Source organism: Flavobacterium sp. LC2016-01 (assembly GCF_009711135.1).
Classification (GTDB): domain Bacteria; phylum Bacteroidota; class Bacteroidia; order Flavobacteriales; family Flavobacteriaceae; genus Flavobacterium.
Genome location: NZ_WMIC01000002.1, coordinates 519043 through 627243, shown reverse-complemented (window position 1 = coordinate 627243; position 108201 = coordinate 519043). Strand labels below are relative to the sequence as shown.

Genomic DNA, 108201 nt, shown 5'->3' with positions numbered 1-108201 from the left:
AAAAAAAGAAAAATAAAAAAGGCGGAATCTCTTCCGCCTTTTTTGCCCCAAATCTACCATAAACTTAACCTACTAATGTTATGGTTCGGTAAATGTATGGCAGCTATATTTATGAAAAAAACTTTTTAGACGAATGGCAAATAAATCCGATTAAGTAAAACTAGGAGAGAGTAAAGAGTAAAGAATAAAGAGTAAAGAATAAAGAAAAAAGACGGACACATCAGTGTTCGTCTTTTTTTTTATCTATTTTTTTAGGTCTTTACTCTTTATTCTTTACTCTTTATTCTATTTTCTTTACTCTAAAAAAAAGAAAAATAAAAAAGGCGGAATCTCTTCCGCCTTTTTTGCCCCAAATCTACCATAAACTTAACCTACTAATGTTATGGTTCAGTAAATGTATGGCGACTATATTTTAAAAAAAAACTTTTTAGATGAATGGTCAATATTTTCGACGAAGTGATTGTAGAAGTCTGCTTTGTAAGTACTTATCTGAATAAAATAAAAAAGGTGGAATTGCTTCCACCCTTTTTGCCCCAAATCTACCATAAACTTAACCTACTAATGTTATGGTTTCCCAAAAGTATTGTAGCTTTTCATCTTTACCAAACAAACAGGATGAACGGCAAAAAAAACCGATGAAATGCACAAATTAACTTTTTCTTAGCGTTTTCTTAGTATGCTCTAGCATCTTTTCCTTCGTAAAAATTCATAAATGCACGATTTACAACTCGATTTCCACCTGGAGTTGGATAGTCTCCTGTAAAATACCAGTCACCTAAATTTTTAGGACATGCAATATGTAAATCTTCTACTTTTTGGAAAATGATTTTTACTTCGGCTTTAATTTCCGGAGAGCTTAACATTTCTGCAATTTTATCTGAAATCTCTTCTGGTGTAAATTGATCGTAGATAGCTGTAACATAGTTTACAACATCTTTGTCAGCGAAATTTTCTTGTGCTTTACACTTTGCATAAACTTCGTCAACAATATGATATAAGTTTCTTTCTTTCAATAAAGTTAGAGCAGCTCTAAAAGCAACAAGTCCTTCTAGTTTTGCCATATCGATTCCGTAACAATCTGGATAACGAATTTGCGGTGCCGATGAAACAATCACGATACGTTTTGGATTTAAACGATCCATCATTTTAATGATGCTCATTTTTAAAGTTGTACCACGAACAATACTATCGTCAATAATTACTAAATTATCTTCTGGCTTAATTACACCGTACGTAACATCGTAAACGTGTGCAACTAAATCGTCACGGCTGCTGTCTTCCGTAATAAAGGTTCTAAGTTTAGCATCTTTAATAGCAACTTTCTCCGTACGAATTTTTACAGCTAAAAGCTCCTGAAGTGTTTCAGCAGTTAGTGTGTTTCTGTTTTCCAGAATATAATTGTTTTTTCTCTGATTTAAGAAATCCTGAGCAGCTTCAACTAAACCATAAAATGAAGTTTCAGCTGTATTCGGAATATAAGAGAAAACAGTGTTATCTGTATCGCTGTCAATTGCGTCAAGAACCGCTGGTAAAATTAATTTCCCTAAGTTTTTACGTTCTTGATAAATTTCGGCATCACTTCCTCTTGAGAAATAAATTCTTTCAAACGAACAAGCTTTTTTAACGGTTGGTTCCAAGATTTGATTCATAGAAACTTTTCCGTTTTTCTTGATAATCAAAGCATGTCCCGGATCAATTTCCTGAACGCTTTCAAAAGGTACATTAAATACAGTTTGAATAACAGGTCTTTCAGAAGCTACTACAACTACTTCATCATCTTGATAAAAGTAGGCTGGACGAATTCCCGCTGGATCTCTAAAAACAAAGGCATCACCATGACCTAATAATCCAGCCATTGCGTAACCGCCGTCTAAGTTTTTAGCAGAACGAGCTAAGATTTTTGCAATATCCAAACGCTCCGCAATTACAGGTGAAGCTTCTCTTTTAGAATAACCTTCAGCTTTGCAGTCTTGGTACAATTGCATTACTTCTTTATCCAAAAAGTGACCAATTTTTTCCATTACCGTAACAGTATCCGCCATTTCTTTAGGATGCTGTCCCAATTCAACTAAATTTTCGAAAAGTTCTTTAACATTTGTCATATTAAAGTTTCCGGCCAAAATCAAGTTACGGTGCATCCAGTTGCTTTGACGCAAAAATGGGTGAACACTTTCGATGCTGTTTTTTCCAAAAGTTCCGTAACGAACGTGTCCTAAAAACAATTCGCCTACATATGGAATTTCAGATTTTATTTTATGAATATCGTCAGCAATTTCAGGTTTAGCTTTTAATTCTTCGCTGATTCGCTCGTTGATTTGTTTAAAAACATCTTGAATTGGCTGTGCATGATTTGAACGAACTCTGCTTATGTAGCGTTGTCCAGGATCAACATCAAGTTTAATGCTTGCAAAACCAGCGCCGTCTTGTCCGCGGTTGTGCTGTTTTTCCATCATTAAATACATTTTCTGAATTCCGTAAAAAGCAGTTCCGTATTTTTCTTTATAATATTCAAGCGGTTTAAGAAGTCTAACTAAAGCTATACCACATTCGTGTTTTAAAGCGTCGCTCATTTTTTTGTTTTTTTGTGTGTTGTAAGTTGTGTGTATTAACGTAATAAAAAAGCCCCGTTTTACCGAGGCTCTTAGGCATTATATTTCTATGTCAAACTGAGTTAACGACTTAAATTGCTGTAATCGAATCGCCACCTCGGCTTTGTTTAATGTTTCCATCCTTTCAGTTCCAAATTTCTCTACGCAGAACGAAGCTAAATTTGAACCGTAAATAATTGCGTTTTTCATATTGTTAAACGAAATGTTTTCGCTTTGTGCAATGAATCCAGAAAATCCTCCTGCAAAAGTGTCTCCAGCTCCTGTTGGATCAAAAACATCTTCTAGCGGTAAAGCTGGTGCAAAGAAAACTTCTCTGTTGTGGAATAAAAGTGCTCCGTGTTCTCCTTTTTTGATCACCACATATTTTGGTCCCATGTCTTGGATTTTAGCAGCCGCTTTTACTAATGAATATTCACCAGAAAGTTGTCTTGCTTCTTCATCATTAATTGTAATTACGTCTACACGTTTAATTACGTCTAATAATTCAGGAAGAGCGCAGTCCATCCAAAAGTTCATAGTATCTAAAACTACTAATTTTGGTTTTTTCTCCATTTGATCTAAAACACTGCTTTGTACTAATGGGTGTAAGTTTCCTAACATTACAACATCAGCATCTTTATAGTTTTGAGGAACTTTAGGCTGAAAATCAGCTAAAACATTCAATTCAGTTACAAGAGTGTCTCTAGAATTTAAATCGTTGTGGTATAAACCGCTCCAGAAAAAGGTTTTTCCGCCTTTTACAATTTCGATACCTGAGATATCAATATTTTTTGAAGTTAAAAGATCTAAATGTTCTTGAGGAAAATCATCGCCAACTACTGAAACAATAGCCGATTGCAAGTTAAAAAAGGATGCTGATAAACCAATGTACGTTGCAGCACCACCTAATATTTTATCTGTTTTTCCGAAAGGAGTTTCAATCGCGTCGAAAGCAACCGTTCCAACAATCAATAATTTATTCATTTTATGAATTTCGAATTAGGGTGCAAAGATACTCTATAAGTTACAATATTGCAATGCTTTAGGTTCTCAAAATTTTCTTAAAAAAAAGATATCGATTTCGGGCTTAAAACTATTGTAAATGAGTAAATTATATTTGAATCTTTTGAGTGCTCAAAATATCATTTTCAGAATTAAATTGCAATATTTATTTTGGAAAAAACGCTGAATATTTTTGTTAGATTTGTTTTAAACTCAAATTTCATTTATGAAGAAAATAGTAGTCTTATTTATAGTGTTCTGTCTTTTGATTTCCTGCAAAAGAAAAGAGCCTAATTTTTCTGAAGAAATGATTGAAACATTAGCTGACCGAGGAGAAATAAAAAACGACACTGCAGCATTACTACCGATGCCAATATTATTTTCAGACGTATACTTAAAGACAAATCATGATGAAATTTTTATGACAACTGAAAACGGTCTTTATGCATCTTACAAACTGTTTTACTCCAAAAAATATAAATCTTTCAAAATATTTTTAGAGACTTTTTTGAATGAAGATTTTGTGTTTGATGAGAATTCCCGACTTATTATCGAAAAGAAATTTAAATTAAATAAGAAAATACAAAAAGAATATGTTCAATTAGGATTCGAAAAATTTCTGAAAAAATATTCTGAACCATCCTATAAAAAGGGAGAATTTGAACTTAAAAAAGCAATTATAGGATCTGACGAATATTCTACAATAAGTTATATATTATATTTAAACCGATATGATATTAGTTTTGATGATATACATGTGAGATCTACTATAATTAAAAGAGAAGATTCTTTTAAATAATAACTACACCTCATACTACTTATCAAAAGAATTTTTTAGAAAGCTCAAAATAGGCTGTAGTTACTGTTAGCGATAGTGAATTTAGTTTTTTTGCTTACGATTCTTTAATTTATCTATATTTTTAATCCAATTAATTGCCTCTTTCATAGGTTCTTCATCGTCTGAAAACGCGGTATTGTGGCCCAAGTTTGGGAACAATTTATATTCATAATGTTTTCCTTTAGCTTTTAATACATCAAGATATTTGATGGATAGCTTTACAGGAACTTGAATGTCTTTGCCTCCAAAAATCCAGATTCCTGGAATTGATAATTTGGAAAGAATATCTTTGGGATCTGTGTCAACAAACTCGTATTTATCAGGGTCATTGAATACATGTTTTCTTGCTTCTTCTTCGGAGTGCGTATCCCAGAAATTTTTATTTCCATTGGTATAAAATTGGAATCTCAATTGTTCTTTGACTGTTATAAGAGCGCCGCTAAATATGGTCATAAATTGGACTTTCTTGTTTTTTTCTGCAGCCAATGGAATTATCCATCCAGCTTGACTGCCCCCTATTAAACCGATTGGTATTTTATTATTTGATAAAGATTTAGATAAAGTATTTACAGCAGCGCTCGCATCTAAAGACAAAAGATTTAGGTTTGAGAAATCAACGTTGTTAGTTCCTACTTCAGGTCCAACATATACACCCGCTGATTCTCCGACTCCACGTTTGTCATACGTTAAAACTGCAATTCCATTGTTGGCTAGGGTTGTGGCAAAGTCTATCATTCTTTTTTCTTGCCCAGATCCATGAACAATCACTACGGCAGCCTGCACTTTATTGGGTGTGAAAATAGTTCCGGCAAGTGAAACGCCTTCGCTAACAAATTTTATTTCTTTAGTAGTAAAGTTTGGTGGAAGTGCTGATGCATAACTAATGATAAAAAACAACAGCATTAAAAGAGAATACTTGCATGTTTTTTTTACTCTTAGAATTCTATTTAAAATGGCCATTTTACTTTTCATCTTTTAAAAAATCTATAACTGATACTTCTTATCAAAATAATTCTTCAAAACCCCAATCTGAATCAAAACCATAAAAGGAACGATTAAAATAGCGTACAATAAAGTTTTTGAAATATGAATTCCGGAAACAATTGCCGAAATTTTATCAGTGTATGATTTTCCTATTTCTATATTATTTTCTGCTCCGGCAAAAAACATATTATACAAAACTAAAAGGGCCAAAGCAATTCCGATAAAAATCCATGTTGAGATGGAAATTAAAGGCTTGTAAGGTTTTATTTTTGCTTTTTCAGCAACAAGAATTTGCGACATTAAATTCGAAGTAAAGTCGGCAGATGGCGATTGCAAAGTGTTTTCGGCCATCATTTTCTCAATAAGATTTTCTAAATTTTTATCTTCCTCTTTCATAACACTCTACTATTTCTGGTTCTAACTGCTTCTTTAAAATGGTAGCTAATTTTTGTCGGCTTCTAAATAATTTCACCTTGACATTATTAGCATTTATATTCATGATTTTGCCAATTTCCTCTAAATTCTGATCTTCAAAATAAAACAAAGTCAGTAAGAAATTATCTTCCCTCGGCAACAAATTTAAACAATTCTGAATGGCCTGCTTTCTTTCTTTATCTTCTAAAGCGCTCAAAGCATTGTCCATGGTTTTGACTAAATGCGATGAAAATTCATCTATGGAAATGTTTAAATCTTCTTTTTTGTTTTTCTTCAAACGGTCTAAACAATTATTATAAGAGATTTTATAAATCCAAGTTGAGAATTTAGAATCGCCTTTAAACTTGCTCAAAGAATTAAATACTTTAATAAAAGTATCCTGTGCGGCTTCTTCGGCTTCTTCTCTGTTTTTGACCATTTTAATCGACAATGTAAAAATCATATCCTTATAACGGTCGACCAGCACGGCAAACAAATTTGTCTCGCCCTGCAGGATTCTATCGATATAATGTTGATCTGGAATTGTACTCATATTATATAGGACGACAGTTTATTATTTTAGGTTACAGCTTTTGGTAAAAAATTTCAAAAAATAAATTCCAAATTCCAACTTCGAGATTTTACATATATAATAAGGATTGAAATTTGTCAAAAACTTTTATTTATAATTGGTTCACGCATTTTTGTCATTTCGACGAAGGAGAAATCTTCACAAGTAACTCCGCAACTATAGTCAAATCTTTGACGAGCTTCTCGCGAAGATTTCTCCTTCGTCGAAATGACAATTACGATTTTTACTTTGAGATTTCATACTTTTAATAAAACTCAAAATTAACTCATAATCAGCAAGTTTTGGAATTTGGAATTTATTTTTTGAAATTTTTCTTCAAAAGCTGTAACCTCAATTTAAAAGGTGTCGTCCTATGGAGTATCAATCAATTATAAAAACATAAAATTATGGGACCACAAGTTTTAGTACCACTTAGTCTTTTTGCGATGATCTTTGGGATTGTCTATCTTTTTTACTCAACAAGAAATAGAGAGCGTTTGGCTCTTATAGAAAAAGGTGCAGATGCCAGCATATTTTTAAAAGGCAAAACAAATGGAGTTCCAGCATGGAAAATCTTTATTTTGAATTCAGCTTTTCTTTTAATTGGAATAGGACTTGGCTTTTTTATTGCTTTATTCCTTTCAACTTACACAGATATGAATTCTGATGTCATTTATCCGGCAACAATTATTACAATGTCTGGGGTTGGATTGCTAGTAGGATTTCATAGAGCAAAAGATTTAGACAAAGAATAAATCGTAAGTAAGAATTTAAGTTAGTACAAAAAACGCATCAAATACTTGATGCGTTTTTTTATTCTTTAGAACCGATAGTTTCGTAGTAAACATCTACAGAAAGTTTCGGCTGCATTGATGCCATAACGGCCAATTGATCACAGCGTTCGTTTTGCGGATGATTGTTGTGGCCTTTTATCCACTTGAAGTCGACTTGATGTTTTCGGTAAACAATCAAAAATCTTTTCCATAAATCAGGATTTTTTCTGCCGGCAAATTTCTTTTTTTCCCAGCCCAAAACCCATTTTTTTTCGACTGAATCTACAACGTATTTGGAATCTGAAATGACAAGAACCTTCATATTTGGGTTTTTCAGTTTTTCCAAACCAACAATTACAGCCAAAAGTTCCATTCTATTATTAGTCGTCAAGCGAAAGCCTTCGTAAAATTCTTTTTTATGAGGTGTTCCAACTAATTCCATCACCACGCCGTAACCGCCGTTTCCTGGATTTCCTTTTGCAGCGCCATCGGTATATATATGTACTTCGTGATTCATGTGTTTATTTTTTTACCATACTAGTAATATAAGTTCATTTTATACTTCTGTCTTATATTGCTTTGTCAAATATGATAATAATTATTTTTGCGTAAATTTAAATTGTCTTATATAACTTACGTGATTTAAATTTTAGAATTTGAATCTTCCAATATTCTATGAATAATCTCTGGAAAATGTTTTTGTTCCAGTTCATGAATCTTTTCGGCAACGGTTTCCGGTGTATCGTCGTCTGTTAAAGCTACATTGGCTTGGAAAATAATACCGCCTTCGTCATAGTTTTCATTTACATAATGAATTGATATTCCGGTTTCTTTTTCCTTATTATTTACGATCGCTCTATGTATGTGCATTCCGTACATTCCTTTGCCTCCATAATTAGGCAAAAGTGCTGGATGTATGTTAATTATCTTATTTGGATACTGCTCAATTATGTTTTCAGGGAATTTCAGCAAAAAACCTGCAAGAACTATCAGATCCGGGTCGATTTTTTGTATTTTTTGTAAGACGTTTCGCTCTGAAAGATCAATTTTTGAGAAAATTTCGAAAGGAATTTGATATTTTTTTGCTCTTTCGATCACTTTTGCTTCTGCATTATTTGTAAACACACAAACCACCTTTGCGATTTCGATTTCCGAAAAATATTTTATAATGTTCTCGGCATTAGTTCCTGATCCTGAGGCAAAAACGATAATTTTTTTCATAATAGCATTTATTTTGAGAATGCAAAAAACGGAATAAAAATCCAAAATAAATAGCTTTAAAACGGCTTTCTTGAAATTAATTTTATAAATTAGTGTTACATTTATTAACTAAATAGTTGTTTTAAAATAAAGTTTTTTATTTTTGCCAACAAATTAAATTCTAAAATTAAAGATTATGTCAGACATTGCATCAAGAGTAAAAGCGATTATCGTAGACAAATTAGGTGTTGACGAAAACGAAGTTGTAACAGAAGCAAGCTTCACTAATGATTTGGGAGCTGACTCATTAGACACTGTTGAGCTTATTATGGAATTCGAAAAAGAATTTGATATTCAAATTCCAGACGATCAAGCAGAAAACATTGCTACTGTAGGTCAAGCTATTTCTTATATCGAGGAAGCTAAAAAATAATAATACCACACCCGATTTTTATATGTTATATATAAGTCGGGTGTTATTATTTTTTTAAAATTTAAATTTCGATTGATTTTCAATCAAAAAGATATATTTATATTGTAATGCCCATGGCTCTTAAGTAACATTATTGTTAAGAAAGCGTGGGTTTTATTTGTTTAAAGTACAAAATACATATTTATGGCATTAAGGCGAGTTGTTGTAACAGGATTAGGTGCACTTACTCCTATAGGGAATAATATCCAGGAATATTGGAATGCACTTGTGAATGGAGTAAGCGGAGCCGCTCCTATCACATACTATGATACAGAGAAGCATAAAACGAAATTTGCCTGCGAAGTAAAAAACTTCAATATTGAAGATTACATGGATCGCAAGGAATCTCGCAGACTAGATAAATTTGCTCAATATGCAATTGCTGCCAGTGATGAAGCTATTAAAGATGCTGGAATTACAAATGATAACGTAAACAAACAAAGAGTTGGTGTTATCTGGGGAGCAGGTATTGGCGGTTTAGAGACTTTTCAAGAAGAAGTAATGTATTATGCGAAAGGTGATGGAACGCCAAAGTTCAATCCGTTTTTTATCCCAAAAATGATCGCTGACATTGCTCCTGCACATATTTCTATGCGTAATGGTTATATGGGACCAAACTACACAACAGTTTCTGCATGTGCATCTTCTGCAAATGCATTAATTGATGCTTTCAATTACATTCGTTTAGGAATGTGCGATGTTATTGTATCAGGCGGATCTGAAGCTGCAGTTACAATTGCTGGTATGGGAGGGTTTAGCTCAATGCATGCTTTATCAACAAGAAATGAAAGCCCAGAAACAGCTTCAAGACCTTTTGACGCAACTAGAGATGGTTTCGTTTTAGGAGAAGGATCAGGAGCTTTGGTTCTTGAAGATTACGAACATGCAAAGGCAAGAGGTGCAAAAATTTACTGCGAAGTTGGCGGTGGCGGAATGTCATCTGATGCTTACCATTTAACAGCACCACATCCAGAAGGAATTGGAGTTATTGCTGTAATGGAAAATACTTTAAGAGATGCGGGAATGAAACCTGAAGATGTTGATCATATCAACACTCACGGAACTTCAACACCACTTGGAGATGTTGCCGAATTAAAAGCTATCAGTAAAGTTTTTGGAAGTCATGCTAAAAACATCAATATCAATTCAACAAAATCGATGACAGGACACTTACTTGGTGCAGCTGGAGCTATCGAAGCAATTGCTTCTATCTTGGCAATGCAGCACGGAATTGTTCCTCCAACAATTAATCATACTGTTGTCGACGAAAAAATTGATCCATCATTAAATCTTACCTTAAATAAACCTCAAAAAAGAGAGGTTAATGTTGCAATGAGCAACACTTTTGGTTTTGGTGGACACAATGCATGTGTATTGTTTAAAAAATTAGTTGACTAATTTTCGTATATGAATATTATCAAAAAAATATTTTCTAAATCCCGTTCTCTAGAAGACGGGATTTTTTTTGACACTATTCAGAAAATTCTTGGTTTTCAGCCGGTAAATGTTGATTTTTATAAAAAAGCCTTTACACACAGATCATCAAACAAGCTAGATGAAAATGGACAGCCAATTAACTATGAGAGGCTGGAATTTTTAGGTGATGCGATGTTAAGTGCCGTAATTGCTGCGCATTTATTTAATAAAGCACCAAATGGAGACGAAGGTTATTTGACTAAAATGAGATCAAAAATTGTGAGCCGTGAGCATTTGAATGAGCTCGGCAAAGATTTAAATCTGGTTCGCTTTGTGGAGAGCAAAGTACCGATTCAGCATTTTGGTGAAAATATACACGGAAATATTTTTGAATCTTTAGTTGGAGCAATTTATTTAGACAAAGGATATGCTTACTGCGAACGTTTTATTCAGAAACGAGTAATCACGCCTTATGTTGATATTGCCAGGCTTGAGGGAAAAGTAATTAGTTACAAAAGTTTAGTTATCGAATGGTGTCAGAAGGAAAAAAGAGTTTTTCATTATGACATTTTTGAGGATAACGGTATTGACGGTCAGCGCTTATTTGGCGTAAAATTAAGCATAGACAATAAAGTAATCGCAAGAGCGCGAGCAACTTCAAAAAAGAAGGCAGAAGAGAAAGCATCGCAAAGAGCTTATTTTGCATTTCAGGAGAAAATAGACAAGAAATAGCTACAAAAATGCTGTAACTATCTTAAAGCTATAACGTTTTCGTTTATAAATTAACAAAAACAACCACGTCATAACTATTGATGCTCCGTTAGAAATAGTATATTTACAACTTGATTTTTCATGACATGGCTATTCATAGATTGGATTTAGACGAATTTGACGAAATTGATTATTATTTAATGGCAATTCATACTTCATTAGAAGATTATAGACTAGCCTATTTTATCAATAAGATCCTTCCGATAAACTTAAGTAAGAGCAAAAACGAGATCCATGCTCAAACTAAAGAAGGAGAGGCAAATTTTTCTAGGTTTTATTATTATGATTCCGAAAAAGCAGTTTCATGGAATTTAATTCAGAATAAAAATGAAATCATTTCAGTGAGTACAGATGATTTCCAGAATTTGTTTTCTAATGAAACAAGTGAGGTTTCAACAACAATTCATTTACTTCCTGAATTCAAAAAAGTAGATTTTTTCCTGAAAATAGAGAATAGCGAGGAGACTCTAAATTTTTCAGAAATTCAACAACAACTAAATACCATAGAGAGTGTTGCAGCTATTTATGCTGTCGATACAAATAAAATAAAATCAAAAAACAATCTAATTTTTTAAAAAAAATGTTAACAAACAAGAAAACCAAAATTGTTGCTACACTTGGTCCCGCATGTAGTACAAGAGAGATTATCAAGGATATGATCGAGGCAGGGGTTAATGTGTTTAGAATCAATTTTTCGCATGCAGATTACGAAGGAGTAAAAGAAAAAATCGACATCATTAGAGGTCTAAATGAAGAGTTTGGTTATACTACAGCAATTTTAGGAGATTTGCAAGGACCAAAACTTAGAGTTGGTGTAATGGAAGAAGGAACTGTTGTACATGATGGTGATGAAATTACTTTCACAACAGCAGAAGATATTGTCGGAAATGCAAAAAAAGCATTTATGAAATATCAAAATTTTCCAAATGATGTAAATGTTGGAGAGCGTATTTTGCTTGACGATGGTAAACTTATTTTTGAAATTGTTTCTACAGATAAAAAAACAGAAGTTGTTGCTAAAGTTATTCAAGGTGGAGAATTAAAATCTAAAAAAGGCGTTAATCTTCCAAACACAAAAATATCTTTACCGGCTTTAACTGAAAAAGATATTGCTGATGCGATTTTTGCAATCGAGCAAAAAGTAGACTGGATCGCACTTTCATTTGTGAAAACTCCTCGCGATTTACAAGATTTGCAAGAATTAATTGCGAAGCATTCAGAAGTTAAAATTCCAATTATTGCTAAAATTGAAATGCCAGAAGCTCTAGAGAACATGGATAAAATTGTAGCATATTGCGATGGTTTAATGGTGGCTCGTGGAGATCTTGGAGTTGAACTTCCTGCTCACGAAGTGCCATTGGTACAAAAAGATTTGATCCGCAGAGCAAAAACGGCTAGAATTCCTGTTATCGTTGCTACACAAATGATGGAAACAATGATTACAAGTTTAACTCCAACAAGAGCAGAAGTAAATGACGTTGCTAACTCAGTAATGGACGGTGCAGATGCGGTAATGTTGTCTGGTGAAACTGCTACAGGAAACTACCCAGTTCAAGTAATCCAAAGAATGACTCAAATTTGTGAGGCAGTTGAGGATTCTGAACTTATTCATGTTCCTCAAAACACACCACAAATCAAAACTAAACGTTTTGTTACTAAAACAGTTTGTCACCAAGCGGCTTTATTAGCTAATGAAATTAGTGCAAAAGCAATTTGTACTTTAACAAACAGTGGTTACACTGCTTTCCAGATTTCAGCTTGGAGACCTTCAACGGCACATATTTTAGTGTTTACTTCAAACAGAAGAATCTTGACACAATTAAACTTATTGTGGGGAGTTAAATCTTTCTTCTATGATAATGAAGAAAGTACTGATGATACAGTAACTGATGTAAATAAAATTGCAATTGAAAAAGGATATGCTACAAAAGGAGATTATTTAATCAACCTTGCAGCAATGCCTATCAAAGATAAAGGAATGGTAAATACCATGAGAGTTTCTGAAATAGAATAGTTTTCTTTTTTAAGATATACTAAAAGCCATTCGAAAGAATGGCTTTTTTTTTTGCCCTTTTTTGAACGTTTGATTCAAGTAGTATAATTGGAACAAAAATCTTTTTCAAAAATAATAATCTGCGGTAATCAAAACCACTGTTTTTGTTCAACAAATTTTGTTAAATGCTACAACAAGCTATTGAAGTTTTCTTTTTTTAACGTTTCATTTTATAAAATGAAACCATGTCATGGCTCAAAAATAGGATTGTCCGGTCTTTTATTATTTAATTTTGAGATACTTAAATAAAAGTTAAGAAAAATCTTGTTTTCATTTCGGGTAATTTTTATCGACAATAAAATTTGAAACAGCGATTTTCCCAGAACGATTTTTATTTAAAGAAAAAGCCCTGACATTTTCGCTTTTATAAGCACGTCTCTTTATAAACTAATTATTAACAAATTTTATTACCATGAAACAATTTAAGTTTTACTGCAGATTTAATAATGCGATGATAATATTTGCATTAATATGTTCGAGCCTTTCACTTTCGGCCCAAAACAAAAAACCTAATATTTTGATACTTTGGGGTGATGATATTGGAACTACTAATATTAGTGCTTATAGTGATGGACTTATGGGCTATACAACGCCTAATATAGATCGTTTAGCCAATGAAGGACTACGTTTTTTACACTACTATGGAGAACAAAGCTGTACAGCAGGACGTGCCGCTTTTTTAACAGGACAGCATGGTCTTAGAACCGGACTTACTAAAGTTGGTTACCCAGGAGCACCAATGGGTATGAGCCAGTTAGATCCTTCTATCGGAGGAATTATGAAAAACTTAGGCTATGTTACGGGTCAATTTGGTAAAAATCACGTGGGAGACCGAAATGAAAATTTGCCGACTGTAAATGGTTTTGATGAATTTTTCGGAAATCTGTATCACTTAAATGCTGAAGAAGAACCAGAATTGCCAGATTATCCTAAAGATCCAGAATACTTTAAAAAATTTGGTCCAAGAGGCGTTTTAAAATGTACTGCAACAAATGTTGATGACGCAACAACTGATCCTCGTTTTGGAAGAGTTGGAAAACAAAAAATTGAAGATACTGGAGCACTTACTAAAAAAAGAATGGAAACGGTTGATGACGAAACTTCAGCTGCTGCCATAGATTTTATTAAAAGACAAAATGCTGCAGGGAAACCATTTTTCTGCTGGTTCAATGCTACTCGTATGCACCTTCGCACACACGTTAGAGCAGAGCACAGAGGCAGATACACACACGGAGACAGTGAATATGTTGATGGTATGATTGAACATGATGAAACTATCGGAAGTATCTTAAAAGCGCTAGACGATTTAGGAATTGCTGATAATACTATTGTTGTTTATTCTACAGATAATGGACCTCATATGAACACATGGCCTGATGGCGCTATGACACCATTCCGTTCAGAAAAAAATACCAATTGGGAAGGTGCTTTCCGTGTTCCATGTATCGTACGCTGGCCAGGTGTTATTAAACCAGGAACTGTTACTACTGAATTAATGAGTCATAATGACTGGATGCCAACATTAGCCTCTATTGCTGGTGAACCGGATTTAGTTAATAAACTTTTAAAAGGTTACAATGCTAACGGAAAATCGTATAAAGTGCATTTAGATGGTTTTGATCAAAGTAAATTTTTAGAAGGCAAAACACCAAAAAGTGCTAGAGATAAATTCTTCTATACAGATGATGATGGCCTTTTAGTTGGTTTGAGAGAAGGAGATTACAAGTATGTTTTTGCCGAACAACGTCTGGCTGGAACACTAGGGGTTTGGGCAGAACCGTTTACAAAACTTCGTCTGCAAAAAATATTCAATTTGTATCAGGATCCATTTGAAAGAGCCGATTTCACTTCAAACACCTATTGGGATTGGGTTATGAACCACGTTCAGATGGTGTACGGTGCGATATATGATGTAGGCGTATTTGCCCAAACATTTAAAGAATATCCGCCAAGATCAATTCCTCCAAGTTTCTCAGCATACACCATTATGGAAGAAGCTATGAAAGATATCAAAGCACAAAAATATATTGAGCAAAATGTGCTGCCTAAATTAAAAGACGATGCAGATGACGCTCCAAAAAAGAAAAAATAAAGTATAGATAATTAAAGAAACAGGACTTTTTACGTCCTGTTTCTTTTCACTTAATATTATTCATCATGCAGAAAAAACTAGTACTAATAACGATGCTTATTTTTTTATTTCTTTCATGCAAAAAATCAGAAGAAAGCACAACGGTTAATCCAAAAGACAGTACAGCAACTGCTGTAACCAGTGGCGATCCATTGCCAAGCTGGAATGACGGAACTTTAAAAAAAGACATTATTGCTTATGTCGAAAAGGTAACAAAAGAAGGAAGTCCAGATTTTATTCCGGTAGAAAACAGAATTGCAACCTTTGATAATGACGGAACACTTTGGGCTGAAAAACCTTATGTTCAGGAATTATTTGCTTTTTATCGCGTTAAAAAAATGGTAGAAGCGAATCCTGCTTTAGCCCAAAAACAGCCTTTTAAAGCGGTTGTAGAAAAAGACAAAACCTTTTTTGAAAAAGGCGGAGATAAAGCACTAATTGAATTGGTTGCCGCAACTCATACAGGAATGACCGAAGATGAGTTTGAAGCTTCTACAAAAGAGTTTTTTGCTGGTGCTCAATATCCTGGTAAAAATGTTCCAATAAAACAAATCAGATACCAGCCTCAATTGGAGCTTTTGAATTATTTGCGTGCAAATGGTTTCAAAACTTTCATTGTAACTGGTGGAACTGTTGAAGTGGTGCGTGCTATATCTCAGGAATTTTATGGCATTCCAAAAGATCAGGTTGTAGGAACTTCTTTCAAATATACATTTGATGATGCATCAAACAGTGTCAAAAGAGAGCCTGCTTTAGATCATTTTAATGATAAAGAAGGTAAACCTGTTGGCATACAACTGCATATTGGTCAACGACCAGTTTTTGCCTGCGGTAACGAAGGCGGAGCCGGTGATCTTGCTATGTTAAGATATTCTTCGGGAAGCAAATATCCATCTTTCCAAATGATTGTAAATCATAATGATTCCATCAGAGAATACAATTATCAGGAAAAAGATAATCTATCCTTAAATACTGCTGCCAAATACAAATATCATGTAGTAAGTATCAAAGACGATTGGAAGAAAGTTTTTGCAGATAAATAACTATGAGTTTTAAAATGAATCAAAAATCATTATAAATCTTTAAAAGAATTATTATGAATCGAGCTAGAATATATACCGCCACAAAACTTTTATTCAGTATATTTTTAATTCTTTTAAATTTTTCAGCATTCGCGCAAGAAGAGCCAAAAGCCGGAGCAAGTGCCCAAGAACTTGCAGATAAATTAGCAAATCCGGTTGCAAGCCTAATTAGTGTCCCGCTGCAAAATAATCTTACTTATGGGATTGGTCCCTATAATGGAGTAAAATATCAGATCAATATACAACCCGTAATTCCATTTAAATTAAGTGAAAATCTAAATTTAATTACGCGTTATATTCTTCCAGTTGTTGATCAGCAGGATGTCATCGGAGAAAATACCCATGAATTCGGTTTAAGCGACGCAACCGTAACAGCATTTTTTGCTCCTAAAACCAAAGGAATTATTTTAGGATTTGGTCCTGCTTTTTTAGTACCAACTGCTACCGAAAAACTTTTAGGAACAGAAAAATTCGGAATTGGGCCAAGCGTTTTAGTAATGCATCAGGGAAAAGGACTTTCGATAGGTTTTTTAGCCAATCAAATTTGGTCTGTCGCAGGCAATGCCGACAGAGCCGATTGCAATCAATTTTACACCCAAATATTTCTAACACATAGTTATAAAAGCGGCGCAAGTTTAGGTATTACTTCAGAAATTACCCAAAACTGGCAGGGCAATACAACCCTTATTACACTGAGTCCAAATGCGGGTGCGATTACAAAATTAGGAGGTCAGACCATGCAATTTGCTGTTATGCCTTTAATACCCATTGTGGGCCATTCAAGCATAAGACCAGATTGGGGATTACGAGCAGTTGTATCATTTATATTTCCAGGTAAATAATATTTCTAAGTTTCTTTTAACAGACTGAAATTTCAAAAAGAAAAAATCAGAATTGAGTTTAGATAAATCATTCTCATGGCAGAAAAAGAATCAGATAGCGCCGAAAGTTTTTTTGATCGATTGGCATCGAAAGCAGAACGCTACGATAAAGGAGCAGCGATCAGAAAAGATGTGCCTCGTTCTTCGCATCAGGAATGGACGCCGACTGAAGATCGTGAAGATCCTGTTGCTATTTTGATAAAGACAAGTATTGGGAGACTTGAAAGTTTATTGCCTATCCGATATCGAAGAATGATCGAATCGCCATTTGCTTTTTATCGAGGTGCCGCAGCAATTATGGCAGCAGATTTAGCAAATACACCAAACACAGGAATGCAACTGCAGCTTTGCGGTGATTGTCATTTAATGAATTTTGGCGGTTTTGCAACTCCTGAACGTAAATTGGTCTTTGATATTAACGATTTTGACGAAACGTTTCCCGGCCCTTGGGAATGGGATGTAAAAAGACTAGCAACAAGTTTTGCAATAGCTGGAAAATGGCGAAAATTTTCGGCTAAAGACTGTAAATCATTTGCATGGCATGTTGCCGACAGTTACAAACGCCATATGCTCGATTACAGTAAATTATCGGCACTTCAAATTTGGTATGCTGATATTGATTTGGCAGAACTTATTGATTTGGGGAAAGATGAAGAACTGAAAGAATTTCAGCAGAAACGAATAAAAAAAGCCGCCGAATCTATTGCTCACGAAAAAGAATTTGCAAAAATGACCTATTTAGATGGAGTTCGAGCCAGAATAAAAGATGATCCGCCATTGATTTATCATCCTTCAGGAACTGAAGAAAGTTATACGTTAAGAGAAGCCAAGCAGGTGCATAAACGGTATATAGAATCACTTCCAGAAGACAAACAAGTTTTGTTAAGCAGATACACCATGCATGATTTTGCGATAAAAGTAGTAGGCGTAGGAAGTGTTGGAACGCGCTGCGGTATCAGCTTATTAATGTCGGCTACCGGAGAACCTATTTTTTTGCAGTTTAAAGAAGCAAGAAAGAGTGTATTAGAACCTAACGTAAACATTAAAGGCAAATATAATCATCAGGGCGAGCGAATTGTGATGGGACAAAAATTAATGCAATCGGCTCCAGATATGTTTTTAGGCTGGACAAATGATGATAAAGGCAAATATTTTTATGTTCGTCAGCTTCGCGATGCCAAGATAAAGCCAGTTATCGAAATAATGAAATCCGAAAACATGGCAGATTACGCCAAAGCCTGCGGATGGGCGCTTGCAAGAGCACACGCACGATCCGGCGATCCGTCACTTTTGTCAGGATATATTGGGAATAGCAATGAATTTGCTAATGCAATTTCTAAATTTTCTATGTTGTACGCGCATCAAAATGAATTGGATTACAACAAAATGGTCGATGCTGTAAAAGAGGGAAGATTGCCTATTTCAGCAGAAGTATAATTTGCGCAATTGCAGTTCTTCAGAATAAATAAAAAAGAGATTTATGAGAAGCAAAACTTACATTTTGATATGAAATCCATCAAACATCATAAGTAAGATTTTTTGCAATAAACTATGTTAATTAAAGAAAATAATATACCTTTAGGATATATTAAAGTGCTGTTAGATAGTTGTTTGTGTTAATTTTACAATTAATTTACATTGCTTTATTGCCCCAAAGATTTATTTTGATTTTAATACATTCGAGTTAAACTAATTTAATTATTAATTTAAATACCACAACAATGAATATTAAAAGAACAAATCTTCGTATAATTCCGTTAGTTTTATTGGGATTACTTTACAGCTGCTCACCTACAGTAAAAGTTACCACAGATTATGACCACTCAGCTAATTTCAGTCAATATAAAACTTTTACAGTTTATGATTTAAAAGCTCAGGAAGGTCAAGTAAATCAACTTAATGCAGATCGTGTTGCAAAAGCGATTCGTGCCGAAATGACCGCAAAAGGATTCGTAGAATCATCTGAGAATCCTGATTTAAAAGTAAATGCAGTATCTATTTTAAAAAATAAAACCCAAGTAACAGCCGACACTAATTTTTATGGCTATGGCGGTATGTACCGTCCATATGGATATTGGGGTGGCGGCGCTATGATGGGCGGAGGTACTACAACATTCAATTCTTACGATTATGTTGATGGTTCGCTTGTAATTGATATTGTTTCTTCAAAAACACAAAAACTGCTTTGGCAAGGAATAGGAAATGCTCAAATTGACAGCAAACCAGACAATCCAGAAGAATTTATTGCCGGCGCAATTAAAAAGATATTAGAAGGCTTTCCCCCAGGTCTCGCTAAAAAATAACTTATAAATTTATTCTAAAAAGGCAGTTGTACTTATCTGGCTCCAGATAAGTATAGCCTTTATGAGTTATGGTACATTACTTTCTTTTAAAAAATCTTTTTTTTTTAGAAAGAGCTATTATTAATATAAATAACTAATATATGCTGGATATAGTACTTTCTCTTTTCTTTTTCATGGCTACAATAGTTGGCTTTGCAACATCATTTATGGTGCTGTTTTCTAAAAAAAACTACTCAAAGAGTTTCTTTTTAGGGCTGTTCTTATTTAGCCTTGCTGTTGTCAGTGTATATAATTTTTACTTGTCAGCAAATGTTCTTAATTTTTTCCCTGATCTTTTTATGATCACGAAACCATTTATATTTTTAGTAGCGCCTTGTGCTTTTCTGTATGTGCGAAATCTTCTGTTTTCAGACAGTACTTTTCAAAAATATGACTGGCTTCATTTTCTTCCTTTTCTTATTTATTTTGGTTTGACATTTTGCGTTTGGATAGGAAATGTTGCTGATTTCCCTTTTGCACAAAGCATTTCGCCTAAAATCCAAAATCCATTTTCAATGGTGAGTCTGACCGTTTGGCTGCTTTATGCTTTTTGTCAGACCATGATGGTTTTGAATTATGATTTAGAAAAATTAAAGAAAAATCATTTTAACAGAATAAAAATTTTAAACTGGGTACGCGTTTATAATTTGGTGATATTGTTTTTGTTTTCGGCTTTATTTGTGCACTACTTTTTAGTCAGTAATGTTTATACAATTGACTTTTCTTGTTATGTCTTAATTTCATTTGTGCTTATTTTTACAGTTGGATGGCTTTACTTCAAGCCTCAGATATTCTATGATATAAACTCAAATGAGGTTAATGATAATTTTCAGATTGTTGAAGAAAAACTGCTGGTAATTAAAGAAGACGAATCAAAAAATGCGTTGCCGTTAGTCAAAGAGCTAACCATTGAAAAAAAGCATCAGTATTTGCTTCAGTTGGAGGAAATTTTTACTTCAAAAGAACTTTTTCTAAAGAAGGATTTAGTGATTAGAGATATTGCTGATGAAACAGGAATTTCGGTACATCATCTTTCTAATTTAATTAATTCTGAATTTAATCTGCATTTTCAGGATTATGTAAATCTTAAAAGAATAGAATATTTTAAAGAAAAAATTAATGACCCAGAATGGAAAGATCTTTCTCTTGAAGGAATGGCTTGGGGATCTGGTTTTAAATCCAGAACAACCTGTTTTAGAGCTTTTTTAAAACATACCGGAAAATCGCCTTCAGAATATTTTAAAGTGATCAGATTGAATCCAGAAAAACAAATACGGATTATTTAAAAGGATAGTTTATTTACGATTGTAAAAGCTCATTAATTTTAAATATAAAGACAATGAAAATAAAATTAAATCAACATAGACCCATCAAAAAGTCAGCTATTTTATTTTTAATGACACTACTATGTTTTTCAGGCCATGCACAGCTTAAAGGCGGTCATATTTTAGGAGGAATGGGATTGCAGTCTGGAACTCAGGCACCAGAAAATACACTTAGTGTTTATATTCCAAATTACATTTATAGCGCTTCAACACTGCGGGATGCAAATGGTGACAAAGCAATGACAAATCCTGATTTAACAATGTACTTGGTGGGTGCTGGAGCCTCTTACGTAAGTGATTTTAAAATTTTAGGAGCTAATTACGGAGCTACAATTTTGCTTGCTCTTGCGGCTAATACCATTCAGGGAAACAACGCAAATATTGACAATTCACTCGCATTTACAGATATGTACATTGTGCCGGTTCAATTAGGATGGCATCATAAAAAAGCCGATTTTGTTTTTAGCTACCAATTGTATCTCCCAACAGGAAAATTTACAGCTGGAGCTCCAGACAATAGTGGTTTGGGAATGTTTATGAATGAATTTTCAGGAGGAACAACTTTATACTTTAATGATAAAAAAACCTTTCATTTTTCAGCTTTGGCTTCTTATGAATTAAATGGGAAAAAGAAAGATACCAATATTAAAACTGGAGATATTTTAAGTATTGAAGGCGGTTTGGGCAAAACATTTTATCAAATGAATGCTGAAAAAACAGCACCCACCGGAATTTTTAATGCTGGTTTGATTTATTATCTGCAATACAAAGTAAGCCATGATGAAATTCCTGTTCCTGTCATTGGAGTTGTTGAAGGCCATAAAGATCGCGTTGGCGGAATTGGAGCCGAAGTCAACTATTTTCATATCGGCTGTAAAACTTCTGCAGGATTTAGATGGATAGCTGAGGTTGACGCCATAAATAGATTTCAGGGAAACACATTTTTTATAACGCTTGCTCATGTATTCAGTTTCAAAAAAGAACAGCCTAAATAGTAAATTTTTTATTTACAGGTAAAAACCATATTTTGCAATGAAAAAAAAGCGCCTTTTTGATCGAGAAAGTATTTGGAAAACCAGATTAATTATTGTGCTGTTTCTCTTGTCTTACACAGGAATGACTTCACAAACCACGACCACATCGGCACCTAAAAATATGCGCTTCAAGGATTCTCTGGATGGAGCTATCGATTTAAGCAATTTTCTTATTTATGCAAATGGATTTCTTGTAGTTCCTGCTATTATATCTGAACCTGCTTTAGGAGGTTTTGGAGGCGTTTTGGCTCCAGTATTTCTTAAAAAACACGCTCCCGTAATCGAAGAAGATGGCAAAAAACGTTTTATAAATCCAGATATAACTGGAGGATTTGGAATGTACACGGCAAATAACAGCTGGATGGTCGGAGCTTTTCGTTCGGCAACTTTAATAAAGCCAAAAATATTATACCGTGTTGGAGCTGCTTATGGAGATGTGAATCTATCTTTTTATGCTAATAATCTGCCGACTGGGAGCGATCAGGAATTTAAATTGAACTTTAGAACTTCGGTTTTTTATACACAATGGTTAAAGCAATTTAGAAATGCAAAATGGAGCGCCGGACCACAATATTTGTTTTTAAATTCTAAAATAAATCTACCCGATTTTAATCTTCCGCCCCCGTTTGTTAAGCCTGGCGATATTAAAAGTACCGTGAGTCAGTTAGGAGCAGCGCTTCAATTTGATGGCCGAGACAACATATTTACACCAGATAAAGGAATTCGCATTCAGTCAGATTTCTTTTGGTCAGACAAAGGACTGGGAAGTGATTATAATTTCTGGCGCATTAATTTGTCTGCAATAGGATATTACCTAATAACTGATAAATTAATTGGCGGACTAAGGATTGAAGGAGAACAGGCGTTGGGGAGTCCGCCTTTTTATCTTAAACCGGGAATCAATTTACGAGGAATTCCGACAGCTAGATATATGGGAAACACCAGTATTGTAAACGAACTCGAGTTTCGTTGGGATTTATATCGAAGATGGAGCTTAATGGGATTTGGCGGTCTTGCAAGTGCTTTTGATGATTGGGATAAAGCATTTGCCAAACCAGTTGTTTACAGTTACGGAACAGGTTTTAGATATTTAATAGCACGAAAGTTTAAACTTCGAATGGGTGTTGATATTGCAAAGGGAAATGAAGATTGGGCTTATTATATTGTTTTTGGAAGTAATTGGATGAGGTGATTTTTTAGTAAAGAGTAAAGAGTGAAAAGTAAATAGAGAAGCTCCCGATAGTAATTATCGGGAGTTCTTTTTTTATATAATTGCCAGTAAAAAGCTTTCTATTTCTTCCAATAAGGCTTAATGATTTTGTTTTGGTTTCGGCTTAAAGCTAATAATACGATAGCTCCTACGGCACAGAATAAAATAGCCTGAATAGATCCTTCAGGACCAAATTCTCCTCCGGTAATGAATTCTGGACCCTGTATTTTTGCATTCAATAAACTATTTGTTTTTTCATTTCCAGATGTTATAGCGCCATAAATTCCCGATTGTGTAAAATTCCAGGCAAAATGCAAAGCTATCGGAAACCATAAATTACGGCTGTAAATAAAAGCGGCTCCAAGCATAAAACCTGCCATAGTTATGCATATTCCCGAAATCAAAGTTCCGTGAGGATTTGCAAGATGAAAGACACCAAACAGTACTGAAGATAGGGTAAGGGAAATATAACTTCCCAGTTTTTCTTCCACAATTCTAAAGATAATGCCGCGTACCAATATTTCTTCAATAATGGCAACCGTAAACATAATAGTAAAAGGAATCAGAATGAATGAAATTGGATTGATATTCGCAACACTGTAGCTTCCGTTAAGATAGATTACTAAAATAGTGAGAGATTGTAAAGTAAAACCAATCAGAGTGCCGATGATAAGATTTTTTGCAAGTCCTTTTGTCGAAAACTCTGTGATGGTTCTTTTGTCGTATTTTTTAAAGAAAAGAACATAACTGAAAATGCATAAGGCAGAAACAAAAAGACCTTTTAAAAGGTTTCGGTAATCTTTTTCAAGCGGCGTTAAGGATAGTAATTTTACAGCAATTTGTTGACTAATAATGACAACTGCCATAAAAGTAAGTAAAGCAAGAAAGATTTTTGTTATTGGAGAATTAAACGTTTTTTGTTTTAAAGTAAGCGTTTCCATTTGATTGTATTTAATGATTTATGATGAGACAAAAGTAGGCGGCATCAAATACAAAAAATAGAATGAAATTTGCCTCTTCTATAATTTTTGAAATTGTTTGGGCAAAAATCCAGTTTGATTTTTAAACGTTCTAATAAAATGGCTTTGGTCTGCAAAACCGCATTCTAAAGCAATTTCGGTTAAATTCTTTTCATTGGATTGTATTAGCGAAAGCGAACGATTAATTTTAATTCGGCGCATATATTCGCCCAGTGTACAGCCAAAATACTTTGGAAAATGCTTCGAAATTGTAATTGGGCTGAGGTTTAAAACCTGAGCAAGATCTTTTAGATTGGGATTTTCATTCCAGCAATCTTGCAGCAGTTCATTTAAACTTTTCACCCAAAACGGACTTTTCTCAAATCGTTCAAAATGTTCATTTGCATTCGCTAACTGAGAAAATAACATATTCACATTATCATTCGTAAAATTGTCGGCTGACTGCGATTCTTTAAAAATTTTCAGAATCAAAGATTTAGCAAACACACTATTCTGAATTGATTTTTCAATTTCAGCTTCATTAATATGAAGTCCCTTTAAAAGATTTTCTTCAATTTCAATATTAATATTTCGGGAAGGAAAAAGCGTGTTTTGATTCAGATGCAGTTCGTCGCTGTGGTAGAATAATAAAGAACCGGGACCAACAGTTTCGCTTGAATTTTTTCTTTTTTCGGTTGTACCTCCTTTCAGGAAAAGTGTAATGTGCGCGTTATTGTGCGAATGCCAGCCTTCATAAACTTTATTTTGATACTCCGTTTCAACAACTGCAATTCCCTCATGAGTATTGAAGATGTTTTTGGTATTGCCTAAATAAGTTTCTTTTTCCAGTTCGTACATGTCCTGTTTTTTACGTGTCAAAACACAAACCAAAATACTACTTATTTGTTAATAATAACGAGTATTTTAAAATTAAGATTTTAAAGAAAATGATCTAATTATCTAATTGCCACATTATCTAATTAAAAAAAATCAGATTGCATTATTTGTAAGGTTTTAATGTATAATAAAAACATTGTATAAAAATTAACGCAAAAACAATAGTTTTTTTACCTGATATTTAATTGATTTGTAACAAAAATAAAATTAGGTTACTAATAAGTTAACTTTTTAAATCTTTTGATTATGTATAAAAATACAATGAAATCAGTTTTTGCAGCATCGGCTTTTTTAGTTGGTGTGAGTGGCTGTTTTGCACAAGACATTTTGGTAAACTCATTAAAGTTAAATGCAAGTGATAAAAGTAAAGAGAACTTTAAATTCACCGAAGTAGTTAACTTAGGAACAACATCAGTAAAAGCTCAGGGATCTTCTGGAACTTGCTGGAGTTATGCTTCAAACTCATTTTTAGAATCAGAAATGATTCGTTTAGGAAAACAGCCAGTAGAATTGTCTCAGGTTTTTTCGGCAAGAAATGTATATGTTGACAAAGGCGTAAATTATGTGCGTATGCATGGTGCAACTACATTAGGTGACGGAGGTTCGCTTCATGATGTAATCAATATGTATAAAAAATACGGAACTGTTCCAAGGGAAGTTTACACAGGTTTAAACTACGGAACAGACAAAAATAAATTTGCCGAAATGGCTGCGCTTATCGAAGGCGTTTTGACAGCTGTTGTTAAAAATCCAAATGGAGAATTGACTCCAAACTGGCAAAAAGCTTACGCGGCAGTTATTGATTCTTATTTAGGAAAAGTGCCGGATAATTTCACTTACAAAGGGAAAAGTTATACACCACAGTCGTTTGCTAAAGAAGTAGTAGGCATCAATCCAGACGAATATATTGAAATGTCTTCGTTTACAACTTCTCCATATTACCAAAAAACAACTTTAATGGTGCCAGACAACTGGTCATTAGATCAAGTTTACAATGTAAAAGTAAACGACATGACCGATGTTATTGACAATGCTTTGAAAAAAGGATATACTGTAGCTTGGGCAACAGATGTAAGTGAGAAAAGCTTTAGCTGGAAAAATGGTGTTGCTTATGTTCCGACAAAAAAATTCGACGACATGACGGCTGAAGAAAAAGCAGACATGTTCAACGGACCAAAAGCAGAACCAGAAATTACGCCAGAAATGCGTCAGGCAGCGTTTGATAATTACACCACAACTGATGATCATGGAATGCATATTATTGGTATTGCAAAAGATCAAACAGGAAAAGAATATTATATCGTAAAAAATTCTTGGGGAGAAACAAACGACTATAAAGGTTTCTTGTTTGTAACCAAAAATTTCGTGAAATACAAAACAACTGCCTTAATGGTAAACAAAGGTGGAATTCCAAGCGATATTGCTAAGAAATTAGGAGTTTAGTTTTATTCCGACTTAAAATAATAATAGCGCCCAAGCAATTGTGGCGCTATTTTTTTTGATTTTTTGTCACTTCCAGTGCATAAAAACAGTACTTAAACGTCTTTTAAGGTTGTTTACGGGTGAAATAAACATAAAAAAGGAACTATGACTAACTTTACTATAGTTTTTTGAAATAAACAGAACTTAATCAATTTATCATGAAAAATTATGCAGAAATTTTTGTGACAATTGTATGTGTTGTTCCTTTTTGCTGTTTTGCACAGCGGGCGGCTTCAAAAGCTCCTATCATTGCGGCAGCTGGAAATACACAGTTACAGTCAAACAATAAAACAGATAATGATCTTGTTATAGAAGCTTACTATGTTGAAGAAACAATTAATATGACTTTTGGAAGAAGAGTTACAAAATATGAAGTTTCAAAACTAGATATGGTAAATACCTACGATCTCGGCCCAAATAATACGAGAACAGTAACTCCAATTTATAGAAAAGCCAAATTAAAACAAACCAATGTACCTCTAATGTCAAAAGTGGTTATCGATATTCCTGATGAAAAAGTGGAGCCGGTAAAAGTCGCAGTAGCGCGTCCTGCGGAAACTAAAAAATACATCGACATCGATATTTCAAAAACCTACACAAAAGTGGTGGATAAAGGTTATAAAAACACCGATATGCTTAAAAAAGTAGCAGACAAATCGTATTTTGAAGGTGACATGGAAGCTGCAGCAAAATATTATGAAGAACTGCTTGAAGTAGGTAAAAATCTAGATCCTATTTACTACTATCGCTGTGCAGAGTCATTAAAAGCAATTAACAAGCCAGAAAAAGCAAATGAGATGATGGTATTGTTTGAAAGCAAAAATCCATCTAATAAAGTAGCGAAACAATAAAAAAAACAGAAAGAATGAAGAGATGAACTTTACTTTGATATAAAACAAAAAAAAAGACTATCGTAATGATAGTCTTTTTTTTTAAGCTCCCCCTCTTGGGCTCGAACCAAGGACCCTCTGATTAACAGTCAGATGCTCTAACCAACTGAGCTAAGGAGGAATCACCTTAAAGGTAAATATGTTTGCTAAAAAAAGTTGCTCCCCCTCTTGGGCTCGAACCAAGGACCCTCTGATTAACAGTCAGATGCTCTAACCAACTGAGCTAAGGAGGAAAGTGTTGCTCTTTTTAGCGAGTGCAAATATAATCGAATTTTTAGTTTCTCAAAAATATTTTAACTCTTTTTATTCATTTTTTTTTCTACTTCATAATTGCCTTATAAATGTCGTTTCCATTTGCGAACAAAAGCAACGCTATAAGTAGTACGAAGCCAACCATTTGGGCGTTTTCAAGGAATTTATCGCTTGGTTTTTTGCCACTAATAATTTCGTATAATAAAAACATCACATGACCTCCATCAAGAGCCGGAATTGGCAATAAATTCATAACTCCAAGCATAATTGACAATAAAGCAGTGATTGACCAGAAAGCTTCCCAGCTCCAAGAATCTGGAAAAACATTGAAAATAGCCGCAAATCCACCTACTTCTTTATAAGCTTCGGTTTTAGGATTAAATATCTTTTTAAGCTGCGTTCCATAATCAATAAGTCCGTTTACTCCCATATTGATTCCAATTGGAATTGATTCAAAAAAGCCAAATTTTTGACGGTTTACTGTATAAAGTCCCAGTTTCTCGATATTAGAATAAGGTATTCTCACCGCGTAAGCTACTCCAGATTTAGACTTATTATTAAATTTTAAAGTAGTCTGAATGATTTTATCACCTCTTTTAATTGTAATTGGAACTATTTTTCCTTCATGATTTTTAAATCTTGCCACAGCTTCATCTGCATAATTTAATGGAGCACCGTCAAAATGTGTGATAATATCAGCAGTTTTTAAATTTTTATCATTCGGAGAATCTTTTTCAAATCCTGAAACAATAAACGGAATTCTCATTTCAACTAAAGAATGTTTTACTCCAGAGTTGCTGATTTTATTAATAATGTTGACAGGAAACTTAATTGTTTTTTCTTCATTGTTTCTTTCAATGGTAACTTCATTAGCCATGTACAAATTTTTGGCGATATCATCGTATCGATCCATTTTTTTGCCATTAACGGCAATAATTTTATCCCCAGTTTGAACACCCGCTTTTTCAATGGCAGGATTAGTTACCCATACACCGTCTTTCAAATCGGTATTTGCAATATAAGTATCACCAAAAACGAAAGCCATACCTATATATATGATAAAAGCTAGGATAAAGTTTACCGTAACACCACCAAGCATAATGATCAAACGCTGCCAAGCTGGTTTAGAACGAAATTCCCACGGTTGAGGAGGCAAAGCCATTTGTTCTTTGTCCATACTTTCGTCGATCATTCCAGAAATTTTCACATAACCGCCAAGAGGTAGCCATCCAATTCCGTATTCTGTTTCGCCGATTTTCTTTTTTAATAGAGAATATTTAACATCAAAAAATAAGTAAAATTTTTCGACTCTTGTTTTAAACAATTTTGCAGGGATAAAATGCCCTAATTCGTGAAGAATAATAAGTAAAGATAAACTCAATAGAAATTGAGAGAGTTTGATAACTATATCCATTTTATAATTTTAGTTCGTATTTAACGCACAAAAGTAACGTTTTAAAATTTAATTTAAGCCCGCAATATAATACTTAAGGTTTTAAATGTTTGTTAATTAATAAACATTTAGATTTCTCCTTTTATAAGGATACCGTAACTTTACTTTTTATAAGGCTGCTGTCTTCAATTGGTAGTCTAAAACTATTAAAAGTTACAAATATGGCTTCACAATTATTTTCTGCTTTAACATTAAAAAATATCACTTTAAAAAATAGAATTGTCATTTCGCCAATGTGTCAATATTCAGCCGAAGACGGATTTGCAAACAATTGGCATCTGGTTCATTTAGGAAGCCGTGCAAGCGGTGGAGCAGGATTGATTATTCAGGAAGCTACTGCAGTTTCTCCTGAGGCAAGAATTTCTCCTACTGATCTCGGAATTTGGAAAGACGAGCATATCGCAAAACTCAAAGAAATCAACGAATTTATCGTTTCACAAAATTCCATTCCCGGAATTCAATTGGCGCATGCCGGGCGAAAAGCGAGCGTTTCCTCACCTTGGCTCGGAAATAAAAAATTAGATTTCGCTCAAGGCGGATGGCAGACTGTTGCGCCAAGTGCGATTCCTTATCACGATAACGAACCGTTTCTTCCTGAAGCTTTAGATAAAAACGGAATTCAGAAAGTGATTTCTGATTTTAAAACAGCAACAAAAAGAGTAGTTGAAGCAGGATATAAAGTTTTAGAAATTCATGCGGCGCACGGCTATTTGCTGCACCAGTTTTTATCACCTTTAACAAATGCGAGAACCGATGAATATGGTGGAAGTTTTGAAAACAGAATCCGATTTACTTTAGAAATCCTAGAAGCAGTTCAAACTGAATGGCCTTCAGATTTACCTTTAATTGTTAGAATTTCGGCAACAGATTGGGCAGAAGGCGGATGGAATCCTGAAGAATCGGTACAGCTTGCTAAAATAGTAAAAGAAAAAGGAGTAGATTTAATCGATGTTTCGTCTGGAGGATTGGTTTCGCATCAAAAAATCGCAATTGGTCCGGGTTATCAGGTTTCTTTTGCAGAAAAGATTAAAAAAGAAGCGAATATTTTGACGGGAGCGGTAGGTTTAATTACGGAAGCCAAACAAGCAGAAGAAATTTTGAATAATGGTCAGGCTGACTTAATTTTGTTTGCCAGAGAATCATTAAGAAATCCGAATCTGCCTTTAGATTTCGCCGCAGCATTACACGACGATATTCATTGGCCAAAACAATACGAAAGAGCTAAACTATAATATTTTTCCGCCACGAATTCACGAATTTATTTTTAAAATTCGTGAATTCGTGGCGGAAAAAAAAACATAACAAAATGCAAAAAATAAAAACAGCACTATTATCATACGGAATGTCGGGAAAAGTTTTTCACGCTCCGTTTTTAGATATTCATCCCGGTTTTGAATTATTAGGATCTTGGGAAAGAACTAAAAAATTAATTCAGGAAGATTATCCATACGTTAAAAGTTATCCTTCAATCGATGATTTATTGGCAGATGATGTTGATTTGGTAATCGTAAACACACCAGTTGGCACGCATTACGAATATGCTAAAAAAGTACTTTTGGCAGGAAAACATGCCGTTGTTGAAAAAGCTTTTACCACAACAGTTGCAGAAGCCGAAGAGCTGACGCAAATTGCAAAAGACAAAGGATTAAAATTGGCCGTTTTTCAAAACAGAAGATGGGACAGTGATTTTAAAACCATTCAAAAAATAATCAACGAAGGAGTTTTAGGAGAATTAGTCGAAGCTGAATTTCATTTTGACAGATACAATCCGTTGTTGAGCCCTAAAGCACATAAAGAAACAGCTAATGACGGCGCCGGAGTTTTAAAAGATTTAGGGCCACATATTATCGATCAGGCGATCTGTTTATTTGGTTCTCCAAAATCGGTTTTTGGGGATATCCGTTTTACCAGACAAAATTCTTTAGTAGATGATTGGTTTGATTTGCTTTTGATTTATGAAAAATTCAGAGTGCGTTTAAAAGCAGGTTTTTTTGTGAGAGAAGCCAATCCTGCTTATACGATTCACGGTAAAAAAGGTTCGTTTTTAAAACCAAGAGGCGACGTTCAGGAAGACGAATTGAAAATCGGAAAAAAGCCAAATTTAGAATCGTGGGGAACAGAACCGGAAGAACTTCAAGGTTTGCTTCATACCGAAATTGACGGAAAAGTAATTCGCGAAAAAGTACCAACATTACAAGGGAATTATTTCTGTTTTTTTGACGGCGTTTATAATTCGATTATAAACGATACAACAGAACCAGTTACCGGCCGAGACGGAATAAAAGTTATGCAGATTATTGAAGCAGCAATCGCAAGTAATGCACAACGAACAGTAATTCGTTTATAGAAATTATAGCCCGCTGATTGTACGGATTAAACTGGTTTTAATTTATAATGTGTGGTTAAAAATGAAATAATATAAATCGTAGAGACGCACAGCAGTGCGTCTTTTTTTATGTCAAATAATAATTGCAATCCGTGTAAATCAGTTTAATCCGTACAATCCGTGGGCCAAAAACACAGCAATTTATAAACAATAACGTTGTAAATAAAGGAACAATTTGAACGGTGAAAGAAATACACAGCTTTTTTGTACTTTTATGGTATAATCCCAAAATGCATCGATTTTGATAAATTTCAATCCGCTAGAACTTTTTCAGACAAAAGGAAAAATCAAGAAAGTTTTTAGAGAAGCAAAAGCTTCTTATTTAAACCGAATTCGTTTTGCTGTCGGAATGTTTTATTTCGGAATGGGGTTGAGTTTTGCCACTTGGGCAAGCCGAATTCCGGATATAAAAACCGCTTTGCATTTATCCGAAGGCGATCTGGGTTCGATACTTTTTGCTTTGCCAATGGGACAATTGATCATCATGCCTTTTTCAGGAAAAATGGTTACTAAATTTGGAAGTCACCGCATTTTAGTCTTCTCTCTAATTATGTACGTTTTGTGCCTGGTCAATTTAGGTCTGGCAACAACAGCGCTTCAATTGTCATTGGGTTTGTTTTTATTTGGATTATTTGGAAACTTAGCCAATATCGCTGTAAATACGCAAGGTGTTTATACCGAAGTACTTTTTAGAAAAACAATCATGTCTTCGTTTCACGGAATGTGGAGTTTTGCTGGATTTTCGGGAGCTCTAGTTGGACTCGGAATGTTGGCGTTAAATTTATCACCGTTACATCATTTTATAATTGTCGGCATCGTAGTATTGTTGATGGTTGCCTTTAATTTTAAATTTTTGGTCAAAGCCAAAGAAAAAATCAAACACAAAGATAAAGGCGAGAAGAAAAAATTATTCGCAAAACCAGACAGTGCTTTAATTTGGCTTGGCGTAATTGGATTTTGCAGTATGGCCAGCGAAGGTGTAATGTTTGACTGGAGCGGTGTATATTTCAAAGATATTGTAAAAGCTCCCGGCCCGTTAGTAATTTTGGGTTATACCTCGTTTATGATTATGATGGCCAGCGGAAGATTCTTAGGTGACGGATTGATCAATAAATTCGGGCGTGAACGTGTGATGCAGATTAGCGGTGTCATGATTTCGGGCGGACTTTTTACAGCTGTTTTTCTTCCTTATTTAATTCCTTGTACCATTGCTTTTATGGCAGTTGGTTTGGGTGTAGCTACCATAGTTCCTACCGTTTACAGCATGGCAGGAAAAAACCCGACAGTTCCGCCAGGCGAAGCTTTAACCATAGTTTCTAGCGTAAGTTTCTTAGGATTTTTAATGGGACCTCCTGTTATTGGTCACATTGCTGAGAATTTTGGACTTCAATTCTCTTTTGCTTTTATCGGAATCTTTGGTGTTCTGATTGCTTTTATGGTTTCTAAAATTAGAACTACAGTTTAAAAATTTAATGGTAAAAAAACCAAAAAATAGGCAAATCTACTTAAATAATTTTAAATTTCAACCAAAATATTAGTAAGAAAATATTTATAAATATAAATGTTTTCTTTACATTTGAATTTCATGATTTAAGAATTTAAATCAATTTACTTTTTCCAAAAACCAATTTTATCTTTTGAATAGGATGAAAATCCGAAAATAATTTTCAGAAATAAATTGGAACTTTAATGATAAAAAAATACTTCGGGTTTTTACTTCTATGCTCTTTTAATTTTGCCTTTGCACAAGAAACAATTTTTAGAGGGATTGTAATTGATGCTAAAACGCAAAATCCTCTCGAGAATGTTGTGGTTACAATTCAAAATACTTCCATAACAAAACTTACTTCAAAAACGGGTCAATTTGAACTGCATTCTTCTGTAAACGGAGAACAATTGCTGTTGATTCATAGTCAAGGTTTCAAAGATTTGCTTCTTAAAATTCAGTCTAAATTTGGACAGATCGTTTATCTCGGAACACTTCAACTTGAAGATTTATATACTGATGAAACTCCGGCCGCATTAATTACACTTTTAGATACTGATTTGTCTGATGACAACAGTTCGTCAGAAATGACTTCTGGGCTTTTACAGTCTTCAAAAGATGCTTTTATGCAAGCTTCTGGTTTTAATTGGGGGCAAGCCCGATTTAAAGTTCGCGGTCTAGACAATGAAAACGGTACTATGATGCTCAACGGCATGACAATGAATAAAATCTACGACAGACGACCGCAGTGGAATAATTGGGGAGGTTTAAATAATGTACTCCGAAATCAGGAATTTTCAATTGGCGCCGCTGTTTCAAATTATACTTTTGGAGGCGTTTTAGGAACACAACAAATTGCTACACGAGCTTCTTTATATAGAAAAGGTACACAGCTCACTTTTTCAGGAAGCAATTCAGCTTATACTTGGCGCGCCATAGGAACGTACGCTTCAGGAATGAACGCTTCGGGCTGGGCTTATGCAATTTCAGCAGGAAAAAGATGGGCTGGTGAAGGCTATTTTGAAGGAACAAATTTCAATGCAGATTCTTTTTTTATAAGCGTAGAGAAGAAATTAAATAACAGACAATCACTTAATTTTACTGGATTTTACACACCAAATTCCCGTGGAAAAAATTCTCCAAATACGGATGAAGCAGTCGCATTGATGGGAGAAAAATACAGTTCGTATTGGGGATTTCAGAGCGATAAAAAACGAAATGCAAGAGTAAAAAATATTGAAGAACCGCTCTTCATGCTGAATCATTATTTTAAAATCGATGAAAAAAACAATCTGAATTCGGGAATAATGTATCAGTTTGGGAAAGTGGGAAACACCAATATTGATTATCAAAATGCCAATAGTCCAGATCCCGTTTATTACCGAAAAATGCCAAGCTATTTTAGTTCGCTTTACGCCAAAGATCATGGCGAATTTTCAGGAGATTTTACTCCAGATTATCAAAATGCTGAAAAAAGCAAAACAACATTTCTGTCAAATTCCCAAATTGATTGGAATGCCATGTATCTGGCAAATCAAAAACCGGGTCAAAATGGTTATGAACCTGCACAAAGCCATTATGTTCTTTATGAAGACAGAACAGATGATAAAACTTTTGCGTTAAATTCAACCTTAAATTCTCTGATTAATTCAAACCTTTCTTTTGACGCAGGAATGGTTTATCGGAATTTAAAATCACACAATTTTCAGTATTTGCTCGATCTTCTTGGAGGAGAATATTTTGTAGATATTGATCCGTTTTATAAAGGAAATTTATCCCAATCCGATTTACAGCATCCGGATCGGCAAGTAAAAGAAGGGGATGTTTATGGTTATAATTATAATTTTTTAGCCAATACGATCGATGCTTTTACGCAGTTTAAATTCTCCTATAATAAATTCGAATTTTATCTGGGACAGTCCTATTCAATTTCCAATTATCAGCGTGAAGGATTGTATCAAAACGGGATTTACGCTAAGAATTCTTTAGGAAAAAGCGAAAGAGCAACTTTTGAGAATTTTGGTTTTAAAGGCGGATTCACTTATAAAATTTCAGGCAGACAATTGTTTTTCTTCAATGGCGAACACCTTACTAGAGCACCATCTTTGAGAAATACATTTTCTAATTCACGCTTGAATAATACTATAGTGAACGGAATTGAAAGTGAAAATGTAACCAGCGTCGAAGCGAATTATGTGTATCGCTCACCAAAACTCAAATTGCGTTTTACGGCTTATTATACTTTAATAAAAAACACTTCTAAAACTTCTTTCTTTTATGCCGAAGGAATATTTGAGAAGGGCACGGGTTACGATCCAACGGATGCTTTCGTTAGCCAAACTTTGACGAAATTAGACAAGAAAAATACAGGCGCTGAGTTAAGTTTTGAATATCAAATTTCTCCAACTTTTAAAACCACTTTTTCTGCTGCTTACGGAAACTTTATCTATAGCAGTAATCCAAATGTTTCGATTACAAATGATGCAAACGCTTCTAAAGATGGTGCTCAGACCACTTTTGATTTTGGGCGTGCCTATCTTAAAAATTACAGACAAGCCGGAACGCCTCAAAATGCTGTTTCATTTGGTTTAGAATATCGTGATCCCAAATTTTGGTGGCTTGCTACTAATATAAATTATTTGACAGATAATTATATTGATGTTTCACCAATTTCAAGAACAGCTCAATTTTATATTAATCCAGTGAATGGTTTTCCTTTTCCCGAAGCCACTTCTGAACGAGGAAATGAATTGCTGAAACAGGAAAAATTTAATCCTGTAACCTTGCTTAATATCAGTGGAGGAAAATCTTGGCGTGTTCGCCAAAAATATATTGGACTCTTTGCCAGTATTAATAATCTGTTGAATTTAGTATATAAAACGGGCGGTTTTGAGCAGGCTAGAAATGCTAATTTCAGAGCATTAAATCAAGATGTTTCAAGCGGAACACCATCGTTTGGACCAAAATATTATTACAGTTACGGCCGAATTTATTTTTTAAATCTTACTCTCGGTTTATAAATTGAAAACTTATTTCTCATGAAAAAATTACTTCTCTATTTTATTTCATTCTTGTTTTTCTGCAGTTGCAGCACTGAAATTGAAACGCCAAAATTAGTCTGCACACAGCCTGATTTCGAGGTGAATAAAACTGTCGAAAAAGTCTCTGAACTTTCGAGCCCAACTGCAAAACAATATTCATATGATGATATTATTGAAGCTTATGCAGTATCAAGTGATGAAGACGGAAATTTTTTTAAAACCATTTCGTTTCAGACTAAAGCAACAGAAGAACTTCCTGCAATAGGATTTAGTGTTCCTGTTGATGCTTCAAATACGTATATAGATTACAGAGTGGGAAATAAGGTTTACATAAAACTTAAAGATCAATTTACAGATTTGTATTATGGTGGATTACGAATTGGAAATTTATATGTCAGCAACGCTGGTGATCCAACAATTGGGAGAATTTCGCAAAATGAAATTAAAAATGTTCTAAATGCTTCTTGTACAATTGTCAATGAAAATGAATTAGTTGAATCGCTTTCGATTGAAGAAGCTCTAAATGATTCGAAATTAAATACTTTAATAGAGCTCAATAATGTTGAATTTACAGAAGAAGCCTTAGGCCGTCATTATTTTGAAGAAACAAATAATGTTGGCGGATCAACAAATTGGAATTTGAGAGACAAGGCAGGAAACCAGATTATTTTTAGAACTAGCAGTTATGCAAAATTTGCAGATCATTTTGTACCAGAAGGAAGCGGTAAAGTCCGTGGGATTTTGACCAAATTTGGATCTGATTATCAATTTATGGTTCGATTTGAAAGTGATATTACTATGAACGAAAAACGAAATAATCCGTTTTTTTCAGAAGATTTTCAGTCGGTTAAAAATAATCTGAATTTTGTGCTTCCAGGCTGGAGCAATATTGTCGAAAAAGCCACCAAATTATGGAAAAGCATGGTGTATTCAGGAAATGGTTATGCTGAGTTTAATACTACAGGTACAACCGCAGCCGAAAATATTGCCTGGCTGATTTCTCCAAAAATTAATTTATCAGGCTATAAAAACGCAGTATTATCTTTTAGAAGTGCACAACATGATTTAAAGGCCGATTCGCCATTAAATACTTTAGAAGTTTATATTTCGACAAACTTTGATGGTTCTAATATTGCTAAAGCAAAATGGACAAAATTAGAAGCAAAAGTTCCGTCGTTAACTGCTCCTGCACGTCAATTTATTAGTTCTGGCGGTATCGATTTATCAGCATATTCTGGAAATATAAATATAGGTTTCAGATACGTTGGATCTGGAAAAGACAAAACTTTGAACGGTGCTTTTATGGTTGATGATGTTAAGATTTTTGGCGAAAAGTAGGTTGTTGTTTTTGTGATTTTGATGAAGAAAAATTAATAGCAATTGTTTTTGAGGTTTAAGCAGTTAAAATTTGTCAGAATTTTGTATTTTGGTCATCCCAAATTAATACAAATACCACATGAAAACCTACTTTATCGCCATCTTGATGATGGTATCTCCATTCCTGATGCACAGCCAGGATCAGCCTGATGCAGTTAAATTAAAGCAAATCAACGTTGTAAAGACAAATTACCAGAATTCTAAAGATGGTGAAATTGTAAACAAAACGTTTGTATTTAAAGAAGGAAAAGTTCAAACAATTACTACTTCAGATGTTGTACAGCATTTTTCTTATAATAAAAATGGCCTGCTCGACATGACTGTAAAAGACAAAGTAGGAAGCGACTGGAAAGAAGTTGTGAACTATTCTTATGATGCAGATAACAATATCATCAAATTTGTAAAAAAATATCAGGAAGGACCTGATTACATTACAAAAGTGGTGACGTTTTTTTACGAAGGAGCTAGAGTAAAAGTAACGACTAAGAAAAGTACAAATCACCAGAATTTAGTTGATGATATTGAGTATATTGTTGAAAACGGAATCATTGTAAGACGTACTTCTCGCGACAGAAATAAACAGATTATTGGTAAAATTGAGTACGTTTATGTAAACGATAATGTTTCAAAACACAAAGGTTTGGTTGGAGATAAAATCTCAAAATCATTTACTTATGACGATAAAAAGTCGGTTGATCAATTAATTGTTCAGAGTCTTTTTGGTGATAATTATAAAATAATTGTACCAATGATTTCGTATCATGAAGAAGAATTTGCTTTTGAATCAATTTCGTATAATAATGAAATGAATTTCAGTCCATCATCTACTGCATTAGTTGCGGTAAGCAGAAAGTACAAATACAATAAACTGAATTTCCCAATTTCATGTTCTCAGATTGAGGAAAACGGAATTGTAAAAACAGAAACAACATTTATTTACGAATAAAAAATCGCAGTTTAAATATAAAAAACCATTTAGAAATTAGTTTTCTGGATGGTTTTGTTTTTTATAAAAGCTGTAATTTCCTAAATCGAACTTAAAAACGGAATTCTATAAGGATTAGTGTTTTACAAATGATTAAATTTGCACCTTATTCAAAGCTATGTTAGAAAAAGAAGTTATAAATTTTGAAAGAACTGCCATTGTTGGTATTGTGACTCAAAATCAAAGTGAGGAAAAACTTAACGAATATTTGGACGAATTAGAGTTTTTGACTTTTACCGCAGGCGGTGAAGTGATTAAACGCTTTTCGCAAAAAATGGAACGCCCAAACCCGAAGACTTTTATGGGAACGGGAAAAATTGAAGAAATCAATCTTTTTGTAAAAGAAAACAATATATCGACTTTAATTTTTGACGATGAATTGTCGCCTTCACAGCAAAAAAACATTTCCAGAATTATAGATTGCAAAATCTTAGACAGAACAAATTTAATCCTAGATATTTTTGCACAGAGAGCCGAAAGTTCGTACGCAAGAACTCAGGTTGAATTGGCACAATGTATTTATTTATTGCCAAGACTTTCCGGTTTATGGACGCACCTTGAGCGTCAGAAAGGTGGTATTGGTATGCGTGGTCCTGGAGAAACGGAGATTGAAACGGACAGACGTATTGTTCGTGACCGAATTTCGTTATTGAAAGACAAAATCAAAACGATTGACAAACAAATGGGTGTCCAAAGAAGCAATCGTGGCGCGATGGTGCGCGTTGCTCTAGTTGGTTACACCAATGTTGGAAAATCGACTTTGATGAATGCAGTTGGAAAAAGTGATGTGTTTGTTGAGAATAAATTATTCGCAACTTTAGACACAACGGTTCGAAAAGTGGTGATTAAAAACCTGCCATTTTTGCTTTCAGATACAGTAGGTTTTATTAGAAAATTGCCAACACAATTGGTAGATTCTTTTAAAAGTACGCTTGATGAGGTTCGCGAAGCTGATTTGCTTCTGCATATTGTAGACATTTCGCATCCTGATTTTGAAGATCATATTGAATCGGTTAATCAGACTTTACATGATATTAAAGCGCATGAAAAACCTGTAATTATGGTTTTCAATAAAATTGACGCTTACAAACATTTGACGATTGATGAAGATGATTTAATGACCGAAAAAACACCAAGACATTATACACTTGATGAATGGAAATCAACTTGGATGCATCGTTTAGGAGAAGAAAATGCATTGTTTATTTCGGCTACGAATAAAGAAAATTTTGAGGAATTCAGAGAAAGAGTTTATGAAGCGGTAAGACAAATTCATATTACTAGATTTCCTTATAACAAGTTTTTGTATCCGGATTATAAAGATGCAATCGAGAAAGAAGAAGAGCAAGAAGAAAATTAATTTACCGCGAAGAGCGCCAAAATTATAGTAAAGTATCTTCACAAAACACAAAGTTCGCAAAGCTAAATGTAGATTTAGCTTTGCGAACTTTGTGTTTATGTAAAACCAATTAATTTATTAAAAACCTTAGCGTTCTTTGCGGTAAAATATAAGAGGTTTTAAGTTTCAAATTAAAATCCGAAGTTAACTCCTAAACCAAATACTTCTCTGGTTTGCAGTCCTGCAAATGCATTATCATCATAAATAGCCTGGAAGGATAAATTGGCTGATAAAAATTTGTTGACTTTCATGATAATATTCAGCGAATAATTGATATCTACGTTTTGTGGGTCTTCAAGATAGTTTGAATAAAGATTAAGAGTGTTTTCGGCCGTTACGTTAGTCATGATTGCCAATTTGTAATAAATAGAGGCATAGAAACCTAGTTCGTAACGCATACTTTTACCTTCATCAACACCAAAATAATTACCGTCAATATATGGCAGACCTGTAAATCTATCAATTCCAGTTGTATAAGCACTGTCTACAAAAGTGAATTTTGAAGTTAGTGGTGCAAAATTTACTTTAAGATTGTCATCTTTTGTCCAATAAATTCCGGGACCTGTGGTAAGATAACCAGGAGACATGAATTTGGTTTGTTCTGTCCTGATTTGTTTTCCGTTGACATCTTGGCCGTAAATGTAACCGGTTGAAAACTGCGTTCTGAAATTTAGGAAGAAGGAGTAGTACCATTGTCCAAACGCTTTTTTTCCGACAATGGAATTGAATTCTAAGCGGTCATCTGTTTTTTTTGTAAAGTCATCATTTTTGGTTTGCAGAAGACCGTATGATGCTAAAATTTTGTTGTCCCAAGTGACATCATCTTTTTTATAATTAAAATCGTAGTTGATTCCTAGTGTTCCTGAAAAGCTGTCTTCACCTCCCGCAATCCAGTTATTAAAACTCGACTGATTTAATAAAAGAGAAACGGTTCCTTTGGTTTTCCAGCCTTCACCTTCGATGGTATCGTTGATTTTTTTTACGGCTTTTTCAGTGTTCTGAATTAACTCTTTCTCTGAATTTTGGGCTTGTAAAAATGTGAAGTTTACTAAAATGAAAAGTAATACAGTTAGCTTTCTCATGGTTTTTAGTTTAGAAGTATATAAACAAATATACTAAAAACCGTTAAAAGCTTAAGTGTTAATTGATTGTAAAAGCAGGTTATTTCTTAGATTCTTTGTATAAAGGTACTGCAGAACATGCTTCGCCATACATTATGCTTCTTGCAAATGGCTGTAAATAGGTTGTTGCTAAAATATAAGCACGCATTGGAACGGGTTTTTTAGAACATCCTTTCACAATAACAGGTTTATTTTGATAAGCCGAATAATCTACGTTTTTTAAGATTTCTTCGTACAAACTTGCATCCAAATCTTCTATTGTGCCGTTAACAACTTTTTTAGCATAAGGCGCTAAATAAACACTCACTAATATTAAGGCCCAAGCCGGAACAATAGCGTCTGTAGCGCAATGTACCGCAACATATTGATCTTGATATTGTGACCAATCGTGATTTTTCAAGTGCTCTCTAAAGTCTTTTTCTTTCAATAAAAATCCTTCCAAAAGCCATTGCGAAATGTCAATCTGCACACGCATTCCTTTTGGATAATAATCCTCGAGATCAAAAACTTCTAAAGCACTATTGGCAACTTTATTGATGATTTCTTCCATTCGTCAAGTCTTAAAGTCGAAGGTCGAAAGTCATAAAGTCCTTTACTTTAGACTTTATGACTTTCAACTTTATGACTATTTTTTAAAGCATTCCTAATTCTAACTTAGCTTCTTCGCTCATTAAATCTTTGCTCCAAGGCGGATCGAAAGTAATTTCAACATCAACATCTTTGATGTATTCGATTGTTTTTACTTTTTCTTCTACTTCTCTTGGTAAACTTTCCGCTACTGGACAGTTTGGAGATGTTAATGTCATTAAGATTTTTACTTCGTAATCTGTGTTTACCATTACGTCGTAAATTAATCCTAATTCATAAATATCAACAGGAATCTCAGGGTCGTAAATACCTTTTAAAACTTTTACGATTGATTCTCCTAATTCGTTTGTGTCTATTTCTTGGCTCATTTTTATTTTTTGTTTTTACCATTAAGATATTAAGAAAATTAAGTTTTGCCGTACACTTAATTCTCTTCTAATTGCCAAGAAAATTAAGCTTAAAGCTTTATGAACCTTAATGTCTTAATGGTTTAAATTTTTTTAATTTTTGTTTTTAGCATCAAATGCCAAAGCGTACATTTTGATGTTTTTTATCATCGAAACCAAGCCGTTGGCGCGTGTTGCTGATAAATGTTCTTTTAATCCGATTTCGTCTATAAAATCAGTATCAGCATTTATGATATCTTCTGCTTTTTGATTCGAGAAAGCGCGAATTAAAATCGCGATAATTCCTTTGGTCAAAATTGCATCGCTGTCTGCAGTAAAAACAATTTTATCGTCGTTTTGTTCACCTTGCAACCAAACTTTTGACTGGCAACCTTTGATTAAATTTTCATCTATTTTATAGTCTTCTTTAATCAGTGGAAGACTTTTTCCTAGTTCGATGATGTATTCATAACGTTGCATCCAGTCGTCGAACATTGAAAATTCGTCTATTATTTCGTTTTGAATTTCTTTTATTGTCATAATTATTCTTTAGCAAAATCAACCAGTAAATTTACCAGTTTTTCTATTTCCTTTGGAGGAAAACCATTGTCGAAACCTTTGGTTTCGTAGGTTTTTTGATTTTGAGTTATTTTTAAATTTCCTATTGCGGCACCATCATAAAAACGTTTTTCTGTTGGGGCTTTCAAGTTTGGAATATTTTCTAAATTCACTTTCGAAAATTCAGTTACAATTTGTTTCCATTTTGCATCGTCAATTTTCTTTTCTACAGCTTGAGCATTTCTTCCATTGGTAACTGAAACTGTTTTATTCTCCACAATTATCTTTTTGAAAAGACCTCTGGAAACTGCCGAATATTCAATTTGTGTCGAAGTCATATCGGCTTTTTTTTGGCTTGAGCATCCCGTTCCGATAAAAAGCGTTAAGAGCAATAAAGATAAGATTCTCATATTTTTTTAGCTAAGCATTGTTTGAGCCTTTTTAATGGCTTCGATCATTTGATCGATTTCTTCTTTGGTATTATAGAAAGAGAAAGAAGCACGAATCGTTCCCGGAATACAGAAGAAATTCATGATTGGCTGTGCACAATGATGTCCGGTTCTAACCGCAATTCCTAATTTATCGATAATCGAACCAATATCATATGGATGAATTCCATCAATATTAAACGAAACTACCGATGCTTTATTTTTCCCGGTTCCGTAGATTCTCAAACCTTCAATTTCTAATAAACGTTTTGTCGCGTACGCTAAAAGTTCGTTTTCGTATTCCTGAATATTTTCGAAACCAATAGTGTTTAGATAATCAATCGCAGTTCCTAAAACAATTCCGCCCGCGATATTTGGAGTTCCGGCTTCAAATTTATGAGGAAGATCAGCGTAAGTTGTTTTTTCGAAAGTCACTTCTTTGATCATTTCGCCACCGCCTTGATAAGGAGGAAGTTTGTTCAGCCATTCTTCTTTTCCGTATAAAATTCCGGTTCCGGTTGGACCGCACATTTTATGTCCTGAAAAAGCATAAAAATCACAATCTAATTCCTGAACATTTGGTTTTAAATGTGGAACCGCCTGCGCACCGTCAATCAAAACTGCAGATCCAACAGCGTGTGCTTTATCAATAATATATTTAATCGGATTAATGATTCCGAGTGCGTTTGAAATATGATTTACCGTAACAACTTTTGTTTTTTCTGAAAGAAGCGCATCAAATTCTTCCAAAATCAATTCGCCATCTTCGTTCATCGGAATCACTTTTAAAGTAGCTCCGGTTTTTTCGCATAACATTTGCCACGGCACAATATTACTATGATGTTCTAATGAAGAAACCATTACTTCGTCGCCCGGTTTTAAGATAGAAGCAAAACCATTTGTAACCAAGTTGATTCCGTGCGTAGTTCCCGAAGTAAAAAGCACTTCGTGAGCATGTTTTGCATTGATATGGTCTTTCACTTTGCCACGAGAAATTTCGTAAGCATCAGTAGCTAACTGGCTTAAAGTGTGAACACCACGGTGAATATTGGCGTTGATTTCCTGATAATATTTCACTTCTGCATCAATCACGATTTGTGGTTTTTGCGAAGTGGCTCCGTTGTCGAAATATACTAAAGGTTTTCCGTTTACAGTTTGTGAAAGTATCGGAAAATCAGCTCTTATTTTTTGAATATCTAGCATGTCTTATTTAGAAAAAATCTATTTACAAAAGTACTAAAACTAAATTTGTTTCCACGGCAATTCTATAATTTCCTTTTATGACACCATTGCCAGAAGGCGTAAATGCTGATTCCATAAAAATTGATTCAGTTTTCTGCATTATCTTAATTGTATTTGTAATTTGAGTTCTAAAAACGTGAACATAAATTATTTATATTGCATTAAAAATATCTAACATCATTATGAAAAAGTTTCTCAAAGTATTGGCGCTTGTTTTAGTTCTTGCTTTCTTGTATTTCGGATTTACAACTTATCCGAAATTGGATTTGATTTCTGGTTTTTCTGCTAAAAGTGTGGCATCAGGACATTTTATGGATCATCGTTCTTTAGATTTAATTCAAAAAACCGATAATGATATTCATTTATTAGATCTCGCAACAAATACAATTAACGATGCCGGAAAATTTGCTACATCGGCGGTTTATGGTTTGAAAGAAAGAAAAGCAATTTACAGAGACGGTTTGGGTGCTTTATTAATTAATGATGATTATGATGTTTCAAAACCCTATTTGCTTCCGAAAAGAACAAAATTGGTTAATAATCTTCCTTTTCCTTACGGGAATAGTGAGCCAAAAGATACCGCTTTCGCGAATGTAGATTACGCAAAATTGAAAAAAGCAATTGATGATTCTTTCGATAAAAATGGCGGAAAAGCAAAACGTACGCGTGCCGTTGTTGTTTTGTACAAAGACAAATTAATTGGAGAAAAATACGATACGGGTTTTAATAAAGACAGCAAAATTTTAGGCTGGTCGATGACAAAAAGTATTACAAGTTCGGCTTTTGGAGTTTTAGCTAAACAAGGAAAAATTGATATTTACAAACCAGCGCCAATCAAAGAATGGCAAAATGATGAACGTAAAAATATTACGGTTAACGATTTGCTTCACATGAATTCCGGTTTAGAATGGGAAGAAAACTACAGCACAATCTGCGACGCAACTCAAATGCTGTTCCAATCTGAAGATATGGGAAAAGTGCAAATGGATAAACCAGCGAAATATAAACCAAACACACATTGGTATTATTCGTCAGGAACAACCAATTTATTATCCCGAATTTTAAGAAGCCAATTTAAAACACAACAAGAATATCTTGATTTTTGGTACAGCGCCGTAATCGATAAAATCGGAATGAATTCGATGATTGTCGAACAAGATATGTCTGGCACTTTTGTAGGTTCGTCTTATGGATGGGCAACGCCAAGAGATTGGTCAAAATTTGGATTATTATATCTTCATAAAGGAAACTGGAACGGCGAACAAATTCTGGACGAAAGCTGGGTAAAATACACAGCAACACCAACGAATACTTCTCAAGGAAAATATGGAGCGCAATTTTGGCTAAATGCCGGAGGAAAATTTCCAGATGTTCCTAGAGATATGTTTTATTGCAGTGGTTATCAGGGTCAAATGGTGGCGATTATTCCGTCTTTGGATATGGTAATTGTGAGAATGGGAGTGAAGGAAGAAGAACCTGGTTTTGATTTTAATGGGTTTTTGAAAGGGATTATTGAGAGTGTGAAGAAATAATTTATGAGGTATAAATTAAACAATGAAATTAGCTTTTTATATAATTTGGTTTTCAAAATAATTTTTATCGGGTCATTTGGATTCTTAATATATAGTATATTGATTCAGGAACTTCCTGCAATTATTTTTTGTGTTTTGTTTTCTTCTTGGGCTTTCTTTTTAAATAGAAAATTCAAGAAATTTAAAACAATAGAGTTTGACGAAGAGAATATTTATTTTGATAATGAAATGATTAATTTTAAGGATATTGAAAGTATTCAAAATGGAGTAATTATTTTAAAAGACGAAGGGAAAGATGTTGAATTTTGGTATTCGCCCATTTCTTCAAAAGAACTTAATTTGTTAAAAAGCAAAGTAGAAAAATTAGGCTAGTAGCTTTTAAAATTAAATAAAAAAAACCCGACAGGTTTTAAAAACTGTCGGGTTTGAATATTAAGATTAATAGAATTTTCTACAAATCAAATCCTAAATTCACGCCTAATTTCATGGCAATGATTTTAGTAATTCTTTGTTTTAATTCTGGTATTTTAATGCTTTCGATAACGGCATTTGAGAATGCGTACATCAATAAAGCTTTAGCTTCTTTTTGAGGAATACCACGAGACTGCATGTAGAACATTGCTGTTTCGTCAAGCTGTCCAACTGTACAACCGTGAGAACATTTTACATCATCAGCAAAAATCTCTAATTGTGGTTTTGCGTTGATCGTTGCTTTGTCACTCAATAAAATGTTGTTGCTTTTTTGGAAAGCATTTGTTTTTTGAGCTTCTTTTTCAACCAAAACTTTTCCGTTGAAAACTCCTGTTGAACGATCAGAAAAAATTCCTTTATAATCCTGGAAACTTTCGCAGTTTGGTGTTGCGTGGTTTACCAAAGTATAATGATCAACGTGTTGTTTGTCATTTAAGATCGAAATTCCGTTTAACGTACTGGTCAATCTTTCACCAAAGTGATAAAAGTTTAAATTGTTACGCGTTAAATTTCCACCAAAAGAGAAAGTGTGCACATAAGCATGACTTTCCTGTTGTTGCGAAACGTAAGTGTTGTCAATTAAATTGGCTTCACTGTTATCGTTTTGAATTTTATAATAATCAATAATCGCACGTTTTTGAGCAAAAATTTCGGTAACCGAATTGGTTAAAACCGGGTTTTCATTCAAACTTTGGTGACGCTCGATAATTTGAACATGTGAATTTTCACCCACAATAACCAAATTTCTTGGCTGAACCATTAAAGCTGATTCATTTCCAGTTGAGAAATACATAATCTCAATTGGTTTATCAGCTACTTTTTTCTTCGGAATATTGATAAAAGCACCTTCCATTGCAAAAGCAGTATTCAATGAAGTCAAACTATCATCTTTACTTGCAATCTGATTGAAGTACGTATCAATAATCATTTTATATTTTGGTTTGGTCAATGCCGATGACATCAAGCAAACATCGATTCCGTCATGCGTTGTAGAAGACAAATGCGAACTGAAAACACCATCGATAAATACTAATTTGTAAGTATCAATTTCGTGTAAAAAGTATTTTTTTACCTGATTAAATTCGATTGCATTTTCCTGCTTTGGAAAAACCGTAAAGTCATTTTTTAAGATGGCATTTAGCGATGTATATTTCCAAGCTTCTTCTTTTTTGGTTGGGAAACCTTTATTTTCGAAGTTTTTTAAAGCATTTGTGCGTATGTCATGTAAATCTGAATGTACATCGACACGCTCTTCAAAAGCCATAAAAGACGATACTAATTTTTCTTTTAAATCCATTGTTCTTTTTAGTCTTAAAGTCGAAAGTCGAAAGTCAAAAGACTTAGGATTGTCGACTGTTTTTGCCTAAAGGTCAAGAATTAAAGCATAAAGTTTTTGACTTTATGACTTTCGACTTTATGACTTTGGGCTCAAATATTTAATGAAACCGCTTAGTAATTTCGATATTTCTGTAATCGATTCTAAAAGCATTTCAAATTCTTCTTTTATAATATATTCTAAATCAAAAGCTAAATATAATTGAGATCTAACTTCTCCTGCAGATGCTTTGGCTACATATAAAAAGTAAATAAACTCTTTGTCTGTATTTCTCTCAAAACCTTCTGCTATATTTGATGATATCGAAAGTGATGCACGTCTTATTTGTCTAACAAAATCAAAGTCTTTTTTGAAATTAGAATTTTCAGTAATCAAATATATTTTCTTATTGAAGATTCTGGATTTTTGCCAGGAATTTATTTCCTCAAAAGATTTGAACTTACTCATATTGTATTTTCGACTTTATGACTTTTGACTTTCGACTTTATGACTGACTAATTCTCTGCTTTGATCCAGTCGTATCCTTTTTCCTCAAGCTCGTAAGCCAATTCTTTTCCTCCGGATTTTACGATTCTTCCGTTGTAAAGAACGTGAACGAAATCAGGAACGATATAATCTAGCAAACGTTGGTAGTGCGTAATTACGATAATAGCGTTTTTGTCGCTTTTTAATTTGTTCACTCCGTTAGCAACAATTCTTAAAGCATCGATATCAAGACCAGAATCAGTTTCGTCAAGGATTGCTAATTTTGGCTCTAACATTGCCATTTGGAAAATCTCATTTCTTTTTTTCTCTCCTCCAGAAAAACCTTCATTTAAAGAACGAGATAAAAATTTACGATCAATTTCTAATAATTCAGATTTCTCACGAATTACTTTCAACATTTCGTTTGCCGGCATTTCTTCTTGTCCGTTTGCTTTACGAGTTTCGTTGATCGCCGTTTTCATGAAATTAGTAACACTAACTCCAGGAATTTCTACAGGATATTGAAAAGAAAGGAAAACTCCTTTGTGTGCTCTTTCTTCAGGAGCTAAATCAGCAAGATCTTCTCCGTCAAGGAAAACTTCTCCATCCGTAACTTCGTAGTTTTCGTTTCCGGCAATAACAGCCGAAAGTGTACTTTTTCCAGAACCGTTTGGTCCCATGATAGCGTGTACTTCGCCAGCTTTAACTTCTATATTAATTCCTTTCAGGATTTCTTTATCACCAATTGAGGCGTGAAGGTTTTTTATTGATAACATTGTTTTTTTTATTTTATATAAATGTCAATTCTATTTTTGTTTGTTGGTTTAGGATGTTGGCATTAAAATGCGCGTGTCCTAAATATTCCATGCCTAAATAATCGGCTGATTTTTTGAACGGAATGTAAAAACTGTCTTCGATTTCATTATCGTGTGAATTTGTAATCACTCCAATTTTCTTTCCTCTTAGTTTTCTTCCGGTTTCTTTTTCAATTCGGATTAAATCTGAAATACGATCAAAGAAAACCTTCATAATACCGCTCATATTATACCAATAAACCGGCGTTGCAAAAAGTAAGGTGTCGTATTCTTCCAATATTCTTCTTATTAAAGGAAGAAAATCATCGTCTATATTTTTGCTTTCGTAATCATAATACGAAATATTGTAATCACTTAGATTCACTACATCAATGTGATGTTCCTTAGAAATTTCATCCACAATTTTTGTTGTGTTTCCATTTTTTCGGGATGAACCTAAAATGATGACTTTTTTATTTTCCATCTTCCAATTATCCAACCGAACCTTCTAACGAAATCTCCAATAATTTTTGCGCTTCAACCGCAAATTCCATTGGAAGTTTGTTCAATACATCTTTACTGAAACCGTTTACAATTAAGGCAATCGCTTTTTCAGTCGGGATACCTCTTTGGTTGCAATAAAAAACCTGATCTTCTCCAATTTTACTTGTCGTTGCTTCGTGCTCAATTTTTGCTGATGGATTTTTACTTTCGATATAAGGGAAAGTATGCGCACCGCAATTGTTACCCATTAATAATGAATCACATTGTGAAAAGTTTCTTGCATTGTCCGCTCTTGGAGAGATTTGCACTAAACCACGGTAACTATTTTGTGATTTTCCAGCCGAAATACCTTTAGAGATAATAGTCGATTTAGTGTTTTTTCCTAAATGGATCATTTTAGTTCCGGTATCTGCTTGCTGGTGATTATTGGTAACCGCGATTGAATAAAATTCTCCAACCGAATTGTCTCCTTTAAGTACGCAAGAAGGATATTTCCAGGTTACAGCAGAACCTGTTTCAACTTGCGTCCATGAAATTTTAGCGTTTGTTTCGCATAAACCTCTTTTGGTTACGAAGTTGTAAACTCCACCTTTTCCTTCTTTGTTTCCTGGGAACCAGTTTTGAACAGTTGAATATTTAATTTCAGCATCATCCAAAGCGATTAATTCAACCACAGCGGCGTGTAATTGGTTTTCGTCACGGCTTGGTGCAGTACAACCTTCTAAATAAGAAACGTAACTTCCAGCATCAGCAATAACCAAAGTTCTTTCGAATTGTCCGGTTCCTGCCTGATTGATTCTGAAATACGTTGAAAGTTCCATTGGGCAACGAACACCTTTTGGGATATAACAGAAACTTCCGTCAGAGAAAACCGCTGAGTTTAATGCTGCGTAGAAGTTGTCTTTTTGAGGTACAACAGTTCCTAAATATTTTTTTACTAATTCAGGATGTTCTTTGATAGCTTCAGAAATTGGACAGAAAATAATTCCTTTTTCGGCCAAAGTTTTCTTGAAAGTTGTGGCTACAGAAACAGAATCGACAACAATATCCATAGCGACATTGTTCATCATTTTTTGCTCATCAACAGAGATTCCTAACTTTTTGTACATTTCTAACAATTCCGGATCAACGTCGTCCAGAGTTTTGTTTGGATCTACTTGTTTAGGAGCTGAATAATAAGATATGGCTTGAAAATCTGGTTTTTCGTAACGAACATTTGCCCATTCCGGTTCGATCATTTCTTTCCATGCGCGAAAAGCTTCAATACGCCAATCGGTCATCCATTCAGGTTCTTCTTTTTTAAGAGAAATAGCTCTCACGATGTCTTCGTTTAAGCCAATAGGAAACGTTTCAGATTCTATATCAGTATAAAATCCGTATTCGTATTCTTTAGTTTCGAGTTCGATTTTTAAATCGTCTTCTGTGTATTTGCTCATTATTTTTTATTGTCTAAGTAGTTTTAAAGTCCAAAGTTTGAAGTCAATTTAGTCTTTATGACTTTACGACTTTCGGCTTTTGACTAAAGAGAGAATGATTCTCCGCATCCGCAAGTTCTGCTTGCATTTGGATTATTGAAAACGAATCCTTTTCCGTTTAATCCGCCTGAAAATTCAAGAATTGTTCCGGCTAAATATAGGAATGATTTTTTCTCAACTGCTATTTGTATATCATTGTCTACGAATATCTTGTCATCATCGCCTTTGGTTTTGTCAAACTTTAAATCGTACGACAAACCAGAGCATCCACCACTTTTTACGCCCACTCTTACGTAGTCGCTTGCGGCATCAAAACCATCATCTGTCATCAAGTCGATGATTTTCTTTTTGGCTGTATCAGAAACCTTTATCATTGTTTATGGTATTTGTTTTTAAAAGATCATTTTTAATCTGCATTCAAATAGTAATCAAATTATTACATAAAATTAAATGCCAATTTCGATGTTCAAATGAAATTGTCTGCAAAGATACGACTTAAAAACCTTTTTCCATAACGCTTCACATTATTATAACAAATGTTAAAATAGATAGAAGTTATTTTGTGTTTTAAAATTCTTCGTAAAGCGGTGTTATTCTTAGATAAATAAAAAGAAACTTACAAAAACTTAATTTATTCACTGTTAAACTGTTAAGAGTTTTATAAAAGAGTTAAAATACCGTATATTTACCTGTTTGTAGTTGTTAATTTATGGTATTTTTGCAGAAAATTATGATTAATTATGAAGAAAAATTACAAAGATAGCTGGATAAAAGCACTTTTTGCAGTAATTTTTATTTTTGGTATAGGTGCTACATATTTGATTTTTAGCAACGAACCAAATAACGCTTTAGATGAGTCATCAGCAAGCAGATTAGAAATTACTGGTCCTGCCTCAGAGTCTATTGATCAGGAAAATATATTAGATTCGTTAAATAATTTGAAATTAGCTTATGATGTTGCTATTTTCGAAAAAACGGCACTTTCTCAAGAATTAGAACTTGAAAAAAAGAATATTGAGAATTTGATGGAAATCATAAGAGCTTCTAAAAATCCATCGAGCGAACAAATTAAAATTTACCGCAACCAACTTTCAGATTTGAAAATTACGTTAGATACAAAAATTGCTGAGATTAAAAAATTAAAATCTCAGAATAAAAATTTGTTAAATGAGATTGAAAATCAGAATGTTGTCATGTATAAGCAAAAGGCTGCAAATGACACTTTAATTTCAAAACAAAAAAAATTAGAATCTACATTAAAAGATGCTTCAAAGCTTTCTTTAGGGAATTTTAAAGTTACAGCTCTTAACGAAAAAAGTTCTGGAAAAGAACAAGAAACTACGAAAGCAAAAAACACGGACAAGCTCAAAATTAGTTTTTCTGTCAATGGAAGTTCTGTTGCAAAAACCGGAAAAAGAGTCTATTATATTCAGGTTTTAGATCAAAATAATACCGTTTTAGGAGAGAATAAACTAATAGAATTTGGCAATGATAAGGCGTTAGTTTACAGTTTTTTAGTTGGGGTGGATTATCAAGGAAAGATGGCTAATGCTTATGGCGTTTTAAATGATGAATTAGCCAAGTTTAAAAAAGGAACTTATTTTATCAACTTCTTCGACAAACAAGAAATAATGGGCAGTTCTTCGATTACTTTAGAATAGTCTCTGCAAAAGTTTTAAAGAGAATTTTTAGTTTAAAGCAGCAGGAATTGCTAGCTTTGTTTATTTACTAGAAATTACTTTTATGAAACTTTATCCAATAGAATCTGGAAATTTTAAGTTAGACGGAGGCGCTATGTTTGGCGTTGTTCCAAAAACAATTTGGAATAAAACCAATCCTGCTGATGCCAATAATTTAATTGATATTGCAGCGCGCTGTCTGCTGATGGAAGATGGAAACCGCCTGATTTTGATTGATACCGGAATGGGAGACAAGCAATCAGAGAAATTTTTTGGTTATTATTCGCTTTGGGGATCACATTCTATTGATAAATCGCTGGCAAAATATGGTTTTCACCGAGATGACATAACCGATGTTTTTATGACGCATCTGCATTTTGATCATTGTGGCGGAAGCGTTCAGTGGAATTCGGATAAAACAGGTTATGAACCAGCTTTTAAAAATGCAAAATTTTGGACCAATGAAAATCATTGGGAATGGGCAACAAAGCCAAATCCGCGTGAAAAAGCTTCTTTTTTGGCAGAAAATATTTTGCCGATGCAGGAAAGCGGTCAATTGAATTTTGTTGAACGGCCAGAAAGCGGTTTTGGCTTTTCGAGTGAATTAGGTTTTGATATTTTTTACGTTGACGGTCATACCGAAAAACAAATGATTCCGCATATTAATTATAAAGATAAAACAATTGTATTTTGTGCCGATTTATTGGCAACAGCCGGACATATTCCACTTCCGTATGTAATGGGTTACGACACGCGTCCGTTATTGACAATGCCTGAAAAAGCAAAATTACTGAACTCGGCAGCCGATCAGAATTATTATTTGTTTTTAGAACATGATGCTCATAATCAAATTATAACAGTTGAACACACTGAAAAAGGAGTTCGTTTGAAAGAGGTATTTACCTGCGAAGCTATTTTTTAGGCTTTTTTATAAAATTTAAAATTCCTGCTTTTTTTTAATAAAAAAGGCGGGAATTTTCTGTTTTATGCGAATAGGAAAAATCTGTAGTTGTATAACTACACGGTAAGTTTTTTATGACTTATCCATTTGTTAACATTTAACAAATAATTTTTTATAGTATGCACTATGTTAAAGTTTTACAATGTGTGAAATTTAACACAAAATTCTTGAGTTGATAGCCTCATAAAGTTGTTTTTTAGTAAAATTATAGATAGGTTTGTGCTCGAAATTTATTAATAATTAACCTATGAAAAGAATTATTGTTTTTATTTTATTAATGTCTGTTTTTAGCTCCAAAGCTCAGAAAGTAGACCTTGATCGTTTTTATTTTAACGTAAATTACCAAATACTTCCTAAAGAAGCGGTTCCTTACGAGAAAAGAACGTATTCATCAACAGTAAAATTAGGAGGAGCATTGCAAACGTATGTAAATCCGACTAATCTTAACGACCAGATTTACATTGCTGGCTGGAAAAAAGTAGAAACCGGCGGTACTGTGCAAATAGAACTAAACTTGGAAGACTTTGTTGAAAAAGGAGCTTCTCCTCAAGTTAGAGTTGAAGAGAACAAAGACAGAGATGGAAAAGTTACCAGCAGAAAAGAATATTATTTTGTTACATCAAAGTATGCAACTAGAGGTTACATGAAGATTAAAGGACCACTTACTCCAGTGGCTTTAAACGACAAACAAGTTGAGCAGGAAAAAGCGAAAGAAGTAGCTGCAGCATCAAACCGATTCTTAAAAAATGCAGTTGTTAAAAAAGATACTTCGGCAGCAAAAGAAGGTTATAATCTTAATTTTAATGGAGAAGTAGAATATAAGTCAAAAGAATATAATGATTCAGCGACTCCAATGAAAGACTTCTACATCAATAAAGGTGCTATCCGTGATCAAATGTTAAGAGGTTTTGCAGATAAATCATTAGGTTCTGCTAACTACAGCGTTAATTCTACTTACGGTTTCAGACCTAAAAGCGACAATGAAATTCTTTGGATTTTAGATGCTAAAAGTGATGAAGGAAAAACTCAGATTGAAGCAATTCAGGCTGTGAAAGCTTTATTTGCTACGATGAAAGCTGATGAGCCAATTGAGGATTTGAAATCAAACATGCAGCCTTTAATCGAGTATTTCGATTCATTGAAAACAAAATATACTGAGGACAATAAACCATCTCGCAAAATGAGATATTCAGCTTACTTTAATTTAGCTGTTATTTACTTAATGCTGGATCAGCCAGAAAAAGCGATTGCTGAATCTGAAAAATTAATTGCTAACGATTATGATAAAAGCGACGGGAAAGCTATTATCGAAAAAGCAAATAATTTAATTGCTAGTTTCAAAGTTGCTAAAACAAATTCAACCCATAACCCGGCCCTTAAATAAAATCAAATGAAAAAAATTACACAAGTTGTTTTATTGTTAATGCTTGCAGGTATCAGTCAGACTGCTAGCGCTCAAATGACCGCTTGGGCTACTGGAAAGACCGAAGCGATTACAAACAGGTTAAATTTGCGCGGACCTGTACCGCCAACTAATCTAGAATACGGAGGTTATAAATCATATGAAATAATCTTAGACCTTTCGCCAGGTTTAGAAAAAAGTATGAATATTAAAAAAGCGCCTTTTTCAGCTGAAAAATTTTACCAAGCTTTTGGAATTTCAGGTTTGAAAAAACAAAAAGAAGGAGATTTTAAAGTAAAATACAATTTGACTCGTTTTGAACTTGTAAATGACGAGGAATATTTACAGACAACTTACCAAAAAGCTCCGGCTTATTATATTGGTTTAGAGTCTAATCTTGAAATAACAGACAAAACGGGAAAAGTAATCTATAAAAGATATACTACTCCTAAAGTTTGTATGTATGTTACAAATCCGTCAGAGACTTATGAGAACTTGACGTATAAAATTTTGACAGACAATTTCTACAGTATGATCGAAGAATTTGAAGGTTTTTACTTGTACGGACCTAAAATTGAAAAGTTGAAATATACTGATCTTGAAAAGAAGAAAAAATCAAAATCTACATTTAATGTAGACGAATTCAATCAATCAGTTCAAGTATTGCCAACTTTAGTAGATGTTGACAGAGAGAACTGGGGAGATTTATTTGGAGAAGCACAAAAATATTGGTTAGAATATGTGAATTTTCAAGATAAAGAAGACGAAGATTTAGCTAAAAAAGTAAGATTTGCTGCAAATTACAATTTGGCTGCAACCTACATTCTTTTAGGAAAAGTTGACGAAGCTGCTAAATTTTTGCCTGCAGTAAAAGAAAACGAAAAAAGCTTTTTAGGTATGAGAACAGATTTTCCATACATGACGACTTTAATCGAAGATATTGATAAATACAAAAAACTGACTGAGAAATCATTCACTATTGAAGCAATACCACAAGAACCAGTTTTAGCATCATACAAAAAAGCGGAAACAGCGTTTAGATATGCAGAATTTAAAGGTGAAGTTTTAGATACAGATTCTAAAGTTTTTAAAGGAAAAGTTAGAGTTATCAGTGATTATCCTGAATTAGTAGATTTAAGAACAGAACAAACTGTATCTGGTTTAAGATCTATGATTGATGGTATTGGTTCAGAAAAAAGCAGTGTTTATATTTATATTGACGGACAGAAAAAACCAGAAAGAACAAACTTGAAAAAGATTGTTAATATAAAAGACGAAGAAGGAAGAATTTACATCATTGGTAAAACAGGTAGAGGAGTTTCTGCAATTTCATTTGGAGACACGCCAGGGACAAGTTCAAAAAGATATTCAATGTTTGAAGAAGTTAAAAAAGGAGGAAAAATTTCTCTTTATCACGAGTTCTTCCCACAAGATGCTTATACTTTGAAAAAATCAGTTGAAGAAGAGTTCTTTTTGCCTCCAGTTTTCCTTGGAAGAAGAAAAGCATTAAAAGAATATTTCTCTGATTGTCCTAAAATGATCGAGAATATCGACAAAGGAGCATACGATTTTGAAAATAAAGATACTTATATCAAAATGTTTGACGATTACACTAAATTATGTGGTAACTCATAATTTACTTTTAAATTACAATTTGAAGAAAGGGCTGTCATTTTTGACGGCCCTTTTTTTATTCTAAAGTTTTCAATCTAATTTCCAGCCAAAGGTAGTCTGGAAAACATAATCGTCTTTTGAAGCTCCAGGTTTTGGTTTGTTGTCATAATTATAAACAAATGACAGCTTGATGAAAAAGTCTAGAGGCAAATCGTATTTTGTGTCTAAAGAAAAATCGGTACGAACCCTTTTGCTCTCAGTAATACTCGGAAAAACAGTAGCTTTTGTCTGTATGCTGAAATCTCCAATGTCATACAAGTTAAAATCGGTTCCTATAAAAAGCTCCAAACTTTTATTAGCTTCTGTAGTTTCTGTAAAACGCTCGTGATTAAAAGATAATCCCGAAGCAACTCCCCAATATTTTTTATTGCTGTGCATGAGGTATTTTCCGTAGCCCGCTTTTGAAATGATACGCAAATCGATATCTTGTTCGGTATTAGATAAAGTGGTAACTGATAACGGCACAAAATAATCTTTTGGTAATAAATGGACATAACTTAACTCTGTATCAATCCTGCGAATGGGATCGCTTTCATCCTGAACGGATTGAATTTGTTTGTACATGGCCGTTCCGTACCAGCGTTTTCCAGTGTATCCCAAATTTACATTTACCGTTAATTGCTGTAAGTTTTGAGATTTAGCCAATTTTATTCCAGCATCAAAACTAGCATCAAGTCTGTCCCAGAAACTTTCGTCGACAGGTTTTATGTACACAATATCGGTCAGGTCAATTATAGATTTTGTTTGTGTTTCGACATTTGTAATTTCGCATTTATTGGGAGCATTTATTTTTGAAATTTTTCCATTTAATAAAACACCGTTGGTCAGACTTATAATATGAATTCTATCTGACCCAATATTTTTTACATATTTCCATTCCAGTTTAAAATCATCTTTGCTGTAATCAGTTTCAATTTGGACAACACCTTTGCTCATGATTTTTATTTCACCAACAAGAATGTCGTTGTTTTTTAGGACTAATGTGTCAGAAGTCTGCGCACTGATTTTGAAGAAAAATAAGAGAAAAAATAAAAGTATGATTTTCTTCATATCGGATTTTATTTCTTTGATAATCAGCTTGTAATATTAAAGTTAGAAATAAAAACGCAATGTAAAGCAAGCATTATAAAAAAATCCCATTTTCAATAAACTGAAAATGGGATTTTTAAGGTTAGTTGATTTTATTTTTTAGTTGGTTTTGAATTTCCAAACTTGACCAACAGTTTCTCCGCCTTTATTGTCTTTTACAACAACTTTCCAGAAATATTGTTTGCCAGATTCAATTGCAGCATCAAGCGCCTTTTCTGATTTGTTTTCACCAATTTTCGCTGTTGGTGGATTTGTTGTTCCAAAATAAACATCATACGTTAGAGCATCTGCAGTATCCACATCCGAAGCTGTCCATTTTAAAGAAGCGGTTCCTGCATTTAAAACTGCATTTAAAGCTGGAGCAACCAATTCTGGAGCAAATGGCAGGTGGTTTACAACCGCATCTCCAGAAGTATAAAATTTAAAAACAGATGAATATGCACTAGCAAGACCTTTAGCGTCCGTAGCTTTTATTCTCCAGTAATAAGCTGTGTTTTTATCTAATACAAAAGAGGCAGCATTTTCTGCTCCATCAAATGTTTTAGTAATTTGAGTAAAAGCATTGTCTTTTGCAACTTGAATTTGATACGTTATGGCATCATTTTCCGTATCTGTTGCTCTGTTCCATTGAAAAGAAACAGTATTGTTTAGACATAATTTATTATCAACTGGACCAACTAATGTTGGAACAGATGGAGCTGTGTTTGTTACTGGTGGCGTAACCGGATCGTCAGAACCGCCTCCGCAGGAAATAAAAACTAAGCTGATTATTGATAGATATATAAAATTTTTCATTTTCATTTTTTTATAATTTTAATGTATTCTGGAGTTTCAAAATAAATTTTAGCTGCATAAATTCCTGAAGGCTGGTTTTCAAGGCTCAACTGCACTTTTCCATTTTCGATAATGTAGTTTCTAGCCGAAACCAATTGACCGCCGAAGTTGTACAATTCTATTGTAACTTCTTTGTCTTTTGTTGGAATTTCGATTTCAAAACTTCCAGATGTTGGATTTGGATAAGCGGCTAAAGTTCCATAAAGATCTAATGTTGCGATTTTTTTAGAATAAACTCCTTCGCAGGCTTTTGATGTTGCTACTTCTAATAATCCTCCTTTTTCTAAATCTAAAGAGAAATTAGAATCATTTGTTTGAAATTGTGCCTGACCGTCAATAAACACTGTAAATGGCGCAGTTCCTTCAGTAATTTCAACATCAACTTTTTTAGCGTTTACACTAGATTTTCCAGTAATTGTGGCACCTTTTTGAATAGTTACATTAAAATTTTGTTCGAAAATTTCACCAGGAATAGTAATTGTAATAGTGTAATTTCCTGGAGTCAAAGCAGTAACTTTTAAAGCATTATTTGTAAATGCAGTTGCTTTTCCGTTTATAGTTGCTACGTAGGCAAATGTTTGTTTTGCATTAATGCTTATTTCACCATTATTTTCGCCAAGACAAGTTTCTCCTTTTGTTTCAATCGCAAAATTGTTTACAGGTAAAGTAAGTTCACCGGTACATTCTGTGTTGAACTTCGCAATTGCATCTTTTCTAATTGACCAATTTGTGTTTGAAAAGGTAACATCATCAACAAGAATGCAGTATAATTTTGGATTTGAAAGCAGAGATAAATTATAATTTTGGATCAAAGTATTTTTTCCATTTCTCATATCCAGGCTTGTTAGTTGATTTTCATTTGCATAAAAAGAAACTAAAGCTGGGTTTTTTCTGATGTCGAAAGTTTTTAATTGATTCTTTGAAACATCTAAAACAGTAAGAGCAGGATGTACTGAAATATCAATACTGCTTAATTTGTTGTTTGGAACTTGTAAATTAAGTAGTTCCGTATTTTGAGAAATATCTAATGTGCTAATTTGATTATCACCAGCCAATAAAAGTGTTAACGATTTTAGATTAGAAATATCAATGTTCTCAATCTTGTTTTTATTGACTCTTAATTCTTTTAAAAGCGTGTTTTTAGAAACATTTATAGAAGCTAATTGATTATTAGCAACATTAACATTTGTTAGATTTGTGTTTGCACTAATGTTAACTGCTGTTAGTTGATTAGTCGATATATCAATTTTTGCTAAAGCTGTATTTGTCTGAATGTCAATGGTATTCAATTGATTTACAGATAAATCGATACTAGTTAAAGCAGTGTTTTTAGAAAGATCTATACTTGACAACTTGTTGTTGTAAACGTTTAAAGTGTTTAAAGCTGTATTTTTAGAAAGGTCTAAAGCTGTTAATTGATTATTGTATATTACTAAGCTGGTCAACTTGGTATTAGTCGAAAAATCTGCAGCAGTTATTTTGTTATTTGATAAATCGACTGTTGTTAAGTTTATGTTTTTAGAAAGATCTACAGCAGTTAATGTGGCAGAATAACAGTATAAAGTTGTTAAAGCGTTAAAATCTTGAATACCTGTTAAATCAGCTACTTTACGTGTGGAATCATTAAGATTTAGGTATGTAATATTTGAAATGTTTGCTGTAAGTACTTTTCCGTTTTCACCATCCTTATCGATATTTTTTTCAATCAATAATTTTTCAAAATTTAGATCAGGAATTAAAGTGTATCTTAAATTTACAGGACAAGCATCAGTAGAATAAGTTGCAGTTGCATCTTTTGCAATCCAATTTTTTTCTGAGAATGCTGCGTCATCAACTTGTATACAAAGAAGATTAGGATTTTCAGTGAAATTTCCAAAAATAACTCTTTGCATATTCACGTTATTTCCATTCTTCAAATTCAAATTATACATATTGTTGCCTGCACAGTCTAATTCTTTTAAAGAAGTGTTTTTAGAGACATCAAGATTTTCAATTTTGTTAAAGCTTGCACTTAAATAAGCAAGTTTTGTATTTTTAGAAACATCTAAAACACTTAAATTGTTTTTAGTAACATTTACATTTGTCAAGGCAAGATTTTTAGATAAATCTATTTTTGCCAACGAGTTTTCGCTACAGTCTAATGTTGTTAATAATGCAAATCCCGCAATACCAGTTAAGTCTGAAATTTCACTTTTTGAAATATTTAAGCTTGTTACAGTGTCAATACTCATTGTAGCAACTTTACCGTTTTTACCGTCTATGTCGATTTTAAGAGCGATTAATTTGTCTTCAAATTTAGAATCTGGAATTGTTGTATATCCTGTATGCGCACGACATTCTACAGATGAATAATTAGCTATAGCATCTTTTGCAATCCAGTTTTTTTCAGAGAATGCAACATCGTCAACCTGAATACAAAGTAAATTAGGATTTTGAGTAAAGTTTCCAAAAATCATTCTTTGCATATTTGCGTTGTTTCCATTCTTTAAATTTAAATTGTACAGATCATTACTAGCACAATCAAATTCTTTTAGCATTGTGTTTTTAGAAACATCTAAGGTTGTAATTTTATTAAAACTAGCATTTAAGACAGTTAACTTTGTGTTGTACTTAAAATCTGGGAATCGAATGTTGTTATTGCTGAAGTTTAAACGGCTTAATTCTTTATTATTAGCAGTACTTAGAGAAGTAATCGTATTATTGCTTATGTTTAAATCAGTTAAAAAAGTGTTATTGTTAACATCTAAAGTGGTTAATTGATTTTTGCTAGCATTTAATTTTGCCAAAAGCACATTTTTTGAAACATTAAGCGTTTTCAATTGATTATCGTTACATTCTAATAAAGTTAATGCTACAAAATCTTCTATTCCAGTTAAGTCTGTGATAGTGCTGCCTGAAACATTTAAACTGGTTAAAGAAGCGATCTTCATTGATTCAACTTTTCCGTTTTTGCCATCAGTATCAATTCCTAAATCAATTAATTTTTCTTCAAATTTAGGATCAGGAATTAAGGTATATGCAATTACAGTTGGACATTGAGTAGCAGAATAAGTCGCAGTTGCATCTTTTTTAGTTGTCCAATTTTTATTGGCATAAGTAACATCGTCTACTTGAACACAAGTTAAATTTGGATTGTTTACTACAGAAAAAGAATTTAATAAAGCGTTATTTCCATTTTTAATACTGAAATTTACTAGTTTGTTTTCATCTGCTAATGCTGTTGTTAATTTTGTGTTTTTAGAAAGATCCAATGTTCTAATCTGGTTCGTAAAGCAATAAAATGAAGCCAATTCTAGGTTTTTTGAAACATCTAATGCAGATAACAAATTTCCTTGCACGTATAAGGTAGTTAGTTTAGTATTTTGAGAAACGTCTATATTTGTTAATTTGTTTCTTGCGATATTCAATGTTTTTAACTCGGTATTTTTCGTAAGATCTATAGTTGATAATTTACCGCTATCAATATATAAAGTAACTAAGGCTGTGTTTTTGCTTAGATTAAGGCTTTCTAAAACATTTATGCTCAAGTTTAAATATGTTAAAGCTGTGTTTTTTGAAAGATTAATTTCTGTAAATTTATTGCCATTAGCATCTAAACTTGTAAGAGCTTTAAAATCTTGAATTCCTGTTAAATCAGAAATGTTTTTACCATCTAAGTACAAAGAAGTAACTTTCTCAATAATTTCAGTAAGTACTTTCCCATTTTGACCATCTCTATCAATACTTTGAGAAATAAGGTAATTTTCAAAATTAGGATCAGGAATTAGTGTATAAACATTGCAATCAAGATTAAAACTAGTTGTTGCATCTTTTGTAACGCTCCAATTTGCTGTCGCAGCAACATCAGCAACTTGAATACAAGTTAAAGTAGCATTGCCAGAAGTATTTAAAGTGTTTATTGCTAGGTTTTTAGAAATATCTAATTTTTTTAAAGCATTTCCAGACGCGTTTAAATTTTTTAGAGCTTTAAAACCTTCAATTCCTCTTAGATCAGTAATTGAACTGTTTGAAACATCTAAAGAAGTAACGGTGTTAATGCTGGAATTTAAAACACTTCCATTTTTTCCATCGTTATCAATTTTAAGCGCAATTAATTTATCCTCAAACTTAGGGTCAGCTATGATCGTTGAAAGCGAGCAATCATTAGTATTAAAATATGTAAAATCATTTTTTATTGAAGACCATTTGCTGTTTGAATAGTTTGCATCATCTACTTGAATACAAGTTAGATCGGTATTATTTAAAAACGAAGCTTGATAAGGTAGAGCCATCACTGCACCCATATCTTGAAACGGAACCCCTCTCGTTATATCAAACTTTGAATTGTTACCATTTTTTAAATTTAAACTCTTCATTTTATTGTTACTGCAATTTAAAGAAATTAAGGCAGTATGCTGACTAAGATCTAATGATGTTATTTGATTTGAATTGAAATGCAAATACTGTAAAAGTTTGTTTTTACTAACATCCAGCGTTGTTAATTTGTTATTGCTAAATAGTAAAACTTGCAAGTTAGGATTTGAAGATAAATCTAAAGAAGTTAAATTATTATTATTAAGATTTAAATTTTGGAGGGCAGTGTTTTTGCTTAGATCAATACTAGTTAATTTTTGACCTGATGCATGTAATTGCAAAAGATTAACATTTTGAGACAAATCTAAACTTGAGATAGCATTATTGCCTCCATTGTTGCCACAATTTAAGTATTGAAGCGCAATATTAGATCGTACATCGATAGCTTGCAAGTAGTTAGATTCACACGTTAGAAAAGTCAGATTTGTATTTTTACTGATATCTAGCGTTTTTAGACCGTTATTGTGACAATCTAGTATTGTTAAATTTTTATTTTTACTTACATCCAAAGATGTTAAGCCAGTTTGACCACAATTTAAATTAATCAAAGATGAAAAATCTTGGATACCAGTCAAATCAGTTATAGAACTATTAGAAACATCTAAGTTAATTATATCGGCAATGTCTATCGTTGCTACTCTGCCATCGGTTGGTTCTGTGTCGTAACCAAGTGTGATTAATTTTTTTTCGAAATTAAGATTAGGAATAGAAGTATATTGCTCTGTACCTTTTTCATACACTTGAACAGCATCAATATAAACTTCAAAAGGTTTTCCGTCAAAACTAAAAGTAGAAAAAGATAAATCGTAAGATAAATTAGAATCTGCGGTAAAAGTTATTTCTTTTTGAGTCCATGAATTGTTAGTCGCTAATGTGCTGCTAGACATACTGCTTGCACTTCCGGTTTGCGATATTTGCAAAGAAATAGGGTGATCTCCGCTGTAATTACTTGAAGCATACTTATACTTAAATTTTATCGTATAAGTTACACCTGCCTTCATAGGTACTTGAGTTGTTACTTTTGGAGACAAAGTATTGTAATATAAATACAAACTATAATATCCTTGGCCGGCACCATAAATTAGATATGCAGAGTTAGCGGCTGTCCAGTTTGTTGGCTGATTATTTCCATTCCTAGTTTCGAAATTTCCGTTCGTAACCAAGTTGGTCTGGGCATAAATAGAAAAATTTGCCAATAAAAGCAACAAGAGTAGTTTTGTTTTCATAGAATAAGTTTAGAGATATGGTCGCGCAAGAATACTTCATTTAAGACGAGATTCCTTACGGAAAAACGTAATCGCACGTTTTTTTTATGAAAAAAAATATTGACAAAAAAAATGTCCCATTTTCTTAAAGTTGAAAATGGGACATTCTGTTTTTATTTGAATTGATTATTCAATAACAATTTTCTTTGCCGAAGCAGCATTTTGATTAATTAAGTATAAATAGTAAACACCTTTTGGCAATCCAGATAAATTGATTGTATTAAAATCTGTATTTTCTGCGTGTATGCTAAAAGTCTTAACCAATTTACCAGTTGTATCATAAACCGTAATTTTCTGGAAAGAAACATTAGAGATATTTACTATATCTTTTGTTGGATTTGGATAAATATTTGCATGGTTTAAGGCAGCGTCTTCCAGGCCTAACTGTTTGCAAGTACTGGAATAAGTTGTACTTGGTTCTTTAATATTTGCCCAATGCTCATTAGAATAAGCAACATTATCAACCTGGATACAAGAAAGAGACTTCAGTTGTAAGAAACTGCTATATTTAATTCCATCAGCTGATTTTTTTCCTGTCTGAGAAGGCAAAACAAAGTTTTCGTTGTTGCCATTTTGTACATTTAAAGAAGTCAAGGGATTAAACTCTAAATAAACCATTACTAATTTTTTGTTTGCTGATAAATCTAGTGTTGTCAGATGGTTTGAAGCTGCATTTAAACGTGTTAGTTCTGTATTGTGAGTAAGATCCAAAGTGCTCAAATTGTTGCTATAACATTGTAAGATATCTAATTTGATATTGTTAGAAAGATTTAATTCTGAAATTTGATTCAATTCACACGATAAATATGATAAATTAGAAAGATTAGATGTGTCTAATATTGTTAGTTTATTAGTTCCACAAGAAAGTTGCTCTATTTCATTATTAGCAGTTAGATCTAACTTACTTAACGAGTTATAATCAGCGGTTAAAGAATGTAGTTTTGTGTTTTTAGATAAATCAATTGATGAAATTTTATTTGCAGCAAAACTTAAGTTAAATAAATCTTTGTTGGCTGAAACATCTAAACTTGTCAATTGATTGTAATTCAAATCTAGCTTTGTTAGTAAGGTGTTTTTACTAACATCGACAGTGCTTAAATTGTTGTTTGAAAGATCTAAATAAGTTAAGGCAGTAAAATATTCGATTCCTGATATATCAGTAATATTAGCACCAGAAAGATCCAGAGATGTAATATCGCTAATATCGGCAGTAGCTATTTTTCCGTTAAGACCATCTTTATCAATTCCTAAATCAATTAATTTTTGTTCAAAACTGCTGTCTGGAAGTGTCGTGTAAATTGTACAATCTACGTTGTAATTCGCAGTACTGTCTTTAAAACTTGTCCAATTTTGACCTGAGTAAGCTTGATCATCAACCTGGATACAACTTAAATCTGAATTTTTAGTAAAGTTAGAATTGCTCGTAAAGTTTTTATTGTTTCCGTTTTTCAGGTTTAGAGATACTAATTTATTACTGCTGCAATCAAGAGAAGTTAAACTTTTGTTTTGTGAAATATCCAGCGCTCCTAATTGATTTGCGCTGCAATTAAGAGTTTGTAAACTTGTGAAACCTTTAATTCCTGTTAAGTCTTTGATATTGCTAGCTACGACATTTAAAGAAGTTATACTTGAAATACTGCTGTTTAAAACAGTTCCGTTTTTACCATCGTTATCGATTTTTAAAGCAATTAATTTATCCTCAAAAGCTGGATCTGGTATTGCGGTAATTTGAGCGCAGTCTACAGTTGAGTAAGATGCTGTAGCATCTTTGAAACCAGACCATTTTTCATTAGAATAAATTGCACTGTCAACAAGAATACACGTTAGCAAAGGGTTTTTCGAAAAGTTAATAACATACGGTTCCAACTGCATTGAGCCATTGTTTCCATTTTTTAAATTTATGTTGGTCAGCAACGGATTATCCGAACAGCGAAAATTAGTAAGAGATGTATTCTTAGAAACATCAATTGTTGTTATTTGGTTTGCTTCACAATTAAACAGGATTAATAATTTATTGTTTGAAACATCAACATCTGTTAGTTGATTTGTTGAACAGGTAAAATATTGCAAACTAAGATTCTTCGAAACATCTATGGCTTTTAAACTATTATTAGAGATGATTACGTATTCAAGAGCGACATTTTTAGAAAGATCGATCTCTGTTAAATTATTATAATTGGCAACAAGATATTTTAATGTCAAATTTTTAGAAACATCTAAGCGCGTCAGTTTATTTGACATTACGTTTAAAGAATCTAATGCTTTGAAATTTTCTATTCCAGTTAAGTCACTAATATTAGAATAATAAAGATTTAGTCCTTTTACATTGGAAATATTTGATGTTAAAACTTTTCCATCTGTTTCGCCTGAATCTAAACCAAGAGAAATTAATTTTTGCTCAAAATTAACATCAGGAATTGAGGTGTATGTAGGTAAACAGTCCAATGAAAATGAAGCTGTGTCATCTTTTGAGCTCGACCAATAGTTGTCAGCATACTTAATATCATCGACAAGAATACAATTTAGGTTTAAATTGTTAGTTAAATCTAAACTTGATTTTTGTCCAGGAATTAAAGTATTATTTCCATTTTTTAAATTAACACTTTTAAGTTGATTATTATTTATATATACAACTTCTAATTTATTGTTTTGAGATAAGTCCAGGCTTGTTAATTGATTTTCAGAAGCGTTTATATATTTTAGTTCCTTATTATTAGTAAGATTTAATTCTGAGAGTTTGTTATTGCTAATCCCTAAATTTGTAAGATTTATGTTTTGAGATAAATCAATTGAACTTATTTGATTTTTTTGGCTGATAAGCATTCGAAGTTTAACATTTTTAGAAACATCCAGGTTTGTTAAATTATTTTCGTCAAGCCATAAAGTTTCAAGCATGAGATTTTTGCTCAAATCAACAGAGTTTACTTTATTAGAGCTGAACATAAGGTATTGTAATCCTGTAAAATCTTCAATTCCTGTTAAATCTGTAACATTACTTTTTTCAATATTAAGATATGTTAAGGTTGAAATTTTTGATTTTAAGACTTTTCCATCAGGCTCTCCGGAATCAATTCCTAAAGCAATTAATTTATTTTCAAAATTAGCATCAGGAATTAAAGTAAACGCAGGAGCAGGACATGAAGTTTCATTAAAAGTTGCCTCAAGATCCTTTATTGTTGCCCAGTTTGTTGTTGAATATGTTGCATTATCAACTAGTATACAAGATAAATTCGGATTGTTGTTCAGTTTTGTTGAAGCGGTTTTTAACTTTGTATTATTTCCGTTTTTAAGATTTAGAATGTACAGATTATTGTCATTACAAGTTAAATCAGTCAGAATAGTATTTTTAGAAAAATCTAGATTTGTAATTTTATTTTTTCCACAATACACTGCATCAAGTAAAGTGTTTTTAGATACATCCAGGTTTAGTAACTGATTTTGTTCACAATTTAAAACTGTTAAAGCTGTATTCTTACTAACATCAAGAGTTGTCAGGGAATTTGTATAACATTCAAGATAGTACAAAAGTGTGTTTTTAGAAAGGTCTAAAGAGGTTAGTTTGTTCTGACCACTTTCTAATCCGCGTAATTGTAAATTTTTAGAAACATCTAAAGTAGAAATTTGGTTGTTATAACAGTATAATTGTTCTAAAGCCGTATTTTGAGAAACGTTCAATTCAGTCAATTGATTGCCCATGCAATATAATTCCTTTAAAAGAATATTATTTGAAACATTTAGCGCTGTTAGTTTATTGGCGTCAACATTTATCTGTTCTAATTGATAGTTTTGAGAAACATCTAAGGTTGTTAATTTGTTGTAAGGAGCATGTAAAAATTTTAAAGCAATAAAATCTTGAATTCCGGTTAGGTCGGTGATATTTTTTGTAGAAATACTTAACGATGTAAGATTGGCAATATTTGATGTTAAAACTTTTCCGTCGGGAGCGCCAGAGTCATAACCTTTTGCAATAAGAGCATTTTCAAAATTAAGATCGGGAATTAGGGTATAATCAAGCCCACAGCTAACATCATTGTAAGTTGCAGTTGCATCTTTTTTATTGGCCCAATTTGTATTTGAATAAGTTATGTCATCAACCAGAATACAGGATAAATTTGGGTTGCCTGCAGCGTTAAAGTCAGTAGGAATTAAAGTGTTTTTCCCATTTTTCACATTCAAAGAAATTAAATTATTCTCACTGCAATCCAAAGAGGTTAATGCTTTATTATTGGTAAGGTTTAATCTGGAAACTTTATTCTTGCTAATAGATAAAATCTCTAAAGCACTGTTTTTAGAAACATCAAGATTTGTAAGCAAGTTATTTGTACCGTATAAAAATTTTAACTGAAGGTTTTTAGTCAGATCTAAAAACGTGATTTTGTTTTGCTCAAAAGCAAAAGACAGCAACGCTATATTTTTTGTAAGGTCAATTGAAGTAATAAGATTATGATGGCAAGCCAGAATAGTTAGAGAAATGTTCTTGCTTACATCAATTGACGTTAACTTATTATAGGTACAAAAAAGAGATTCAAGTAAAGTATTTTTTGTAATATCCAATTCGCTTAAGTTGTTTTGTGCACAGCCAATTGAAGATAGAGAAATGTTTTTAGTAAGATTTAAATAATCTAATTTATTAGTATTGCAGTTTAAGTTTTTTAAACCCGTATTTTTTGTAATATCTAGACTTGTCAATAAATTATCTTGACAAGATAAATCGGTTAGATTCAGATTAAAACTTACATCTAAAGAAGTTAACTTGTTATAGGAACAATCTAATTTTTTTAAAGAGACAAAATCTTTTATTCCGGTTAAGTCAGCAATATTACTTGAAGAAAGATTCAAACTAGTTACGTTTGCAACGTTTGTTGTTAATACTTTTCCATCCGTAACTCCAGAATCAAAGCCTAAAGCAATTAATTTTTGCTCAAAATTAACATCCGGAATTGCAGTATATTGGGCATAAATAGAAAAGTTTGCTAATAAAAGCAACAAAAGTAGTTTTGTCTTCATAGAGTAGATTTAAGGATAAGGTCGAGCAATAATAATTAATTTTCGAAGAGATTCCTTACGGAAAACCGTAAGCGACTATTTGATTACCAATTTTCAGAAGAAAAAAGCCTTTAATTTTTTATAAGAATATTTTTAAGTATTTGATACAAAGAGTGTTTTGTTATCTTTTGGTTTCCTTAAAGTAAATTTAAATAATCATAAGACAGTGTTAATGGTTAGTTTTTTGTAACAAAAAGTCCTAATTTAGGCGCATCTTTTAACTTTGATATTAAATTAAGATTACATGAGTTATATTAAACCTATTAAATTATCTGCTTTTGCTTTATTAGTTTTGGCAGGTTGCGGAACAACTTTACAGGCACAATCTGCTGCTCCTAAGGAATTTATCAAAGCACCTTTGGCAGTTGTTAAAAAAGCACCGGTTACTGAAAATGAATTGAAAAGGTGGAGTCATCTTGATTTAGTAAAAGATTCGATTCCGGGAATGAGTGTTGACAGGGCTTACGCCGAATTATTGCAAGGAAAAACGGCTCAAAAGGTAATTGTAGGGATTGTAGATTCTGGTATTGATATCGAGCATGAAGATTTGCAGGGAAAAATCTGGACAAATACAAAAGAAATTCCAGGAAACGGAATTGATGATGATAAAAATGGATTCATTGATGATGTGCACGGATGGAATTTTCTTGGAAATGCTGTTCACGAAAATCTTGAATTGACACGTATTGTTAAAAAAGGCGACGATGGTTCAGCACAGTATAAAGCAGCATTAGCACTATATAATGAGAAATATGAAGAGGCTTTAAAAAATAAGCAGCAAGTTGATTTTTTAATGGAGGTTCATAAAACGATTCAAAAAGAGCTTAATAAAAAGACTTATAAAATTGAAGATTTAAGCACTTTAACCTCTACAGATCCAAAAGTAGCAAGGTCTAAAATGGTCATGACGCAAATTTTTACAAATGCAGGTCCAACTTTTGACCCTGAAGCTGATTTTGAAGAATACAGAGAACAGGTTTACGATGAAATTGATTATAATTTAAATAAAGACTACGACGGAAGAAAAATCGTAGGTGATAATCCTGATGACATTAAAAACAATCATTACGGAAACAATGTTGTTTATGGCCCAGATAAAGAAAAAGCATTGCACGGAACTCACGTTGCCGGAATTATTGCACAAGTTCGCGGCAATAACTTAGGCGGAGACGGTGTAGCAAATAATGTTGAAATCTTGACGGTAAGAGCAGTTCCTGATGGAGATGAGTATGACAAAGACATTGCATTGGCAATTCGCTACGCAGTTGACAACGGAGCAAAAGTAATCAACGGAAGTTTTGGAAAAACCTTTTCACCACATAAAGAGTGGGTTTATGAGGCGCTACTATATGCTGCAAAAAAAGATGTTTTAATTGTACATGCTGCGGGTAACGACGGATACAATATTGATGAAACTAAAAACATCAATTATCCAAATGATTCTAAAGACAACGTAAAAGAGTTTACAAATAATGTAATCACTGTTGGCGCAATCAAAAAAGAATATGGCGAAAATGTAGTGGCAGGATTCTCAAATTTCGGAAAAATAAATGTGGATGTTTTTGCTCCTGGTGAAGAGATTTACGCAACTGTTCCTAACAATAAATACAAATATTTACAGGGAACTTCAATGGCGTCTCCAAATGTTGCTGGAGTAGCTGCACTGATTCGTTCTTATTATCCAAAATTAAAAGCGGCTCAGGTGAAGCAAATTTTAATGGATTCTGGAGTGGCGCTTCCTTCAAAAGTTGTTTTGGGAGAAAGTGAAGAATCAATTGAAAAACCTAAAGCAGTTTCTTCTGCAGAATCATCAAAAACGGCTAAAATGGTAAATGCTTATAATGCTTTGCTTATGGCCGAAAAAATGTCTAAAAAATAATCAAATAAAATATACTAATCCGGTGGAAGGGCGGCAGTCCTTCCATTTTTATTGAAATAACCATGCGAAAAATAATACTATTATCCTTTCTGAGTTTGGGTTTAAACTCTGCTTTTGCACAAAGCGCTCCTTATTGGCAGCAACATGTCGATTACAAAATGGACGTATCGATGGATGTGAAAAATTATCTGTACAAAGGGAAACAAGAATTGGTTTACACCAATAATTCTCCAGATACTTTAAAAAAGGTTTTTTATCATTTATATCCAAATGCTTTTCAGCCTGGAAGTGAGATGGATGCTCGTCTGCATTCGATAAAAGATCCAGATGCAAGAATGGTGAATAAAATTAAAGATGCTGAAGGAAAAGAAATCAAACAAAGCCGAATTGAAACTTTAAAACCTAACGAAATTGGTTTCTTAAAAGTGACTAATTTTAAGCAAGACGGCGTTGTGGCTCAAACGAGACTTTCGTCAACTATTTTAGAAGTGACTTTGGCTAAGCCAATTCTTCCTAATTCTAAAACAACTTTTACATTAGATTTTGAAGGTCAGGTTCCTGTACAGATTCGTCGTTCTGGACGAAATAATAAAGAAGGAGTTGAACTTTCAATGTCGCAATGGTATCCTAAATTAGCTGAATTTGATTTTGAAGGATGGCATGCAGATCCTTATGTAGCTAGAGAATTTCACGGTGTTTGGGGCGATTTTGATGTAAAAATTACTATCGATAAAGATTATACACTTGGAGGTTCAGGATATTTGCAGGATAAAAATTCAATTGGACACGGTTATGAAGATGCTGGTGTAACAGTGGTTTATCCAAAAAAAGCAAAAACATTAACATGGCATTTTATCGCGCCAAATGTTCACGATTTTACTTGGGCAGCTGATAAAGCATACACGCATGATATTGTAAAAGGACCAAACGATGTTGATTTGCATTTCTTCTACAAAAATGACGAAAAAACAACTGGAAACTGGAAACAGTTAGAGCCTTTAATGGTAAAAGTGATGGATTATTACAATCATAGAGTGGGGCAATATCCGTACAAACAATATTCATTTATCCAAGGTGGCGATGGCGGAATGGAGTATGCCATGTGTACTTTGATGCTTGGCAGCGGAACACTTGAAGGAATTTTAGGAACTGCAACGCACGAATTAGGCCACTCTTGGTTCCAGCATATTTTGGCTTCAAACGAATCTAAACATCCTTGGATGGACGAAGGTTTTACAACTTACATCGAAGACAGTGCTTTGAATGAATTAAAAGGCGATAAAAAAGAAGTAAATCCGTTTAAAGGAAATTATGCAGCTTATTATAGTTTAGTAAATTCAGGAAAAGAACAGCCACAAACAACGCATGGGGATCGTTATGACGAAAATAAACCGTACAGTATTTCATCTTATGTAAAAGGAAGTATTTTCCTTTCGCAGTTAGAATATGTAATTGGAAAAGAAAACGTTGATGCGACTTTAAAAAGATATTTCAACGATTTTAAATTCAAACATCCAACTCCAAATGATATCAAAAGAACTGCAGAAAGAGTTTCTGGTGCTGAATTAGATTGGTATTTAGTAGATTGGGCAGAAACAGCAAATACAATTGATTACGGAATTAAAGACGTTGCTGATAATGCAGGAAAAACAACAGTTACTTTAGAAAGAATTGGAAGAATGCCAATGCCAATTGATTTGAAAGTAGATTATACTGACGGAACTTCTGAAATTTTCTACATTCCGTTAAGAATGATGAATTACATTAAACCTAATCCAAATCCAAACGAAAAGAGAACAGTTCTAGAAGATTGGGCTTGGGCACAGTCAAACTACAGTTTTACAATTGATAAAAACAAAACAGCCATCAAAAAAATCACGATCGATCCAAGTGGATTAATGGCTGATGTTAAAGCTGCAAATAATGTTTTTGAAGTGAAATAATGTTCAAAAAAGAATAAAAAGAAAGTCCCTTTTAAATTAATAAACGGGACTTTTTATTTTGTGTTAATCGAGATTTAACTCAAATGCTCAATCATATCTTTTGTCATAGTTTCAAGATCAAAAGTGTGTTTCCAGTTCCAGTCTTCTCTAGCAGAACTGTCGTCAATACTTGCTGGCCAGCTGTCCGCAATTTTCTGACGGAAATCTGGATTATAAGTAATTTCAAAATCCGGAATATGTTTTTTGATTTCATTCGCAATTTCTGTCGGAGTAAAACTCATTGCAGCTAAATTGTATGAAGAATGAATTTTAATTTCTTCAGTTGGAGCTTTCATAATATTAATGGTTGCATCAATGGCGTCATCCATATACATCATCGGCATTTTAGTTTCTGATGATAAAAAGCACTCGTATTTTTTATCGGCAATCGCTTTGTAGAAAATATCAACGGCATAATCTGTTGTTCCACCGCCCGGAGGAGTCGACCAGCTGATTAAACCTGGATAACGAATACTGCGAACATCAACACCATAAATATTATGGTAGTATTCACACCATCTTTCACCCGCTTGTTTACTGATTCCGTAAACTGTTGAAGGTTCCATCACGGTATATTGCGGTGTATTTTCTTTTGGAGTTGTTGGTCCAAAAACAGCAATACTGGATGGCCAGAAAATCTTTTTTATTTTTTTTGCTTTCGCCAAATTTAAAACGTGAAAAAGAGAGTTCATATTTAAATCCCAAGCAAAAGCTGGATTTTTTTCGGCTGTTGCAGACAAAAGCGCCGCCATCAAATAAATGTCAGTAATTTGATGTACTTCGACTAAATGTTCGATTTGGTTAAAATCTAAAGCATTGACCACTTCAAAAGGCCCTGAATTAACAACATCAGTATTAAGTTTTCGGATATCAGAAGCAATAACATTTTCTGTCCCGTACAGCTTGCGTAATTTTTGGGTCAATTCGGTCCCAATTTGACCGCAGGCGCCAATGATCAATATTTTCGGATTCATCTGTGTGAGTTTTAGAGAGACAAATATAACGTTTTCGCAATTACATACGTTTTTTAGAATCATAAATTATATATTCAATAACGAAAAAGTTTGTTTGTTGGATAATTCTCTTTTTCAGAGGTGTGTCTTTGTGTCTCCATGTATGTGCCCTTGTGCCTTTTGAAAATTTGCTATAGATTGCTTTTACAGCGTCAAAAAAAGAGCTCTGACTTCGCTCAGCTTGACATCGATAATTTAAGTCTGAAAAACTTAGTCCCGAGACTTCGGGATAGTATTTCAGCATCTTAGAACCTCAAAAAAAGCATTCGTAATTGTAAATTTACTTTGTAACTTTGTAGCTTAATGTTTTTTCAAATGAAATATAAGGTATCTCTTTTTTTGTTTCTCATTTTTGTGTTGAATTCATGTCAGAATGATAATGAAAAGCGCCTTGCCGAAAACGCAAAAGAAGCAAAAAAGAATGAAAAAATCTTCAATAATATTAATAAAGCGTGGACTTTTATCGATGAACCAATTAATGAAGCTGCAGAAAAAAATGCAGGTACATGGACGGAATGGCGTGAATTTTTAAAAGAAATTGGAGATAAACCAAGAAGAACAATCGGAGCATTTCAAAAAAAGTCAAAAGCGATTTCAAAAAAAGCAGTGGCTTTGAACAATAATATTCCAGCTGAACTTAATCAGCCGGCCATTAAAAGCCGAATTTCAATTTTGATTACCAAAGTCAAAATGATGGAATTATTTATCAATTTGAGCACTGTTCCAGATGATAAAGTGATGCTGTTAATTGGGGAAATCAACAAAGAAATTATTTCGCTGGAAAGACAAATGGATAAAATTGTTGAAAAAAGCAAAATTCCAAAAGAACAGGGAGAAGAAGATTTCTTGAAAATGTTAGATACAACGCGCGCGATTCCGAATTCGAATTCACCTCAGGTTCCAATACAAAAAATAGATCAAAACGCACCAAAAGTTGAGTAAAAACGCCTTATATACAACGTACGACAATTTGCCAAAAGCACAGCAGATTGCATCAAGTCTGCTAGAAGGAAATCAGATAAAAATGAACCTTCACGGATTGCTTGGATCTGCGGTTTCATTTATAATTCGCTCTGTTTTCAAGAAAACCGAACTGCCTTTTTTAATTGTTTTAGACAATAAAGAAGAAGCGGCCTATTATCTGAATGATCTCGAACAAATGGTTGGCGAGCAGGATGTATTGTTTTATCCGGCTTCTTTCCGTCGTCCGTATCAGGTTGATGAAACTGATAATGCGAATGTTTTACTTCGCGCTGAGGTTTTAAACCGAATCAATTCCAGAAAAAAACCAGCCATAATTGTGACGTATCCTGAAGCACTTTTTGAGAAAGTGGTGACGCGCCAGCAATTGGATAAAAATACTTTAAAAGTCGCTTTGAACGATAAAATTTCGATTGATTTTATCAACGAAGTGTTGTTTGAATATGAATTTAAAAGAGTCGATTTTATCACAGAACCTGGCGAATTTTCGGTTCGTGGAGGAATTGTAGATGTTTTTTCTTTTTCAAACGATCATCCGTATCGAATTGAATTCTTTGGAAATGAAGTGGACAGTATCAGAAGTTTTGATGTAGAAACACAATTGTCTGTCGAAACGCATAAAAAAATCACGATTATCCCGAATGTCGAAAACAAGGTATTTCAGGAAAACCGTGAAAGTTTTTTAGATTATATTGCCGAAAAAACAGTTCTTTTCATTCAAAATACGGACGGACTTTTTAGTCAATTGGATAAACAATTTGCAAGAGCAGAAGAAGCTTTTGAGAAATTATCCAAAGAAATAAAACACGCGACTCCGGAACAATTGTTCTTAAATCAAAGTTCCTTTATAAAACGTGCTTTGGACTTTTCGATTGTCGAATTGGCTTCCAAACCCATTTTTAAAACCACCAAGAAATTCGAATTTCATATTCAGCCTCAGCCTTCTTTCAATAAACAATTTGATTTGTTGCTGAATAATCTGAGCGACAATCATTTTAACGGATATAAAAATTATTTGTTCTGTTCGAATGAAACGCAGGCAAAACGTTTTCATGATATTTTTGAATCTTTGGATGAAGCCAATTCAGAGAATATCCGAAAACAATACAACACGATTGTACTGCCTTTGTACCAAGGATTTATTGACGAGGAAAATCAGATTACGGCTTATACCGATCACCAGATTTTTGAGCGTTATCATAAATTCAACATCAAAAACGGTTATTCAAAAAAGCAAAATATTACGCTGAAAGAATTGACTTCACTTTCTGTCGGTGATTATGTAACGCACATCGATCACGGAATCGGGAAGTTTGGCGGTTTGCAGAAAATTCAAGTGGAAGGCAAAACGCAGGAAGCCATAAAATTGGTTTATGCTGATAATGATATTGTGTACGTAAGCATTCACTCGCTTCATAAAATTTCCAAATACAACGGAAAAGACGGAACGCCTCCTAAAATCTACAAATTAGGTTCGAACGCCTGGAAAATTTTAAAACAAAAAACCAAAGCGCGTGTCAAACATATTGCCTTCAATTTGATTCAATTGTATGCAAAACGACGTTTAGAAAAAGGTTTTCAATTTGCGCCGGATAGTTATTTGCAAAACGAATTAGAAAGTTCGTTCATTTACGAAGACACGCCCGATCAAACTAAATCGACAGCAGAAGTAAAAGCTGATATGGAAAGCGATCGCCCAATGGATCGTTTGGTCTGTGGTGACGTTGGTTTCGGAAAAACGGAAGTTGCGATTCGTGCCGCTTTTAAAGCTGTTGATAATAGCAAACAAGTCGCCGTTTTGGTGCCGACAACGATTTTGGCTTATCAACATTATAGAACTTTTACGGAACGATTAAAAGATATGCCGGTTTCAATTGGTTATTTAAACCGATTCAGAACGGCAAAGCAAAAAACACAGACCTTAAAAGATTTAGCCGAAGGAAAACTAGATATTGTCATTGGAACACATCAATTAGTCAACAAAAATGTAGTTTTTAAAGACTTAGGTTTATTGATTGTTGATGAAGAACAAAAATTTGGCGTTAACGTAAAAGATAAATTAAAAACCATTGCTGCGAATGTTGATACGTTGACATTAACCGCAACCCCGATTCCGAGAACACTTCAGTTTTCGTTAATGGCGGCGCGTGATTTATCTGTAATTACGACACCTCCGCCAAATCGTTATCCGATTGAAACGAATGTGGTTGGTTTTAATGAAGAAATTATTCGTGATGCGATTTCGTATGAAATCCAGCGAAACGGACAGGTTTTCTTCATCAATAACCGAATCGAAAATATAAAAGAAGTAGCTGGAATGATTCAGCGTTTGGTTCCAAATGCAAGAGTCGGAATTGGTCACGGGCAAATGGACGGCGCCAAACTGGAAGATTTGATGTTAGGTTTCATGAACGGAGATTTTGATGTTTTGGTTGCAACAACCATCATTGAAAGTGGATTGGACGTTCCAAATGCCAACACGATTTTCATCAACAATGCTAACAATTTCGGATTATCAGATTTGCATCAAATGCGTGGTAGAGTAGGGCGTAGTAATAAAAAAGCATTCTGTTATTTCATCTGTCCGCCGTATTCTTCGATGACTGAAGATGCCAGAAAACGTATTCAGGCTTTGGAGCAATTCAGCGAACTCGGAAGCGGTTTCAACATTGCCATGAAAGATCTTGAAATTCGTGGTGCGGGAGATTTACTGGGTGGAGAACAAAGCGGTTTCATCAACGAAATTGGTTTTGATACGTACCAAAAAATCATGAACGAAGCCATCGAAGAATTAAAAGAAAACGAATTTAAAGATTTATATCCGGAAGAGAACGATATTGAAACGAAAGAATACGTAAAAGATTTACAAATCGATACGGATTTTGAATTGTTATTTTCGGATGAATATATCAACAACGTTACCGAGCGTTTGAGTTTGTACAACGAATTAGGTTCTGTGAAAAACGAAGCAGAATTGGTTATTTTCCAAAACAAATTAATTGACCGTTTCGGGCCGTTGCCTCCGCGTGCCAATGCTTTGATGAACAGTATTCGCATCAAATGGATTGCTACTGCCGTAGGAATTGAGAAACTGGTGATGAAAAAAGGCAAAATGATTGGTTATTTCGTCTCCGATCAGCAATCGGATTATTACCAATCGAAGCGTTTTCATAAAATGATAAAATTTGTACAGACACACAGTAATCTTTGTACGATGAAAGAAAAGCAAACGCCAAACGGTTTGCGACTTTTACTGACTTTTGAGAATGTAAAATCAACGAAACGAGCTTTGGAATTGATGGAGATGTTGGGAGAGTAATATTCTGATTTAGGAGCAGATCAATTTTGTTTCATAAGAACATTAGTCCCGCTATCCCTTTCAATCTTTTACGCCGAACCCCGGCGCAAAAGGATTTCCAGTCCTATCGGGGCTAAGCGAGAAGTTTTGTAGTTCTATTTACCTCATTTTAAAAGAATAATTATAATGAAGATGACTTCAAAAAGCCTTTATAAATTAGGTTTTATAGGATTGATTCCAAATTTCGGATTGATAGCTGGAATAGTTTTAATTTTTCAGGGATTTATTAGAAAGGATAATAAAATGAAATTAATAGGATTGGCCGGAATTCTTTTCACTCCTTTATTTTGGTATATTTTTCTAAACAGTGATTTTCAAAAAAAGAATCTAATTCAATTTACCAATATTCAATTGAACGAAGTAGTGAAAGATTTGGAGTTTTATAAAAGTAAAAATGGTCAATATCCAGATAGTTTGGCACAATTAAGACCACAAAATAAGTTTTTTAGCGATCAGGAACTTTTCAGTAATGAATTTGATTTTAATAAATCTAAACCTGCAAGATTTTATTATAAAAAATTAGAAAATGATTATGTTTTGAAGTCATTTGGACCAGATTTAATTTTAAATACCAAGGATGATATTTATCCTGAATTAAAAATAGAAAAATAAAAATTCGTGCTAATTCGCGAATTGCTTTGCCTGTTCGCTATCGTTCGGGTCGTGGCAAAAAATTATTAAGTTTTATTTATCTTTTATTTAAGAAAAATCTTAGAACTAAAAAGTTTTCTTTGATAAAATTTCAAAGCGAACTTATATGCACTGCTACTACTACTACTACTTTATTCTTCTATTTTTATTTTTTGGATTAACTACAATAACTGCTCAGGAAAAAAATAAAATTGTTTTAAACGATACATTGAAATCGGAAACAATTGATCCGCTTCGTCCGGCAAAAGCAGCTTTTTATTCGGCTATTTTACCTGGTTTAGGACAGGTTTACAATAAAAAATACTGGAAAGTTCCATTGGTTTATGGCGCAATTGGCACCAGCGTTTACTTTTATGTTGACAGCCAGAAAAATTATAATATTTACCGAGACGAATACAAAAATAGACTTCTTGGCAAAACAAGTGATTCAGATTATCTGGCCAGATTAAGTGAAAATCAATTATTGACTGCGCAAAAACAGTTTCAGAGAAACAGAGATTTATCAGCCTTATTTATTGTAGGTTTTTATGTTTTAAATATCATTGATGCTAATATTGATGCCGCTTTGTCTCAATTTAATGTAAGTGAAAAATTGGCTTTTAAACCTGTAATAAATTTCAGAAATGAAAACCTGTCTCGCAATTATGGACTTTCTCTTGCTTATTCATTTTAAAAAGATTGTATAAAAAATGGCGCACGAAAATTTCATGCGCCATTTTTACTTACTACCTAATTAACCAAATTTTTATATTTTCTTCAATCCTTTTAATTCAGAATTGTTTCCTTCTTTAATACTGATGGCAACGCCACCGCCCGGAGCTAAGTATTGTTTCAATTTTGTTTTTGAGTTTACAATAACTTTTGTAACCGTATATTTCTGTGGATTTTTGTTCCAATTTGCTTCTTTGGCATCAGCGTAAATCGTAGCAATGTAACTTTTTCCGGCAGGTAAATAATCAAATGAAATGTTGGCTGTTCTTGCATTTTCATCCGTAATACCGCCAATAAACCATTCATTTTTGCCTTTTGCTTTACGTGCAATTGTGATGTAATCTCCAGGTTCCGCTTCAAGAATATAACTGTTATCCCAATCAACAGCTACATCTTTTATGAACTGAAAAGCATCTGGAAAACGCTCGTAATTTCCCGGAATATCAGCTGCCATTTGCAACGGACTGTACATGGTTACATAATAAGCCAATTGTTTTACCAAAGTGGTATTTACGCGCTGTGTACTTCCTGTTCCGTAATACGAAAGATCCGTTTGGAAAATTCCCGGTGTAAAATCCATTGGGCCTCCCATTAATCTTGTAAAAGGCAAAATGGTAGTATGATCCGGCGCTAAACCTCCCATTGATTCAAACTCGGTTCCACGAGCAGATTCCTGAGCAATCCAGTTTGGGAAGGTTCGGTTTAGACCCGTTGGGCGAACAGCTTCGTGACTGTCAATCATAATTTTATAATCGGCGGCACGTTTGGCAACATTGATATAATGATTGACCATCCATTGTCCGTCATGATGTTCGCCACGCGGAATAATTTTCCCAACATAACCTGTTTTCACAGCATCGTAACCATTATCATTCATAAACTGAAAAGCACGGTCTAATCGTCTTTCATAATTCGTTGCCGATCCTGAAGTTTCATGGTGCATGATAATTTTCACTCCTTTTGAAGCCGCATATTCATGAACTGCTTTTACGTCAAAATCCGGATAAGCCGTTACATAATCAAAAACTTCTTCCTTCCAGTTGTTGATCCAGTCTTCCCAGCCAATGTTCCAGCCTTCAATCAAAATCGCATCAAAACCATTTTTAGATGCAAAATCAATATATTCTTTGGCTCTTTCTGTTGTAGCTCCGTGTTTTCCATTCGGCGTAAGCTTGGTGAAATCATCTGTTAATTTTACATTATTTTCTTTTCCAAAAGCCCAGGTACTTCTTCCTGCCACAAAATATTCCCACCAAATTCCGATGAATTTTACCGGTTTGATCCAGGAAACATCTTTGTAACTTGTTGGTTCATTAAGATTCAGAATTAATTTCGAAGCTAAAATTTCAGTCGCTTTATCGCTTACTACAATTGTTCTCCATGGCGATTGCGCATCGGTCTGCATATAACCTTTTGCACCAACAGCATCTGGAGCCAAATGACTTTTCATTTTGTTATTTACAGCATCGACCTCAAGATACATGGCCGGATAATTGATTAATCCCGCTTCGTGAATGTTGATGTATAAACCGTCATCAGATTTCATCATTGAAGGCGTCTGTACGGACAATTCTTTTATTGGACATTGCGCATTGATTTCAATAGTCGCTTTTTTCATCAGCGAAGGAATCTCTGAAATCTTCGAAGTCGTGTACGCATATTCATTCGTATCATAATCTCCCGGAATCCAGAAAATTTTATGATTTCCGGCCAAATTAAATTCAGAACGTTCTTCCTTAATTACAAAATAACTTAGATCATTTTGCTTCGGAAATTCATATCTGAAACCTAATCCATCGTTGAATAAACGGAAACGGATTCGGATAAATCGGTTGTTGTTTTTCGCTTGCGCTAAAGTCACAACCAATTCGTTGTAATGATTGCGGATCGTTTTTTCTTCTCCTAAAACAGGATCCCAATTTTCATCAACAGAAGATTGTGCTGAATTGGTAACCGTAAAACCGTCCATGAAAGAATCGCCATTTTGAATTTCTAATCCTAATGTACTCGGTTTAATAACGGGTTTTTGTTTGTATGATAATTGGTAAGAAGGAATTCCACCGTCTTTCAATTCAAACTTTAAAGAAAGATTTTTATCTGGCGAGGTTATTTCCTGCGCGCGAACCCAAAATGAGTTCGCACACACGAAAAGTAAGAGCAATATTGTTTTGCCCAAACGAATTTGGAGCGGTATTTTTTGGGATTGAAAATTCATGTTATTTGGTTTTTGTGCAAATTTAATTCTATTTAAAATTGCATTGGAATTAATTTTTCAATATTAAATATTGAAAAGGCTGCAGTGTTATTTCACTGCCAAGAGTTACTGAAGTACCTGTAAAAGCATCTTTCCATGTTGCTTTTAACGCAGGAGCTACAAGATATTTTGCAGCACTGTCTGTTAAGTTAGAAAGAACCAATACTTTTTCAGACTCGTTTACCATAGTAAAAGCACTTACAGCATCATTACTGTATCCTGTGTAAGTTCCTTTTTTGATAGCATTACTAGTGTTTCTAAAAGCGATTATTTTTTTGTATTCGGCTAAAACAGAAGCATCAGCCGTAGACCAGTCGATTGGCGTTTTGGCAAAATAATTGATTCTTTTATTGTAACCCACTTCTTGTCCGTTGTAAATCATTGGAACCGATTTCAGATATGCAGCAACAACAAATGTAGCGATTGAACCTTGTTTACCTCCAAAAAGTTCATAAGGAGTTCCTTCAGCAAGATTTACGTCATGATTGCTTGTATATCTAACAATTCTGTTCTCAGGGTTGTAATTGTTGGCATATTCTGTTGCATTTGATTCCTGAATCGTAGTTGCCGGTTTGTTTTCTTTGAATAATTTTTCTAAAGTTGAAAAGAAATTAAATCCAAAAGTATAATCAAAACCAGAAGCAAAATGATTCACTTTTGAACCTTCAGCAAGCATTAAAATGGTCTTATTTTTTTTAATAGCTCTTAATTTTGTGATCGCATCTGACCAAAATGTCTGCGGCACTAAATCGGCATAATCACATCTGAAACCGTCGACATTTGCATTGTAAACCCAGTAAGACATCGCATCAATCATAGCGTCTTTCATCTCAGTATTATTGAAATCCAACTGTGCAACATCGTTGTAATTTGTTCCTGGTGGAATTATAATTTCTCCTTTGTCATTTTTTTGATACCAGTTTGGATGCTGTGTAATCCAGGCATTATCCCATGATGTATGGTTGGCAACCCAGTCCAGAATTACAGCCATATTTTTTTTGTGTGCTTCTTCAACCAAAACCTGAAGATCTTGTAACGTACCAAAATCAGGATTTACTGCTTTATAATCTTTTACAGCATATGGTGAACCCAATTCTCCTGAAGCTTTTACTTTTCCTACCGGATAAACAGGCATTAAATAAAGGACATTGACACCCAATTCCTGAATTTGAGTCAATCTGTCCTGAACACCTTTTAAGGTTCCGGCCTGACTAAAAGCACGAATGTTTACCTGATAAATGATAGCGTCTTCCTTTTTTGGCATTTTTTCGAAAGAAGCACCATATTGTTGATAAGGAGAACTTGGAGCCGGATTGTCATCAGAAGAACTGCACGAAATAAATGCTAACGCAAGTAATGCCGTATAGACGATGTTTATATTTGATCTCATATTTTTTGAATTTGATTTCATAAACAGAAAGTTGAAAGATATCCTGCCTTTCCCTCAAAAAAGGCAGGTATCACTCAAACTAATCTAGCTTATTTTTAATAATGATAGATTATTTTTTAACAATGGTACAAGTAGCAGTTTTTGGATAACCATTCGTTACCGGATCTACTTCATTGATTTTAAAAGTTACTTCGTACAAGCCTGCTTCAGGAATGTCATAAGCACCTCCATTGTCTAAATTAATTGTATTGGTTGAAGGATCTGCTGGTCCATAATTGATAGTCCAGCTATTGTTTAGTCTGAATTTTAAAGCTCCTGTAGTTAAATTGGCCGTAACTTTCCAGGTTTTGGTTTGATGGTCGTAGCTCATTGGTGTGCTATTATCCCATCCGCCTGCTTGAGAAGTTCCAACAATTCCCCATGAATAAGGCGTAGCGCTCCATTTTAAAGTATTTAAATTAGCTTTAATTTGGTACGAACCTGCTCCCGGAAGTGTAAAATCAGTGTCACTCATGTTTTTCATATCAGCATTTGTTGCACCAGCACCAAAAAATTGCGCCCAGTTTCTTCCTTTGTTTAATTTAAATCCAGGACCCGCACCGTCAGGCAAAGTCATATAACCCTGATAAACTTGCAATTGGATTTCTGTTAAGGCAGCAGCAGTTTCTACAGCCCATCCTTGATAACTTCCCGGCATATAGATTTCGCCTATAACCACAGTTTTTAAGTAAGGAGTAACTTTGATGGTAACCGGATCTGAATAAATTCTATGATCCATTGAAGATTCTACGCGAATTACTAAATCTCCCGCAACATTAGGTTTAAGCCCTAAATCTGTGGCAATTTTATTCAATTCGAAACTAGTAAAGGATTTGCTTAAAACATCTTCTCCAACGTCAACACGTTTCGCTTTTGCCCAAGCTTCAGTTCCTGTAATGTCGGTAGGTAAATCAAATTGTATCGCATAAGTTACAGGTGCAGCAATTGGATAGGTTACTTTTGGCCAAGACACCAATAAAGCGGATTGATCTGAAGTATCTTCTTTAAGTACAATTGTGCTTGACGAAACTTCAATCGCAGAAGGAAACGTTACCGTTGCTAAGGTTGTTAGTTGTCCTTCGGTTTCGCAGGAAGCAGCTAAAAAAAGCAAACTGCCTAATACGAATAATTTATTTATATATTTTTTCATAATAGTTTTTGTTTTTAGTAACCTGGGTTTTGTTTAAGTCCGTGATTTGCATCTAAAGCAGATGTTGGAATTGGGAACAATTTTCTGAAAACAGGAGAAGCTGGTCTGAATTCGTTTGCCAATAAAAATTTGTCAAAACGAATCATGTCTTGTCTTCTATGACCTTCCCAGTTTAATTCGAATCCTCTTTCGTTATAAATATCGTCAAGAGTTGGGTTTGCAGCCAGACCATCTAAACCGGCACGTTGTCTGATTTGATCTACAAAAGGTTTCGCAGCAGCAGGATTTCCTAAACGTACATTACATTCTGCCATCATTAAAATTACGTCAGCATATCTGAAAATCGGAAAATCATTTGAAGCTCCACCACCGCTTTTTACTCCAGCAGGATAGAACTTAACATTACGAACTCCCGCTTGAGGAGCTGCTCCTGGATTATCTAAAGAACCCACTTCAAGCGTGTAATTAAATCCGCCCGGTTGTTCTCCAAATAAAAATTGTTTTCTTCTAATATCATTTGTAGCATATTTCAGGAAGAAATCGGTAGGCACAATAGTTCCGTTCCATCCAGAAAGTCCAAACATATTGGTGCCCTGTGGACCGTATACACTACGAACAGCGTAAACGTTACGAGAAACGACATCAAGCGTCGCAAAAATTGGCAAAATCGTTTCGTCATCTGGAAGTACATCCCCAAATAATTCGTAGTATTTATTTCCTAACGGACTAGCATCATTTGCTGCACCAGAATGCAGTGTAAAACCACCTTCGCTTACTTTATTGCAAGCCGCTAAAGATTCGGCCCATTTTGCTTCTCCAGTATAAACCTGAGCATTCAAATATACTTTTGCTAAAAGCGTATAACCAGCCCATTTGTTGAATCTCCCGTAATAATTTCCTCCTTTTGTAACAGAAAGCAATTCTACGTTTGCAGTTAATTCTTTTACGATAAAAGCATACACTTCTTTACGGCTAGACTGAGGAATTTTATCAACTGTAATATTATTATCGGTGAAGAAAGGAACATCACCAAAATCATCAATCAATAAATAATAAAAGAAAGCGCGCAATACTTTTGCTTCAGCAATTTTTGAAGGATCTGCTTTTGCTTTTTCTAATAATTCAACCGCTAAATTGGCTTTGAAAATACTATTGTATAACCAGTTCCAGGTATTGTTGATAATGAATTCATTTGGCAGCCACTCATGTTTGTGCAAACGGGCAAAATCCTGTTGCCAGTTACCGTCATTTCTATGCGGAATCACCTGCTCATCTGATGACATACAGTTCATGTCGTACCAGCCGTTATCAGCTCCGGCGTAACCTACTCCAGGTACACTTTTACGTTCAAAATCTCCAGGGATTTCGGCATAAACACTGGCCAGCGCTATGTTGGCTCCTTCCGGAGTTCCGTAAAACGTGTCAGGTTGGTATTTGTCGTATATATTTTCGTTGATATCTGTACAACTAAAAAGTGTTAGGAGGCATGCGCTTCCTGCTAGTACTATATTTTTAATTTTCATTTCTTTTACTATTTAAATTTTACAGTCAAACCAAATGCAACACTTCTGGTACGTGGATAAATTCCTTTATCACCACCAAAATTATCATTAGGATCACCACTTCCGCTTATGTTTAATTCTGGATCAACACCTGTGTAATCTGTAATTAACAGCAAATTGTTTCCTGTAAGAGAAAGTCGGATAGAATCAACGTATTTATCAGTAAAACGGAAAGAATATCCGGCAGTAACATTTTCTAAACGTACGAATGAACCATCTTCTAACCATAAATCAGATCCGTATGGAGAAGAAAAAATTCCTTTATCAACCGCACTTTGCAAAACATTAGAACTACCAGTATTTTCCAACATACTTAATCTTTGATTTAGGTTATTGTAGATTTTATTTCCACCAGAACCTCTCCATAACATAGAAGCATCAAAGTTTTTGTGTCTATAAGATGGATTAAATGCAAAAGTATAAGTTGGCAAAGCCGAACCTGCATAATAGCGATCCGGACTTTTTACACCCTGATCAATTATTCCGTTTCCGTCAATATCTGCAACTGTTTCTACACCATTTGAATTTTTACCGGTACTCTGTAAAATATAAAATGACCCAACCGGTTTTCCTTGTACTAATAAAGAGTTTGGTGCTCCCCAGTTTACATAGTCAGTATTTAAAGGAATTCCGTTAATACTACCGCTTAAGTTAAGCACTTCATTTTTCATGAACGATACATTTCCTGCAAGTGTCAAAGTACTGTTGTCAGTTCTGATCACATCATAGGCAAGTGCAACTTCTAAACCTTTGTTTGAAATACTTCCAACATTGGCTTTAATTTTATTATAAGGATAAGGAGGCTGAGGTACAGTGTAATCAAATAGAAGATTATCTGTTCTTGAATCGTAAACATCTACGCTACCTCTTAATCTGTTGTCTAAAAGAGCAAAATCAAGTCCAATGTTAGTTTGTTTTTTAGTTTCCCATTTCAAATCAGCATTGGCATTTTGAGCAATAGTAAAATTGGTGATGATCGATCCTCCAAAATAAATATTTCCAGCGCTATCAACCAATGGCAATGACGTTTGCGGATTAAGACCTTGCTGATTTCCTGTTACACCATATCCAACACGTAATTTCAACTCATTAAACAAAGTTTGATTTGTCATGAATGACTCTTTGTTAATTTGCCATGCTACAGATGCTGAAGGGAAATTCCCCCATTTGTTGTTGGAACCAAATACAGATGAACCATCTCGTCTAATACTTGCGGTAAGTAAATAACGATCTAATAAAGAGTAGTTTAATCTTCCTAAATAAGAAACTAAAGAACGGTCATTTTTATACGTTTTAATATCTCCTGCTCTTACTTTAGACAAATCACCAAACTGCAGTGCATTGTAACTAGCTTCATCACTAATAAAACCTCTTGCCTGAGTAAAACTGCCCTGATACGTTTGGTTTTGCCATTCGTATAAAGCCAAAGCGTTAAAACTATGGATTCCAAAAGTCTTTTTGTAGGTAAGACTAAGATTCGTCAGTTTTTCGTTTTGCCTGTCATTTTTAATGTTGCCAAAGCCGTTCTGCTCCATTGCATAAGCATCAGTTGATCTAGCGGGCATATAATATCCTTCGTTTCTATTGGTCTTTCTCCAGCTTCCAAACCAGTTTGCTGTAAAGCCTTTGCCTAAGTCTAAATCTGCTTTTAAGCTTCCAAATAAATTATCATTTTGAGTTTCACTGGTTACCTCTTGTGCTGCTGCATAAGGGTTTAAATAGTGAAATACAGTTGGATCTGTAAAATAACTTCCATCAGTATTAAAAACCGGATCTGTTGGTCTGGCCAATAATGAATTTGTAATTAGATTTGACGTGTAAGCAACCGTTCCAATACTGCCAATACTGCTTGTTAAATTATTTACTCCAGTATTTAAATTAAAAGTCAATTTTAATTTATCATCAAGCGCCAATTGCGTTGCCTGAATACGGCCAATGTATTTTTGATTACTAGAATTAATTACAACTCCATCTTGCATAATAGCAGTTATAGAAGCTCTGTAATTAAATTTATCAGTTCCGCCACCAAATGAAAGCGTATGTGTTTGTGTAATTCCAGTTTGTGTCAAAAGACCATACCAATCTGTATTTGAACCATGATTTGCAGAGGCTGGAACACCAACACTTTGAGCCGTTTTCCACCATTGGTCAGCATCAAGCATGTCTAATTTTTTTGGAATAAAATCAACTGAAGTTGAGCCTACATATTCCATTGTAGTTTTTCCTGCTTTATTCTTTTTAGTCGTTACGATAATAACTCCAGGTGCTCCTCGAGAACCATAAACTGCAGTTGCAGAAGCATCTTTTAAAATATCTATAGTTTCAATTTCACTTGGCGGAACCTGATTTAATAAATCCATGTTTCCCTGAATTCCATCCACAACTACCAAAGGGTCATTTCCTCCAATTAAAGAAGAAATACCACGAATACGTACACTTGGCCCTGAACCTGGCTCACTACCAATTTGCGTGATATTTACACCGGCAGCTTTACCAGCAATCAATTGCAAAGGATTTACGATTGCACCTTGGTTCATGTCTTTTGCAGTTACTGAAGAAACAGCTCCAGTAACATCTTTTCTTGCTGTAGAACCGTAACCAACAACTACAATTTCCTGTAAGTTTGTGGCATCTGGAATAAGCTGAATATTTATTACGCTTTGATTAGCGATTACTTTTTTCTCTTTGTATCCAACAAAAGTCACTATGATTACAGATTGGCTGCTTTCAACAGTAAGTTTGTATTTTCCGTCAAAATCAGTTACCATACCGTTTTTAGTTCCTTCTTCAATAACCGATGCACCTGGCAAAGGCAATCCGTTTTCATCGGTAATTATACCAGATACAGTTTGTTTTTGGAACGGAATAACTTCCGTTTTAAGTTCCGGCTTTTTTAAGATAATCTGAGTGTCGCGAATTTTAAATTCGGTTGGAGTTCCTTTAAATAGCTTATCTAGAACTACATAAATCGACTGGTCTTTTACATTAATTGAAATCGTTCGATCCAGATCGATATCATTCAATTTGTAAATAAACCTGAAATCTGTTTTTTGTTCTATGGTCTCGATAACCTTTTCGATGGTTGAATTGTTTAATTCCAGCGTTACTTTTGTCTTTTGGGCATAAGTATTTGCTCTGATATTGAACATGGCGACCAAAATAAGTAGTGTAGTTAGTTTCAATTTTAGGTCATTTTGGAACACTCGGTATAAAAACCCAGTATTCTTTGATTTTTTTTTCATAATTTTGTTAATTGATTGTAGTTAATTCGTTATATTCAATCACTTAGTTAATCGGAAATTGTTCGCAGCTCTTTCCGATTTTTTTATTCCCGTAATTTAGTTTCTCATAAGATTGTAGTTGGTTTTAGTGGTTATTTAATTAGTATTTGATTGTCTTTTATAGTGTAATGAATACCATGAATATCATTGAAATAGCTCATAACATTTTCAATAGATTCTTCTTTAAAGCTGGCATTAAATTTTTCGTTGGCTAGTTTTTCATTTTTGTTTACAATTGTAACATTATAGCGTCTTTCCAGTTTTGTAATAATGTTTTTGAAAGTCATATTTCTAAATGTCAAACCGCCATTTATCCACGAAGTGTAGATATCAGTAATTACAGGTTTAGTCGAAATTTTAGTGTTTTCTTTATTGAAACTTCCTTTAAATCCAGGTTTCAAAATGGTGTTTTTAAGTGCATCAAATTCTTCATTTGAATTGTACATTCCAACGGAACCTTCCACTAAAACAACATCGGTTAAAGCATCTTCTGGATAATTTGAAACATTGAAATGCGTTCCTAAAACACGAACATTCAAGTTGTCTGCATTAACGATAAACGGATGTTTTTTGTCTTTGGCAACATCAAAAAAAGCTTCTCCGTCAAGAAATACTTGTCTGTTTTCGCCAGCGATAAATTTTATAGGATATTTTAAAGTTGTTCCCGAGTTTAGATGAACAAATGTCCCGTCAGATAATTGAAGGCGGAATTTTTTTCCGTATGGAATTTTGATTGTATTGTAAACTAATTTTTCTGGATCTGAATTGTTTTCATAAACTAATTTATCTCCGTTCTGATTTCCAACAATATTTCCTTTTGCATCTTTTACAATCGATGAATTTTTTTCAGAAATTACCTGAATATCGCCATTTTCTAATTGCAGTACAATGTCAGTGCTTTTAAAATCAAATTCTTTTTCAGCAGCTTTATTTGAAAGGCTTTGTTTGTAGAAAAAGCCGATTCCTAATAAGATAACAACCGAAGCCGCAATCGAAATGTATTTTCTATAATTCGATCTTCTTGCAGGCATTTCAATTACAGCTTCTTCTTTTTCTTCTTTTGAAGCTGCTAAAATATTCATGAAAATGTCATCAGCAGTTTGCTTGTCCATTTTTGGCATTTCCGATAATAGATTTTGAATATCTTCTACTGTCGGAAAATCATCTGTAAGCTGATTTTTTTTATAATAGGCAATAACCTCGTTTGTTTCTTCGAGTGTACATTGGTTCAAAACAAACTTTTGCAAAAGGCCTTTTATTTCAGAATTTGAATTCATTACGAATTGTTTTTAAGTCGGGGTTCTGATATAATACAGCTGAACTAAAGTTGAGTACTACTCAAACGTTGTAAATTTTTTAATTTTAACATTTTAGAGATTAAATATTTCTCTTAAAAAGATTGTTAATGCCTTATTTTGTTAGGATTAAAGACAAAATAAAAAATTAAAAAAAAATGAAAATTAGATGATTTTCCACAATCTTGTCATCCTTCGTTCCTCAGGATGACAAAGTAAAAAAAAATCACCCGGGAAAGGTGATTTTAATGGTTGATGGTTTTTGGTTTAGATAATCTCATCATGAACTTGAAAAAAGACTCGCATGGATTCCAGTGCTTTGCTCATTTGGTTCTTGACAGTACTTATAGAGATGCCGAGTTCCTGACTTATTTCTTCGTAACTCATGCCTTTCTTTCGGGACATTTTAAAAATTTGCTTTCGCTTGGGGGGTAATTGTTTTATAGCTTGTTTGCGAAGTTTTTTGCAGTCTTCTTCGCGAATCGAATAATCGCCGTATTCATGAGATTTTTGGCTTTCATAAAAAACAGCTTCTTTTAAAACCTTGTCATTTGCTGCTTTGTTCAGCGTATTGAAAGCTTGATTTCTAGCAATTGTAAAAATGTAAGCTTTAAACGACTGTTCTAAATTTAGGTTTTCGCGGTGCTGCCATACCTTCATAAAAACATCCTGAACATTTTCTTCGGCAGCTTCCTTCGACTTTAAAAGGCTTATGCTGTAGCCATAGATATCCTGATAATACAAATCAAAAAGGGCACGAAATGCTTTTTCGCTGCCATTTTTAAGTTCGCTTACCAATAATTTGTCGTTATGATCTCTGGCTTCCAACATTAAATTAATTAGTTTGTATTTAAATCTAATTATATTACGATACTATCAAAATCGATACTCTAATGTGTTGAGTGGTTAGCAAATATATAAAAATATTATTCGCATAAAAAAGTCAAAAATTAAACTTATTTCTGTTTTTTCAAATTTATCATCGTTTAAATCTCAGTAAATACAATGGTAAAATGCTTTTTATCAAGTTAATAACTTTTTGGCAGAAATATTAAAAATTAACTATTATGAATTTCTCTTTTTGAGAATATTCTTATTTCGGGGTAAATGAAATGCGGATTTTTCAATTGACCAGAATCAAAAAATCCTCTTGCTTTTTTTAATAAAAAAGACAAAAGGATTTTAGAAATTGAAATATTAATAAGATCTAAAAATTAAATTTTATTCATTAGTTTTTTAAGTCTTTGATTACTTTAAAAGCAACATCAACTTGGTCTTCTCCCACTAAAATTGTAAATTCATTTGAAGTCGAAATTACCTCGTTTATAATAATTCCTTCCCACGCCAAACGCTGAAAAATGAAATAATAAATCCCAGGAACTACAATATTTTCTTTTGGAAGTTTTACTGTAATTGAAGCTAGATTATCTAGTTTCTGAATAAGTTTTTCGCGCATAAAGTGTTTTTCAACCAAATGATTAACACTACTGCTTACTACAATATTTGTTTCGTTTACTCCACGAGATGAGGTGTAAAAAATATCAGATAAGGCATTAATATCAGAAATCAAATCGGCTTGTTTGTTTAAAACAGTTTCAGATGCCGAAAAAGTGTAATCCGTCAATTCAGAACGAACGGTAATTTCACCAATATTCTTGATTACTTTATTGATTTTATGATTTAATTTGAAATCTAATTCTTCAGTCAGTCTTTTAAGAGACATTACCACAGCACCTTGTTTTACCTCTTTGCCAAATTCACTTTCCAGCTCGGTCATAATGTTCCGAGAAAGAGAAGTTAGGTTGATAATCCCGAGCGATAATGCATTCAATAAAAATGGTTTTGTTTTAATGTAATTTTCGACGATTGATGAAACGGTTTTCATAATTTTTTTTCTTTTTTTTTTGTAACTTAATTGTGTTGGTTTAGTTAATTTGATGTTATAAATCTCTGCAAATATAAATAAAAAAACAAAATGTTACAATTATAACATTAAAAAAATATGTTAAAAATGATAAAAAGCATCAGTAATATGCTCAATTGCAAATGTTTCCTCAGTTTTATGGATAGCAATTATGTCAAAACGAATATTTAGATCATCATTAAAATCCTTTTCCCTATCGTTTATGTAGGCATTTACTGCTTTAATCAGCAGCTGAATCTTTTTTTGTTTAACGAAATCTTGTGGAGAACCAAAATCTAAACTCGATCTTGTCTTTACTTCAACGATGGCCAAAGTAGAATCTTTTTGTGCAATAATATCTATTTCGGCTTTTTGAAAAGTCCAGTTTCGATCTAAAATTTTATAATCGTTTTGTTGAAGAAATTCTACTGCAAGCTCTTCGCCTTTTTTTCCAAGTTCGTTATGTTCTGCCATAGTTTTGTTTTAGTTTCAAGTTTCAGGTTTCAGGTTTTGGGTTTTGGGTTTTTTGCACGCAAAGACGCGAAGTCGCAAAGCTTAATTCAAACTTTGCGACTTCGCGTCTTGCGAGATTTTTATGTGGTATTTATTTCCTTAATTTAAGGAATAGAGGGATTTTTTATTTTTGAAAAGAAACGGTACTTCCAGATGCATTCACATCAATAGAAATTATATTTCCCATAATTAAAGCACGATTGTCCTGAACGTGTCCAGCTGGAAAATTAAAGATAACCGGGATATTGTATTTTTTAGTAACGTCATCAATGATTTCTAATGCATTTTTTCCCCATGGCACTTCGTTATCCTTCATTTTGGTCATACCACCAATAATGATTCCTTTTAAGTTTTCAATACAGCCGTTGCGTTTTAAATTCATCATCATACGATCGATATGATACAAATATTCATCTAAATCTTCAATAAACAAGATTTTATCTTTACAGTCAATTGCCGAAGGAGAACCTAATAAACTATATAAAATAGAAAGGTTTCCGCCCACTAATTCGCCGGTTGCTTTACCAAAACGATTCATTTTATCAGGACCAATAGAGTAGGAAATAGGTTCGCCAAACAAACTCGACTTCATAGAACTAACCGCCGCCGGAGTCGCACGCGGAATCGTCACGGGCATAATACCATGTATAGATTTATAACCCATTGTGTTTAAATGATTGTGCAAAACCGTAACGTCACTAAATCCAATAACCCATTTTGGATGCTGCTTGAATTTGGTGAAATCCAATAAATCTAACATTCTTACAGTTCCATATCCGCCTTTAACACACCAAATTGCTTTAATATTTGGATTGTCTAATTGCTTTTGAAAATCGGCAGCGCGTTGCTCATCTGTTCCCGCCAGCTGATGATAATCCAGACCAATTGTACTTCCAACAACAGCTTCTAATCCCCAGCTGTGAAGTAAATCAATAGTTGGTTTTAAATTATCGTCGATATTTTTTCTGGCAGTTGCCAAAAGAGCGACAGTATCTCCTTTTTGTAAGTAAGGCGGTGTAATCATGATTTGTTGAGATTGACAGTTGATTGTTTGTAAAGCAAAAGTAAGAAATGCGATTTTACAAAAGGCAAAACGTTTCTTGATATTAAAAGTGTTGTTCATGATTTCTCTTGCTTAAAATTTTAAAATTTGGCTAAAAATCAGCCTTTATATTGTTGTTGTAATTCATCCAGCAGAAGCATTAATCCTTTATCTGCTTCTTCAGATTGCACATTAGCAAAGATTATAAAAGCTTTATTAATCGCTGGACAAATATAAACTTTAGTTAAAAATGTTCCCGGATTTCCGTAATGAAAAGAATATTTTAAACCTGATTTTTCATTTATTTCAGAATACCATCCAAAAGAAAATTCGGGTAAACCGGTATGCATTAAATTAAATTCTTCAGCAGATATTATTTTTGATTTGCCTAATAAAGCCTTCAATTGCATTTGAGTAAATTTACAATAATCGGGCAAACTGCAATTTATATTTCCTGCAGATGAAAGCCAGTTTAACTTATAATTTAATGCTGGTTTTTCAGGATTTAAATTTTCATCATGTCCCCAAGGCTGATTTTCGTCAATTACATTTGGCTGTCCAAAACCAAAATCAATGTTTAAGTTTTTGCCCAATTCTTTTGCCAATGTTTCATAACTTTTTCCACTTGCTTTTTCAAGCATCAGCCCAGCGGCAACATAACTCGGATTTGACCGATATAGTTCTTGTCTCTCAGAAACAATTTGATTTTGCTTAAGAAACCAAGAAATAAATTCATATCGTTGCTGTTGATTATTGCCTTTAATTTCTTTTTGGAGCGGCGTTTCATTTCCATATGACCAAGTAGGAATGGGAGCTCTAAATGTCAGGAAATCTTTCAATGTAACATTGTAAAGACCAGGATTGCTGTTTGCTTTTAATTCTGGATATAAGTCGAAGAATTTAGTGTCCAGTTTTATTTTTCCTTCTTTAACCAAAATCATTGCAATGTAGCTTGTGATGGTTTTTGTTAAAGATCCTAATCGAAATTTATCATCAATTTTTGCCTTGTAAGAAGAATTAATCCGCTGATATCCCAAAGTTTGAATTTCGAATATCGAATCTGAAGAAACTACAGCATATGCTAATTCGGGAATTTTATATTTTATTCTGATATTTTCTGCTGAAAGACTATTTTTTTGCCCGTACGAAGTTGCTAAAATGCTAAAGAAGAAGACGAAAGAGACAATTTTTTTCATTTACAGGAATATCAGATTTTGTAAGCAAGTTACGGGACATTTCTAGAGAAACCAATATATAAATCAAAAATAAAATAATATAAATTTCTTACAAAATATTTTTCTGTGTAAATTGTGGTTTTAAATATTCAATTGAAATTTATGCGCCGATTTATAAAGTTTTACGTTTTATCACTTTTTTCAATTTCTTCCTTATTTGCTCAATCTAAAAAGTATGTTGTTCATACAGTAGCTTTTTACAATTTTGAAAATCTTTTTGATACAATTGATGATCCAAATACAAGTGATGACGAATGGACACCCGCAGGAGCACAGCATTGGACAAAAGAAAAGTATGAGCAAAAACTAAAAAACCTTTCACGAGTTCTTTCAGAAATTGGAACTGCAGAAAATTCAAATGCGCCGACTTTAATTGGCTGTTCTGAAATTGAAAACAGAGGTGTTCTCGAAGATCTAATAAAACAAGAAAAAATAGTTGGTTACGATTACGGAATTATTCATTTTGATTCGCCTGATCAACGTGGCATTGATGTAGCGCTTTTGTATCAAAAGAAATATTTCAGACCCACTTCTTTTTCTAATATTCCATTATTAATTTATAAAAACAAACCGGTTCTTGAGGAAAATAATAATGAGGACTTAGGAGATGTTGAAGCCAAAATTGATGTTAAAAACCGAGTTTTTACTAGGGATCAGCTTTTAGTAACTGGTTTTTTAGATAATGAAGAAGTACATATTATTGTCAATCACTGGCCTTCGAGATCTGGAGGAGAAAAAGCCAGCAGTTCTTATCGCGAAGCGGCTGGAAAACTAAACAGAAAAATAATTGATTCTTTACAACAAATAAACCCAATGGCAAAAGCTATAACAATGGGAGATTTAAACGACGGGCCTTTTAATAAAAGTATAAAAATGGCTTTAGGAGCAAAATCTAAAAAGGTTGAAGTTCCAGAATTTGGTGTTTATAATCCATTCGAAGAAATGGCTGAAAAAGGATTGGGAACTCTAGCTTTCCGTGATTCGTGGGATATTTTTGACCAAATTATGATGACAAAATCTTTTATTGAACCTGATTTTTCAAGTTTTAAATTTTGGAAAGCAGGGATTTTCAACAAGCCTTATCTTATTCAAACTTCTGGAAAATATAAAGGATACCCGTTAAGAAATTCACTAACCGAAGCAGGTTTTAGTGATCATTTTCCGGTTTATGTTTATCTCATACGTGAGAAATTGTAGAGACGCACAGCAGTGCGTCTAGGTTGCCATGATCAAAATCGATAAGACGCACTGCTGTGCGTCTCTACAAATTCGTTACCTTAGCTTTTCATAAATTCTGAAAAAAATGGCTATAGCAAAACCATTCAATCTAACAAAATGGATTGAAGAAAACCGACACTTACTAAAACCGCCAGTTGGAAATAAAAATCTTTATGTTGATTCAGGCGATTATATTGTAATGATTGTTGCCGGACCAAACGCACGAAAAGATTATCATTATAACGAAACCGAAGAACTTTTTTATCAATTAGAGGGAAGTATAAAAGTCGTTATTCAAGAAGATGGCGAGCGCAAAGAAATGGAATTAAATGCCGGCGATATGTATTTGCATCCCGCTAAAATTCCGCATTCTCCAGTTCGTTCCGAAGGTTCAATTGGATTGGTTATTGAACGCAAACGTGCCGGAAAAGGATATATTGACGGACTTCTTTGGCATTGTGATAATTGCAATCACAAACTTTATGAAGTGTATTTTGAATTGCATAATATAGAAAAAGACTTTCTTCCTCATTTCGAACATTTTTACAATTCAGAAGAATTAAGAACCTGCGATAAATGTGGAACTGTAATGGAAACTGATCCGAGATTTACGGCTAAAAAGTAGTTTTAATTTTAATATATTCAAACCCTACAGATTTTTAAAACCTGTAGGGTTTTTTAGTGAATTTTCATTCAAAAAGAAGTTTTTGTATTGTTTTTGATTTATATTTGTATCATAAATGATATAAAAACGCATATATTATGATACAAGAAATTATTGCTTATAAAAAAATTGTTAATGGTATTGAAGATTTGATGAATAAATCTCCATTTAAAAAAAGCTACATTATTGAGCAAATAGGTATTCCAAGTCCAACATTTTATCGTAAGTTAAAAACTCAAACTTTTTCGGCAGATGAAATGCTTTCAATCGCAAAAATTCTTTCTCCAGAAGAAAATTTTAGATTAGAATTAAAAGCTGATATTGAACAAGGAAAACTTGATTTGAAAAATGGAGATTTTATAACACATGAAGAAATGTTAGCTGAATTAAAAAGTAAAAACCTAATATAGAATTACAAGTCAATAATGTTTATTGGTTTTTGACGATTGTTATAAAAAGAGATTAATTCCAGATAGTCTTTCTCTGTTTGATAGTATAAAGTGATCTGTCTGGAAATAGCTATTTCTCTACATTTTAAGTTTGTGTTGTATTTCCCAAGCATTGGGTTTACTTCTAATAGGCTCAAAACGTGCAAAACATCTTTGATGAATTTTTGAGCTATTAATGGAGACCAAAAATAGTCTAGATAATTTTGAATATTATAAAAAGTGTAATTTGCTTTTTTAGACCAAACAATTTTCATTAATAAAAATTTATTCAGCTAAAATATAAAAAAATACTTACAAAAATATTTTCTATAGCTCAAACTTTTTCCCTTGCTCAGGATAAATAATCTTCAAACCTAAATCATTTTGATTTTTTAACTGCTCTTTAATCTTAACAATATTTTTAGCGGGTGGTTTTAAGTGAGTAATAATAATTGTGAAGTTGTTTAAAGAACCTTTTCCTGCTAATTCTTCTAAAATATGAAGTTCACTCATTAAGTGATTCGGAGTTAAGTGTCCGAATAAAAACTTGTCCGGCTGTTCGTTAGGGAAAGAAACTTCGATGAAAATACCTTTCAATTGTTTGCTTTGGACCAAAGGCGCAATAGCAGTCCATAAAGCTTTAAGTTTGTCGCTTTTTTCAACAGAATCTGGACCAGTGTCACCTAAATATAAAGCATAAGAATCTTCACTTTTAACTAGAAAAGCAGTACTTTCAAAGGGATTAACATGGCTTAAGGGAAAAGCTTTTACTGTCATTTTTGTATTGGAAATAGGAGTTTCTTCACCTAAATTCAAAGTTTGAAAATGATATTTTTTTAATGGAAATCCCACGCCTTTATCTCCAAAATTGGCCCAAGTTTGGTCGTTGAAATAATGATTTTCCATCATTTCCATGCATTTTTCAGTTGCATAAATTGTTTTGGAAGAATCGGCAGGGGAATTTATAATTAATCCCGAAACATGATCTAAATGCGCATGCGAAATCAAATAACCTTTTATATACTTTTTTAAAACTTCGCTGGTTGAAACTTTAAAAACTTTATTTTCAATTGCTTTTTCAATTCCGGCATTTATAGTTCCGGCATCCAAACAGATAAAATCTTTAGTGTTAACTGGAGCTAATAAATAAGCCGAAAGATTTTTTTCGTCAATTCCTCCTTTTATTCCTAGCGGAACTACTTGAAAAGATGGTTTTTGCTCTTTTTGAGAAAATGCGTTAAACGAAATCAATACAAAACAAAGTAAAAGCCTACTGAAATTGATCATATTATTAAGGTATTAGAAGTGCAAATTTCATCAAATAAATTCAATAAATCAGGCTTAAAAGCTGTTATTAGTATTAAATAATCTTAATTTTACTCTTGCTTAAGATTTTATTTTCAGTTTGAAATTAATTCTAAAAGAATATCTTTACATAAAAAAATATAACAATTTTAACTAAAAAAGTTACAATGACAACAATAGCATCACAATTTGGCATGAACGAAGCGCTGGAAAAACTTGGCATTAAGCTGGTTAATGACGGAACTTCAACTGGAACAGAAAACTTTTCTTCTGGAGAAATTTTAGATAGCTTTTCGCCTGTTGACGGAAAATTAATTGCATCGGTAAAAACTTCTACTTTAGAAGATTATGAAAAAGTAATGCGTACAGCAACAGAAGCTTTTAAAACATTTAGATTGATTCCTGCACCGCAGCGTGGTGAAATTGTACGTCAGTTTGGCGAAAAATTGCGCCAGAATAAAGAAGCTTTAGGAAAATTGGTTTCTTATGAAATGGGAAAATCATTGCAGGAAGGTTATGGCGAAGTTCAGGAAATGATCGATATCTGTGATTTTGCTGTTGGTTTATCACGTCAATTACACGGACTGACAATGCATTCTGAAAGACCAGGACATCGTATGTACGAGCAATATCATCCGTTAGGAGTTGTCGGAATTATTTCGGCATTTAATTTTCCGGTTGCAGTTTGGTCTTGGAACACAGCTTTAGCATGGATATCTGGAGACGTGTGTGTTTGGAAACCTTCTGAAAAAACGCCTCTTTGCGGTATTGCTTGTCAAAATATAATTGCTCAGGTTATTAAAGAAAATAATCTTCCGGAAGGAATTTCGTGTTTAATTAATGGAGATTATCAAGTAGGAGAATTATTGACAAAAGATACACGTATTCCGCTAATTTCTGCAACAGGGTCTACCAGAATGGGTAAAATTGTAGCACAGGCCGTTGCCGGAAGATTAGGAAAATCATTATTAGAGTTAGGAGGAAACAATGCCATTATTGTAACTCCGGATGCTGATATTAAAATGACAGTTATTGGTGCTGTTTTTGGCGCTGTTGGAACGGCTGGACAGCGTTGTACTTCGACAAGAAGATTGATTATTCACGAAAGTATTTATGATAAAGTAAAAGAAGCATTGGTTGCAGCTTACAAACAATTAAGAATCGGAAATCCGCTTGACGAAAATAATCATGTTGGACCGCTTATTGATACGCACGCAGTTGAGCAGTATGCAGTAGCTTTAAATAGAGTAGTTGCCGAAGGTGGAAAAGTTTTGGTTGAAGGCGGTGTTCTTTCTGGCGAAGGTTACGAAAGCGGCTGTTACGTTAAACCTGCAATTGCAGAGGCTGAGAATTCATTTGCAATTGTACAGCACGAAACTTTTGCTCCTGTTTTATATTTGATTAAATATGCTGGAGATGTTGATAGTGCAATTGAAATTCAAAATGGAGTTGCACAGGGATTGTCTTCTGCAATAATGACGAATAATCTACGTGAAGCCGAAAGATTTTTATCGGTTACGGGTTCTGACTGTGGAATTGCAAACGTAAATATCGGAACTTCTGGTGCAGAAATCGGTGGTGCTTTTGGTGGAGAAAAAGAAACTGGAGGAGGCCGTGAATCTGGTTCTGATGCATGGAAAATATACATGCGCCGTCAAACAAATACAATCAATTACACAACGAATCTTCCATTGGCACAAGGGATTAAATTCGATTTATAACATTCTCCGTTATAAAATAAATAGCAAAGGCTTCCATTATAGGAAGCCTTTTACATTTAAAATTGAGTTAGTTAAGCTAGTTTTGTTGCTTTATTTTTTTAGAATTGTTTGATTAAAAGAACCATCACTAGTGTAAACTTTTACTAGATAGGTTCCTGAAATCAATTCGTTTAAGTCAATGCTTTCTGCATTCTTTCCGGCACTTTTTACTAAAGTTCCAGACATATTATAAACCAAAACTTGTTCTATTGTTTGAGTTGATTTCGAAATATATAAAACATCAGTTACTGGATTTGGATATAAAAGGACTTTTGAAGTTTCTGGTTCTGCAGCAACTTCAGCTGTTTTAGCCATTCTTAAAGTGCTTCCCGAATTATATTGTGTACTAATATAAAACAGATTTGCGACAGAACCTTTTGTAATACTGTGCGAACCCGCTGCAATTGATGCCGTTACTATACCTGCAGAAGCAGTATAAGAAACATTGTCAACTTTGATTGTTCCAGTAAAATTTGAATCAAATACTAAGGTTAATGTTGAAGCGCTTGTTGTTGTATAGGTTATAGTAGTGCTTGTTTCAATTTTTAAACGGGCAGTCAATGTTAGTCCGTTATAAGTTACGGAACCATTGGTCGAGTTCATATTTCCTGTAATAGTATAAAACGAGCTTGTTTTTCCAGAAGTTGTGAAATTATGAATTTCATCTCCGCTCGGTGTTCCCGTGTTAACTGTAATTGTTCCTGAACCAGTTGCAATTGTTCCAGTTCCAGAAGTTGCGATCGAATAGGAAACTGTTGCAGTAGGTGTTCCGGTAATCGTAATTGTTTTTGCAGTCGTGTTTTTTGTAAAGCTAATTCCAGATGCTGGCAAGCCGGTTACTGTTGCATCGGTTGCAGTACCACCCCAAGTGAAAACAATTGAACTTATTGCTGTTCCGCTGGTAACGGTCTGATTGTTATTTACAGTTGAAGTCAGTGTCTGTGTCCCAGCTGTTGTAACCGTTATTGTTCCTGTAGCTGTTGTTGCTGTGCCGGTTCCGATTGTCGCAATTGAATACGAAAGCGTTGCTGTAGGTGTTCCGGTAATTGTAATTGTTTTTGCTGTTGTGTTTTTTACAAAACTAATTCCAGATGCTGGTAATCCTGTCACACTTGCGTCCGTGGCGTCACCGCCCCAAGTAAACACGATAGAAGAAATAGCGGTTCCGCTTGCTACTGTCTGGTTTTCGTTGCCTGTCGAGCTAAGTGTCTGTGAACTTACAGGAGGATTTCCTTCACCTTGAACGGCTACTAAAGTTCCTGTATAGTTTGTAAGCGCCGTTTTAAGTGCCGTGATAACAAGCGATGAAGTATCATCGACACTATTGTCAAATATCCATTTTAAATCTCCTCCAGAAACACGGCCTGCATATTGAGTCACTTTTGTTTTTGCCGCAGCGGGCTGATCGATTACCAGATTTTTTACATATAATGAGGCATCTGTATCAAAATTGTTATAAGAATTTGCGCCTGATTTTGATTTGATTGAGCTGCTTACAGTTTCTCCTCTTGATGTCGCCAAATAAACATCAAAATCTGTGGCAGAGCTTATTTTTCCAGAAATATTGTATAACGGATTCGGATCGTTGTAAGCTACAAAACGCATATTGTTTGTTCCGTTTGAAGCATCAAAAGTGTTATTGTAAGCTTTTATAAATCCGCCCGCTTCACCAGAAAACGTTCCCATTGTTCCAGCATTATTAACTTGATTGGCTTCATCCCAAATGTCTGTTCCTTGCAATGAAGTCAGCATTGGATGTTTGCTATTTCTGAAATAATTTCCTTCAACAAAAAGTGAAGATCCCATTGTCGATCCAGCGCCATATTTTGCATTTCCATCATAATAATTATTGTAAATGTGGGCAGAATAATAGCGAACACGTGGATGACGAGAATCGGAGTGATCAAACCAGTTATGATGATATGTGATGTATAAACCAGTTGTAGTTCCTTCGCTCAAACCTAAAAGACTCGCTTTTCCATTGTCCCAAAAATGATTGTAAGACAAAGTAATATAAGTAGAAGATTTATTGTCCAATGCACCGTCGCCTTTTATCTGATCCGCATCGCTTCCAGCATTTCCATAAAACAAGTCACAGTTGTGAACCCAGATATGATCGTTATCTTGCTGCATACCAACATTATCTCCTGCAGTACTATTGCAGTTCATAAAACCAAGATTGCTGACTTCTATATTTGAAGCTGATTTAAGACGAACGCCCCAGCCATTTGCAACAGCATCGTTTCCTATCCCTTCGATTGTTACATAACTTGATGCATTGTTTGCGTTTTCAATCACAACGTCACCGCCTTCCATTACAGTCATATCTGTAATATTCCCAATTAATCTGATGATAAATGGACGCGTGTCTTTTCCCTTTTTAATTGCGTATAAAATATTTTGAAGACCTACACAAGGATTCGCGCTTGCTCCAGTAATATTCATCGAAATAGTGTTTTTTGTATTCTGCGTGATGTAAAGAATTACTGCATTGTCCTTTGGAGTTCCATCCGCTTTGTACCCGCCCGGAACTCTTCCGCTTTCAAATGCAAATCCATTTCGGTCTTGTGCGGCGACAGTTAGTGCGCCTGTTGTAGCGCCAGTTCCTTCAGCTCCAGAAATAACTGGTTTTACTTTGATGGTGTAAGATCCAGCTTTTAGTCCTGGAATGTCAGCACGAAAATAACTTCCGTAACTCCTAATAAGTTGGTCATCAATTTTTTGATCTGTGATTCCATTGCCCGAATAATAAACGTTGTAGCTTTGCGCGCCGCTTACGGGCTGCCATTTTACAAAAGCAGATTCAAGCCAGCCTGATGCTTCTGAAATTGAGACTTGCTGTGCCCAAGTTTGAAGGCTCACAAGAAAAACGAAAATAAAAAGTAGGTTTTTTTTCATAATTGGTTTGGTTAAAAAGTTAGTAATAGTAATTCGTGGTTTTTAATTATCTTTTACATTGGTTAATTGTAATCGATTACACAAAAATATATAAATTTTTGATATTCGTAATTATTTGATTAATAAAAAATCAATATTGTATAATTATAGCTATAGAAATTGTTATTATGTAATAAATTGCACTAATTGTAATTTATTACATAATATTCAAATTTGTTGTTAAGTCTTATTTTTACTACGTTTTTGAATATTGGGAATTAAGTAGAGATGACGAAGATTTTTAAAATCTTGAAAAAATTTAAAAATTTCAGCATATTTCAATAAAATAGGAAATGTATTACTTTTTATTAATTGCTTTTAGGAATTTTGTCCTTTATAGAAAAATTATTTGGATTTCTTTTGGATTAAAAGTAGTAGAACTGACTATTTTTTTGGAATGAAGTTTTAAAAGGAAAGCTATTTCTGAAAGTTTTTTAAACGAGCTTTTAGAAGATATAGAGGTAAAAAAAAAGCCTTTTTGAATTTTCAAAAAGGCTTTTTTTATAAGGTTAGAAAAAAATTATTTTTTCGATAATTTCGATAATAGTCTTAGGAATTCGATGTATAACCAAACTAATGTAATTACTAATCCCATAGCGCCAAACCATTCCATATATTTTGGCATTCTTTGCTGTGCACCTTTTTCAATTTGATCGAAATCTAAGAATAAGTTTAAAGCTGCAATAACAATTACAAAAACACTGATTCCAATGCTCATCATTCCGTTTCCGTAATGAACAGGAGTGAAATTGAATACTAGAGAAGCTAACCAAGAAAGTATATAATAAGTTGCAATCGCCAATGTAGCAGCAACTACTACTGATTTGAATGTTTCAGTAACTTTTACGATTCCAAATTTGTATAAACCTAAACAAACTAAAAAAGTTACTAACGTCGCAGCAACAGCATTAATTACAATTCCAGGGTACATTGCTTCAAAAATTGCAGATATACCTCCAATAAACAGACCTTCAAATAATGCATAGCCAGGTGCTAAATAAGGCGAATATTGTGGTTTGAACGCTGAAATTAATACTAAAATCAATCCAACGATTGCTCCTCCCATTGCAGGAATCATGATGTTTATTCCATTAAAAGCCATCCACCAAGTTACCATGGCAGCTCCACATAGAATTAAAAATAAAATAGCTGTTTTATTAATTGTACCTGAAACGGTCATTTCTTGATTGTAGTCAATAATTTGCGCTTCGTGTACTTCTTCAGCTCTTGAAACAGCATTAGATGAAAAACGTTTGCTGCTTAAAAATGGATTTTTTGAATTAAAGGCCATAATTTTTTGTGCTTTTAGTGAACTCAAATATATGGAGTTTTTTTTATCTGAAACAATTTGAGTTAAATTTTTAACATGATTTTTTCGTCTAAATAAAACGGATTGAAAATAAAAAAACCATCCGTTGGTTCGGATGGTTTTCTATATATAAAATTGTATTTTTTAGCTCAATAAATCTAAAACCAAAGAAGGAAATAAACCTAAAACAATATTCAAAGTAATTGAAATTATTGCAACTGCATAAATAAGAAATGGTTTTCCTGTGCGTTCTTCATTTGGCTCTTTAGAATACATTGCTAATATTAGTTTGAAATAATAACCAACACTTATGATAGAGTTGATAACTGCAACAATAACTAAGGCAATATAACCTGCTTGAATTGTTTGATTGAATAAGAATAATTTAGCAAAAAATCCAGAGAAAATTGGAATTCCGGCCATTGATAATAATGAACCAGTTAAAATTGCAGCCAAAAGCGGATTTGTTTTTCCTAAACCGTGAAAGTTTGTAATATCTTCATTATCCTGATTTTTGCAAACATATAAAATAACACTAAACGCAGCAATTCCGGCTAATGCGTAAGCTGCAGCATAATACAATAAAACTCCGGCAGAAGTTGCAATTGATAAAAATGTCATTAACATGAAACCTGCGTGAGAGATTCCAGAAAATGCCAGCATACGTTTCACATTTACCTGACGCAATGCCATTATATTTCCAACTGTCATCGATGCAATTGAGATGATTACAATAATATGCTCAAATGTTCCTAAAAGATCTTGATTTTCTAGAGAAGGAATTAAGTTTAAACCTGCTACTAATTTATAAAGTGTTGCAATAGCTACAACTTTTGCCAGCGTACTCATTAAAGCAGTTGTCAAAGCTGGAGAACCTTCATAAACATCTGGAGCCCAGAAATGAAATGGTACAGCAGCAACTTTAAAAAACATTCCGATTGTCATTAAAATCATTCCGATAGGAAACCAGATTGGCAATTCAGCAGATAAAGAGCTTTCGTAAATTTCAGCAACATCAAAAGTTCCCATTGCTCCATAAATCAAACAAATTCCGAATAAAATAATTCCAGAGGCAAAAGATCCCATCAAGAAATATTTCATACCAGCCTCATTACTTTTAATATTCAAACGATCACTTGCAGCAAGTATATATAATGCAATAGAAAGAATTTCAATTCCTAAGAAAAACATTGCTAAGTTTCCAAAAGAAACCATAGCAACAGCTCCAGCTAATAAAAATACTTTTATTGCAATATAATCGGAGATTTTTGTCTGGTGGTTTTCGTAGAAATTATGACTTAACGCTACCAGGAAAATAGTCAAAATAATAAATAATGATGAAAAAGCAGTAGAGAACTTGCTCACTGTAATCATATTATTATAATAACTTGCCGTTGATCCAAATTCATAATAGTTAAGTGCCAAAACTCCCAATAAACCTAAAATGGTAAACGGAACAATGCCTTTTCTAAAATTTAGAATTTCAAACAATAGGCAAAAAATACCCAATCCTGTTATAGCTATTAATGTATTCATTTTTGTTTTTTTGATTTAGGAAATCTAAAACGCCCTAATTTATTTTATTTAAAATATTAATTTTTATTGATAACGTTTAGTATTGTTTCTAAACTCGGTGTAATCAAATCTGTTATTGGTTTTGGATAGAATCCAAAGAAAATCAAAACAGCAATAATCGCTACCATAGAAATTCCTTCATTTACAGAGACATCTGCAAAAGTTTTAGAATTGGTTTCACCTAGCATTACGTTTTGGAACATTTTCAACATATAATAAGCTCCTAAAATAATAGTTGTTCCGCCTAAAACAGCAAACCAGATATTAATTTGAGAAAGACTATATAAAACTGTAAACTCTCCAATGAAGTTAAATGTAGTCGGTAAAGCAACAGAAGCCAAAACCAAAATTAAAAACATTGAAGTAAATTTTGGAGATTGTGTACGAATACCGCCTAATTCGGCAATATTTCTTGTTTCAAATCTTCTGTAGATAATCTCTGCAGCGTAGAATAATCCAACTACTACAAAACCGTGAGCGATCATTTGTAAAACTGCTCCGCGGAAACCATCAACTGTTAAAGTATAAGTTCCTGCAGCAATTAATCCAACGTGAGCAAGAGAAGAATATGCCAATAATTTCTTTAAATCTTTTTGTCTTAATGCTACGATTGAACCGTAGATTACACCTGCAATTCCTAAAGCAATAAAAATATTCATGTATTCTTTTGCAGCAAGAGGTGCAAGTGGCAATTGCCAGCGAATAACACTGTACAATCCCATTTTCAGCATGATACCAGATAAAAGCATTGTTCCAACAGTTGGTGCTTTTTGGTACACATTTGCCTGCCATGTATGAAAAGGAATAATTGGAATTTTAATTGCGTAAGCCAAAAAGAAAGCTAAGAAAATCCAAAGCTGTTCATCAGCAGAAAGATTTAATTTGTATAAATCTTCAATCAAGAAACTGTGTGCTTTTGTGTATAAATAGATAAAAGCAGTTAACATGAATAAAGAACCTGCAAGTGTATAAATAAAGAATTTTACAACTGCTTTTCTGCGTTCTTCAGCATCTCCGTTACCCCAAATAAGAGCAATAAAGTAAATTGGAATAAGTGCTAATTCCCAGAAAATATAATATAAAAGACCATCTGCAGCAAGGAAAGTTCCTGTCATTGCAAAAGCCATAAATAGAATTAATGCATAAAAAGCTTTTGAGTTTTTATATTCATTTCCGAAAGAAGAAAATATAATAATTGGGGTCAAAGCCGTAGTCAATAAAAGCATTGCAATTGCTAATCCATCAGCGTTTAAAGCAAATGAAATTTTAGGCTGTGTAATCCAAGCATTTACTAAACTGATACTTTCACCAGCATTAAAATGATTTAACAATACAACCGAACAGCCCAAAGCTGCCAAACTAAAGAACAAAGCTACTTTTGAAGCGAGTTTGTCACCAGCAAAATAGGTGATAAAGGCACCAACTAAAAGAATAATTAATATAAGAGAAACGTTCATAGTTATAAAATTATTGAGCTAAAAATATATAAGAAACAATCGCGCAAAGACCAATAACGAAAGCAAAAAGGTATAATCCGATACTTCCAGTCTGTAGTTTTTTGCCTTGAAAAGCTAATTCATTGGTTATTTTTCCTAATCCGAAAACAAGAGCTGATAAACCAGTTTCAATATAGTCTCTAAAGAATCTTGATAATCCGTTTACCGAACGAACAAAAATGGCATCATAAGCTTCATCTACATAATATTTGTTATATAAAACTTTTGCTACGCCCGTAATGTTTTCATCTGCTTCAGGAACATTGTCTTGTTTGAAATATTTAAAATAAGCAATTAAAATTCCTAATAATCCGCCTAAAACAGCAACACCCATTAAAGTGTATTCTGTAGTTCCTAAATGGTGTTCTTCGCC

The 108201-nt window shown here is 33.6% G+C and carries 85 protein-coding genes and 2 tRNA genes (1 of these 87 only partly in view); 40 read left to right on the top strand and 47 right to left on the bottom strand.

Features of this window, described 5'->3' with window-relative positions:
- Positions 1-671: 671 nt before the first annotated feature.
- Together GKZ88_RS07040 and GKZ88_RS07035 are read right to left on the bottom strand one after the other, a co-directional pair.
- On the bottom strand, positions 672-2570 hold the full coding sequence (locus GKZ88_RS07040; RefSeq protein ID WP_155101660.1) for an amidophosphoribosyltransferase: 1899 nt from the start codon (positions 2568-2570) through the stop codon (positions 672-674).
- Between the two features lie 78 nt (positions 2571-2648).
- Entirely contained in the window at positions 2649-3572 is a 924-nt protein-coding gene (locus GKZ88_RS07035; RefSeq protein WP_155101659.1) for a PfkB family carbohydrate kinase, read from the bottom strand.
- 244 nt (positions 3573-3816) lie between these two features.
- Here GKZ88_RS07035 and GKZ88_RS07030 point away from each other — a divergent pair, with 244 nt between their 5' ends.
- Positions 3817-4389 carry a hypothetical protein gene (locus GKZ88_RS07030; protein WP_155101658.1) on the top strand — a complete coding sequence of 191 codons (573 nt, stop codon included), beginning with the start codon at positions 3817-3819 and terminating at the stop codon, positions 4387-4389.
- A gap of 81 nt (positions 4390-4470) precedes the next feature.
- On the opposite strand, the gene GKZ88_RS07025 is transcribed toward GKZ88_RS07030, so the two are convergent.
- From GKZ88_RS07025 to GKZ88_RS07015, 3 genes are read right to left on the bottom strand one after another with little or no spacing between them, the layout of a single operon-like run.
- Complete coding sequence (locus tag GKZ88_RS07025; RefSeq protein ID WP_230392473.1) at positions 4471-5400, bottom strand: alpha/beta hydrolase; 930 nt, start codon at positions 5398-5400, stop codon at positions 4471-4473.
- 12 nt (positions 5401-5412) lie between these two features.
- Positions 5413-5808: a hypothetical protein gene (locus tag GKZ88_RS07020; protein ID WP_155101657.1), complete on the bottom strand. Its 396-nt coding sequence runs from the start codon at positions 5806-5808 to the stop codon at positions 5413-5415.
- Positions 5792-6379: a sigma-70 family RNA polymerase sigma factor gene (locus tag GKZ88_RS07015; protein ID WP_155101656.1), complete on the bottom strand. Its 588-nt coding sequence runs from the start codon at positions 6377-6379 to the stop codon at positions 5792-5794. The genes GKZ88_RS07020 and GKZ88_RS07015 overlap by 17 nt, the downstream gene beginning before the upstream one ends.
- Before the next feature lie 425 nt (positions 6380-6804).
- Between GKZ88_RS07015 and GKZ88_RS07010 the strand changes: the two genes are divergently transcribed.
- Entirely contained in the window at positions 6805-7152 is a 348-nt protein-coding gene (locus tag GKZ88_RS07010) for a DUF6249 domain-containing protein (RefSeq protein ID WP_155101655.1), read from the top strand.
- 58 nt (positions 7153-7210) lie between these two features.
- On the opposite strand, the gene rnhA is transcribed toward GKZ88_RS07010, so the two are convergent.
- Positions 7211-7687, bottom strand: a complete 477-nt coding sequence (gene rnhA / locus GKZ88_RS07005; RefSeq protein ID WP_127338180.1) for a ribonuclease HI — start codon at positions 7685-7687, stop codon at positions 7211-7213.
- Between the two features lie 125 nt (positions 7688-7812).
- Positions 7813-8391 carry a phosphoribosylglycinamide formyltransferase gene (purN, locus tag GKZ88_RS07000; protein WP_155101654.1) on the bottom strand — a complete coding sequence of 193 codons (579 nt, stop codon included), beginning with the start codon at positions 8389-8391 and terminating at the stop codon, positions 7813-7815.
- 175 nt (positions 8392-8566) lie between these two features.
- On the opposite strand from purN, the gene GKZ88_RS06995 reads away from it, so the two are divergent.
- The 13 genes from GKZ88_RS06995 to GKZ88_RS06935 all read left to right on the top strand — a co-directional run bounded on the left by GKZ88_RS06995 (position 8567) and on the right by GKZ88_RS06935 (position 23069).
- Complete coding sequence (locus GKZ88_RS06995; RefSeq protein WP_007137004.1) at positions 8567-8803, top strand: acyl carrier protein; 237 nt, start codon at positions 8567-8569, stop codon at positions 8801-8803.
- Between the two features lie 183 nt (positions 8804-8986).
- On the top strand, positions 8987-10240 hold the full coding sequence (fabF, locus tag GKZ88_RS06990) for a beta-ketoacyl-ACP synthase II (protein WP_155101653.1): 1254 nt from the start codon (positions 8987-8989) through the stop codon (positions 10238-10240).
- A gap of 9 nt (positions 10241-10249) precedes the next feature.
- A complete protein-coding gene (rnc, locus tag GKZ88_RS06985) occupies positions 10250-10990 on the top strand; it encodes a ribonuclease III (RefSeq protein ID WP_155101652.1) in 741 nt (246 codons plus the stop codon).
- A 125-nt stretch (positions 10991-11115) separates the two neighbouring features.
- On the top strand, positions 11116-11604 hold the full coding sequence (locus tag GKZ88_RS06980) for an IPExxxVDY family protein (RefSeq protein ID WP_155101651.1): 489 nt from the start codon (positions 11116-11118) through the stop codon (positions 11602-11604).
- Positions 11605-11609: 5 nt separating this feature from the next.
- The gene (gene pyk, locus GKZ88_RS06975) at positions 11610-13043 is read left to right on the top strand and encodes a pyruvate kinase (RefSeq protein WP_155101650.1); all 1434 of its coding nucleotides are present in this window, start codon (positions 11610-11612) and stop codon (positions 13041-13043) included.
- A gap of 451 nt (positions 13044-13494) precedes the next feature.
- Positions 13495-15174, top strand: a complete 1680-nt coding sequence (locus tag GKZ88_RS06970) for an arylsulfatase (protein WP_155101649.1) — start codon at positions 13495-13497, stop codon at positions 15172-15174.
- Between the two features lie 65 nt (positions 15175-15239).
- Positions 15240-16256, top strand: coding sequence for an HAD family hydrolase (locus GKZ88_RS06965; protein WP_155101648.1), 1017 nt, complete (start codon positions 15240-15242; stop codon positions 16254-16256).
- A gap of 53 nt (positions 16257-16309) precedes the next feature.
- On the top strand, positions 16310-17137 hold the full coding sequence (locus GKZ88_RS06960; protein ID WP_155101647.1) for a hypothetical protein: 828 nt from the start codon (positions 16310-16312) through the stop codon (positions 17135-17137).
- Between the two features lie 75 nt (positions 17138-17212).
- Positions 17213-18613, top strand: coding sequence for a DUF2252 domain-containing protein (locus GKZ88_RS06955; protein ID WP_155101646.1), 1401 nt, complete (start codon positions 17213-17215; stop codon positions 18611-18613).
- 284 nt (positions 18614-18897) lie between these two features.
- Positions 18898-19479 (top strand): DUF4136 domain-containing protein, encoded by a 582-nt coding sequence (locus GKZ88_RS06950; protein WP_155101645.1) that lies wholly within the window; start codon positions 18898-18900, stop codon positions 19477-19479.
- A gap of 140 nt (positions 19480-19619) precedes the next feature.
- The gene (locus GKZ88_RS06945; protein ID WP_155101644.1) at positions 19620-20804 is read left to right on the top strand and encodes a helix-turn-helix domain-containing protein; all 1185 of its coding nucleotides are present in this window, start codon (positions 19620-19622) and stop codon (positions 20802-20804) included.
- A gap of 53 nt (positions 20805-20857) precedes the next feature.
- Positions 20858-21838: a transporter gene (locus GKZ88_RS06940; RefSeq protein ID WP_155101643.1), complete on the top strand. Its 981-nt coding sequence runs from the start codon at positions 20858-20860 to the stop codon at positions 21836-21838.
- Between the two features lie 37 nt (positions 21839-21875).
- The gene (locus GKZ88_RS06935; protein ID WP_230392472.1) at positions 21876-23069 is read left to right on the top strand and encodes a BamA/TamA family outer membrane protein; all 1194 of its coding nucleotides are present in this window, start codon (positions 21876-21878) and stop codon (positions 23067-23069) included.
- Between the two features lie 98 nt (positions 23070-23167).
- Here GKZ88_RS06935 and GKZ88_RS06930 read toward each other — a convergent pair whose 3' ends face one another.
- Together GKZ88_RS06930 and GKZ88_RS06925 are read right to left on the bottom strand one after the other, a co-directional pair.
- Entirely contained in the window at positions 23168-24028 is an 861-nt protein-coding gene (locus GKZ88_RS06930) for a type II CAAX endopeptidase family protein (RefSeq protein WP_155101642.1), read from the bottom strand.
- Between the two features lie 78 nt (positions 24029-24106).
- The gene (locus tag GKZ88_RS06925; RefSeq protein WP_155101641.1) at positions 24107-24904 is read right to left on the bottom strand and encodes a response regulator transcription factor; all 798 of its coding nucleotides are present in this window, start codon (positions 24902-24904) and stop codon (positions 24107-24109) included.
- 285 nt (positions 24905-25189) lie between these two features.
- Here GKZ88_RS06925 and GKZ88_RS06920 point away from each other — a divergent pair, with 285 nt between their 5' ends.
- Positions 25190-26386, top strand: coding sequence for a C1 family peptidase (locus GKZ88_RS06920; RefSeq protein ID WP_155101640.1), 1197 nt, complete (start codon positions 25190-25192; stop codon positions 26384-26386).
- A 197-nt stretch (positions 26387-26583) separates the two neighbouring features.
- The gene (locus GKZ88_RS06915) at positions 26584-27276 is read left to right on the top strand and encodes a hypothetical protein (RefSeq protein WP_155101639.1); all 693 of its coding nucleotides are present in this window, start codon (positions 26584-26586) and stop codon (positions 27274-27276) included.
- Positions 27277-27362: 86 nt separating this feature from the next.
- Here the strand turns inward: GKZ88_RS06915 and GKZ88_RS06910 are convergent.
- From GKZ88_RS06910 to rseP, 3 genes are all read right to left on the bottom strand, one after another.
- Positions 27363-27436, bottom strand: a tRNA-Asn gene (locus tag GKZ88_RS06910).
- Positions 27437-27474: 38 nt separating this feature from the next.
- A tRNA-Asn gene (locus GKZ88_RS06905) sits at positions 27475-27548 on the bottom strand.
- Between the two features lie 86 nt (positions 27549-27634).
- Positions 27635-28981: an RIP metalloprotease RseP gene (rseP, locus tag GKZ88_RS06900; protein ID WP_155101638.1), complete on the bottom strand. Its 1347-nt coding sequence runs from the start codon at positions 28979-28981 to the stop codon at positions 27635-27637.
- 200 nt (positions 28982-29181) lie between these two features.
- On the opposite strand from rseP, the gene GKZ88_RS06895 reads away from it, so the two are divergent.
- The 7 genes from GKZ88_RS06895 (at position 29182) to hflX (ending at position 39655) form a co-directional block, all read left to right on the top strand.
- On the top strand, positions 29182-30252 hold the full coding sequence (locus GKZ88_RS06895; RefSeq protein ID WP_155101637.1) for an NADH:flavin oxidoreductase/NADH oxidase: 1071 nt from the start codon (positions 29182-29184) through the stop codon (positions 30250-30252).
- Positions 30253-30326: 74 nt separating this feature from the next.
- A complete protein-coding gene (locus GKZ88_RS06890) occupies positions 30327-31367 on the top strand; it encodes a Gfo/Idh/MocA family oxidoreductase (RefSeq protein ID WP_155101636.1) in 1041 nt (346 codons plus the stop codon).
- 280 nt (positions 31368-31647) lie between these two features.
- Positions 31648-32871, top strand: a complete 1224-nt coding sequence (locus GKZ88_RS06885) for an MFS transporter (protein WP_155101635.1) — start codon at positions 31648-31650, stop codon at positions 32869-32871.
- A gap of 224 nt (positions 32872-33095) precedes the next feature.
- Positions 33096-35912 (top strand): carboxypeptidase-like regulatory domain-containing protein, encoded by a 2817-nt coding sequence (locus GKZ88_RS06880; protein ID WP_155101634.1) that lies wholly within the window; start codon positions 33096-33098, stop codon positions 35910-35912.
- Positions 35913-35930: 18 nt separating this feature from the next.
- Positions 35931-37271: a DUF5689 domain-containing protein gene (locus GKZ88_RS06875; protein ID WP_155101633.1), complete on the top strand. Its 1341-nt coding sequence runs from the start codon at positions 35931-35933 to the stop codon at positions 37269-37271.
- 118 nt (positions 37272-37389) lie between these two features.
- Entirely contained in the window at positions 37390-38256 is an 867-nt protein-coding gene (locus tag GKZ88_RS06870; RefSeq protein WP_155101632.1) for a hypothetical protein, read from the top strand.
- A gap of 157 nt (positions 38257-38413) precedes the next feature.
- The gene (hflX, locus tag GKZ88_RS06865) at positions 38414-39655 is read left to right on the top strand and encodes a GTPase HflX (protein WP_155101631.1); all 1242 of its coding nucleotides are present in this window, start codon (positions 38414-38416) and stop codon (positions 39653-39655) included.
- 170 nt (positions 39656-39825) lie between these two features.
- Here the strand turns inward: hflX and GKZ88_RS06860 are convergent, their stop codons facing one another.
- The 6 genes from GKZ88_RS06860 to GKZ88_RS06835 all read right to left on the bottom strand — a co-directional run bounded on the left by GKZ88_RS06860 (position 39826) and on the right by GKZ88_RS06835 (position 43978).
- Positions 39826-40776: a DUF3078 domain-containing protein gene (locus GKZ88_RS06860; protein WP_155101630.1), complete on the bottom strand. Its 951-nt coding sequence runs from the start codon at positions 40774-40776 to the stop codon at positions 39826-39828.
- Between the two features lie 79 nt (positions 40777-40855).
- The gene (locus tag GKZ88_RS06855; protein ID WP_155101629.1) at positions 40856-41365 is read right to left on the bottom strand and encodes a DUF2480 family protein; all 510 of its coding nucleotides are present in this window, start codon (positions 41363-41365) and stop codon (positions 40856-40858) included.
- A gap of 82 nt (positions 41366-41447) precedes the next feature.
- Positions 41448-41771: a DUF59 domain-containing protein gene (locus GKZ88_RS06850; protein WP_155101628.1), complete on the bottom strand. Its 324-nt coding sequence runs from the start codon at positions 41769-41771 to the stop codon at positions 41448-41450.
- A 132-nt stretch (positions 41772-41903) separates the two neighbouring features.
- Positions 41904-42329 carry a SufE family protein gene (locus GKZ88_RS06845; protein WP_155101627.1) on the bottom strand — a complete coding sequence of 142 codons (426 nt, stop codon included), beginning with the start codon at positions 42327-42329 and terminating at the stop codon, positions 41904-41906.
- Between the two features lie 2 nt (positions 42330-42331).
- Positions 42332-42757, bottom strand: a complete 426-nt coding sequence (locus GKZ88_RS06840) for a hypothetical protein (protein ID WP_155101626.1) — start codon at positions 42755-42757, stop codon at positions 42332-42334.
- Positions 42758-42763: 6 nt separating this feature from the next.
- Positions 42764-43978 carry a cysteine desulfurase gene (locus GKZ88_RS06835; RefSeq protein WP_155101625.1) on the bottom strand — a complete coding sequence of 405 codons (1215 nt, stop codon included), beginning with the start codon at positions 43976-43978 and terminating at the stop codon, positions 42764-42766.
- Between the two features lie 221 nt (positions 43979-44199).
- On the opposite strand from GKZ88_RS06835, the gene GKZ88_RS06830 reads away from it, so the two are divergent.
- Complete coding sequence (locus GKZ88_RS06830) at positions 44200-45549, top strand: serine hydrolase (protein WP_155101624.1); 1350 nt, start codon at positions 44200-44202, stop codon at positions 45547-45549.
- A gap of 3 nt (positions 45550-45552) precedes the next feature.
- Positions 45553-45921 (top strand): hypothetical protein, encoded by a 369-nt coding sequence (locus tag GKZ88_RS06825; RefSeq protein WP_155101623.1) that lies wholly within the window; start codon positions 45553-45555, stop codon positions 45919-45921.
- A gap of 79 nt (positions 45922-46000) precedes the next feature.
- Here the strand turns inward: GKZ88_RS06825 and sufD are convergent, their stop codons facing one another.
- The 6 genes from sufD to GKZ88_RS06795 form a co-directional block, all read right to left on the bottom strand.
- The gene (gene sufD / locus GKZ88_RS06820) at positions 46001-47317 is read right to left on the bottom strand and encodes a Fe-S cluster assembly protein SufD (RefSeq protein ID WP_155101622.1); all 1317 of its coding nucleotides are present in this window, start codon (positions 47315-47317) and stop codon (positions 46001-46003) included.
- A gap of 117 nt (positions 47318-47434) precedes the next feature.
- Positions 47435-47803: a four helix bundle protein gene (locus GKZ88_RS06815; protein ID WP_012023264.1), complete on the bottom strand. Its 369-nt coding sequence runs from the start codon at positions 47801-47803 to the stop codon at positions 47435-47437.
- Between the two features lie 47 nt (positions 47804-47850).
- Positions 47851-48597: a Fe-S cluster assembly ATPase SufC gene (sufC, locus tag GKZ88_RS06810; protein ID WP_089053659.1), complete on the bottom strand. Its 747-nt coding sequence runs from the start codon at positions 48595-48597 to the stop codon at positions 47851-47853.
- A 13-nt stretch (positions 48598-48610) separates the two neighbouring features.
- Positions 48611-49099, bottom strand: a complete 489-nt coding sequence (locus GKZ88_RS06805) for a flavodoxin family protein (protein WP_116751568.1) — start codon at positions 49097-49099, stop codon at positions 48611-48613.
- Positions 49100-49106: 7 nt separating this feature from the next.
- Complete coding sequence (gene sufB, locus GKZ88_RS06800) at positions 49107-50555, bottom strand: Fe-S cluster assembly protein SufB (protein WP_155101621.1); 1449 nt, start codon at positions 50553-50555, stop codon at positions 49107-49109.
- A gap of 83 nt (positions 50556-50638) precedes the next feature.
- Positions 50639-50968: an iron-sulfur cluster assembly accessory protein gene (locus GKZ88_RS06795; protein ID WP_068841559.1), complete on the bottom strand. Its 330-nt coding sequence runs from the start codon at positions 50966-50968 to the stop codon at positions 50639-50641.
- Positions 50969-51334: 366 nt separating this feature from the next.
- Here GKZ88_RS06795 and GKZ88_RS06790 point away from each other — a divergent pair, with 366 nt between their 5' ends.
- The 4 genes from GKZ88_RS06790 to GKZ88_RS22440 all read left to right on the top strand — a co-directional run bounded on the left by GKZ88_RS06790 (position 51335) and on the right by GKZ88_RS22440 (position 56271).
- Positions 51335-52255 (top strand): hypothetical protein, encoded by a 921-nt coding sequence (locus tag GKZ88_RS06790; protein WP_155101620.1) that lies wholly within the window; start codon positions 51335-51337, stop codon positions 52253-52255.
- An 82-nt stretch (positions 52256-52337) separates the two neighbouring features.
- A complete protein-coding gene (locus tag GKZ88_RS06785) occupies positions 52338-53195 on the top strand; it encodes an MBL fold metallo-hydrolase (protein ID WP_155101619.1) in 858 nt (285 codons plus the stop codon).
- Positions 53196-53481: 286 nt separating this feature from the next.
- Complete coding sequence (locus GKZ88_RS06780) at positions 53482-54618, top strand: hypothetical protein (RefSeq protein WP_155101618.1); 1137 nt, start codon at positions 53482-53484, stop codon at positions 54616-54618.
- A gap of 6 nt (positions 54619-54624) precedes the next feature.
- Positions 54625-56271 (top strand): hypothetical protein, encoded by a 1647-nt coding sequence (locus GKZ88_RS22440; protein WP_230392471.1) that lies wholly within the window; start codon positions 54625-54627, stop codon positions 56269-56271.
- A gap of 69 nt (positions 56272-56340) precedes the next feature.
- Here GKZ88_RS22440 and GKZ88_RS06770 read toward each other — a convergent pair whose 3' ends face one another.
- The 4 genes from GKZ88_RS06770 to GKZ88_RS06755 all read right to left on the bottom strand — a co-directional run bounded on the left by GKZ88_RS06770 (position 56341) and on the right by GKZ88_RS06755 (position 68858).
- Positions 56341-57360, bottom strand: a complete 1020-nt coding sequence (locus GKZ88_RS06770; RefSeq protein ID WP_155101617.1) for a DUF481 domain-containing protein — start codon at positions 57358-57360, stop codon at positions 56341-56343.
- A gap of 138 nt (positions 57361-57498) precedes the next feature.
- Positions 57499-58194 carry a hypothetical protein gene (locus tag GKZ88_RS06765; RefSeq protein WP_155101616.1) on the bottom strand — a complete coding sequence of 232 codons (696 nt, stop codon included), beginning with the start codon at positions 58192-58194 and terminating at the stop codon, positions 57499-57501.
- 2 nt (positions 58195-58196) lie between these two features.
- Positions 58197-63812 (bottom strand): T9SS type A sorting domain-containing protein, encoded by a 5616-nt coding sequence (locus tag GKZ88_RS06760; RefSeq protein ID WP_155101615.1) that lies wholly within the window; start codon positions 63810-63812, stop codon positions 58197-58199.
- 165 nt (positions 63813-63977) lie between these two features.
- Entirely contained in the window at positions 63978-68858 is a 4881-nt protein-coding gene (locus GKZ88_RS06755) for a T9SS type A sorting domain-containing protein (protein WP_155101614.1), read from the bottom strand.
- 283 nt (positions 68859-69141) lie between these two features.
- Between GKZ88_RS06755 and GKZ88_RS06750 the strand changes: the two genes are divergently transcribed.
- Both GKZ88_RS06750 and GKZ88_RS06745 read left to right on the top strand, forming a co-directional pair.
- Positions 69142-70776, top strand: a complete 1635-nt coding sequence (locus GKZ88_RS06750; protein ID WP_155101613.1) for a S8 family peptidase — start codon at positions 69142-69144, stop codon at positions 70774-70776.
- 62 nt (positions 70777-70838) lie between these two features.
- Positions 70839-72719, top strand: a complete 1881-nt coding sequence (locus tag GKZ88_RS06745; protein WP_155101612.1) for a M1 family metallopeptidase — start codon at positions 70839-70841, stop codon at positions 72717-72719.
- A gap of 74 nt (positions 72720-72793) precedes the next feature.
- Here the strand turns inward: GKZ88_RS06745 and GKZ88_RS06740 are convergent, their stop codons facing one another.
- Positions 72794-73732: an L-threonine 3-dehydrogenase gene (locus GKZ88_RS06740; RefSeq protein WP_155101611.1), complete on the bottom strand. Its 939-nt coding sequence runs from the start codon at positions 73730-73732 to the stop codon at positions 72794-72796.
- A 354-nt stretch (positions 73733-74086) separates the two neighbouring features.
- On the opposite strand from GKZ88_RS06740, the gene GKZ88_RS06735 reads away from it, so the two are divergent.
- The 4 genes from GKZ88_RS06735 (at position 74087) to GKZ88_RS06720 (ending at position 79434) form a co-directional block, all read left to right on the top strand.
- Entirely contained in the window at positions 74087-74713 is a 627-nt protein-coding gene (locus GKZ88_RS06735) for a hypothetical protein (protein WP_155101610.1), read from the top strand.
- A complete protein-coding gene (gene mfd, locus GKZ88_RS06730; RefSeq protein WP_155101609.1) occupies positions 74706-78071 on the top strand; it encodes a transcription-repair coupling factor in 3366 nt (1121 codons plus the stop codon). Before GKZ88_RS06735 ends, mfd begins: the two co-directional genes overlap by 8 nt.
- A gap of 165 nt (positions 78072-78236) precedes the next feature.
- The gene (locus tag GKZ88_RS06725; protein ID WP_155101608.1) at positions 78237-78722 is read left to right on the top strand and encodes a tripartite tricarboxylate transporter TctB family protein; all 486 of its coding nucleotides are present in this window, start codon (positions 78237-78239) and stop codon (positions 78720-78722) included.
- 145 nt (positions 78723-78867) lie between these two features.
- Positions 78868-79434: a DUF5683 domain-containing protein gene (locus GKZ88_RS06720; RefSeq protein WP_155101607.1), complete on the top strand. Its 567-nt coding sequence runs from the start codon at positions 78868-78870 to the stop codon at positions 79432-79434.
- Positions 79435-79506: 72 nt separating this feature from the next.
- On the opposite strand, the gene GKZ88_RS06715 is transcribed toward GKZ88_RS06720, so the two are convergent.
- The 11 genes from GKZ88_RS06715 to GKZ88_RS06665 all read right to left on the bottom strand — a co-directional run bounded on the left by GKZ88_RS06715 (position 79507) and on the right by GKZ88_RS06665 (position 95097).
- Positions 79507-81687, bottom strand: a complete 2181-nt coding sequence (locus tag GKZ88_RS06715) for a glycoside hydrolase family 97 protein (protein WP_230392470.1) — start codon at positions 81685-81687, stop codon at positions 79507-79509.
- Between the two features lie 49 nt (positions 81688-81736).
- Positions 81737-83116, bottom strand: coding sequence for an alpha-amylase family glycosyl hydrolase (locus GKZ88_RS06710; protein WP_155101606.1), 1380 nt, complete (start codon positions 83114-83116; stop codon positions 81737-81739).
- 109 nt (positions 83117-83225) lie between these two features.
- Positions 83226-84305 carry a SusE domain-containing protein gene (locus tag GKZ88_RS06705; RefSeq protein WP_155101605.1) on the bottom strand — a complete coding sequence of 360 codons (1080 nt, stop codon included), beginning with the start codon at positions 84303-84305 and terminating at the stop codon, positions 83226-83228.
- 14 nt (positions 84306-84319) lie between these two features.
- Positions 84320-85828 carry a RagB/SusD family nutrient uptake outer membrane protein gene (locus tag GKZ88_RS06700; protein ID WP_155101604.1) on the bottom strand — a complete coding sequence of 503 codons (1509 nt, stop codon included), beginning with the start codon at positions 85826-85828 and terminating at the stop codon, positions 84320-84322.
- An 8-nt stretch (positions 85829-85836) separates the two neighbouring features.
- Entirely contained in the window at positions 85837-89049 is a 3213-nt protein-coding gene (locus tag GKZ88_RS06695) for a TonB-dependent receptor (protein WP_230392469.1), read from the bottom strand.
- Positions 89050-89240: 191 nt separating this feature from the next.
- Positions 89241-90425 (bottom strand): FecR family protein, encoded by a 1185-nt coding sequence (locus GKZ88_RS06690; RefSeq protein ID WP_155101602.1) that lies wholly within the window; start codon positions 90423-90425, stop codon positions 89241-89243.
- A 285-nt stretch (positions 90426-90710) separates the two neighbouring features.
- A complete protein-coding gene (locus tag GKZ88_RS06685) occupies positions 90711-91274 on the bottom strand; it encodes an RNA polymerase sigma-70 factor (protein ID WP_155101601.1) in 564 nt (187 codons plus the stop codon).
- A gap of 397 nt (positions 91275-91671) precedes the next feature.
- Entirely contained in the window at positions 91672-92328 is a 657-nt protein-coding gene (locus GKZ88_RS06680) for an aspartate kinase (protein WP_155101600.1), read from the bottom strand.
- Between the two features lie 120 nt (positions 92329-92448).
- Positions 92449-92820, bottom strand: a complete 372-nt coding sequence (locus GKZ88_RS06675; protein WP_155101599.1) for a YraN family protein — start codon at positions 92818-92820, stop codon at positions 92449-92451.
- A 163-nt stretch (positions 92821-92983) separates the two neighbouring features.
- Positions 92984-93883: an LD-carboxypeptidase gene (locus GKZ88_RS06670; protein WP_155101676.1), complete on the bottom strand. Its 900-nt coding sequence runs from the start codon at positions 93881-93883 to the stop codon at positions 92984-92986.
- 137 nt (positions 93884-94020) lie between these two features.
- On the bottom strand, positions 94021-95097 hold the full coding sequence (locus GKZ88_RS06665; protein WP_155101598.1) for a serine hydrolase: 1077 nt from the start codon (positions 95095-95097) through the stop codon (positions 94021-94023).
- Positions 95098-95238: 141 nt separating this feature from the next.
- On the opposite strand from GKZ88_RS06665, the gene GKZ88_RS06660 reads away from it, so the two are divergent.
- From GKZ88_RS06660 to GKZ88_RS06650, 3 genes are all read left to right on the top strand, one after another.
- Positions 95239-96333, top strand: coding sequence for an endonuclease/exonuclease/phosphatase family protein (locus tag GKZ88_RS06660; protein ID WP_155101597.1), 1095 nt, complete (start codon positions 95239-95241; stop codon positions 96331-96333).
- A gap of 106 nt (positions 96334-96439) precedes the next feature.
- Positions 96440-96979: a 3-hydroxyanthranilate 3,4-dioxygenase gene (locus GKZ88_RS06655; protein ID WP_155101596.1), complete on the top strand. Its 540-nt coding sequence runs from the start codon at positions 96440-96442 to the stop codon at positions 96977-96979.
- A gap of 137 nt (positions 96980-97116) precedes the next feature.
- Positions 97117-97428 carry a hypothetical protein gene (locus GKZ88_RS06650; protein ID WP_155101595.1) on the top strand — a complete coding sequence of 104 codons (312 nt, stop codon included), beginning with the start codon at positions 97117-97119 and terminating at the stop codon, positions 97426-97428.
- A gap of 2 nt (positions 97429-97430) precedes the next feature.
- Here GKZ88_RS06650 and GKZ88_RS06645 read toward each other — a convergent pair whose 3' ends face one another.
- Together GKZ88_RS06645 and GKZ88_RS06640 are read right to left on the bottom strand one after the other, a co-directional pair.
- Complete coding sequence (locus GKZ88_RS06645; RefSeq protein ID WP_155101594.1) at positions 97431-97721, bottom strand: type II toxin-antitoxin system RelE/ParE family toxin; 291 nt, start codon at positions 97719-97721, stop codon at positions 97431-97433.
- 52 nt (positions 97722-97773) lie between these two features.
- Positions 97774-98733, bottom strand: coding sequence for a 3',5'-cyclic-nucleotide phosphodiesterase (locus tag GKZ88_RS06640; RefSeq protein ID WP_155101593.1), 960 nt, complete (start codon positions 98731-98733; stop codon positions 97774-97776).
- Positions 98734-98918: 185 nt separating this feature from the next.
- On the opposite strand from GKZ88_RS06640, the gene GKZ88_RS06635 reads away from it, so the two are divergent.
- Positions 98919-100472, top strand: a complete 1554-nt coding sequence (locus tag GKZ88_RS06635; RefSeq protein WP_155101592.1) for an aldehyde dehydrogenase family protein — start codon at positions 98919-98921, stop codon at positions 100470-100472.
- 90 nt (positions 100473-100562) lie between these two features.
- Here GKZ88_RS06635 and GKZ88_RS06630 read toward each other — a convergent pair whose 3' ends face one another.
- From GKZ88_RS06630 to nuoL, 5 genes are all read right to left on the bottom strand, one after another.
- Entirely contained in the window at positions 100563-103409 is a 2847-nt protein-coding gene (locus tag GKZ88_RS06630) for a T9SS type A sorting domain-containing protein (RefSeq protein WP_155101591.1), read from the bottom strand.
- Between the two features lie 559 nt (positions 103410-103968).
- On the bottom strand, positions 103969-104739 hold the full coding sequence (locus GKZ88_RS06625; RefSeq protein WP_155101590.1) for a Bax inhibitor-1/YccA family protein: 771 nt from the start codon (positions 104737-104739) through the stop codon (positions 103969-103971).
- Positions 104740-104901: 162 nt separating this feature from the next.
- Positions 104902-106293 (bottom strand): NADH-quinone oxidoreductase subunit N, encoded by a 1392-nt coding sequence (locus GKZ88_RS06620; RefSeq protein ID WP_155101589.1) that lies wholly within the window; start codon positions 106291-106293, stop codon positions 104902-104904.
- 56 nt (positions 106294-106349) lie between these two features.
- Positions 106350-107789 carry an NADH-quinone oxidoreductase subunit M gene (locus tag GKZ88_RS06615; RefSeq protein ID WP_155101588.1) on the bottom strand — a complete coding sequence of 480 codons (1440 nt, stop codon included), beginning with the start codon at positions 107787-107789 and terminating at the stop codon, positions 106350-106352.
- A gap of 10 nt (positions 107790-107799) precedes the next feature.
- Positions 107800-108201, bottom strand: partial view of an NADH-quinone oxidoreductase subunit L gene (gene nuoL / locus GKZ88_RS06610; RefSeq protein ID WP_155101587.1) — the final stretch only. It continues 1482 nt past the right edge of the window; 402 of the gene's 1884 nt are visible here — the last part of the coding sequence; its start codon lies off the right edge, out of view; its stop codon occupies positions 107800-107802.

Excerpts from the sequence above, each read along its gene's own strand:
- GKZ88_RS06830 (WP_155101624.1), top strand. The coding sequence starts at position 44,200 with ATGAAAAAGTTTCTCAAAGTATTGGCGCTTGTTTTAGTTCTTGCTTTC.
- GKZ88_RS06940 (WP_155101643.1), top strand. The coding sequence starts at position 20,858 with ATGAAAATAAAATTAAATCAACATAGACCCATCAAAAAGTCAGCTATT.
- GKZ88_RS06635 (WP_155101592.1), top strand. The coding sequence starts at position 98,919 with ATGACAACAATAGCATCACAATTTGGCATGAACGAAGCGCTGGAAAAA.
- GKZ88_RS06670 (WP_155101676.1), bottom strand. The coding sequence starts at position 93,883 with ATGATTACACCGCCTTACTTACAAAAAGGAGATACTGTCGCTCTTTTG.
- GKZ88_RS06760 (WP_155101615.1), bottom strand. The coding sequence starts at position 63,812 with ATGAAAACAAAACTACTCTTGTTGCTTTTATTGGCAAATTTTTCTATT.
- GKZ88_RS07030 (WP_155101658.1), top strand. The coding sequence starts at position 3,817 with ATGAAGAAAATAGTAGTCTTATTTATAGTGTTCTGTCTTTTGATTTCC.
- GKZ88_RS06815 (WP_012023264.1), bottom strand. The coding sequence starts at position 47,803 with ATGAGTAAGTTCAAATCTTTTGAGGAAATAAATTCCTGGCAAAAATCC.
- GKZ88_RS06725 (WP_155101608.1), top strand. The coding sequence starts at position 78,237 with ATGAAGATGACTTCAAAAAGCCTTTATAAATTAGGTTTTATAGGATTG.
- GKZ88_RS06655 (WP_155101596.1), top strand. The coding sequence starts at position 96,440 with ATGGCTATAGCAAAACCATTCAATCTAACAAAATGGATTGAAGAAAAC.
- rnhA (WP_127338180.1), bottom strand. The coding sequence starts at position 7,687 with ATGAATCACGAAGTACATATATATACCGATGGCGCTGCAAAAGGAAAT.
- GKZ88_RS06805 (WP_116751568.1), bottom strand. The coding sequence starts at position 49,099 with ATGGAAAATAAAAAAGTCATCATTTTAGGTTCATCCCGAAAAAATGGA.
- GKZ88_RS06930 (WP_155101642.1), bottom strand. The coding sequence starts at position 24,028 with ATGGAAACGCTTACTTTAAAACAAAAAACGTTTAATTCTCCAATAACA.
- GKZ88_RS06840 (WP_155101626.1), bottom strand. The coding sequence starts at position 42,757 with ATGAGAATCTTATCTTTATTGCTCTTAACGCTTTTTATCGGAACGGGA.
- GKZ88_RS06920 (WP_155101640.1), top strand. The coding sequence starts at position 25,190 with ATGTATAAAAATACAATGAAATCAGTTTTTGCAGCATCGGCTTTTTTA.
- sufD (WP_155101622.1), bottom strand. The coding sequence starts at position 47,317 with ATGGATTTAAAAGAAAAATTAGTATCGTCTTTTATGGCTTTTGAAGAG.
- GKZ88_RS06665 (WP_155101598.1), bottom strand. The coding sequence starts at position 95,097 with ATGAAAAAAATTGTCTCTTTCGTCTTCTTCTTTAGCATTTTAGCAACT.
- GKZ88_RS06615 (WP_155101588.1), bottom strand. The coding sequence starts at position 107,789 with ATGAACGTTTCTCTTATATTAATTATTCTTTTAGTTGGTGCCTTTATC.
- GKZ88_RS06745 (WP_155101612.1), top strand. The coding sequence starts at position 70,839 with ATGCGAAAAATAATACTATTATCCTTTCTGAGTTTGGGTTTAAACTCT.
- GKZ88_RS07020 (WP_155101657.1), bottom strand. The coding sequence starts at position 5,808 with ATGAAAGAGGAAGATAAAAATTTAGAAAATCTTATTGAGAAAATGATG.
- GKZ88_RS06845 (WP_155101627.1), bottom strand. The coding sequence starts at position 42,329 with ATGACAATAAAAGAAATTCAAAACGAAATAATAGACGAATTTTCAATG.
- GKZ88_RS06980 (WP_155101651.1), top strand. The coding sequence starts at position 11,116 with ATGGCTATTCATAGATTGGATTTAGACGAATTTGACGAAATTGATTAT.
- purN (WP_155101654.1), bottom strand. The coding sequence starts at position 8,391 with ATGAAAAAAATTATCGTTTTTGCCTCAGGATCAGGAACTAATGCCGAG.
- GKZ88_RS06650 (WP_155101595.1), top strand. The coding sequence starts at position 97,117 with ATGATACAAGAAATTATTGCTTATAAAAAAATTGTTAATGGTATTGAA.
- GKZ88_RS06825 (WP_155101623.1), top strand. The coding sequence starts at position 45,553 with ATGAGGTATAAATTAAACAATGAAATTAGCTTTTTATATAATTTGGTT.
- GKZ88_RS22440 (WP_230392471.1), top strand. The coding sequence starts at position 54,625 with ATGAAAAAAATTACACAAGTTGTTTTATTGTTAATGCTTGCAGGTATC.
- GKZ88_RS06630 (WP_155101591.1), bottom strand. The coding sequence starts at position 103,409 with ATGAAAAAAAACCTACTTTTTATTTTCGTTTTTCTTGTGAGCCTTCAA.
- GKZ88_RS06620 (WP_155101589.1), bottom strand. The coding sequence starts at position 106,293 with ATGAATACATTAATAGCTATAACAGGATTGGGTATTTTTTGCCTATTG.
- sufB (WP_155101621.1), bottom strand. The coding sequence starts at position 50,555 with ATGAGCAAATACACAGAAGACGATTTAAAAATCGAACTCGAAACTAAA.
- GKZ88_RS07015 (WP_155101656.1), bottom strand. The coding sequence starts at position 6,379 with ATGAGTACAATTCCAGATCAACATTATATCGATAGAATCCTGCAGGGC.
- GKZ88_RS06995 (WP_007137004.1), top strand. The coding sequence starts at position 8,567 with ATGTCAGACATTGCATCAAGAGTAAAAGCGATTATCGTAGACAAATTA.
- GKZ88_RS06870 (WP_155101632.1), top strand. The coding sequence starts at position 37,390 with ATGAAAACCTACTTTATCGCCATCTTGATGATGGTATCTCCATTCCTG.
- fabF (WP_155101653.1), top strand. The coding sequence starts at position 8,987 with ATGGCATTAAGGCGAGTTGTTGTAACAGGATTAGGTGCACTTACTCCT.
- GKZ88_RS06625 (WP_155101590.1), bottom strand. The coding sequence starts at position 104,739 with ATGGCCTTTAATTCAAAAAATCCATTTTTAAGCAGCAAACGTTTTTCA.
- sufC (WP_089053659.1), bottom strand. The coding sequence starts at position 48,597 with ATGTTATCAATAAAAAACCTTCACGCCTCAATTGGTGATAAAGAAATC.
- GKZ88_RS06740 (WP_155101611.1), bottom strand. The coding sequence starts at position 73,732 with ATGAATCCGAAAATATTGATCATTGGCGCCTGCGGTCAAATTGGGACC.
- GKZ88_RS06890 (WP_155101636.1), top strand. The coding sequence starts at position 30,327 with ATGCAAAAAATAAAAACAGCACTATTATCATACGGAATGTCGGGAAAA.
- GKZ88_RS06645 (WP_155101594.1), bottom strand. The coding sequence starts at position 97,721 with ATGAAAATTGTTTGGTCTAAAAAAGCAAATTACACTTTTTATAATATT.
- GKZ88_RS06680 (WP_155101600.1), bottom strand. The coding sequence starts at position 92,328 with ATGAAAACCGTTTCATCAATCGTCGAAAATTACATTAAAACAAAACCA.
- GKZ88_RS06735 (WP_155101610.1), top strand. The coding sequence starts at position 74,087 with ATGAAATATAAGGTATCTCTTTTTTTGTTTCTCATTTTTGTGTTGAAT.
- GKZ88_RS06935 (WP_230392472.1), top strand. The coding sequence starts at position 21,876 with ATGAAAAAAAAGCGCCTTTTTGATCGAGAAAGTATTTGGAAAACCAGA.
- GKZ88_RS06770 (WP_155101617.1), bottom strand. The coding sequence starts at position 57,360 with ATGAAGAAAATCATACTTTTATTTTTTCTCTTATTTTTCTTCAAAATC.
- GKZ88_RS06685 (WP_155101601.1), bottom strand. The coding sequence starts at position 91,274 with ATGTTGGAAGCCAGAGATCATAACGACAAATTATTGGTAAGCGAACTT.
- GKZ88_RS06835 (WP_155101625.1), bottom strand. The coding sequence starts at position 43,978 with ATGCTAGATATTCAAAAAATAAGAGCTGATTTTCCGATACTTTCACAA.
- GKZ88_RS07025 (WP_230392473.1), bottom strand. The coding sequence starts at position 5,400 with ATGAAAAGTAAAATGGCCATTTTAAATAGAATTCTAAGAGTAAAAAAA.
- rnc (WP_155101652.1), top strand. The coding sequence starts at position 10,250 with ATGAATATTATCAAAAAAATATTTTCTAAATCCCGTTCTCTAGAAGAC.
- GKZ88_RS07040 (WP_155101660.1), bottom strand. The coding sequence starts at position 2,570 with ATGAGCGACGCTTTAAAACACGAATGTGGTATAGCTTTAGTTAGACTT.
- rseP (WP_155101638.1), bottom strand. The coding sequence starts at position 28,981 with ATGGATATAGTTATCAAACTCTCTCAATTTCTATTGAGTTTATCTTTA.
- GKZ88_RS06715 (WP_230392470.1), bottom strand. The coding sequence starts at position 81,687 with ATGAATTTTCAATCCCAAAAAATACCGCTCCAAATTCGTTTGGGCAAA.
- GKZ88_RS07035 (WP_155101659.1), bottom strand. The coding sequence starts at position 3,572 with ATGAATAAATTATTGATTGTTGGAACGGTTGCTTTCGACGCGATTGAA.
- GKZ88_RS06915 (WP_155101639.1), top strand. The coding sequence starts at position 26,584 with ATGAAAAATTATGCAGAAATTTTTGTGACAATTGTATGTGTTGTTCCT.
- GKZ88_RS06750 (WP_155101613.1), top strand. The coding sequence starts at position 69,142 with ATGAGTTATATTAAACCTATTAAATTATCTGCTTTTGCTTTATTAGTT.
- GKZ88_RS06875 (WP_155101633.1), top strand. The coding sequence starts at position 35,931 with ATGAAAAAATTACTTCTCTATTTTATTTCATTCTTGTTTTTCTGCAGT.
- GKZ88_RS07010 (WP_155101655.1), top strand. The coding sequence starts at position 6,805 with ATGGGACCACAAGTTTTAGTACCACTTAGTCTTTTTGCGATGATCTTT.
- GKZ88_RS06700 (WP_155101604.1), bottom strand. The coding sequence starts at position 85,828 with ATGAAAATTAAAAATATAGTACTAGCAGGAAGCGCATGCCTCCTAACA.
- GKZ88_RS06955 (WP_155101646.1), top strand. The coding sequence starts at position 17,213 with ATGGCAGAAAAAGAATCAGATAGCGCCGAAAGTTTTTTTGATCGATTG.
- GKZ88_RS06925 (WP_155101641.1), bottom strand. The coding sequence starts at position 24,904 with ATGTACGAACTGGAAAAAGAAACTTATTTAGGCAATACCAAAAACATC.
- GKZ88_RS06785 (WP_155101619.1), top strand. The coding sequence starts at position 52,338 with ATGAAACTTTATCCAATAGAATCTGGAAATTTTAAGTTAGACGGAGGC.
- GKZ88_RS06790 (WP_155101620.1), top strand. The coding sequence starts at position 51,335 with ATGAAGAAAAATTACAAAGATAGCTGGATAAAAGCACTTTTTGCAGTA.
- GKZ88_RS06705 (WP_155101605.1), bottom strand. The coding sequence starts at position 84,305 with ATGAAAAAATATATAAATAAATTATTCGTATTAGGCAGTTTGCTTTTT.
- pyk (WP_155101650.1), top strand. The coding sequence starts at position 11,610 with ATGTTAACAAACAAGAAAACCAAAATTGTTGCTACACTTGGTCCCGCA.
- GKZ88_RS06720 (WP_155101607.1), top strand. The coding sequence starts at position 78,868 with ATGCACTGCTACTACTACTACTACTTTATTCTTCTATTTTTATTTTTT.
- GKZ88_RS06970 (WP_155101649.1), top strand. The coding sequence starts at position 13,495 with ATGAAACAATTTAAGTTTTACTGCAGATTTAATAATGCGATGATAATA.
- GKZ88_RS06850 (WP_155101628.1), bottom strand. The coding sequence starts at position 41,771 with ATGAGCCAAGAAATAGACACAAACGAATTAGGAGAATCAATCGTAAAA.
- GKZ88_RS06660 (WP_155101597.1), top strand. The coding sequence starts at position 95,239 with ATGCGCCGATTTATAAAGTTTTACGTTTTATCACTTTTTTCAATTTCT.
- GKZ88_RS06965 (WP_155101648.1), top strand. The coding sequence starts at position 15,240 with ATGCAGAAAAAACTAGTACTAATAACGATGCTTATTTTTTTATTTCTT.
- GKZ88_RS06960 (WP_155101647.1), top strand. The coding sequence starts at position 16,310 with ATGAATCGAGCTAGAATATATACCGCCACAAAACTTTTATTCAGTATA.
- GKZ88_RS06950 (WP_155101645.1), top strand. The coding sequence starts at position 18,898 with ATGAATATTAAAAGAACAAATCTTCGTATAATTCCGTTAGTTTTATTG.
- GKZ88_RS06860 (WP_155101630.1), bottom strand. The coding sequence starts at position 40,776 with ATGAGAAAGCTAACTGTATTACTTTTCATTTTAGTAAACTTCACATTT.
- GKZ88_RS06795 (WP_068841559.1), bottom strand. The coding sequence starts at position 50,968 with ATGATAAAGGTTTCTGATACAGCCAAAAAGAAAATCATCGACTTGATG.
- GKZ88_RS06945 (WP_155101644.1), top strand. The coding sequence starts at position 19,620 with ATGCTGGATATAGTACTTTCTCTTTTCTTTTTCATGGCTACAATAGTT.
- GKZ88_RS06640 (WP_155101593.1), bottom strand. The coding sequence starts at position 98,733 with ATGATCAATTTCAGTAGGCTTTTACTTTGTTTTGTATTGATTTCGTTT.
- GKZ88_RS06765 (WP_155101616.1), bottom strand. The coding sequence starts at position 58,194 with ATGAAAAATTTTATATATCTATCAATAATCAGCTTAGTTTTTATTTCC.
- GKZ88_RS06690 (WP_155101602.1), bottom strand. The coding sequence starts at position 90,425 with ATGAATTCAAATTCTGAAATAAAAGGCCTTTTGCAAAAGTTTGTTTTG.
- GKZ88_RS06755 (WP_155101614.1), bottom strand. The coding sequence starts at position 68,858 with ATGAAGACAAAACTACTTTTGTTGCTTTTATTAGCAAACTTTTCTATT.
- GKZ88_RS06675 (WP_155101599.1), bottom strand. The coding sequence starts at position 92,820 with ATGGCAGAACATAACGAACTTGGAAAAAAAGGCGAAGAGCTTGCAGTA.
- GKZ88_RS06780 (WP_155101618.1), top strand. The coding sequence starts at position 53,482 with ATGAAAAGAATTATTGTTTTTATTTTATTAATGTCTGTTTTTAGCTCC.
- GKZ88_RS06710 (WP_155101606.1), bottom strand. The coding sequence starts at position 83,116 with ATGAGATCAAATATAAACATCGTCTATACGGCATTACTTGCGTTAGCA.
- GKZ88_RS06895 (WP_155101637.1), top strand. The coding sequence starts at position 29,182 with ATGGCTTCACAATTATTTTCTGCTTTAACATTAAAAAATATCACTTTA.
- GKZ88_RS06880 (WP_155101634.1), top strand. The coding sequence starts at position 33,096 with ATGATAAAAAAATACTTCGGGTTTTTACTTCTATGCTCTTTTAATTTT.
- GKZ88_RS06855 (WP_155101629.1), bottom strand. The coding sequence starts at position 41,365 with ATGGAAGAAATCATCAATAAAGTTGCCAATAGTGCTTTAGAAGTTTTT.
- hflX (WP_155101631.1), top strand. The coding sequence starts at position 38,414 with ATGTTAGAAAAAGAAGTTATAAATTTTGAAAGAACTGCCATTGTTGGT.